Origin of the sequence: Janthinobacterium sp. SUN100 (genome assembly GCF_030397705.1) — a bacterium.
Classification (GTDB): domain Bacteria; phylum Pseudomonadota; class Gammaproteobacteria; order Burkholderiales; family Burkholderiaceae_D; genus Janthinobacterium; species Janthinobacterium kumbetense.
Genome location: NZ_JAPUBU010000001.1, coordinates 2,235,356 through 2,349,489 on the forward strand (window position 1 = coordinate 2,235,356; position 114,134 = coordinate 2,349,489).

The following is a 114,134-nucleotide window of genomic DNA, read 5'->3' on the forward strand; positions in this document are numbered from 1 at the left end:
GCATAGGCCGAGGAATTGACGGTAAACGCCGTGACATTCCCCCTGGCCAAGGATGCATCGCGGGCCGCCTGCCACAGGCGGCGCGCCATGCCGCGCCGGTGCAACGCGCGCGGCACGAACATGTGAAACAGGTGCGTGTTGTCGCGCATGGCCACCACGCCGGCCAGCTCGCCATCGATGTGCGCCAGCTGGTAATGATAGTTGGATAGCGACAGGTAACTTTCGATGGCCGGCTGGCGGCAATGTTCGATGAACTTTTCCGCCCCCGCGCCGTCCGGGTGCAGGGTCAAAAAGGGCATCAGGTCGTCGATCAGGGCGACGATGGCGGGCGCATCGGCGACCAGGGCGGGGCGCAGTGTCGGTTCGGGCAAAGTAGTCATATGACAATCATGCCACCGCCTGGCCGACATTGACAAGCATCAACAGAAATCGCGGCTGCTGGTCCTCAAACGCCCCAGCAGATGCGACATGTCGACCAGGCGCTTGGCCACCAGGTTGCGCACCAGCCCCTCGCGCTGCCACACGCCGTACACGCCCAGCAGCGGCGCGCTCAGCACTTCGCGGCGCTGGCTTTCCACCAGGTCGGGCCAGACGATGACGTTGACCGTGCCCGTCTCGTCTTCCAGGGTCATGAAGATGACGCCCTTGGCCGTGCCCGGACGCTGGCGCACGGTGACGATGCCGCAGGCGCGCGCCAGCTGACCATCCGTGTAGCTGGCCAGCGCGGATGCCGGCAGGAAACGCTGCTCCAGCAATTGCCTGCGCAGCAGCGCCAGCGGGTGGCGGCCCAGGGTCAGGCCTTGCGCGCGGTAGTCGCTGACGATGCTCTCGCCTTCCGTCGGCGCGGCCAGCACGGGCAAGTCTTCCTCTGGCGTGGTGACGCGCAGCAAATCCCTGTCGGGCACGGCGCCGGCCGCCTGCCACAGCGCCGCGCGCCGGTGCCCGGCCAGCGCGTGCAGCGCGTTGCCTGCCGCCAAGACCTGCAAGTCATGACGATCCAGGCCGCCACGCCGCGCCAGGTCGACCACATCGACAAAGGCGGCGATGGCGCGCGCATCCTCGATGCGCCGGGCCGCCTCGGCGCGCATGCCGAACAGGCTGTTCAAGCCCAGGCGCACGGCGGGCGCGGGGTCCTGCCCTGCTTCCAATGCCGCTTCCCAGCCGCTGACGGTCACGTCGACGGGCAGCACTGGCACGCCATGCCGGCGCGCATCCTGCACCAGTTGCGAGGGGCTGTAAAAACCCATGGGCTGGCTGTTGAGCAAGGCGCACAGGAAGGCGGCCGGTTCGTGGCATTTCAGCCAGGAACTGGCATACGTCAGCAGCGCGAAACTGGCCGCGTGCGACTCGGGAAAACCGTATTCGCCAAAGCCTTCGATCTGGCTGAAGATAGCCTCGGCAAACTCCTTGCCGTAACCATTCTCCACCATGGCATTGACGATGCGGTCATGGTAATTGTTCATGCCACCCTTGCGTTTCCAGGCCGCCATGGCGCGCCGCAACTGGTCCGCTTCGCCAGGCGTGAAACCGGCCGCGATGATGGCCACCTGCATCACTTGCTCCTGGAAAATGGGAATGCCCAGGGTGCGCCCCAGCGCTTTTTCCAGGCCCTTCGGATAATCGATTGGCTCCTTTTTCTGGCGCCGCTGCAGATACGGATGCACCATGCCGCCCTGGATGGGGCCGGGGCGCACGAGCGCCACCTCGATGACGAGGTCGTAGAATTCACGGGGACGCAAACGGGGCAGCATGCTCATCTGCGCACGCGACTCGATCTGGAACACGCCGATGGTGTCGGCCTGGCACATCATGTCGTAGGTGGCAGGATCTTCCGCCGGAATATCCTGCAGGCGGAGTGGCTCGCCGCGCCGCGCACTCACCAGTTCCAGGGCGCGGCGCAGGGCCGACAGCATGCCCAGCGCCAGCACGTCGACCTTCATCAAGCCCAGCTCTTCCAGGTCGTTCTTGTCCCACTCGATGACGCTGCGCTCGGCCATGGCCGCGTTTTCAATCGGTACCAGGCGCGACAGCTTTCCTTGCGCAATCACAAAGCCGCCCGGATGCTGCGACAAATGGCGGGGAAAGCCCAGCAATTGCTGCGCCAGGCCGGCCCACTGCTGCGACAATGCCGCTTCCGGGTCCAGCCCGCATTCGGCCAGGCGCTCCAGCAGATCGCGCTTGCCGTCGAACCAGCGGTGCGCCTTGGCCACTTTTTCCACGATGGCCAGGTCGATCCCCAGCGCCCGGCCGCTGTCGCGCAAGGCGCTCTTCGGCCGGTAACTGATCACCACGGCCGCCAGCGCGGCCCGCTCGCGGCCATATTTGCCGTAGATATATTGAATCACTTCTTCGCGCCGCTGGTGCTCGAAGTCGACATCGATATCGGGCGGCTCGTTGCGCTCGCGCGACATGAAACGCCCGACCAGCGAATTGCCGCGCGCCGGGTCCACTTCCGTGATCTGCAGGCAATAGCAGACGGCCGAATTGGCGGCCGACCCCCTGCCCTGGCACAGGATGTCTTGCGAGCGGGCAAAGCGCACGATGTCGTACACGGTCAAAAAGTAGGCTTCATACGACAGCTCCGCGATCAGTTCCAGCTCCTGTTCGAGCTGCTCCTGCACGTTGGCCGGTATGCCCAGCGGAAAACGGATGCGCGCGCCCGCATACGTTTCTGCGCGCAGATACGTCGCCGGCGTGTGGCCGTACGGCACCAGCTCGTCGGGATAGTCATAGCGCAAGCTGTCGAGAGAAAATTTGCACAGGTCCGCGATGCGCAGGGTTTCCGCCAGCGCCTGCGGCGGATACACATTGGCCAGGCGCAAGCGCGCGCGCAGATGCTGCTCCGCGTTTTGCGCCAGCGCATAGCCGCACTCGCCCACGGGCTTGCCCACGCGGATCGCGCACAGGGTGTCGAGCAGCGGCTTGCGCGAACGCACGTGCATGCACACATGGCCGACGGCCACCACGGACAAGCCCAGCGCCTGCGCGGCGTCCTGCACGGCGCTGCGGTGCGCGTCATCCTGCGCCCGCTGCAGCAGGTTCAAGCCTATCCAGCTGCGCTCGCCGCCAAAGGTGGATAGCATCCACGCACCCTGCGCGCGCAGCGTCGCGGCCTGGGCCGGATAGCCAGGCAGCAAGATCATCAAACAGCCGGGCAGCCCTTGCAAATGGGCAAACTGCGCCGGCGGCGTGGCGAAATCGTCGGGCGTCAGCAAATAGCGGCCCTTGGCCGCCCGCGTGCGCGCCATGGTGATCAATTCCGACAGGTTGCCGTAACCGTCGGCATCGCGCACCAGCGCCAGCAGGGACGGCCCCGGACTGCCGTCGGCCTGCGTCAAGTGAAAATGCGCGCCGATAATCAGGGGGAAACCGGCCCGCTTGGCCGTCGCATGGGCGCGCACGACACCCGCCAGCGAGCACTCGTCGGTAATCGCCAACGCCCGGTAAGCAAGCTGGACAGAGCGCGCCACCAGCTCTTCCGCATGCGAAGCCCCATGCAGGAAGCTGAAATTACTCAGGCAGTACAACTCAGCATACTCGGGTAAGACTGCGCTCCCCATGATCTACCTCAATACTGTATATAAACACAGTATATTATACTCATCTGAAAACGGCCATCTCAGTTATGCTGAGGTTTTACCTTGCACAGTGCCCGCCATGATCGTCCACTCATTAAAATGTTTCGGCGCCGCCCCCGGTGGCGGCAATGCGGCGCTGGTCGTGGAAAACGACTACGCCAGCGAAACGCAGCGCCAGGCCTTTGCCCGCGAACGCCAGGTCAGCGCCTGCGTCTTCCTCGACCGGCAAGCGGACGGCGCGGAGGGATGCCTCGTGCTCGACTATTTTTATCCGCACACGCGCAGTCCCCTGTGCCTGCACGCCACTTTGGCGGCCGCGCATGTGCTGCTGGCGGCGCCCGGCGCGCCGGCGGCGCTGACGGTGACGACCGCCATGCGCGGGCAAGCCTTGCAGCTGGTGCGCCGCGCGGAGGGATTGTTCATCGGCCTGGCGCCGCAGCCGGCGCCTGCCGTCCTGGTGGAAAAGTATGTGCCGTCCGAACTGATGGGCCAGCACATGCACTTGCTGTCGCCGCCCGTGGTCGCGTCCGTCGGCAGCCCGAAGCTGCTGCTGGAAGTGGCCGACCGCACCACCCTGCGCGCGCTGCGGCCGAACCTGGAATTGATCGCCGACTGGAGCGCCTTGCACAAGGTCAGCGGCTGCTATGCGTATTGCCGCACGGGCGAGCACGAATATGAGGGGCGCAACTTCAACCACCTCGATCCGGCGCTGGAAGACAGCGCCACGGGCGTGGCGGCGGGCGCGCTGGCAGCACACTTGCAGCAGTCGCTGCGCCTGCATCAGGGCCACGTGACGCAGCAACCGTGCCTGATCGAAGTGCAGTACGACGTGCAGACAATCTGGGTGGGCGGCATGGTGCAACGCAGCACCTGAATGGGGCATGCCGCACCAGCACAAGGCAAGCCAGGCAGTGGCCAAAAGATAATCAACCAGGAAACAACAGTTACAGCAAATTTGTAATAACAAAACAAAGTATCGCTGGTGAATGCTGAAAAGATGGCACTAGAATCAAGTCACGAATCTTGCTCATCAGCCACTTGGAGATACTGCGTGCCGACCCTCACCACCTTGCGTCAAGCCATCCTCATCAGCCTGTACGGCAGCGCCGCCCTGGCCGTTTTCAGTCCTGCCGCCATGGCCCAGAACACGGAAGCGGCCGCCACGGAAGGCCCCGTGCAAACGGTCAGCGTGGTCGGCTCGCGCCGGGTCGCCAGTTCCGCCACGGATACCATGGTGCCGGTCGATATCATTCCCATTTCCAAGGTGGCCGAGCAAGGCGGCCAGTTTGACCTGGCGCAATCGCTGCAATACATCTCGCCCTCGTTCAATTCCACGCGCCAGACGGGCGCCGACGGGGCCGACCTGATCGATTCAGCCGCCCTGCGCGGCCTCGGTTCCGACCAGACCCTCGTGCTGGTGAACGGCAAGCGGCGCCACACGACGGCCCTCGTCAACCTGTTCGGTGCGCGCAACCGCGGCAACACGGGCACGGACATGAATGCGATTCCCTTGTTGGCGATCAAGAACGTGCAAGTGCTGCGCGACGGCGCCGCCGCCCAGTACGGCTCGGACGCCATTGCCGGCGTGATCGACATCGAACTGAAGAAAAGCCTCGGCTGCGAAGCCGTGGCCGGCTACAGCCAGTATTCCGCAGGCGACGGCAAGAATTACATGACCTCCGCCTATTGCGGCATCGCGCTGGGCGACAAGGGTACCCTGGCCATCACGGGCGAATACCTGGACCGGGGCCGCTCGAACCGGGCCGATGCGGACAGCATGCGCATCATCGGCGACACCAAGTCCAAGAACAAGACCCTGTACGTGAATGGCGACTACGCCACCAGCCCCACGGGCAAGCTGTACTTCACGGCTGGCGCGCAGACGCGCGACGCGTCCAGCGCCGCATTCGGCCGGGGCGGCATCGGCAGCGACGACATTCCATCGCGCAATTCGGCCGCCATGTACCCGGATGGTTTCGTGCCTTTCATCAATGGCAAGATCGACGACCAGTACGCCACCATCGGCCACCGCAGCCAGATCGGCGAATGGCATGCTGATTTTTCGCAAACCTATGGCTACAACAAGATGCGCTACGACATCAGCAATACGCTGAATGCCTCCATCGCCAACCTCGACCTGATGAACGGCGGCAAGGGTGTCAGCCCCAGCCGTTTCGACGCGGGCGGCTTCTCGTTCCAGCAGCTGACCAGCAACGCCGACTTCAGCCGCTACTACGACACGGTGATGCGCGGCATGAACGTGGCCTTCGGCGCCGAGTACCGCAGCGAGGAATACAAGATCATGGCCGGCGAACCGGGCTCCTACAACGACGCCGACGGCGTGGGCGTGGGCGGCAATGCGGGCAGCCAGGGCTTTCCCGGCTTCCAGCCCGGCGACGCCACCAAGGCCAAGCGCCACAGCATCGCCGCGTATGGCGACGTGGAACTGGACTGGACGGAGCGCCTGAAAACCCAGGCGGCCCTGCGCTATGAGAAATTCAGCGATTTCGGCTCCACCGTGACGGGCAAGCTGGCCGCCAGCTATAAAGTGGCGCCCAACGTGCTGCTGCGCGGTTCGGCCAGCACGGGTTTCCGCGCGCCATCGTTACAGCAAGTGTATTTCTCGTCCACCTTCACCGACTTCATCGGCGGCGTGCCCACCGACGTGGTGCTGGCGCCGAATGGCGGCGCCGTCGCCAACGCGGCCGGCATTCCGAAGTTGAAAGAGGAAAAGTCGACCAGCTTTACCTTCGGCACCACCTGGACGCCAACGCAAGCCATTTCCGTGACGGCCGACTTGTACAACATCAAGATCAAGGACCGCATCGTGCTGTCGGGCCGCTTCAATGCCGACAACTACCCGGACCTGGCCGCGCGCCTGGCCCTCCTGGGCGTGGGCGAGGCGCAATTCTTCGTCAACTCCATCGACACGCGCACGCGCGGGCTGGACCTGACGGCGTCGCACAAGGGAGAATTGGCCGGCAACCGCCTGAACACCTTCCTGGCCTTGAATTTGAGCAAAACGGAAGTGACGAAGGTCAAGACGCCGGATTCGCTGAAAGGCTATGAAGACGTGCTGCTGTCCGAGCGCGAACGCCTGTTCATCGAACAGGGCGGTCCGCGCGCGAAAGCCACCCTGGGCTTCGACTACATCACGGGCAAGCTGGAATCGGACTTGCGCATCATTTATTTTGGCCCGCAAACCCTGGGCACCTTCAGCGGCACGGCCGAAGGCGTGCCGAATGCCCGTTACGCGGCCAAGACGTCCGCCGACCTGAGCTTCACCTACAGCATCAGCAAGAATACCAAGCTGACCTTTGGCGGCAACAACATCTTCAACGTCAAGCCCACCACGCAAAACGCGGACGAGACGGACAACGGCTTCAAATACGACAGCGTGCAGTTCGGCCTGAACGGCGCCTCCTACTTCGGGCGGCTGTGGGTGAAGTTCTGATCACTCTGCCCGCCTGAAGAAACAGCGGCTGCGCCAGCATGGGCAGCCGCTGTTTTTTTAGTTAGGCCGAACAGTTCAGCATCCACTGCACCCCGAACTGGTCCGTCAATTTACCGTAATAATCGCCCCATACCTGGATGGCGAGCGGTGTCGTCACCACGCCTTGATACGCCAGCTTGTCAAAAAGCTGTTTCGTTAACTGCCTGTCATGCATTTGCAAAATATGTGCGGACCCTCGCATGGGCTCTGCATCGTCATTATCAGAAGCAAAGAACAACACGCCTGGTCCTTCAAATCGGGCATGCATGATTTTCCCGCGCATGGCTTCATGATGGACCGGCATGCCATCCACGCCAAAGCGCAAGACATCGCTTATCTTGCCCAGCCCGCATTGCGTGTAGAACGCCAAGGCTTGTTCGCAAGTGGTAGTAAAGAAAAGATAATTGGATAATTGCATCAGCTCATCCTTGCATCAGGTTAGGCAAAGCGAAAGTGACGGAGCGGTCGCTGGCAGGAGATCCAGATGCGATCAACCGTCCAGCAGTGGCTGCAGGCAGCCCCCATGGAGGATAGCCAATTATCCATCCGAAAAACTCATGCATTGTCACGAAAACACCGGTGACCGCCGATGGACGCTGCCCCCACACACACGAATATCGCTTCAACGCCCCTGCTGCCCCAGTTTTCGCACAAAGTCACTTTTCCGGCCATCCCACAGGCATTTGCGGCATCGGCCTGCCTCGAACACGTGCTCGCACCGTGGCAAGCCATAGATGACCGAGGCGCATTCCGGGCACAGGCTGGCCATGCCTTCGGCGTCGTCACGGTATCGGCTGCCGCATTCGTCACAGGTTTTCACAGTTCACTTTCACAGCTCATACACTCCCATGCTCCAGTACCGGCTGCCTTGCCTGTTGCGGGCAAGCCAACCCAAGGCCTGCAACTCCTTGCCGATCAATCGATTCATGATGCCATGCCCGACCAGCAGCACGGGCCCCCTGGCGGCAAGCGCAACCAGCCGCTCGGCGGCGGCCCTGGCGCGCTGCCGGGTTATCTGCAACGAGTCCGATCCGCGCGCATAACCGAACAACCAGAGCAGGCGAAAAATCGCTGCCCAGGCTTCAGCCGGCAGCCAAGGGGCCTTCCAGAGCGCAAAGGGCAACCCTGCTTCAGAGAACATCGCCTCTTGCATGAATGGCAAGTCACCCAATGCCCTGGCCGATGAGCATGCCCTCGGTGCCGTGCTGGCCACGATGGTCGACGCGGAAAGCGCTGCCGCAGCGCACTGCGCAGGGATGCCCCCTTCTTTGATGATCGATTGATTGTAGAGATTAATCCACTGTCCCATTTGCAGCGGCGCTATCCAGCGCCCTTTGGCGAGTCGGGGCTCGCCGTGTCTCATTAATGTTATTCGCATGTCCAGTCAGATCGCCTCGCACATTTATCCGTCCGCTTCATGGGGGAGCTTGCCCCTTGCCTGCCCTGCCGGCCTGGTCCTGCGGCTCCCCGCCAGCACGGCCGCCGCGAACAATCTTTGCCCTGCGGCGGAAAGCACGGATAATAGCGGCTAACTCATAAGCACAGTATTGGATTACCTCATGGAAATTAAAGTCAACTTTCTCGACAAGCTGCGTCTCGAAGCCAAGTTCGACGATTTTACGGTCATCGCCGACCAGCCCATCCGCTACAAGGGCGATGGTTCGGCGCCCGGCCCGTTCGATTACTTTTTGGCATCATCGGCACTGTGCGCGGCGTACTTCGTGAAGTTGTATTGCGATACGCGCAATATTTCCACTGAAAATATCCGCCTGTCGCAAAACAATATTGTCGATCCTGAAAACCGCTACCAGCAGATTTTCAAGATCCAGGTCGAGTTGCCGGCCGATATCTCGGACAAGGACCGCCAGGGCATCCTGCGTTCGATCGACCGTTGCACGGTGAAAAAAGTGGTGCAGGCGGGGCCGGAGTTCGTCATTGAAGAAGTGGAGAACCTGGACGCCGATGCCCAGGCCTTGCTGGCCCTGAATCCCGCCCCTGGCGCGAGCACCTATATCGTCGGCAAGGACTTGCCGCTGGAACAGACCATCGCCAATATGTCCAGCCTGCTGGCTGGCCTGGGCATCAAGATTGAAATCGCTTCATGGCGCAACATCATTCCCAACGTGTGGTCGCTGCACATCCGCGATGCGCATTCGCCCATGTGTTTCACCAATGGCAAGGGCGCGACCAAGGAAAGCGCGCTGGCGTCGGCCCTGGGCGAATATATCGAGCGCCTCAGCAACAACCATTTCTACGCCGGTTCGTTCTGGGGTAACGACATCGCCAACGCGGATTTTGTCCATTACCCGAACGAGCGCTGGTTCAAGCCGGGCCGCAAGGATGCGCTGCCGAAAGAGATTCTCGACGCCTACTGCCGCGACATCTACGATGCCGATGGCGAACTGCGCGGCTCGCACCTGATCGACACCAACTCCGGCAACGCGGAGCGCGGCATCTGCTCGCTGCCGTATGTGCGCCAGTCCGATGGCGAGACCGTGTATTTCCCATCGAACCTGATTGAAAACTTGTACGTCAGCAATGGCATGAGCGCCGGCAACACCCTCGTCGAAGCACAGGTGCAATGCTTGTCGGAAATTTTCGAACGGGCCGTCAAGCGCGAAATCATCGAAGGCGAAATCGCCCTGCCCGACGTGCCGCAGGAAGTGCTGGCGAAATATCCGGGCATCGTGGCCGGCATCGCCGGCCTGGAAGAACAGGGTTTCCCCGTGCTGGTGAAAGATGCGTCGCTGGGCGGCGTGTATCCGGTGATGTGCGTCACCCTGATGAACCCGCGCACGGGCGGCGTGTTTGCCTCGTTCGGCGCGCACCCGAGCCTGGAAGTGGCGCTCGAGCGCAGCCTGACGGAATTGCTGCAGGGCCGCAGCTTCGAAGGCCTCAACGACTTGCCACAGCCCACGTTTGCCAGCGAAGCCGTCACCGAACCGAATAATTTCGTCGAGCACTTCATCGATTCCAGCGGCATCGTCTCGTGGCGCTTCTTCAGCGCCAAGGCCGATTACGATTTTGTCGAGTGGGATTTTTCCGGCCACGGCGAAAACTCGAATGCCGAGGAAGCGGCAACCCTGTTCGGCATCCTCGCAGGCATGGGCAAGGAAGTCTACACGGCCGTATATGACCAGCTGGGCGCCACCGCCTGCCGCATCCTCGTGCCCGGTTATTCCGAGGTGTACCCGGTCGAGGATTTGATCTGGGACAATACCAACAAGGCGCTGCTGTTCCGCACCGACATCCTGAACCTGCACCGCCTGGACGATGCCAGCCTGGAAGACTTGCTCGACCGCCTGGAAAACAGCGAGCTCGACGAGTACGGCGACATCGCCACCCTGATCGGCATCGAGTTTGACGAAAACACGGTGTGGGGCCAGCTGACGACGCTGGAATTGAAGCTGCTGATACAGCTCGTCCTGCAGCAATTCGAGGAAGCGAAAGAGCTGGTGGAAACCTTCCTGCAGTACAACGACAACACGCTCGAGCGCAAACTGTTCTATCAAGCATTGAACGTGGTGCTGGAAGTGGAACTCGATGACGAGCTGGAGCTGGACGATTACGTCGTCAATTTCCGCCGCATGTTTGGCGACGCCCGCATGGATGCGGTGCTGGGCTCGGTGGACGGCAGCGTGCGTTTCTTCGGCCTGACCCCGACCAGCATGCAACTGGAAGGCCTCGACCGGCACCAGCGCCTGATCGACAGCTTCAAGAAATTGCACGCGGCGCGCGCCAAGGCGGCGCGCTAAGGCGACAAGCGGGGGCCGGCGCGGCAGTCGCGCCTTCGCGCCCCGGGGCAGGAATCAACCCTGCGCGACCGCATGGAAAAGAGACCATGGCCACACTGGAATTCTGGTTCGACTTCGGCAGCAACTACAGCTACCTGAGCGCCATGCGCATCGATGCGCTGGCGCATGAAAAGAAGGTAAAAGTGATCTGGAAACCCTTCCTGCTGGGCGTCGTCTTCAAGGCGCTGGGCTGGGAAACGTCGCCGTTCGTCTTGCAAAAAATCAAGGGCGACTACACGTGGCGCGACATGGCGCGCCAGTGCGAAAAGTATGCATTGCCATGGCAGCAACCAAGTTCCTTTCCCCGCACGGCCCTGCTGCCCATGCGCGTGGCCCTGGTCGGCGTGGACCAGGGCTGGATCGCGCCGTTTGCGCGCCGCATGATGACGATGAATTTCGCCGAAGACCGCGACATCGACAACTTCGAAGCCGTCAGCGAAGCCTTGGAAGGGCTGGGCCTCGATGCGCGCGCCATCGTGGCGCTGGCTTTGACACAGGACAACAAGCTGCGCCTGCGCCGCCAGACTGAGCAGGCGCAAGCGTTGAAGCTGTTCGGCGCGCCCAGCTTCCTCAGCGGCGGCGAACTGTTCTGGGGCAACGACCGGCTGGACGATGCGCTGGCGCATGCCGCCGCCCTCCCTTAACGATAATCAGCCGGCCAGCGCCGCGATCTCCTTCTGCATGTTTTCAATGGCCCGTTCGTTGTACTGGTTGGCAAAATATGCATCGCCGAACAGCTGGCCCGCCTGCGCCTTGGCGCACAAATGCTGCAGCGCCAGGCCCCGCTGCTCGTTGAAGCGTACGGGATCCACGTGCGCGTATTCGCGGCCGATGGCTTGCGTGTAGGCTTGGTACACCTCGTCATCCTGGCCCAGGATGGCCAAGTCGGCGCTGAGCATGGCGTCTTTCAGCGGGTGGCTGATGCCTGGTCCCTGGAAATGGTCGGTGACGCGTATCAATTGCGCCACATCAAGGTTGTCGCCCGCATCGAGGCCGCTGGCCAGCCACAGCTGGGCGCTCGCCTCTTCGCTCGAATACAGGGCGTCGTCGTCGTGGCTGTAGACGGCGTCGTGGAACCAGAACGCTTTCTTGACCAGCGCGCTGTCGCGCTTGGGCGCATAGGTATTGTCGGCCCACACGCGGATTTCGGACAGGCCGTGCACCAGGTGGTCGAGGTTGTGATAGTGGCGGTCCGCGCCGCCATACGCCTGCGGCCCCGTCAGGTGGGCGAACCAGTGATCCGCCAGCGCGATATCCGCTTGCGAGGCTGTCGCGTAATTCCACAGCGCTTCCCACTCCTTGCGCAGGCAGTCGAGTATCCACGCCTGGTAAGCCGGGCCGGGGACGAATTTCTTCATGGTCCAGTTCCAGCCCACGGGGCCTTCCAGCGCCTTGACGAAGCTGGAGCTGACGGAGCCGAGGTCGCGCGGCGGCATGACGAAAATCGTCTTGGCGCCCTGCAACACGTCCACATTCGTTTGCTGGATCAGGTTTTCATAGTCGAAATCGGCCGTCGTGCGGATGCCGCGGATCAGGTAGTCGCAGCCATGCTTCTTCGCCGCGCGCGCCGTGTAGTCGCCCTTGACGATAACCACCTGCACATTGTCCCAGCCGCACTCGCGCGCGCTCTGCTCGATGATGCGCTTGCGGTCTTCGGCGGGAAATTGCGGCTTCTTGGCGGGGTTTTGCGACAGGAACACGATCACCTCGTCGGCGAGCGAACGCGCTTCGCCGATCACCCACATGTGGCCGTTGGTGATGGGGTCGAGGGTTCCTGAAAATCCGATCTTCTGCATGCTGCGCTCCGTGGTCTGGTTCTGCTTGTTTCGCAGACAATATAGGGCCACGGCGCGCGCGTCAATGCAACATGCCAAAGATCATGGTCAAAATGCTCTTTTTGCGGCTTGCGGGAATTCCACGCGCACGCACAGGCCGCCCAGGCGCTCGGATTTGTCCAGCACCAGGCGTGCGCCATGGCGTTCGGCGATGGCCTTGATGATGGCCAGCCCCAGGCCGCTGCCGTTGGCGTCCGTGCCGGGCACGCGGTAGAAGCGGCTGAAGACGCGCTCGCGCTCTTCGGGCGGGATGCCGGGGCCGCTGTCTTCCACCGATAACGTCACGCCGACGGGACTGGCGCGCAGGTCGATGTCGACCGTGCCGCCCTGCGGCGTGTACTTGATGGCGTTGTCGACCAGATTGCGCAGCATGATGTTGAGCGCATCGGCCTGCCCCGCCACCTTGGCCGGGTCCATGTGATGCAGGCCCAGGTCGATCTTGCGCGCCTGCGCGATGCCGGCCATGTCGCCCAGCGCGCGCTTGACGACATCGTTCAAGTCCACCGCCTGCAGCTGGTCGCCGCTGGCAGCGCTCGCTTCCTGGCGCGCCAGCACCAGCAGTTGCTCGACCAGGCGCGTGGCCCGCTCGATGCCGGCGCTCACGCGGGAAATCGCCAGGCTGCGTTTTTCTTCCGATTCGGCCCGCTCCAGGCTCAATACCTGCAGTTTCAGGGCCGCCAGCGGCGTGCGCAATTCATGGGCGGCGTCGGCAACGAAATGCTGCTGCGCGTCGAACGCCGTCTTGACGCGCCCGAACAGCAGGTTCAGCTCATGCACGAGGGGCCGCACTTCGTCGGGCAAGCCCGCTTCCGAGACGGGAGACAGATCGTCCGCCTGGCGCGCCGCCACCTGCTTGCGCACGCGCGAGACGGGCGCCAGCGAACCGCTGACGACCCACCAGACGACCAGCATCAAAATAGGCGCCATCAGCGCGATGGGCCCCACCGTGCGCAGGGCCAGGCTGCCGGCCATGCGCTTCCTGACGGCCATGTCCTGGGCGATCTGCACGGTCTGGGAACTGGTTTGCACGGAAAAGATACGGTACGTCGTGCCGTTGGCTTTCACGTTGGAAAAGCCCAGCACGGCGCGCTGCGGCAATTCCGCGCGCGTGATCGAGCGGAACACCTGCACGCCGTCCGGCGTCCACACCTGCACCACCATGTCGTTGTTGACGGGGTCGGCCGGCAACGCTTGCGCATGGTTGGCCAGCGGCGCGCCGGAGCGCAGCGACAGGGCCATCTGCTGCATGTGGTAATCGAAGATCTGGTCGGCGTCGTACAGGGCGCTGCGGTAAGCGATCGATGCTTGCGCCAGGGCCGCCATGATGATGGCCGCCAGCAAAAACCACAGCAGGCGGCCGCGCAGCGAATGCGTCACCGTGACCTTCATCCTCATGCCTTGGGCACCATGTAGCCGAGGCCGCGCACGTTCTGGATCAGGTCGCTGCCCAGTTTCTTGCGCAAGCCATGGATATACACTTCCACGGCATTGCTGTTGACTTCATCCTTCCAGCTGTACAGCTTTTCTTCCAGCTGCGCGCGCGACAGCACGATGCCGGGACGGGCGATCAAGGCTTCCAGCACGGCCCATTCGCGCGCCGACAGGTTGACCGGGTGGCCCTCGGCGATCACTTCGCGCGTCAGCGGATTGATGGAGACGCCCTGGTGTTCGAAGATCGGTTCCGGCCGCCCCGAGGCGCGCCGCAGCAGGGCGCGTATGCGCGCCAGCAATTCGTCGAGGTCATACGGCTTCAAGACGTAATCGTCGGCGCCCGCGTCGAGGCCCGCGATGCGCTGCTCGATGGCGTCGCGCGCCGTGGCCACCAGCACGGGCGTGTCGAGCTTGCGCAAGCGCATCGAGCGCAGCACGTCGAGGCCATCCTTGCGTGGCAAGCCCAGGTCCAGCAGCACCAGGTCGTAGGTTTGCGTCTGCAGGGCCGTATCGGCCATGTCGCCATCCTTGACCCAATCCACCGCGTAATGCTCGGCGCGCAGCAAATCGAGCACCACCTCGCCGATCATCGTATCGTCTTCTACCAGCAATAAGCGCATGCCCTACTCCTTCATCTTGACTGTTTTATCGACCTTGCATCCTGCGCCAGATCAACCGAGGCGCACGGGAATGAAGATCTTATCGGGGCCGCGCTGTATCAGCAAGGCCACCGACTTCGCGGATTTTTCCACCACGTCGCGCACCTGCTCGACCGTGTTGACGGGACGGCCATTCACCGACAATAGCACGTCGCCCGGCTGCACTCCGGCATTCGCGGCGGCGCCGCCCGCGTCTTCCACCAGCAGGCCGGCGCTGATGCCCGCCTCGCGTTTTTCATCCGATTGTAACGGACGCAGGGCCAGGCCCAGCTTTACCTTGCCGGCGGCGTTGTCGCTCTTCGCCACTTCGGCCACCTTGTCGGCCGCATTGCCCAGGGTTGCCGTCAGGCTGACGATCTTGCCGTCACGCCAGACATCCATGCTGATCTTGTCGCCTGGCAAGGACGTGCCCACCAGCGCCGGCAAGTCGGCCGAGCCGATGATGCGCTGGCCATTCACCTTGCGCACCACGTCGCCCGATTTCAGGCCCGCCTTGTCGGCCGGGCTGCCCCGCTCCACGTTGGCGACCAGGGCGCCTTCCGGCGTGGCCAGCTTAAACGAGTCGGCAAAGCCCTGGTTGACTTCCTGCACCGTCACGCCCAGCTTGGCGTGGCTGGCCTTGCCCGTGGCGACGATCTGGTCCTTGATGCGGCCGGCCAGGTCGATGGGGATGGCGAACGACAAGCCCTGGAAGCCGCCCGTCTGGCTGTAGATCTGCGAATTGATGCCGACCACTTCGCCGCGCGTGTTGAACAGGGGGCCGCCCGAGTTGCCGGGGTTCACCGCCACGTCCGTCTGGATGAACGGCACATTGCTGTCGTCCGGCAAGGAACGGCCCTTGGCGCTGACGACGCCAGCCGTCACCGTGCTGTCGAAGCCATAAGGAGAACCGATGGCCAGCACCCATTCGCCCACTTTCAGGTCGCTCGAGTGGCCGAGCGGCACGATGGGCAGGTTGTTGGCGTCGATCTTCAGCACAGCGATGTCCGTCTTCGGATCCGTGCCCAGCACCTTGGCGCGGAATTCGCGGCGGTCGTTCAGCTTGACGGTCACTTCGCGCGCATCGCGCACCACGTGGGCATTCGTCATGATGATGCCGTCGGGGCTGACGATGAAGCCGGAACCGAGGCCGTGCGTGGGCACGTCGCGGCCGCCGCGCTGCCCGCCTTGCGGGCCCTGGAAGCGGCGGAAGAATTCGAGGAACGGGTCGTTGCCGAAGTCGTCATTGCCGGCCTGGGCCGATGGGTCGTACGCCACCTTGGTGCTGCCCGTGACGCTGATATTGACGACGGCCGGGCTGTTGCGCGCGGCGATCTGGCTAAAGTCGGGCAAGGCCACCAGCGGCGCGCTTGCTGCAGGCGCCACGGCGGCGGCCACGGGTGCGGAGGGAGTGCCTGCGGTGGCATTCGCGCCGGCATTGTTCTGATGCATCACCATGGCGCCACCGGCGCCCAGCACACCGATCGCGGCCAGCGCGGCTACGGTGCGTTTGATTTTCAGCGATGTGGTATTCGTTTGCTGTTCCATGAATTGCTCCTCATTCAATGAGATTTTGATGTATGCAATAGTGGGCCACGAGTCTTAGGCGGTGCTTAACATTTTTCCATTTGGAAACAGGCATTTGCGCCTTTAAGCGGGGTTTAATCTTGCGTAGCATGGGCAACCAATGGAAGCCCTGAATGCGGCCCGAACGGGCTCCGGACGTGACACTGGCCGGATTGACCGGCCAGTATTTTACTGCATGGGGAGGGAATATTCCCTTCCGCCAATGCCGGCGCGTGGCGCCGAAATCAGCTCAGCTCAGCTCAGCTCAGCTCAGGCTGCCTGGCGCTGTTCCAGCGCGCTGACGGTGGCGCCAGTGGTGGTGCCGATCTCGATCTTGCGCGGCTTCAGCGCTTCCGGCACTTCGCGCACCAGGTCGATGGTCAGCATGCCGTTTTCAAACGTGGCGCCCGTGACCTTCACGTGGTTGGCCAGCTGGAAACGCTGTTCGAAATCGCGGGCAGCGATGCCGCGGTGCAAGAACGTGCGCTCGACGCCATCTTTCTGCTTGCGGCCCGTGACGTGCAGGGAATCGCGTTCGGTGATGATGTCGATCTCTTCGCGCGAGAAGCCCGCCAATGCCATCACGATGCGGTATTTATCTTCCGATACGAGTTCGATGTTGTAGGGCGGGTAGCTGGGCTGCGCATCGGCGCGCTGTTCGTTGAGCAATTGTGCCAGGCGGTCGAAGCCGATGGCGGAACGGTACAGGGGAGCAAGGTCAAAAGTACGCATGATAAATATCCTTTTCATTAAAGCGATAAGAGGGGCGGACCTCACCATGAGCATCCGCCTGTTACCGATATACGGCCTGCCAACGCCCTTTCAAGGCCTTGAAATTGGCAAAAAACGCCCCAGACGGCAAAGAATTTGTAAGAAATTTTTACATGCCCCATCCAGGGATGGGTTGCATGACGCCCCTCATGCAGGGTCGGCTTTTGGTGTATGCTGGCGGCATGAACAATGACACCGACATCCAGCTCAGCGGCCCCTTCAAGGCCACCGACGGCTCCGGCCGTGCCCACGACATCAAGGCCATCCGCATCTTCGACGAAGGCTACGGCATCATCGACGTCTACGTCGATTTCGCCGCCCCGCTCGAAGCGGGCGCCTACAAGGACAAGACCCTGGTCGGCCACATCCTGGCCCGCCTGCGCAGCCTTGGCTATGTAGGCCCCGACTTCGGCCATGGCGATCTGGGCTTGCAAGACAAGAAACTGATCGTCCTGGAAGCGCCCGAGGAATTTTCGGCCTTTGCCGTGAGCAAGGGCTGGAAGGATCTATCCGCCGAATTTGACGAAGACTGAGAACACCTGACCAAATCTACTGCGCGTCGCGCTTTGCGGCCGGCGATGCTCACCGTGCTTTAGCACGGCTGCGCTTCTCGGCCACAAATCACTGCCGCTCGCTACGATTTTGTCAGGTGTTGTAAAGTACCAATAGTATCCGCGCCGCGCCAGCTTCTGCTGCCGCGGCGTTTTTCATGGGCGACCGCTTGCTTACTTAGCTGATATAGCGCGCGCTCCAGGCAGCGATGACGTTGGCGACATAGGCCGCGTCGTCGCGCCCCGTCAACAGGTGGTCGGCATCGTCGAGCGAAACGAAGCTTTTCGGGTGCTTGGCCGCCGTAAAGATCTCCATCGCGTTCGACAGGCTGACCGTCGTGTCGTTCGGCGCGTGCATCACCAGCAGGGCGCGGCGCAGGCCGGCGATGTGGGTCTTCAAGCTGTGGCTGCCCGCGTCGTCGACGAATTGCTGGCGGATGCGGAAGGGCCGCCCTTCCAGCTGCACCAGCGCTTCGCCTTCGGCGGCGATTTGCTCCAGGTGCTCGCTGAACATGCGCGTCACGTAGGCGGGCGTGCTGGGCGCGGCCAGGGTGGCGATGGCGGTGGCTTCCGGTACTTGCGACGCGGCGGCCAGCACGGCCGCGCCGCCCAGGCTATGACCGATCAGCAATTGCGGCGCGGCATGTTTTGCCCGTAGGAAATCAGCGGCGGCGACCAGGTCGTCCACGTTCGACGAGAAATTGGTGGCGGCGAACTCGCCTTCGCTGGCGCCCAGCCCCGTGAAGTCGAAGCGCAGCACGGCGATGCCGTGTTCCGTGAGACCTTGCGCGATGCGCCGCGCGGCCAGCACATCCTTGCCGCAGGTAAAACAGTGGGCGAACAGCGCATAGGCGCGGATGGCGCCGTCAGGCGCATCGATCCGCGCCGCCAGCACATGGCCGTGCGCGCCGGGAAAATCTTGCCGGGTGGATTTCATTGTCTCAGATCAAAGCTGCCGCGCAGGGCGGCCGAAGGCGCATTGTAGCGCCGCCCGGCCGCCGCCGCTGGCGGCTGGCAAGCTTCAATCACGCTTGGGAATATCCACGCCCCTGGCAACGGCTGGCCTGGCCAGGAAGGCGTCCAGCGCGCGCTGCACGTTCGGGAAGTTGGCAAAGCCGACGAGGTCGCCCGCGCCATAGAAACCCACCAGGCAGCGCACCCACGGGAAGATGGCGATGTCGGCAATCGTGTACTGGCTCCCCATGATCCAGTCGCGGCCCTGCAGGCGCTGCTCGAGCACGCCCAGCAGGCGCTTCGCCTCGCCGATATAGCGTTCCAGCGGCCGCTTGTCCTCGTAATCCTTGCCGGCGAATTTGTGGAAGAAGCCCACCTGGCCAAACATGGGGCCGATACCGCCCATCTGGAACATCAGCCATTGGATCGTTTCATAGCGCAAGCCCGCTTCCTGCGGGATGAACTTGCCCGTTTTCTCGGCCAGGTACAGCAGGATGGCGCCCGACTCGAACAGGGCCAGCGGCTTGCCATCGGGGCCGTCCGGGTCGAGAATGGCGGGAATCTTGTTGTTCGGATTGAGTGACAGGAAGGCGGGCGACAGCTGGTCGTTTTGCTCGAAGCTGACCAGGTGCGGCTCGTACGCCAGGCCCAGCTCTTCCAGCAGGATGGAGACCTTGATGCCGTTCGGCGTCGGCAGCGAGTACAGCTGCAAGCGCTCGGGGTGCCGGGCAGGCCATTTTTGGGTGATGGGGAAGTCGGAGAGTTGGGACATGGAAATCCTTTTGAGGTGTATGACGTGGCACAAGCAGGCAAGTATAGCCAAGCATGACAGTTTCAGCAGGACAACGCATTCAGCCAAACAAGCCATGCAAAAACCAGCGCGGCGCGGCATCTTCTCCGCTGCCGGCGATGCGTTCGCGGTAAACCCAGTAATGGGCGTGATCGAGTCCTTCGGCAATGAAATAATCGCGCGCCTGCGACTGCCCCCACCAGCCCGCCTCAATGCGTTCGGCGACGGACACCATTTTCAACGGCGAGCCATAAAACGGCCGGTGTTCGCGCATCAGGAGGGCGATGGGCTGGGCCAGCAGCCAGCCGGGACGGGGCATGCCGGACAAGCCGGGCGGCAAGTCCGGCTGCGCGTTTTGTACGCCTGGCCTGGCCGGCAGCGGCAGCCACTGGTTGGCCGCCTCGGGCCGGTAATCGGCGCGCGGCGCCGCCTGCAAGACATTCTCGGCGCCCAGGCGCGCCACCAGCAATTCCAGCAAGCGCTGGCGCTCCTGCGGCGTGCCGCCCGGCTCGGGAAACAGGGTGTCGCTGGGCGGCGCCATCGGCTGCACCTGCAGCGCTTCCAGGGTGAGGCCGATCACGGGCGCGTCCAGCACCAGCTGCGCCAGGCGTTCCTTGAGCAAGCGCAATAAATGCTCGTCGCGCCAGACGGCCTCGCCCAGGGCCAGGTCGATGACGGTGGGCTGGCGCGCCACCCTGCCCCGCTCGTGCGCCAGCAGCAATTGGATGCGTTCGACGGCGAATTGCCGCGCGCACAACCAGCCCGTCATTTGCTGCAGCAGGCGGCGCGCGCCGAACAGCAGCGCTTCCGCGTGCTCCACGCGGTCGAACAGTTCCAGGCTGGCGCAAAACGTGGGCGGCGCTTCGAGCCACAGGTACAGTTCCGTGCCGTGGCCATGCGCATCGTCGAGCATGTCGAGCAAGGCCCCGCCGCAGCGGCGCTGCAAGCCGGGCCGCGGCAAATGGCGCAACTGCCCCAGGGTGCGGCAGCCGATGCCGTCCAGCCATTCCAGCCAGGGGCGCGCGGGCGGCAGCAAGGCGCATGGCAAGCCGTCGAGACGGCGCACCAGGCTGGCCATGCTCAATGTCCGGCCCCGGCGCGTCCCGGCGCGCGCCAGCAGCCAGGCGCCGCGCGCCGTGGGGGCGCACGACAGCTGGGCCGTGTAGCCCAGCGCGCGCAAGCTGGCCGCAATCTGCCGGCACAGGGCCCGCACGCCGCCGAACAGGCGCAGGCTGGCGCCCGCGTCGACGAGCAGGGTCGCTTCCTCGCCCTGCGCCACCAGCGGCGAATATTGCAGCAGCGCCAGCGCCACCGCTTGCAGCGCCTGCGCCTCCAGTGCCAAAGAGCGCTCGTGCAGGCGCGCCTGCGGCGCCAGCATCAGCGCGCCCGCGCGGCGCATGCCCGGCCGGATGCCCGCCGCCCGCGCCAGCGGCGACACGGCCATCACTTGCTCCTGCTCCAGCACCACGCCGAGAAGGTCAGACGACCAGCGCGGGCAAAACACTTCGAACGGGAGCCGGGGCAGGTACAGGCCGATCCAGAGTCGCATGGCGTAGCAGTAATGAAGGAGGTTGCAGGGGCAGGAACAAGGGCGCGTCGCGCTGCGGTCCCCGGCGCTTGATGAAGCCGATCTCGATGCCGCCGGCGGCCGGGCGCACGGACAGGCGCAGCGGCGCCGGCGACGCATCCTGCGCGCCGTGCAAGGGGCGCAGCATGCAGAACAGGGTGTTGCCGGACTGCGCGGCCAGGTGCAGGCGGCGCAGGCTGTCGGCGCGCACGTGCGGCTGCCAGAACAGCAAGGCGCCGCACGTGCCGCTGCGCAAGATGTTTTCTGCCGCCCACAGGGCATCCTTGCTGCCGGCGCTCTTGAGCCACAGCAGTTGCGACGGCGCCAGCCCATGCGCGGCCAGGGCCAGCGCCTGCGGCGGGTGGGGCGGCTGCAGCAGCACGATGGGCAAACCCGGCAGTTGCGCCAGCGCGGGCGCCAGCAGCCGCACTTCGCCGCTGCCCGGCTGCTGCACCAGCAGATCGATGAGGCTGCCGCAGGGCCAGCCGCCGCCGGGCAGTTGCGCGGACAGGGCGGCAAAGCCCGTGTCCAGGCAGCGCGTGGCGCCCTGCCCCAGCTGCGATGCGCGCCACAGGGACGGGTGCAAGGCTTCCGGCGAGGCCATCAATTGGGAATGTTGCATAATTGAATATGAAGATGGATACTGTATGCATATACAGTACTATCCAGTCCCCCTTTTGGCAAGGCATATCTGCGCATCCCCATCCGGGGGCCGTCCCGCGACGTCCGAAAAACACCGTTTTTCACATCGATTGCTGTACCATAAGCACTCTCCTTACCGCTCGGCAATGCACCGGGCGGCTTCCTCCGTCCATAAGGAAACGCATTTGACCACCATCCAACTCATCAGCGCCATCGTCTTCGGCCTCGCGCTCATCCACACCTTCGCCGCCAAGTCGTTTGAAACATTATCGCGGCGCCATCCCCGCCATGCGGGCTTGCTGCATTTGCTGGGCGAAGTGGAAGTCGTGTTCGGCTTCTGGGCTTTCATTTTGATCATCATCATGGCCTTTGTCTCGGGCGGCGATGCGGCCATCGAGTATGCCGAGTCGCGCCATTACACGGAGCCGCTGTTCGTCTTTGTCGTCATGGTCGTGGCCGCCTCACGCCCCGTGCTCGACGCCGTGCAGCGCCTATTGAAAGGCGTGGCGCGCGTGATGCCGCTGCGCACGGAACTGGCCCTCGTCTGGCTGGGCCTGGCGCTCGTGCCCCTGACGGGCTCCCTGATCACGGAACCGGCCGCCATGACCCTGGCCGCGCTGATGCTGGCGCCGCAAATCTTCCGCCCGGGCATCCCTGAATGGCTGAAATACGGCGCGCTGGGTGTGCTCTTCGTCAACGTTTCCATCGGCGGCACCCTCACCTCGTACGCGGCGCCGCCCGTGCTGATGGTGGCCACCACGTGGAACTGGGACAGCGCCTACATGGCCACCCACTTCGGCTGGAAGGCCGCCATCGCCGTGCTGGTCAACGCCACGGGCGTGAGCATATTGCTGCGCAAATATCTGCATAGCAACACCTCCGACATCAAGCCGAAGGCTGGCGAAGTGGAAGCACCGAAAGTGCCGCTGGCCGTCAGCCTGGTGCACATGATCGTGCTGGCCGGCGTCGTCACCCTGGCGCACCATCCCGTGCTGTTCATCGGCCTGTTCCTGTTCTTCCTCGGCTTCGTGCAGGCGTATGAGCGCTATCAAAGCCCGCTGATCCTCAAGGAAGGCTTGCTGGTCGGCTTCTTCCTCGGTGGCCTGGTGGTGCTGGGCGGCATGCAGCAATGGTGGCTGCAGCCCATCGTTTCCAGCCTGAAACCGCTGGCCCTGTTCTTCGGCGCCCTGGGCTTGACGGCGATTACCGACAATGCGGCCCTCACCTACCTCGGTTCGCTGATCGTCGGCATGACGGACGAAGCGAAATACATGCTGATGGCCGGCGCCGTGGCCGGTGGCGGCCTGACCGTCATCGCCAATGCGCCGAACCCGGCCGGCGTGGCCCTGCTGCGCCGCGGCTTCAAGGATGAATCGATCGGCGCCGTCGGCCTGCTGGCGGGCGCCCTGCTGCCGACGGCCGTGGCGGGCCTGGCCTTCCTGGCCCTGTAAAACACTACACGGGGCGGCTGCCGGCCGCCCCTGTTCTCCCTCGTTTTCCCTCCTCAGTTACCTTCCTCAGTTTCCTTCATACACGAGGAAATGCAGCCGGTCATAGAACAGGCTGTAGGCATAGTCGAACGTGCCCACGCTGCGAAAACCCTTGTGCAGATACACTTGCAGCGCTTCGCTCTTTTCCCACACCGTCAAGGTGATGCGCGCGCAGCCCTTGCGGCTGGACAGGTCGCGGATTTCGTGGAACATTTGCCGGAACAGGCCCTGCCCCCGGTATTTTTCGTCGATGGCCAAACTGCTGACGAAACAGTCGTCGGCGCGCGCATGCGCGAGCACGAAGGCGTCATACGCATCGTCGAGCGCCTTCATGTCATCGCGGTAATACGAGACGGCGCCGCAAGCCTGGAACTCGTCCATCGTCGCGGCCGTAAAGAAGCCGATGAAACGCCCGTCCTCGTCATGCAGGCCGTGGATGTGCGCCAGATACGGGTCGATGTTCTGCCGCCGCTGCAATTCGACGAACTGCAGATTGAGTTTATTGCCGAACGAACAGTATTCCAGGTAGCTGGTGGCAAACAGCAATTTGGCCATGCGGTTCTTCGCCTCGTCGCCCAGCAACTCGCCCGGCACCAGCGTGAGCGGCGCATGCGACAGCAGGCCCGCCTGAGCCTGAACTTCGTCGCCGGACGGGGCGGTATCGCCGGCGGCCGGCATGCGGCTGCCGTGGCGGCCCACGGTGGGGCGCCAAAAGTTGCCGGCGGCAATATGCTGCGAACGATGGGCCAGCAGGTAACGGCAAAAAACGTCATTCACGCGATCGAGCTGCGGATCGTCCGACAGCACCGAGTAATAGTGGAAATGCTCGATATCCGCCCGCAATTGGGCAGCATACGCCATGCGCGGCACTTCCTCGATATCGAACACGTCGACGATATTGGGCAAGATCAAAGGATCGTCGAGTTGCCAGCCGATTTCGTCGAGCCGCGCCACGCAGCGCGCATACGCGCGCCGTTCCTCGTCGCTCAAGGGGATGTGCATGTCGGTAATGATATCGTCCAGCAAGCGCATGCCGCGGATGCCGCCCGCCACCGCTTCCCGCGCGCCGTCATACAGCACGCAGTAGCGCTGGTAAAACTCGGCATGGCTGAGCAGGGTCACGCCCAGGTTTTTCTTCCATTCGGCATAAAACTGGCCGAACAGCCGCGCCTCGAATTGCGGGCAGGAACGGGGAATCTGCTGGTCGATGTCCGCATACGCGCGGTTCACATTGCGCTGGATCACACGCAGCGCCGCATCGTTCTTCTTGGCGATCAGCATGCCCGTTTCATCGAGAAACAGATTCATCCAGCTGACGTGCCGGCGCTCTTCGCTGTCATCATCCATGCGCTGGAAATAATCGGGCACTTCCGGCTTCATCAGGAAAATCGTCGCCGGATTGTGCGGGATCGTATCGACATCCATATACAGGCCGCCGTATTCGCACATGATGAGGATGCGGAAATAATCGGACAAGGTGGCGAAATAGCGCTGCGTATGCAGGGTATCGAGGATATCGAAGCGGGCCGGCGCGAAGTCCAGCGCCAGCGCGCGCAGCGAATTGATATGCAGGGTCGTGCCGCCGATGTCGTAGCGGCCTATCGTGTAGCGCCCGGCGCCGCCCGTGGGGCTGAAGCGCTCGTCATCGCGCAGCTGCTGCGCATCCCACACCCACAGGATGGAAACATACGGCGCGCCGCCGTTGCAGCGCACGTCGTCGAGCGCCGCGCCCCACTGCTGGATCGCCTCGCAGGCGATGGCCGGCAGGGGTCCGCCCATCCAGATGCGGTGCAGGTAGCGCTCGTCCTCGCCGAGCGCGCGCGTGGGGATGCAGCTGAGCGAGGAACAGCTTGCCGCATTGAAATGGTTGAAGTTCAGGGCGACGAAGCTGCGCAGGGCGGCGATGCCCGCCTGGTGCTCCGCGGCCAATTGCTCCAGGTCGCTGCCAGCCGGCCTGACATCGGCCAGGGTGATGTAATCGAGTTTCAGCCGGTTGATGCGAAACTCGTATTCCAGGTTGAAAATCTTTGCTTGATCGTGTTTCGAGGCCAGGTCATCTATTTTCATGGGCGCACCATTTTCCGCAGGAGAGTGTCAATAAACGTCGCAGGAGATAAAACAAGGTCGACAACATGCGCATCGTTGCGCCATCAGTGCCGGGCGAGCAGCACCTCGCTTTCCCGGCGCCCCGCCATGCCCCGTGTAAACAGCAGCAGGCAGGCCGTGATGACCACGATGACGGGGATATTCAGCAGCGCATACGTTTCCAGCGCATAGCCGAAGCGCTGGCACAGCACGTTGTACAGCTGCAGCCAGGCGGACAGATAAATGCAGTACAGCAAGCTCATGGCGGCCGTCGTCAAGGTCATCGATTCCTTGCTGGCCGTGATCGCGCTGCGGATCAGGGCGCCGTTGAACAGGCCGAAGCCGATGGAATAGACAAACATGCAGGCCGCAAACACGTCGACGTGATGGCGGCCTGCACCGGCGCCCAGCATGCCGGCGGCCGCGATCAGCCCGCCCAGGCGCAGCAGGGACACGAGGGGGAAATCCTGGCGCAGGCGCTGGATGGCGATGCTGCTGAGAACGAAACCGGACAAGATCACGCATTGCAGCGCGATATACGTGGCGTAGGAGGCGCCCATTTCCTGCAGCACGAAGAGGGGCGAAAAGCCGATCCAGGCCGTCAGGGGCACGGTGGCCAGCCCGGCCGTGAACATGCCGAACATGAAGCGCCGATTGCTGAAAATGGCGCCATAGCTGCGCGCGATGGCGCCCAGGTCCAGCCGAGCGACCGGCGCCGGCGTGCGCGGCATGGTCTTGCACAGGCCCAGCAAGGACAGCAGCGCCAGCAGGCCGGAGAGGAAAAACACGTAGCGCCAGTCCAGCCGGCTGATGATGGCGCTGCCGAGGATGGGGCCGGCCAGGGGCGCGAGGATGGTGGTGCTCGACAGAATGCTGCTCAGCTTGACGGCCGCCATGTCGTCGAACAGTTCATGGATCATGGCATAGCCGACGAAGATGAAGCAGCAGCCCATGCCCTGGATGAAACGCGCGACGAGAAATTGCTCGATCGAAGCGGTCAATGGCACCGCCAGGGTGGCCAGCAGGAACAAGGTATTGCCGGTCAACACGAGCTTGCGCTTGCCGATGGCGTCGGCCAGGGGCCCCAGGAATATCTGCAGGGAACTGCCGCCCAGCAGATACAGGCTCAGGGACAAGGGGACGAATTTCGCCTCCGCCTGGAACTCGCCGACGATGCCCAGCATGGCCGGCATGATCATGTCGTTCGACAGATAGATATTCAGTTCAAAGACGAGGAAAAACGCAAAAAACCACAGCAACTGCTTGGACTTGATGGACATGGCGCGTTCCGTAACGTGGGTGGCTGCCGTCAGTGCGTACCGGCTGTCGGGGCATGGGACGGCGGACACGGCTTCACTGAAAACGTGTACCAATTGTATACCAGTTAGTATTTTTAGCGCCTGTTTTTGTGATTTTTAAATACCGCAGCAATACCACTTGAGAAGAATCCCTGCTACTGCGGCATTGGAAATTGGCGCTGGAAAGGGCGCGTCCGGCGTGCCGGCGCGCGGCAGCGGTCCTGCGGGAGAAAGGAAAGCGATGCGTACCAGTGCCTGCGCACCATTGCGGCGCGCGGCACGGCGGCTTATCGGCGGCGGTGGCTGGCGAAGAAATCGAGCAGCATCTTGCTGGCGTCGGGCTTGGCCTTGTCGTTGAACGGCAGGCTGGCGTCGCCGCCGCTCCAGGCGTGCTCGAGGTGCTCGACCTGCGCCACGCGCAGCAGCACCTGCTTGTCCACCTGATAATCGTGCAGCCCATACGCATGGGCCGGATTGCGCCCGCCCGCCGCGCCGCCAGGCAGGCGCTGCGCCGTCACCACGGTATCGACCGGCAAGCGGTTGACGCGCACGCTCTGGCGCACCAGCTGCGTCTGGTTGATGGGCCGCACCACCTTGTCAGCCAGCCCTTGCAGCAGGATGGTGGGCAGGCGGGGAAACGCGGGCTGGCGCGCCAGCACTTCATCGATGGCCGCGTCGGCGCGGGCGGCCGCGCCATGCTGCATCACGCCCAACGCGCCGATCAGGTTATGCCCGGCGCCAAACACGGGCCCGGAATGCAGGCCCAGCGCGGCAAACAGCTGCGGATGGTTCAGGGCCACGATATGCGCCATGCCGGCGCCGGCGGAAATGCCGCAGATATAGATGCGCGCGCGGTCAATCGCATAGCGGGCTGCCACCTGCTCGATGGCGCCGACGATCAGGCGCACGTCGCCGCCGCCATCCTGCGTCAGCTTGTCGTACCACTTCCAGCAGCGGCGCGCATGCGAGCGCAGCGATTGCTGCGGATACAGCACGGCATAGCCCTTGCGCTCGGCCAGGCGGTTCATGCGCGTGCCCTCGGCAAACTGCGTGGCGCTCTGCTCGCAGCCGTGCAGCATCACCAGCAGCGGCCGGCCCCGGCTGCGCATGGAGGCGCTCGGCGCCTTCTCGGGCAGGTACAGGAAATATGGCAGGCGCCGGCCCGGCAACTGCCCCAGTTCTGGCAACGGCGCATAGTGGGCGGCCAGCCACTTGCCCGGCGGGGGCGCCGTTCGCTTGCGCACGCGCGGTGGCGACAGGGGCGTGGCGAAGGGCGCCAGCGAGGGCATGGCGTCGCTGGCGGGCCTGGCGCGCGGCGTCGGCCGGCTCTTGGCCACGGGCTTGCCGCGGGGTTTAGGTTTAGGCGTGGGCTTGGCCGGCACGGGCCCGAACAGCACCTTGGCCAGCTTGCTGGCCGTGCGCTGCTGCGCCTTACCGGCGCGCAGCAGCCCGCGCAGCCATTTGGTGGCGGGCTTTACCATGGCAAGCGGCGCGCATGGCGTGGTGGAGCGTACCGCAAGTTCATCCCACTGCATCGTTGCATCGTCAGCATGTGCGGCCTCCTCCGTAGAATGCATAGAGTACCGCAATTGTCTGGCAACACCGTACGTTTGCACACGGATAAAAGTGCCGCTGGCACGATTGAGGCAGATCAAGCGCGACCTCGTGCGCATGCTTAATCTGGATGTTCGATCCGCACTTCACCAGAGGAGAGAACACCATGAGCTATCTGGACCGCGACATCCTGGGCATGTACCGCAACCACGACGGCCCGGGGCCGGCACTGATGGGGGCAGATACCCTGCTCGGCGACGATGTCTACAATCACAACGACGAGGAGCTGGGCGACATCAAGGAAATCATGCTCGACATGCGCACGGGCCAGATCGCCTATGCCGTGCTGTCCTTCGGCGGCATCCTGGGCATGGGCGACAAGCTGTTTGCCGTGCCCTGGGAACGCCTGACCCTGGACACCGTCAACAAGCGCTTCCTGCTCAACGTGGACAAAGACTTGCTGAAAGACGCACCCGGCTTCGACAAGAACAACTGGCCCGACATGGGCAGCGAAGCGTGGAACCAGCAGATGGAAGCCTTCTATGGCAGCGGCACGCGCTACGGCAGCGGCGCCATGGCAGGCAGCCGCATGCCATCGGGCAGCGACCTGCGCGGCAGCGCCAGCCTGCAATCGGGCAGCGAAGGCAGCATGTCCGGCACCTCCATGAGCGGCAGCCGCGCCGGCACGGGCAGCAGCCAGGGTGGCTCGCGCTCATCGCTCGGCGATGATGAGCAGGATCAACGCCAGCCGGACTAGCGGTAAAACCGCGTCATGCAGCCTACGCGTGGGCCGGGGGCAAAAAACCTAGCGCTGCATCGACTCCCATACCTTTTGCAGGCGCTTGGCCGAAACAGGCATCGGCGTGCGCAATTCTTGCGCGAACAGCGACACGCGCAGCTCTTCCAGCATCCAGCGGAAGTCGACCAGTTTCGGGTCCGTGTTCTTGCCAGCCTGGCGGTCCTTGGCCTGGCGCAAATACGGCGCGGCCGCCGATTGCCACTCGGCCATCAACTTGGTGTCGCGCGCTGGGTCGGCGCGCAGCTTTTCCAGGCGCACGTTGATCGCTTTTAAGTAACGGGGGAAGTGCGCCAGCTGCGTGTACTCGTTTTCCGTCAGGAAACGCTTATGCACGAGTCCCTGCAACTGCGACTGGATATCGGTGGCCGCCGCCGCAGGAATATTCTGCAGGCGCTTGGGCAAGCCGTGGAATTCCGTCAGTACTTGCGACAGCAAACGGGCGATTTCATTGACCAGCAAGACCAGGCGCGACTTGCCTTCCGCCTGGCGCTTGGCGAACGAGGCGGCGTCCAGCGGCAGCGGATCTTGCAGGCAAGCAATATCGAGCGCCTTGTTGATGATTTGCTCGCGCAACTCTTCCTGCGAACCGAGGGCCATGAATTGCATGCCCATCTGCTGCAAACCGGGGATGCTTTTCTCGACGTACTTGATCTGTTCCTTCATTTGCAGCGCGAACAGGCGGCGCAACCCCACCTTGTGCGTGCGGGCGGCCACCGTCGGGTCGTCGAACACTTCCAGGTCGCAATGCGTGCCCTTGTCGACCAGCGCGGGGAAGCCGATCAGGGTCAGCTTGCCTTGCACGATTTCGAGCAACTCCGGCAATTCGCCAAAGGTCCAGCCCGTCAAGCCCATGTGCTGCGAGACGGTGGCATTGCCTGAGGCCGGCGCCGCAGCAGCGGCTGCGCCCTTGGCCTGCGCGCCGCCCTTGCCTGCCGCCGCGCTGGCACCCTGCGCTTGCGCTTGCGCTTGCAGCCGCGACGCCACTTGCGCGCCCGCCACCTTGGCACCGGGCGTACCCGTGCCGGACACGCCCGACACTTCGGCCAGTTTCTGGAAACTCTGGCGCGCCTGGCCGCCGAATTCCGCCTGCAAAGTGGCCAGGTTGCGGCCCATGTCCAGCTGGCGGCCGTGCTCATCGATCACCTTGAAATTCATAAAGTGATGGGCAGGCAAGGTTTCCGGCTTGAAATCCGTCGTCAGCACATTGATCGTGATCTGCGTGCGGATGTCGAGGATGATGGCGTCGACCAGGTCGCCGCGGCCGAACACGCCCGCTGTATGCACGCGCTCGCAGAACTTCGCCGCGTAATCGGGCAGCGGCACGCAGTGGCGGCGCAGCTTTTGCGGCAGCGATTTGAGCAGCAGATGCACTTTTTCCTTCAGCATGCCCGGCACCAGCCATTCGCAGCGTTCGCGCGGCAACTGGTTCAAGGCATACAGGGGTACCGACAATGTCACGCCATCGCGCACGCTGCCCGGCTCGAAATGGTATGTGAGGCCCATTTCCAGGCCCGTCACGGACATGGTTTTCGGGAACAGGTCGGTGGTCACGCCGGCCGCCTCGTGGCGCATCAGCTCTTCGCGGTTCAGGTACAGCAGCTTCGGATTCTCGCGTATGGCCTCTTTATGCCATTTCTCGAAACCGGCGCCATTGCACACGTCCGCCGGCAGCAATTTGTCGTAGAAGGCGGCGATCAGTTCATCGTCGACCAGCACGTCCAGGCGGCGCGATTTGTGCTCGAGGTTTTCGATGTCCTTGATCAGTTTATGGTTGTGCGCAAAGAACGGCGCGCGCGTGTCGAAGTCGCCGCCCACGAGGGCGTCGCGGATGAAGATTTCGCGCGCTTCCGGCAAGTTGAAATTGCCGTAATTGATGCGGCGCTGGCTGTACACCACCAGGCCATACAGGGTCGCCCGTTCGGACGCCGTCACCTGCGCCGAGCGTTTTTCCCAGCGCGGCTCGCCCCACGATTTCTTCAGCAGGTGCTCGCCCACCTTTTCCAGCCATTCGGGCTGGATCTGCGCCACGCAGCGCGCGTACAAACGCGTCGTGTCGACCAGCTCGGCCGCCATGATCCACTTGCCCGGCTTTTTCAGCAGCGAGGAACCAGGCCAGATATGGAACTTGATGCAGCGCGCGCCCAGGTAGCCCGCGCCCGGCTCGTCCTCGCCCTTGAAGCCGATATTGCCCAGCAAGCCAGTCAGCAAGGCCATGTGCAGATTATCATAGGTGGCCGGTGCTTCGTTCAGGCGCCAGCCCTGTTCCTTGACGATGGTCAACAACTGCGAGTGCACGTCGCGCCATTCGCGCAAGCGCATCTGCGACAGGAAATTCGTGCGGCAATTGTCTTGCAGTTGGCGGTTGGTTTTCTTGTGCTCGATGGCGGCTTCGAACCAGCGCCAGATTTTCAGATAGCTGAGGAACTCCGATTTTTCGTCGGCAAACTTCTTGTGTGCCTCGTCGGCCGCCTGCTGATGCTCCATCGGGCGGTCGCGCGGGTCTTGCACGGACAGGGCCGAGGCGACGATCAGCACTTCCGTCAGGCAGGCGTTGTCGAGCGCGGCGAGGATCATGCGGCCCACGCGCGGGTCCAGCGGCAGCTTGGCCAGCTTGTTGCCCAGCGGCGTGAGTTTATTGACTTCATCGACGGCGCCCAGCTCCTGCAGCAGCTGGTAGCCGTCGGCCACCGCGCGCGCCAGCGGCGGCTCGATGAAAGGGAAGGTTTCCACGTCCGTCAGGTGCAATGACTTCATGCGCAGGATGACGGCCGCCAAGGAGGAGCGCAGGATTTCCGGTTCCGTGAATTTCGGGCGCAGCAAATAATCCTGCTCTTCGTACAGGCGGATGCAGACGCCGTCGGCCACGCGGCCGCAACGCCCGGCGCGCTGGTTGGCGGCGGACTGGGCGATCGGCTCAACCTGCAACTGCTCGACCTTGTTGCGGTAGCTGTAGCGCTTCACCCGCGCCAGGCCCGCGTCGACCACGTAGCGGATGCCGGGCACCGTCAGCGACGTTTCCGCCACGTTGGTGGCCAGCACGATGCGGCGCGCATTGCTGGTTTTAAACACGCGCTCCTGCTCTTCGGCCGACAGGCGGGCAAACAGGGGCAAAATTTCCACATGCGGCGGGTGGTGCTTGCGCAACGCTTCGGCGCAGTCGCGGATTTCGCGCTCGCCCGGCAAGAACACCAGCACGTCGCCCGAACCGATGCGGCACAGCTCTTCCACGCCATCAACGACGGCATCCATCAAATCGCGCTTTTCGCGCGCGGCAGCCGTCCTCTGGCCCGGCTTGTCGGCGCCGCTACTACCCGCGCCGGCACCCGGCATGGCCACCTGCTCCCGCTCCACGGGGCGGTAGCGCACTTCCACCTGGTACAGACGGCCCGACACTTCGATCACGGGCGCCAGCTTTTCCGGCGTGCCGAAATGGCGCGCGAAGCGTTCCGCATCGATGGTCGCCGAGGTGATGATGATTTTCAGGTCGGGCCGGCGCGGCAGCAGCTGTTTCAGGTAACCGAGCAGGAAGTCGATGTTCAGGCTGCGTTCGTGCGCTTCATCGATGATGATGGTGTCGTAATTTTTCAACAACGGGTCGGTCTGCGTCTCGGCCAGCAAGATACCGTCCGTCATCAGCTTGACGGACGCGCCCTTCGTCAAGGTGTCGGCAAAGCGCACCTTGAAACCCACGGTTTCGCCCAGCGGCGTGCCCAGTTCCTGCGCGATGCGCTTGGCCGTCGACGAGGCGGCGATACGGCGCGGCTGCGTGTGGCCGATCAAGCCCTTCTGTCCGCGTCCCAGTTCCAGGCAAATCTTCGGCAATTGGGTCGTCTTGCCGGAACCCGTCTCGCCCGAGACGATGATCACCTGGTTTTCCATCAAGGCCTTGGCGATTTCTGCGCGCCGGCCCGAGACGGGCAAGTCTTCCGGATACGTGATCGGTGGCAGCGGGTTGCGGAAAGCCTTTTCCGCTTCACGCGCGGCGCGGGCCGCATCGCGGGCTTCGCGGCTTTCCTGCCCCTCGCGCGGCGGACGCGCGGCCTGGGGTTTGCCCTCTCCCGATCGCTGCTGCTGTTGCTGTTTCTGCTGTTCCGCGCGCGGAGGCTGCTGCCTTTGCTGGCTCACGGGCGGGCGTGGGCGGCCCTGCGCAGGCGTGGCCGCAGGCGCGGAAACATCCCCGCTGGCGGGCACATTTGCAACGGTGGAAGGAGGGGAAGACTTATTGCTGGCTGAAGACATTGTTTTTTACAGGTATTTTAAGCGCGCACATCGCGCAGCGAATTATAATGCGCTTAATGGAAAACCCTACCCAATTCGTCCAATGGCTGCGCTCAGTCGCGCCCTACATCCACGCCTTTCGCGGCAAGACCTTCGTGGTCGCCTTCCCCGGTGAACTCGTCAGCGCCGGGGCGCTGCAGGTGCTGGCCCATGATTTGTCCCTGCTGCATGCGCTGGACATCAATGTCACCGTCGTCTACGGCTCGCGGCCGCAGGTGGCGGAACAACTGGCCTTGCGTAACGTCGAAGGCCGCTTCCACAACGGCGTGCGCATCACGGATATTGCCGCGCTGGAATGCGCGAAGGAAGCCGCCGGCGAGCTGCGCCTCGATATCGAGGCCGCGTTCAGCCAGGGCTTGCCGAACACGCCCATGTCGCATGCGGCCATCCGTATCATTTCCGGCAACTTCATCACGGCGCGCCCGCTGGGCGTGATCGATGGCGTGGACCTGGAACTGACGGGCATCACGCGCAAGGTCGACGCCGAAACCATCCATTCCATCCTCGGTTCGGACGGCCTGGTGCTGCTGTCGCCGCTGGGCTTTTCGCCGACGGGTGAAGCGTTCAACCTGACCATGGAAGACGTGGCCTGCAGCGCCGCCATCGCCCTGCACGCGGACAAGCTGATTTTCATCACGGAAACACCGATGATGGAAGACGCGACGGGCGTGGAAATCCGCGAACTGTCGTCGCACCAGGCCGAAGCCGTGCTGATGGCCGGCTTCTTGCCCGACGCCACGGCGTTTTACTTAAAACATTGCGTCAAAGCATGCCACAACGGCGTCGAGCGCTCGCACATCGTGCCGTTCTCGATGGATGGTTCCGCCCTGCTGGAATTGTTTACCCATGATGGCGTGGGCACCATGATCAGCCATGAAAACCTGGAAAGCTTGCGCCAGGCCACCATCGAAGACGTGGGCGGCATCATCAAACTGATCGAGCCGCTGGAAGCGGACGGCACTTTGGTCAAGCGGGGCCGCGAGCTGATCGAGCGCGAAATCGATTATTTCTCCGTCATCGAGCATGACGGCGTGATCTTCGGCTGCGCCGCCCTGTACCCGTTCCCCGCGCAAAAGATGGCAGAAATGGCATGTTTGACGGTGAACCCGGAAGTGCAAGCCCAGGGCGACGGCGAACGCATCCTGAAACACATGGAAAACCGCGCGCGCGCCGCTGGCCTGAACAAGCTGTTCGTGCTGACCACGCGCACCTCGCACTGGTTCAAGAAACGGGGCTTCGTGCCGGCCACAGTCGACGATTTGCCGAAGGACCGCCAGCATATGTATAACTGGCAACGTAAATCCCAAGTGCTGATCAAGACACTGTAAAACTGAAAAAGCCCGGCATGCCGGGCTTTTTCTTTACTGAAACATCATTACTTGATGTTCAGCGGGGCAAACGACTTGACCAGGTCGTCGAGCGCCTTCAATTGCGCCAGGAACGGCTCCAGCTGGTCCAGCGGCAAGGCGCTGGGGCCGTCGCAGCGGGCGTTGTCAGGGTCGGGATGGGCTTCCAGGAACAGACCGGCGATGCCGACAGCCAGGCCGGCGCGGGCCAGGTCCGCCACTTGCTGGCGGCGGCCGCCCGAGGCAGCGCCACCGGGGTCGCGCTGCTGCAGCGCATGCGTGACGTCGAAGATGATCGGCAAGTCGTCGCAGGTCTTTTTCATGACGCCAAAGCCCAGCATGTCGACCACCAGGTTGTCGTAGCCGAGGCAGGTGCCGCGGTCGCACAGGATCAATTGATCGTTGCCCGCTTCCTTGAATTTCTCGACGATATTGGCCATCTGGCCAGGGCTGAGGAATTGCGGCTTCTTGATGTTGATGACTTTACCGGTTTTCGCCAGGGCCACGACGAGGTCCGTCTGGCGCGCGAGGAAGGCGGGCAATTGCAGCACGTCCACCACTTCGGCCACCTGCTGCGCCTGCCATGGTTCATGCACGTCGGTAATCACGGGCACGCCGAACGCCGCCTTCACGTCCTGGAAGATGCGCATGCCTTCTTCCAGGCCCGGACCGCGGTAGGAATGGATCGATGAACGGTTGGCCTTGTCGAAACTGGCCTTGAACACATATGGAATGCCCAGTTTTTGCGTGACGCGCACGTATTCTTCGCAAGCGCGCATGGCGAGATCGCGCGATTCGAGCACGTTGATGCCGCCAAACAGCGCAAAGCTGCCTGTATTGCTGACATCGATGCCATGGACTTTCACTGAGGTCATAGGGATTCCATATTGGTTAATTGCTACTACTTGGTTGGAAGAGGCGCCGCCAGCGGCTGGCGCGATAAGGCATCTTACTAGCTAGGGCGGCGCAGATCAAATTTGATCCAGCGCAAGGGCGCGGCAAACGGCTTGTCGCCAGGCCGCGACGGCCCCGCGAGGGCAGGCGCAAAGTGCCTTATAATCACGCTTTATCTCTACACTGATTCAGGAGCACAGATGGCCCGCACGATCCACTGCATCAAACTCAACAAGGAAGCCGAAGGACTGGATTTCCCGCCGTACCCGGGCGAACTGGGCAAGAAGATTTACGAATCCGTGTCGAAGGAAGCGTGGGCTGCCTGGCTCAAGCACCAGACCATGCTGGTCAATGAAAACCGCCTGAACCTGGCCGACGCGCGCGCCCGCAAATACCTGGCCACGCAGATGGAAAAGCATTTCTTCGGCGATGGCGCCGATGCGGCCATGGGTTACGTTCCACCTACGGAATAAGCTGTATCGCTTGCCCGTGACCACGTCACGGGCAGTTTCACCTTCGTTTCACGCCTTTCCCCGCCGTTTCACGGCACCGCCGCCCCGTTTCGTCGCAAGCCGCTCGCCGCCCACGCCGCCGGCTGGCACAGTACGTCCATCGACAACCTCACACCAAGGCGGACACCATGTTGCAGCAAATCTTCAGCCACACTCCCCTCTACGTCTGGGCCATCCTGGGCTTTCTCGTCTACCGCGGCGTGCTGGCCAGCCGAGCCCGCGAAGTGAGCTTGCGCAAGCTGTGCATCATTCCGCTCGTCATGCTGGCCCTGTCGCTGAGCGGCGTGCATGGCAGTTTCGGCTTGGCCGGCGTGGCGCCGTTCGCCTGGGTCGCCGGCGCCCTGGCCGGCGCGGCGCTGGCATGGTCGCTGACCAAGACAGACACCATCGTGGCCATTCCCCAGCGGGGCAGCGTGCAGCGCCCCGGCAGCTGGGTACCCATGATCTTGATGATGAGCATTTTCTGCATGAAATATGCAGTCGCCGTGACCCTGGCCGTCGCCCCCGCCTATGTCCATGCGGCCAGCTTCATCGTACCTGTCTGCCTCGCCTATGGCTGCTTCAGCGGCATCTTCCTCGGCGGCTTGCTGCGCACCGTGGCCGTGTACCGCCAGGCACACATGACAAGCGGCCCGCAAGGGGCCGCCGTTTAAAACATCTATGCCGGCGAACGCCGGCTATCATCTTAGTACGCCAGGGTACGCACGCCTTCCGGCATGCCCAGCAAGCAGACGTTGGCGCCGCGCACGGCGAACAGGCCGACGGCGATGACGCCGACGATCTGGTTGATCTGCTGTTCCAGCGCCACCGGGTCGGCAATTTTCAAGCCCAGCACGTCGATGATCTCGCCGCCGTTATCCGTAATGAACGCTTCGGTAGTCCCTGCCTTCAGGCGCAGGCGGGGCGTGCCGCCCAGCGCGGCCAGCTGGCGCGAGACGGCCGCGCGCGCCATCGGCACCACTTCCACCGGCAGCGGGAAGGCGCCCAGGGTTTCCACAAGCTTGGAGCCGTCGGCGATGCAGACGAACTGTTTGGATACGGAAGCAACGATCTTTTCACGCGTCAATGCCGCGCCGCCGCCCTTGATCATGGCGCCGCTGGCCGTGATTTCATCGGCGCCGTCGATGTAGACGGCGATCGACTCGACATCGTTCAAGTCGAAGACGGGAATGCCATGGCCGGCCAGGCGCGCGGCCGTCGCTTCGGACGACGCAACCGTGCCTTTGATGCTGTCCTTGATCTTGGCCAGTTCATCGATGAAGAAATTGGCGGTGGAACCGGTGCCGACGCCGATGATTTCACCTTTTACTACGTAGTCGATGGCGGCGCGGGCTACGGCTTGCTTCAATTCGTCTTGGGTCATGGCATTCAGGCTAAAGTGAGGAATGGCGCTATTTTAACGGATTGCCAGCCCGGCCAGCCGGCCATCATGACCGACAAGGCGCCGCGATACAACAGGCAGGCGCGAAAACCTTGCCCTAAGGCAATTGCGCGTCCATTTACACTCTATGCCCTTTAAAATATGCGAAAATGGCACGATTGACCGATATGACGTTTCAGGAATAGCACATGAATCACAGTAAACAGGTACTTGTTGTCGATGACAGCCGGGTTTCACGTTTGATGTCGCATCAGTTCATCCTCAGCAAACATGCCGACTGGCAAGTGATTGAGGCGGCGACGGGTGAGGAAGCCCTGGAGAAAGTCAAGACCGCCACCCCTGTGCTGATACTACTGGATGTCAACATGCCCGGCATGGGCGGCATCGCGGCGGCGGAACAATTGCGCGCGCTGTGTCCGCAGACGCACATCATTCTCGTCACGGCCAATGTGCAGAACGCCACCCGCAACCGCGCCAGCGAACTGGGCGTCGGCTTCATGGAAAAACCGATCACGGAAACGCGCATCCACCAGCTGATCGAATCACTGGGACTGTGAGCATGGTCAATCTTTCCGAACTCGAGAATGATGCCCTGGTAGAGATATTCAACATCGGGGTGGGCCATGCGGCGGCGGCCATGAGCGAGATCGTGAATGAAGAAGTCACCATGTCGGTGCCGTCGATCACCTTCCTGAACCGTGCCGACGCGGCCGCCTTACTGGGCAGCAAGAAGGATGGAGAACGCATCTGCGGCGTCAGCCAGCATTACGATGGCGCTTTCGCTACCGAAGCCATCCTGATGTTTCCCGAGGACAAGAGCCTGGAAATCGTGCGCCTGATGGTGGGCGACGCCATGCCGCTGCAGGAACTGACGGAGATGGAACAGGAGGCGATGAGCGAGATCGGCAACATCATCCTCAACTCCTGCGTCGGGACCCTGGCCAACCTGTTCGACAGCGAACTGCATGGCTCGCTGCCCCTGTACCACGTGGGCACCAGCGCGGAAATCCTGTCCTCGTTCGGCGGCCAGGATGACGAAGCCGTCGTGCTGATGCTGCATATCGACTTCGTGCTGTCCAAGCACCAGATCCATGGCTATGTGGCCTTCGTGCTCGACCTGTCCGCCCTGCACGACCTGAAACAGCAGGTCAGCCGCTACCTGGCCAAGGTCCTGGGACAGGCGTGACGATCATGCCGGATGCATTGCATCGACTCGCCCTGCTCGAGAGCATACTCGGCGCCGTAAACCTGGGCGCCATCGTGCTCGATGAAGAGCACCGCATCGTGCTGTGGAACAGCTGGATGGCGCGCCACTCTGCCCGCCAGGCCGACGCCGTGCTGGGCCAGGATTTCTTCGCCGTCTTCCCGGAAATGCGGCACAAGCGCATCGATTCGGCCATCACCCAGGCCCTGCGCGACAATTTCCAGTCGCTGCTTTCGCAAACCCTGCACAAGGCGCCGTTTGCGCTGTACACGCATGGCGCGGCCACGGGCGGCAACGACGCCGAGGAACGCATGCAGCAAGCCATCGCCGTCACACCGATCAATTTACCCGATTCGCCGCGCCACTGCCTGATCCAGATCAATGACGTCACCATCGCCGTGGGACGCGAAAAGCTGCTGCGCGAACAGACCATGGTCTTGCGTTCGCAAACCTTTTCCGACGGCTTGACGGGCATCGCCAACCGCCGCCACTTCGACGTGGCGATCGAGAAGGAAGTGCGGCGCGCCATGCGCACCAGCAGCCCGCTGTCGCTGCTGATGATCGACATCGACCATTTCAAGGATTACAACGACCATTACGGCCATCAGCAGGGCGATGATTGCCTGATCCGCGTGGCGGCCGAGCTGGCCGCCATGCTGCAGCGCCCCACCGACTTGCTGGCCCGCTATGGCGGCGAAGAGTTTGCCGCCATCCTGCCCGATACGGACGCGGCGCAGGCGCTGCGCATGGCCGAGGCGATCCGCCAGCATGCGGCCGACCTGCGCATTCCGCATGCCAAGACGGGCAATGAAGTCAAGCACATCACGGTCAGCATCGGCATCGCCACGCAGTACCCGCAGCAGCCGCTGGCCATCTCCGCCCTGATCGGCGCCGCCGACCGCGCCCTGTACCAGGCCAAGGGCGCCGGGCGCAACCGCGTGATGGCGCAGCCGCTATAAAAAAAGCAACGCAGGGCAAATGATTCCAGTAGACATCTTTACGGCGTGTGCGTAGACTCGTCACTGATTGCAGCAACAATAACAAGAATTTATCTGTGGTATCTATCCCTGCGCATGGCCCACCCATGCGGGACATGGCCAGGAGCGCTTGTGAATCTCGATCCTCCCCTCATATCCGGCTTGCCGGGTGCCGGCATGGATACGACCATGGTGAACGGCATGCGCCTGCTGCTGTCGAGCGCCACCTTGCTGACCCTGTTCATCGACCCCGAAAGCGCCGGCAAGCTGAGCAAGATCACCTGGCTGATCTTTTCCGCCTACACCATGCACAGCCTGCTGCTCTATTTGCTGACCCTGCTGGGCCTCAGCCTGCCGCAGGATATCTTGCTGTACTGGCTGGACGTGGCCTGGTATGCGCTGATCGTGTTTTCCACCAGCAGCCACAACAATTTATTCTTCCTGTTCTTTTTCTTTGCCATCCTGACCTCGTCGTTCCAGCGGGGCTTCGAAGAAGGTGCGCGCGTCACCCTGGCCTCGGCCGGCCTGTTTGCCGCCACCGCCCTGTTCGGCGAAACGGATGCGGAACTGTCGCGCCTGCTGTTGCGCACCACCTTCCTGCTGGCGCTCGGCTACATGATCGCCTACTGGGGCGGCTCGGCCATCACCCAGCGCAGCCACCTGGCGCTGCTGCGCGATGTCAGCCAGCTGTCCAATCCGCGCTTCGGCGTCGACCAGACCATCACCTCGGTGCTGGAAAAAACCCGCAGTTATTTCAACGGCCGCAGTTGCCTGCTGATCATGCAGGACAAGGGCACGCGGGTCTGGTCGCTGCGCAGCGTGATTCATACGGGCACGGGCGTCGTGCATACGAGTTCGATCCTCAGCGACGATGCGGCCAGTCCCCTGCTCGCTTTCCCGTACGACAAGATCGCCCTGTACAACCAGCCCGCCGGCCGCTGGCTGCCATGGTCAGGCGGCGCGCGCATGCTCGAGCCCGACAGCGGGCGCTGGCTGCGGCACGACGACGCGGCGGGCGGCCGCCTGGCCGAACTGCTCGAAGCGCACGCCTTCATCAGCGCGCCGCTGCCCTTGCGCAATGGCAAGGGCCGCATCTTCATCGTGTCCGCCACCAGCATGAGCAAGACGGACGCCCTGTTTCTAAGCCATATCGGCGCGCAGGCGTTCCCCGTCATTGAAAACATCGATCTGCTCGACCGTCTGGCATCGCAGGCGGCCTCGCGCGAGCGCGAAAAGATCGCGCGCGACTTGCATGACACGGCCGTGCAGCCGTATATCGGCTTGCGCCATGGCCTGGCCGCCCTGCGCAACGAAGCCACGCCGGGCAACCCGCTGCTGCCCGAGCTGGAAAAGCTGATCATCATGTCGGGCCAGGTGATCACCGACCTGCGCAGCTATGCGCGCACGTTCAAGAATGGGCAAGTGCAAAGCGAGCCGGAACTGCTGGTCGCGCTGCGCCGCCAGGCCACGCAGATCCGCGAATTCTATGGCATCGACATCGCCCTGCATATCGAAGGCGACCTGCACATCAACGACCGCCTGGCGGCCGAAGTGTTCCAGATCGTCAACGAAGGCATGAGCAATATCCGCAAGCATACGTCGGCGCGCCACGGCGCCGTCAAGCTGACTTGCGTGCAGGGCGCGCTGCACATCAGCATCGACAACGAATGCGCCGCCGCGCACGTCCCCGACTTCCTGCCCGACTCGCTGGCCGAGCGCGCCGCCGCCCTGGGCGGCACCGCCCGCGTCACGCATGGCATGCTGGGCAACACCTCCGTGCAGATCGAGATCCCCATATGAATGACTTACGCCACATCCCTCCGGCCGGCCATGTCATCAGCGTCATGCTGGTGGACGATCACAAGACCATGCTGTGGGGCCTGGAGCGGCTGATCGGCGGCGAGCACTCGGGCATGCGCGTGGTCGCCACGGCGTCCGACAGCGCCGAGGCGCTGGAACAGGCGAAGGCGCTGCAACCGGATGTGATCGTGCTGGACCTGGACCTGGGCGGCATCAGCTCGCTGGCCATCCTGCCCGCGCTGGCGCAATGCGGCAGCACGCGCGTGCTGGTGCTGACGGCCAGCCACGACCAGGCCATCCTGGACCAGACGGTACTGAAAGGCGCGCGCGGCATCGTCAGCAAGGATGCGCCGGCGGAAATGGTCTTGAAAGCCATCGAAAAGGTGTACCAGGGCGAACTGTGGCTGGAACACGCGATGCTGGGACGCATGCTCACGCAGCTGACCCAGCCCGGCGGCGGGTCGGCGCAAGCCATCGCCGTCGCCAGCCTGACCCTCAAGGAAAGAAAGATCATCGCCGCGCTGGTGCACGGCAGCGGCACGCCGGCCAAGCTGCTGGCGGACCAGCTGTTCATCTCCGAACACACCTTGCGCAATCACCTGACGTCAATCTACCGCAAGCTGGGCGTGTACAACCGCCTGGAACTGTACGCCTACGCCACCAAGCACCAGCTGGGCCAATTGCCGCCCGGCGCCTGACGCCGTTCCCCCGCACGGCCACTGCACGGCCGCGCACGCCCTTCCCCGCCACCTCCCTGCGCCAGCCACCGGCATGGCCTCCCTTCGCCCCTGCGCGCCAAACTCGACCATGACAATTGTCACGGAAAAAACAAGCAGTTCCTCCTCGCAATAAAAGGATGTTCTTCTGATGTAGATCAAGGTGCCGACTTCTATAGTGGATTTACCGGAGTGCAAATCACCGCGCGGCCCACCACAACACGGAGCACAGCATGCGCTTTGACAAGTTTCTTCCGACAGCCCTGATCACCTATTTACAGGGCAAGGAAAAGGCTGCGTTCTACCGCTATGCACTTGTGGCGGCCCTCATGGCGGTGGTCTGCATCATCGGACTGCTGGCACTGGGCGAAAGTCCATGAGTGCGCCAGGAAGCAACGCTGCCATGCCGTTTTACCCACCGCTGTACCTTAACCACCACCAGGAGTTGTCATGAACCTCATCAAAAACTTTATCCGCGAAGAAGATGGCGTCACCGCAATCGAGTATGGCCTGATCGCTGCCCTGATTGCCGTAGTGATCATCGCTGCCGTCACCATCGTCGGCACGCAGCTGAAAAAAACGTTCAGCACCATCGGCACCAAGCTCACCTCCGCCAATACCGCTGCCGCCTGAACACGGTACTCCGGGCTGGCACGTCGCCAGTCCGGTTACCGCCAGGTCAACGCCACAGGCAAGTTTCCCCCTGCTCACCTATCAGAGGCCCATCGTGAAAACTCTCTTCAGCCGTTTATCCGACGAGTCCGCCGTCACGGCGATCGAGTACGCGCTGCTGGCGGGCCTGATCGCGGCAGTGCTGGTGATCACGATCACCCTGCTCGGTGACCAGGTCAAGCTGCTGTTTGTCTACGTCAAGGACCAAGTGGTCCTGGCCCTGTCATGAATACCCTGCGCGCCTCGCTGCGCACCCACCGCGCCCTGCTGCTGATCGTGCTGCTGTATGCCGCCGCCGCGGCACTGCTGGCCGGCGGCCTGCCCAGCGCCTCGGACACCCTCAACGTACTGGCCGGCTTCCTCGTGGCCATCCTCACGGGCCCCGTCTTCATCCTGTGCGGCTACACCATCCATGTCATGGTGGTGAAACGCCCGCACCGCCTGTGCCACTATCTGTACCACGATCTGCGCCGCTACCTGAGCAACGAGCGCCTGCTGCACGCGCTGCCGGCCATGCTGCTGATCCCCATATTCGCCTCCAGCTTCACCGTCTTCAAGGCCGCCATCCCCCGCCTGCATCCGTACACCTGGGATGCCAGCCTGTCCGCCTGGGACATGGCGCTGCATGGCGGCAAGGCCCCATGGGAAAGGCTGCAGCCACTGCTGGGCCACCCGCTCATCACGGGCCTGCTCAACTTCAGTTACCACTTCTGGTTCTTCCTGTTCTACGCCATCCTGTACTGGCTCATCCTCGATACCCGCCGGCCCCTGTTGCGCATGCAGTTCCTGCTCAGCTTTGCGCTGACCTGGATCGCCCTGGGCAGCATCCTGGCCGTACTGTTTGCCTCGGTCGGCCCCTGCTACTACGGCCACCTGCACGCCAGCGACCCGTATGCGCCGCTGATGGCCTACCTGCATGAGGCCAACCAGCACGTCCCCGTCTGGGCCCTGCAAGTGCAGGACATGCTGTGGCAAGGCTATCAAAGCAAGGGCACGAATGGCGAACTGGGCATCTCCGCCATGCCCAGCATGCATGTGGCCACGGCCGTGCTGATGGCGATCATGGGCTGGAAAGTGAGCCGCGCCGCCGGGCTCGCCCTGTCCGCCTTCGCCGTGCTGATCCTGCTCGGCTCCATCCACCTGGGCTGGCACTATGCGCTCGACGGTTATGTGGGTGCGGCCGGCGCGGCGCTGGTGTGGCACCTGGTGGGACGCATGCTGGGCAGCCAGGCCGCAGCCCCCGCCATGAACCTGGCCACGGCGCCCTGCCTGAGCAAGGGAGGACTGACATCATGAGCGCCCGCCTGCCCATGCTGCTGTGCCTGGCCGTGCTGGCCACCCTGCTCGCCGCCGCGCTGTGGCACGACCTGCGCACGCGCCGCATCCCCAACCTGCTGGTGCTGTGGGGCACGCTGGCGGGGCTGATCCTGAACAGCTTCGTGCCATCCGGCGCCGGCCTGTTCGACGCCTCCTTCGGCGGCCTGGGCCTGCTGCAGGCGCTGGCCGGCGCTGGCGCCGGACTGGCCCTGCTGCTGCCCATGTACCTGCTGCGCGCCCTCGGCGCCGGCGACGTCAAATTGATGGCCATGTGCGGCGCCTTCCTCGGCCCCGATGCGGTGCTGGAAGCGGCCCTGCTGACCTTCCTGTGCGGCGGCGTGCTGGCCCTGGCCGCCGCGCTGGCGGGCCGCCGCCTGCGCCTGGTGCTGCGCAACACCTATCACATGATGCTGGGCGCGCTGCTGCACAGCCTTGCCGGCGGCGCCGCCACGATCGCCGAACCGCCGCCAGCCACCGGCAAGCTGGCCTACGCCTTCGCCATTGCCAGCGGCACCGCGCTGCAAGTGTTCCTGCAATACCACCATCTGTGGAGCCTGCGCTGAAACGCGCCGCTCCGACGACCAGCCACCACAGGACCCGACCATGCACACCCTCGCCACCCTCTGCCACTCGCGCCACGCCAGCCTGTTCACCAGCATCGCCATGGCTTGCCTGTGGACTTTCTTCGCCAGTGCCCACGTGGTGGGCTACCTGCACGGCGGCGACTGGAGCTATTTGCTGTTCTGCGCCGCCGAAACCCTCGCCGCCCTGTTCTTCATCGTGCGCTCGGCCCCCGTCAGCGTCTCCACCGATGCGGGCGACTGGCTGCTGGCCATCGGCGCCACCTTCGCCCCCTTCCTGCTCTCGCCCGCCGACATGGCCATCTGGCCCGGCGCGCGCTACCTGCTGGCCCTCGGCAGCCTGCTGCAGATCGCCGGCCTGCTGTCGCTGAACCGCAGCTTCGGCCTGGTGGCGGCGCAGCGGGAGATCAAGACGGGCGGCGCCTACCGCGTGGTGCGCCATCCGCTGTATGCCAGCTACCTGATTTCCTTGAGCGGCTACCTGCTGGCCAATACCTCGCCCGTGAACGGCGTCGTGTACGTGCTGGCCATGCTGATGCTGGTGGCGCGTTTGCTGCGCGAAGAGCGCTTCCTGTCCACCGACGTGCGCTACCGCGTCTACATGCGGCAGGTGAAGTACCGCCTGCTGCCCTTCATCTTCTGATAACCGGCCACCCAAGCAAGAGGAGTACCTATCATGCCTGACACCTATCCAGAACGCAGCGACGGCGGCGGCATCGAGCCGGCGGCCAAGCGCGCGCCACGCACGGTCGAGGAAACGGGATTGCCCTTCCTGTTCCTGGTCGAACTGCTGGTCAAGATACTCTTCCTGCGCGGCCAGATCGGCCTGCCCGCCCTGTCGACGCACGTGAAACTGGGCGCTGGCGTGCTCGAACCGCTGCTGACCTTCATGCGCGCCGAAAAGCTGTGCGAGGCACGCCGCAACGGCGGCAGCGGCACCGACGCCGACCTGTATTACCTGCTGGGCGATCAGGGCCGCCTGCGCGCCGCCGAATACATGCGCCGCAATGCCTACAGCGGTCCCGCCCCCGTCACCCTGGCCGACTACAGCAACCAGGTGCTGGCGCAAAGCGTGGCGGACATGCAGGTCACCCGCGACGACGTGCAGCGCGAATTTCGCGACGTGGTGGCCAGTTCGGCCGTGCTCGACCAGCTGGGCGCGGCCATGAATTCCGGGCGCGCCCTGTTCTTCCACGGCCCCGCCGGCAGCGGCAAGAGCTATCTGGCCGAGCGCCTGAACGGCCTGCTCAGCGGCGCCATCGCCCTGCCCCATGCCGTGATGGTCGACGGCGAAGTGCTGCCCTTCCTCGACCCCATGCTGCACACCCTGTCGCACGGCGGCTCCGTGCCGCCCGACCCGCGCTGGGTGCGCGCCGAGCGTCCCGCCGTGCTGACGGGCGGCGAGCTGACGCTCGACATGCTGGACCTGCAATTCGACCAGGGTAACCGCCTGTACCAGGCGCCGCCGCACCTGAAGGCCAACAACGGCATCTTCATCATCGACGACCTGGGCCGCCAGCGCTGCTCGCCCGTGGAACTGATGAACCGCTGGATCGTGCCGATGGCGCGGCATATCGATTACCTGTCGCTGCACACGGGCTACAAATTCCCCGTGCCCTTCGACGTCATCGTCGTGTTCTCGTCGAACCTGGCGCCGCAGCACCTGGCCGACGACTCCTTCCTGCGCCGCATCGGCTACAAGATCCACGTGGGCCCCCTGAGCGCCTACCACTACCTGGCCGTGTTCCGCAGCACCTGCGCCCAGCTGGGCATCAATTTCGACGAAGCCTCCTATACCTACCTGCTGCACCTGCACAGCCAGTACCAGCGGCCCTTGCTGGCCTGCTATCCGCGCGACATCCTGGCGCAGGTGTGCGACCAGGCGCGCTATGAAGACCACGCGGCGCAGCTGAATCCGGAAGTGCTGCTGTGGGCATGGAAAAACTATTTCGGCAGCGATGACGACCTTGCAAGCACACATAACGGACCGGCAGCGGTCCAGCACAAAGGGGAAGCAAAATGAGAAACGCACGCGCTCTGACGATGATGGCCATTGCGGTCATCCTGGCGTTCGCCGCGGTCATCGTGGCCGCGCGCTGGATCAATGCCCAAGCCTCGGGCAACATCAACAAGGTGGCAGTGGCCCAGGTCGACATCAGCCTGGGCGCGCGCCTCACGCCCGACATGGTCCGCATGGTGGACTGGCCATCGAACGCGCTGCCGCCGGGCGCCGTCAACGATCCGAAACTGCTGGAAACGCGCGTCACGCGCACCAGCATCCAGCACGGCGAACCGATCATGGAAGGCAAGCTGGCGCCTCCCGGCACGCAAGGCGGCCTGTCGGCCGTCGTCGCCGAGGGCAAGCGCGCCATGACCGTGCGCGTCAACGATGTGGTGGGCGTGGCCGGCTTCGCCCTGCCCGGCAACTTCGTCGACATCCTCGTCAACACCCAGGGCGAAGGGGCGCGCAAGACGCCGGACCGCGATCCGAACATTTCCAAGATCGTGCTCGAACGCATCCTCGTGCTGGCCATCGCCCAGGAATCGAGCCGCGACGACACCAAGCCCAAGGTGGTCAACGCCGTGACCCTGGAGCTGACGCCGGAGCAGGCGGAAAAACTCGACCTGGCCCGCAGCGTGGGCACCCTGTCGCTGGTGCTGCGCAACCAGGTCGAGGACAAGCCCGTCAACACGGAAGGCGCCACCAAGTCCAGTTTGCTCGATGAAAAAGTCGCCATGGCAGCCCCCGCCGCCATGGTGCAAGCCAAGCCGCTCCCCCGCCGCCGTCCTGCCGCAGCTGCGCCACAGGCCGGTCCACGCGTCGATGTCATCAAGGGGCTGGAACGCAGCTCCCAACAATTCTAACCTGCACCAGAGGAGCCTAGCCATGAGTACATATCGCACAGCAAGCGGCATCCGGGGCCTGCGCCTGGCGCTTGCCATCGCCGCCATCGGCGCCCTGGCGCCCCGGGCGCACGCCGAGCCAGTCGCCGCCACGGCCGCTACCGCCGCCGCTGCCGAAACGGGCGCCGCCAGGAGCAGCCGGGCCGCCGTCCGTCCCAAGTCCACGCCGCCGCAAAGCGAATCGCGCGCCGGCCGCACCGAGATGGCGCCGCAAATGAGTCTGGCCGAAGGCAAGTCGACCCTGGTGCGCCTGCCGTTCGCCGCCAGCCGCATGTCCGTCGGCGATCCGCGCATCGCCGACGTGATCCTGCTCAACCCCACCGAGGTGTACCTGCTGGGGCGCTCCGTCGGCACCACCAACCTGATCTTGTGGAACAAGAGCAATGACGCCACCATCATCGACCTGGCCGTCGGCATCGACAGCAGCAGCCTGCAGGCACGCATGGCCGAGCTGCTGCCGAACGAAAAGATCCACGTCACGGTGGCGGGCGACACCCTGATCCTGTCGGGCATGGTCAGCGATGTCGTCAAGGCCGACCAGGCCCTGTCGCTGGCCAACGCCTATGTGCAGCGCAGCACCCGCAGCGGCGGCGCCACCTCCGGCGCAGCGCCGGCCGCAGGCGCCGCCGCTCCAGCCCCTGCGCCCGATGCCGGCATGCCGCGCGTGATCAACCTGCTGTCGATCGCCGCGCCGCAGCAGGTGATGCTGGAAGTGAAGGTGGCCGAAGTGTCGAAGGTGCTGGTCGACCAGCTGGGCGCCAGCCTGGGCATCAACAAGACCATCGGCAGTTGGTCGTATTCCCTGCTGTCCAGCCTGCTCAGCAACAATCCCAGCGGCTTGAGCGGCGCCAGCAAGAACAACTTCTTCAACCTCGACGCGCAAAAACGCGATGGCCTGATCAAGGTTCTGGCCGAACCGAACATCATGGCCATCAGCGGGCAGGAGGCGAGCTTCCTGGCCGGAGGCAAAATCTTCATCCCCGTCAGCCAGACCAACAATGGCGGCGTGCCCACCATCACGCTGGAAGAGAAGGAATTCGGCGTGGCCGTGAAATTCACGCCCACCGTGCTCGAAGGGGGACGCATCAACCTGAAGGTGGCGCCGGAAGTGTCGGACCTGAACAAGGACGGCATCGGCATCACCGCCACCGGCATCTCGGCCACCGCCGTCCTGCCTTCGTTTACGACGCGGCGCGCCACCACCACGGTGCAGCTGTTCGACGGCCAGAGCTTCGCCATCGGCGGCTTGATCAAGAACAACGTGACCAGCAATATCAAGGCCTTGCCAGGCTTGGGCGAAGTGCCCGTGCTGGGCGCCCTGTTCCGCAGCACGGACTTCCAGACGGACCGTTCGGAACTGGTCTTCATCATCACGCCGCACCTGGTCAAACCGCTGCCGGCCGACTACAAGCTGCCCACCGACGGCTACATCCAGCCGACGCGCGGCGACATGTTCATGCAGGGAAAAATGGAAGGCAGCGCCCCTGCGCCCGCCCCCGCAGCGCCAGCAGCCCCCATGCAGCCGCAAGCGGCCGCGCCCCAGCCTGCAGCCGGCTTCGACCTCAAATAGGAGAACACCATGAAAACCGCTCATTGCCTGCCTTGCGCCGCCCTGCTGTCGTTGCTGTCGCTGCTGGCCGGCTGCACCGCCACCACCACGCCCGTGCTCGATTCGCACTTCGGCGAATCGGTGGCCCTGCTCAAGGCCCAGCAGATCATGTATCCGGACGCCTACCGCAATACCAACCCCGTCAGCGGCATCGACGGCAAGGCCGGCGCCAGCGCCTACCAGCGCTACCAGAAATCGTTTGCGGCGCCGGACCCGCAACCGAATGTGTTCACCATCGGCGTGGGCGGACGCCAGTAGGCGCCAGTCCCGCGATGCACTTCCCCCAGGCCACCAGGAGACAGCCATGAACACCGCATTCCGCAGGCACGACAAGCAGCAGGGCGCGATCGCCATCGTGCTGGGGCTCACCCTGGTGGTACTGTTTGCCATGGGCGGCCTGGTGCTGGACCTGGGCCACCTGTACATCGCCAAGACGGAGCTGCAGAACGGCGCCGACAGCTCGGCGCTGGCAGGCGCCGTGGAACTCAATCAAAGCGCCACCGGCATCGACAACGCGCAGACGAAGGCCATCGCCATCGCGCAAAAGAACCGCTACGATTTTTCCACCACCCTGACCATCACGGCCGCCAACATCAGCTTCGGCCCCAGCCCGGACGGGCCATGGTCGTCGGGCGCCAGCGCCCGCACCAGCCCCCAGGGCCAGACCTTCATCCGCGTCGACACGGGCAGCAAGACCTTCGCCACCTACCTGATGGGCATCGCCGGCATCGCCAGCACCAGCACCTCGGGCGTGGCGGTGGCAGGCCGCTTCGTCAACGACGTCACGCCGATCGGCGTGTGCGCCGTCGATCCGGCCAACAAGACGGCGCAATACACGTATCCGGCCGCGCCGGCCGGCACGGGCCTGACGGAACTGCTGGAATTCGGCTTTCGCCGCGGCGTCACCTACAACCTGTTCGGCCTCAATCCGCTGGGCGGCTCGTCCGATCCCTACCTGATCAACCCCGTCGACGCGCCCCCTGGCTCCTGCGACGCTTCGCATTCCAGCGCCAATTCCACCGCGCCGTTCATGTGCACGGGCAGCAGCGCCGTCGTCAGCAGCGGCTCGGGCAAGGTCTACACGAACACGGGCTTGAGCGCCGGCAAGATCGCAGCCGCCCTCAATTCGCGCTTCGACGATTATTCCTCGCCTTCCGTGTGCGACCCCGCCACGGCGCCGCCCGATACCAACATCAAGGAATATCCATGCAAGGGCGGCGGATCGCCCTGCGTCGCCAGCGCCGCCAACTCGCCGCCCACCGGCTGGATGGAACCGGGCGCCAGCACCTTGCCCAGCCAGCAATCGGTCAGCCTGTCCGGCAACAAGCCGAACTACCGCCTGCCGCCGACCTTCACGACGCCCGTGACGGCGGCCCAGGCGCAGTTCGCCGGCTACGGCGTGCTGTGGTCCTACGGCCCCGCCTACCAAAGCAACGGGGCCACCCCGGCCAAGGCCGGCACGGCCTACAGCTTCGCGGACGCCAATGCCAATCCCATGTACAGCACCGCCAAGGCGAACTACTTCGACACGGCCAGCTACCCCGTCAGCCCCGGCGCAAGCTTTCCTGCCAGTACGCCGCCTTCGCCGTACAACCAGACCAGCGGCCCCACGTTCCAGGCGCCCTCGGCAGCCCATCCGGGCCGCAACAACCGGCGCATCCTCAACGTGGTGCTGGTCGACTGCCGCACGGCGCCCGTGGGACCGGCCTCGTGCGGCTCCATGGATGCCGTGGGCATCGGCAAATTCTTCATGACGATGAAGGCCGATTTCAGCGGCGGCGCGCGCCTCGACGTCGAGTTCGCGGGCCTGATCGAGCCCGTGCCGAATTCCGAAATCAAACTCTACAAGTGAGGCGGCCATGCGCATCCCCCTTTCCCCCCTCAGGCAGCGCGGCGGCGCCGCCGTCGAATTCGGCATCGTGCTGGCCCTGCTGGTCACCCTGCTGGCCGGCATCTTCGGCTTCGGCCGCGCCTTCTGGTACTACGACGCGCTGACCAAGGCCACGCGCGACGCGGCGCGCAACATGTCCGTCAAGGCCAAGGCGAGCATCTCCTCGCAAGGCGTGCCTGCGGCCAGGCAGACGGTGGTCGATGCGGCCGTCAGCGCCGGCATCAGCGGCTTCACCACGGCCAACGTGACGGTCACCTGCCTGGACGCGAGCTTCAACGACAGCAGCTGCACCGATGGCACGGCGCCGGGCGGCATCCGCGTCGAAGTTGTCAACTACACGCTGTCGGTGGGCCAGTACCTGCCCTTCGTCATCGGCGCGGCCAGCAGCTATGCCACGCCGCTGTCGCCGCGCACCACCATGCGCTACATGCTGTAAGGAGAACGCCATGCGCCACCGCCTTCCGCTTGCACCCCGGGCCGGCCGCCAGCACGGCGCCGCCGCCGTCGAATTCGCCCTGGTGGCGCTGCTGTTTTTCACCCTGCTGTTCGGCATCCTCGAATTCGGCCGCATGCTGTACCTGTACAACACGGTGCAGGAAGTGAGCCGCCGCGCCGCGCGCGAAGCCGTGGTGCGCTGGATCGACCAGACCGACGCCGTCAAGACGCTGGCCCTGTTCGGCGGCACGGCCCTGCCGGCCGCCCCGGAACTGACGGCCGCCAACATCACCATCAGCTACCTGAACAAGAGCGGCGCCGAAGTGACCTCGCCGCCCACCGATCCCGGCGACAATCTGTCGGCCTGCGGTGACAACACGCGCACGGCCAGCTGCATCGACAGCGTGCGCGTGTCGATCGACAACGTCAGCTATACGCCGATGGTCAGCCTGTTCGGTTTTCTCAATATCGCCGTGCCTGCCTCGGTGGTGGTCATGCACGCCGAAAGCCTGGGCTTCCAGATCAACTGAACGCCTTTACCAGGAGTACCACGTGAATATCGTCATCGTCTCGAAAAATGAAGCCCAGCTCAAGCGGCTCACCCGCCTGCTGCGCGAACGCAGCGCGGCCGACCGCGTCGCGCTGCTGGCGAGCATACCGGATGTCTTCGACAACGGCGTCACGCCGGACTTGCTGCTGCTGGAGCAGGAGCAGACGGGCGAGGCGGAGCTGGAACAGCTGGAACTGCTGGGCGGGCGCCATCCGAACCTGGCCATCATCGTGCAATGTACGCAGCAAAATCCGCAATTCCTGCTGCGCTCGATGCGCGCCGGCGTGCGCGAAGTGCTGCAACCGGACGACGACGCAGCCCTGTGCGCCGCCTTGCGCCGCATCGAGGAAAAACTGCAAAAACAGGTCACGCGCAAGGGCCAGGTACTGGCCTTCGTCTCGTGCAAGGGCGGCAGCGGCGCCACCTTCATCGCCGCCAACCTCGGCTACGCGCTGGCCGCCGGCGAACAGCGCAAGGTGGCGCTGTTCGACCTGAACCTGCAGTTCGGCGACGCCGCCCTGTTCGTCTCGGACCACAAGCCGGCCACCACCCTGTCGCAGCTGTCGCAGCAGATCGTGCGCCTCGACGCTTCGCTGCTCAGCGCCAGCATGATCCAGATCACGCCCGCCTACAGCGTGCTGGCAGCCGCCGACGATCCCGCCCATGCGGCCGATGTCGAAGCCGACCATATCGACCGTCTGCTGACCCTGGCGCGCAGCCAGTACGACTACATCCTGCTCGACGTGGGACGCGGCCTCGACCCCGTCAGCGTGCGCGCGCTGGACCGGGCCGACCTGATCTTCCCCGTGCTGCAGGCAACGCTGCCGTATGTGCGCGACGGCAAGCGCCTGCTCGACGTGTTCCGCGGCCTGGGCTACCGCGAAGACAAGATCCGCCTGATCCTGAACCGCTATGCCAGCAGCGACAACATCCGCGTGGCCGACCTGGAAGCGGCGTACGGCAAGCATGTCTACAAATCCATCCCCAACCACTACGAGGCGGTAGCGGCCTCCGTCAGCCAGGGCGTGCCCATCCTCAAGCTGGCATCGCACAATCCCGTCTCGCGCGCCCTGCAGGAACTGGCCGCCAGCCTGGCCGGCGAGACCCCGCCCGCCGCGCAAGGCTGGGTTTCGCGGCTGCTGGCGCGCGCTTGATTCCCTACAGCGCGCCTGATACCCCCTATTTACCGGAGACCGACCATGACTGCCGAAAAACTCACCCTGCGGGACCGACTGGGCTATGCCCAGGATGACGCCAGCCTGAATGACGATGCCGCGCACCAAGGCGCATCGAGCCAGAGCTACCAGCAACTCAAGCACCGCACCCACCAGGCGCTGCTCGACCGCGTCGACCTGGAGGGCATGCAGCGCCTGTCGCGCGAACAGATCCGCGAAGAACTGAAAATCCTCGTCAGCGACGTGCTCACGGAAGACAATGTGGTGATCAACGAGCTGGAACGGCGCTCGCTGATCCGCGACATCCAGGACGAGGTGCTCGGCTTCGGCCCGCTCGAACCGCTGCTGGCCGATCCCGGCGTGTCCGATATCCTCGTCAACACCTACCGCCAGGTGTATGTCGAACGCCATGGCCGCCTGGAGCTGAGCGACGTCTGCTTCACCGACGACGCTCACCTGATGAAAATCATCGACAAGATCGTCTCGCGCGTGGGCCGGCGCATCGATGAATCGAGCCCCATGGTCGATGCGCGCCTGCCCGACGGTTCGCGCGTCAACGCCATCATCCCGCCGCTGGCCATCGACGGCCCCGTGATGTCGATCCGCCGCTTCTCGGCCCAGCCCCTGCGCCTGGCCGACCTGATGCTCAAGCACAGCCTGACGGAGGAAATGAGCACCACCCTGCAGGCGCTGGGCAAGGCCAAGGTCAACATCCTGATCTCGGGCGGCACGGGCAGCGGCAAGACCACCATGCTCAATGCGATTTCCGGCTTCATCAGCACGGCCGAACGCATCGTCACCATCGAGGACGCGGCCGAACTGCAGATGCAGCAGCCGCACGTGGTGCGCCTGGAAACGCGGCCCGCGAACATCGAGGGCAAGGGCGAAGTGACGCAGCGGGCGCTGGTGCGCAACGCGCTGCGCATGCGTCCCGACCGCATCATCCTGGGCGAGGTGCGCGGCGCCGAGGCGCTCGACATGCTGGGCGCCATGAACACGGGCCACGAAGGCTCGATGGCCACCATCCACGCGAACACCCCGCGCGATGCGCTGACGCGGCTGGAAAACATGATCAGCATGGCCTCAGCGGGCCTGCCCGTGAAAGCCATGCGCCAGCAGATCAGTTCCGCCATCAGCGTGGTGGTGCAGGTGGCGCGCCTGACGGACGGCAAGCGCAAGATCATTTCGATCCAGGAGATCACGGGCATGGAAGGCGAGATGATCACCATGCAGGAAATCTTCACCTTCCGCCAGACGGGCATCGGCGAGGACGGCACGGTGCAGGGGCACTTCCATGCCAGCGGCGTGCGGCCGCATTTCCTGGAACGCCTGCGCGCCTTCGGCATCAGCCTGCCGGAAACCCTGTTCGATCCCGCCCGCCAGTACCATTAAGGGGAGCATCATGGACTATCTCTATTACGTATTCGCCATCCTCACCTTCATCGCCGTGGTGCTGCTGATCGAGGGACTGTACCTGGCGTGGAACACGTCGCGCGGACCGGAAGCGGAACGGGTCGCGCGCCGCCTGCGCATCATGTCGGCCGGCGCACATGGCGACGCGGGCAGTTCGATGATCAAGAAGCGCCTGCTGAGCGACACCCCGGCCCTGCAGCGCGTGCTGCTCAGCGTGCCCCGCGTGCATGCGCTCGACCGCCTGCTGGAACAGTCGGGCCTGAGCTGGAGCGTGGCCAGCTTCGCCGGCGTGATGCTGGCCTCGGCCGGCGCGGCGTTTTTGCTGCTCAGCTACTTCGCCGTGCCGTGGCTGCTGCGCCTGCCCCTGGTGGCCGGCGCGGCCCTGCTGCCGCTGCTGGTGGTCTTGCGCGCCAAGGCCAAGCGCCTGCAGCGCATCGAGCAGCAATTGCCCGATGCGCTGGACCTGATGGCGCGCGCCCTGCGCGCCGGCCATGCCTTTCCCACCGCCCTGAAAATGGTCGGCGATGAAATGAACGCGCCGCTGGCCGTGGAATTTCGCGCCACCTTCGACGAAGTCAATTTCGGCATCGCCATGCAGGATGCCCTGATGAACCTGGCCACGCGCGTGCCCAGCACGGACTTGCGCTACTTCGTCATCGCCGTACTGATCCAGCGCGAAACGGGCGGCAACCTGGCCGAACTGCTCGACAGCATCAGCCGCATCATCCGCGAGCGCATCAAGCTGCTGGGACAGGTGCGCGTGCTGTCGGCCGAAGGCCGGCTGTCGGCCTGGATCCTGTCGCTGCTGCCGTTCGGCGCGGCGGCCATGATCCACCTGACCAATCCGCAGTTCCTGGAAATGCTGTTCGTCGACCCGGGCGGACGCAAGATGCTCGTCGGCGCCCTGCTGCTGATGGTGTGCGGCGTCCTGGTCATGCGCAGTATCATCCGCATCCGTGTCTGAGCCCGCAAGGAGAATCCTCATGAACCCCGTCCATTTCGCCTTCCTCGCCCTGCTCTTCATTGCCGTCTTCGGCACCGTGCTGGTGGCCATGCGCAGCTTTGCACCCGATCCCTTGCGCCAGCGCATGGACAACGCCACCGGCAAGAGCGCGGCGGCGCCTGGCGCCTCCGCACCCAGCCCCTGGCTGGCGCGTATGGTGCGCCTGAGCGGCCCCCTGGCCAAACTGTCTCTTCCCGACCAGGGCTGGGAAGGCTCCGTGATGCGCCGGCGCTTCATGAATGCCGGCTTGCGCCAGGCGTCGGCGCCCATCCTGTTCTTTTCCGCCAAGACCATGCTGGCCATCGGCCTGCCCCTGCTGCTGTTCCTGGGACTGAGCGCCTCAGGCAGCCAGATGGCGGGCAAGGCACTGCTGTTCTGGCTCCTGATCGTCGCCGCCATCGGCTACTACCTGCCCAATATTGTCCTGGCGCAAATGATCAAGCGGCGCCAGCGCGATATCTTCGAAAGCTTTCCCGATGCGCTGGACTTGATGACGGTGTGCGTGGAAGCGGGCCTGGCCATGGATGCGGCGCTGGCCAGGGTAGCGTCCGAAATCGCGCTGAAAAGCACCGTGCTGGCCGAGGAACTCCACCTGGTGATGCTGGAACTACGCGCCGGCAACACCAAGGAGCGGGCGCTGCGCAACCTGGCCCTGCGCACGGGCGTCGAGGATGTCGACGCGCTGGTGGCCATGCTGATCCAGGCCGAGCGCTTCGGCACCAGCATCGCCGCCTCGCTGCGCGTGCAGTCGGACCAGCTGCGCACCAAGCGCCGCCAGATGGCCGAGGAAGAAGCGGCGAAGATCGCCCTCAAGCTGCTGTTTCCGCTGATCTTTTTCATCTTCCCGTCGCTGCTGGTCGTCCTGATGGGACCAGCCTTCCTGCAAATTTACCGCGTGCTCCTGCCCAGCATGGGCAGCGGCAACTGACCGGAGAACCGCCATGTCACAGCACACCACCCTGATGCTCATGCTCGCCTGCGCCGGCCTGCTGCCCGCCTGCGGCCACCTGCCCGGCCCGGCCAGCCAGAGCAGTCACGCTGCGCCGCCCCAGGCGCGCATCGATGACAGCGCCGCCACCCGCACCACGGCGTTCTGCAAGCTGGGCAAGCGCCTGCAGGAACTGGGCGATCAGCGCGCGGCGCTGGCGGCGTACCGCGAAGCCCTGCTGCTGACACCCGACTCGGCCGATGCACGCAATGGCGCCGCCGTGCTGCACGCGCAGCTGGGCCAGCTGGAAACGGCCCGCACCATGTTGCAGGCGCTGGCACAGGAGGCGCCGACGGCCAGGACCTACAACAACCTCGGCTACGTGCTGTATCTGCAGGGCGATTACGCGCAGGCGGCAAGCGTGCTGCGCCAGTCGCTGCAGCTCGACAACGGCCAGCAGCCGGCGCGCGCCAATCTGGAGCTGGCCATCGCGGCGCTGGCGCGCAGCATCGGCACGGTGGATGTGGCCGATGCGGGCGATGCCGCCACGCAGTCCCTCGCGCCCGACCTGGCGCCAGCGGCGCCTGCCAGCCGTTTGCAACTGACGCAATTGCAGCCGAATATCTTCGCGCTGAGCTGGCGCGATGCTCCCGTGGCGGCGCGCGCCGCCTTGCCCGCTCCGGCAAAAACGGTGGCGCCGGCGGCGCCGCTGCCACGGCTGGAAGTCATCAACGGCAATGGCGAAACGGGGATGGCGGCGCGCATGCGCGGCATGCTGGGCGGCATGGGCATCAGCGTGCTGCGGCTAGGCAACCAGCGGCCATACGGCGTCCAGGCCAGCAGCATCGTCTACCGGCCCGGCCATGCGCAAGCCGCCGCCACCCTCGCCCTCGCCTTGGGCGGCATGCCGCAACTACAAGCGTCTGATGACAGCGGCATCGGCACGGGCGCCGACCTGCGTTTATTGCTGGGCAAGGATGCGGCGGCCAGCCTGCGCGCACCGGATGCGCGCCTGGCATCGAACACGGTACCGTGACGGCGGCATCAGCGCGGCAGCAGGCGGCGGTCGGCGGGATCGAGCAGGAAGCCCTGCAGGATCTCCTGCAGTTGCGGCAACTTCGCCACGTAGGCGGGGATGCCCAGCTGGCACGCGCCGAAGTAGTGGGCGATGAGGTCGCCCTGCTGTTCCATGTTGAAGTCGGACAGGACGCCGCCCGCCTGCGCGTCGTAGCGGTAGGCGCGCTGCCGGATGTAGCCGCCGCACAGCGCCAGCAACACGCCATGCAGCAGCACGCTGTAGCCGAGCTGGTATTGCCACACATGCACCATCTCGTGGATGAAGAACAGCTTGCCGCCGTTGCCTTCGCGGGAAAAATCGTCGCGGTACTGGGCCGGCATGAAGTGCAGGCTGCCGCGCGGCGTCATCGCCGTGTTCTGGTCCTGCAAGCCGAACGGTAAAAAGGAGCCGCGCACGACGCGCACGCGCGCGTAGTCGATGGCGCCCTGGAAGACGCTGCGGGCCATGGCGGTTTCGCCGATGGTGAGGGGGCGGCGCAAGACGCGCATAAGAAGAGGAGAAGAAAGCGCGGCAAGCGGGAAGCCTGCCGCGCCGGAGCCGCTTACGCTGAGCGCAGGCCGCTGGCCGCTTTCGCGATTTCCGTGATGCGGTCCCAGTTACCGGCCGCGATCGCGTCTTTCGGCGTCAGCCACGAACCGCCCACGCAGGCGACGTTCTTGCACGCCAGGAACTGCGACGCCGTCTCTTGCGAGATGCCGCCCGTCGGGCAGAACGTGATGTCCGGCAGCGGGCCGTAAATGGCGTTGAGCATGCCGATGCCGCCCGCCGGCACGGCCGGGAACAGTTTCAGCTGCTGGAAGCCGTTTTCGCGCGCCGCCATCACTTCGCCGGGCGTCATCACGCCTGGCAGCAGGGGCAAGCCGCTGCTTTTCGCCGCCGCCACCAGCGCGGACGTCAGGCCTGGCGAGACGCCGAAGACGGCGCCCGCATCGCGCGCCTGCGCGAATTCCTCGGGACGGGTCAGGGTGCCGACGCCGACGATGGCGCCCGGCACTTCCGACATGGCGCGGATCGCTTCGAGGCCGTGCTTGGTGCGCAGGGTCACTTCCAGCACGCGGATGCCGCCCGCCACCAGCGCGCGCGCCAGCGGTACGGCGTGCTCAGGATCGTCGATCGCAATCACGGGGATCACGCTCGATGTGCGCATAATTTCCAGTAGTGTCATGGTCATCTCTTATTTCCTAGCCAAAAAGTCTTCATCGGAACCCGGTACGGTATCACCGACATTGTCGGCGTCGTGCAAGGCGACGGTGGTGGGAATCGGCGACGGCAGGCCGAAGGTGGTGGCACCCTCTTCCGCCGCGCTGACGGTGGAACGGAACATGGAAAACAGCTCGCGGCCCATGCCGATGTGGTTCGGCGACAGGTCGGCCGTGACCAGCGAGCGGGCATGCCAGACGTCGGCCGGCACCAGCGCTTCGAGCACGCCCGTGAAGGCGTCGAGGCGGATGATGTCGCCGTCGCGCACGAGGCCCAGCGGGCCGCCGGCGAGGATTTCAGGCGAGACGTGGATGGCGGCCGGCACCTTGCCCGACGCGCCCGACATGCGGCCATCGGTGACCAGCGCCACGTGACGGCCCGCATCCTGCAGGTTGGCCAGCGCCGGCGTCAGCGCATGCAATTCCGGCATGCCGTTGGCGCGCGGGCCCTGGAAGCGCAGCACGGCGACGAAGTCGCGGTCCAGCGATCCCGCCTTGTAGGCGGCCATGAAATCTTCCTGCGAATTGAACACCAGCGCCGGCGCTTCCACCGTGCGGTGCTGCGGCTTGACGGCCGACACTTTCATCACGGCGCGGCCCAGGTTACCCGCGACCAATACCATGCCGCCGTCCGGCGCGAACGGGTTCGAAGCCGGGCGCAGCACGCTTTCGTCGGCGCTGGCAGCCGGTGCATCTTTCCAGAAGACCTTGCCGTCTTCGCCCAGGAACGGTTCCATGCAGTGCGCGCGCAAGCCGTGGCCCAGGATGGTGTTGACGTCTTCGTGCAGCAAGCCCGCGTCCAGCAATTCGCGGATCAGGTAACCGGTGCCGCCGGCCGCGTGGAAATGGTTCACGTCGGCGTCGCCGTTCGGGTAGATGCGCGTGAGCATCGGCACGATGGCCGACAGCTCGTTGAAATCGTTCCAGTCGATGACGATGCCGGCCGCCTTGGCGATGGCCACCAGGTGCAAGGTATGGTTGGTCGAACCGCCAGTGGCCAGCAAGCCCACGACGGCGTTGACGATACATTTCTCGTCGACAATATGGCCGACTGGCAAGTAATTGGCGCTTTGCGCCGTGATGATGGCGGCGCGCTGGGCGGCGGCGGCGGTCAGCGCATCGCGCAGCGGCGTGTTCGGCGTGATGAAGGCGGCGCCTGGCAAATGCAGGCCCATCACTTCCATCAGCATCTGGTTGCTGTTCGCCGTACCGTAGAAGGTACAGGTGCCGGCGCCGTGGTAGGCTTTCGACTCGCCTTCGAGCAAGTCTTCACGCGTGGCCTTGCCTTGCGCATACAGCTGGCGCACCTTGGCTTTTTCCTGGTTCGACAGGCCCGACGTCATCGGACCGGCCGGCACGAAGACGGCCGGCAAGTGGCCGAAGTGCAGCGCGCCGATCAACAGGCCCGGCACGATCTTGTCGCACACGCCCAGGTACAGGGCCGAGTCGAACATATTGTGCGACAGCGCCACGGCCGTCGACATGGCGATGGTGTCGCGCGAAAACAGCGACAGTTCCATGCCCGGCTGGCCTTGCGTCACGCCATCGCACATGGCAGGCACGCCGCCGGCAAACTGGGCTACGGCGCCCACTTCGCGCACGGCTTGCTTGATAATCTGCGGGAAGCCTTCAAACGGCTGGTGCGCCGACAGCATGTCGTTGTACGAGGAAACGATCGCCACGGACGGCTTCTTGTATTCCTTCAGCGACAGCTTGTCGTTAGCGGGAAAGGCGGCAAAGCCGTGCGCCAGGTTGGTGCACGACAGGGCGCCGCGCTGCACGCCCTGGATGCGGGCAGCATCCAGGTGCGCCAGGTAGGCGCCGCGCGATGGCCGGCTGCGCGCGATGATGCGCGCTGTTACGGATTCGACTACTGGATGCAGCGCCATATGGATTTCCTTAAAAATGAGTATTTCGTGAAATTTTACTACAAAACGACGAAGAAGAAGCACTCTTGCGTGGGCCAACAACACAAATAAGCCGCGGATTGCGGCGTATCAAAGCAAACCCGGTCAATATCGCGTATCAGCACCGGCCAACCCCTCCCTTGTATACCACTGGCGCAATCGCTAAAAAAAGCACAACAAAATCAGCGTCACATCACAAACTGTAGTGAAATTACGTTTTTCTGATGTATTATTCTCACATCAACGCCGGATCCGCAGTTCGCCACCCCGAACGCGCCGCGCTCCTTTCAACCGAGACAAGCACCCAAGCCGACCGCCATGCGCCAGCCAGCACCTACTCCTGCCATCACCGCCACCGCCAGTTTCCAGTCCCTGCAAGCGCACAGCGCCAGCCTGCGCGACGTGCATCTGCGCCAGCTGTTCGCGGCCGACCCCGCGCGCTTTGCCAGCATGACGGTGGATGCGGCCGGCCTGCTGCTCGATTACTCGAAGAACCGGGTCGACGCCACCGCCATGGGCCTGCTGATGGAACTGGCCCGCGAGCGCGGCGTGGAAGCGCAGCGCGAAGCCATGTTCACTGGCGAGAAAATCAATCTTACCGAACATCGGGCCGTTCTGCATACCGCCTTGCGCGCGCCACGCGGCACGAAGCTGGTGGTCGATGGCCAGGATATCGATGCCGACGTGCAAGATGTGCTGCAACGCGTCAAGGCGTTTACGGACAAGGTGCGCAATGGCAGCTGGCTCGGCTACACGGGCAAGCCGATTTGCGACATCGTCAACATCGGCATCGGCGGCTCGGACCTGGGCCCGAAAATGGCGTGCCTGGCGCTGCGTTCCTACGCCAACCCGGGCCTGGAAATGCATTTTGTTTCCAACGTCGACGGGCACGACATGGAAGCGACCCTGTCCAGGGTCGATCCGGAAACCACCCTGTTCATCGTCGCCTCGAAAACCTTCGTTACGGCTGAAACCATGCTTAACGCCAACACGGCGCGCGCCTGGTTCCTGCTCGAAGGCGAAGAACGCGACTTGGCCAAGCATTTTGTGGCTGTCTCGACCAACACGCAAGCCATCGTCGACTTCGGCATTTCGCCGGACAACATGTTCCCGTTCTGGGACTGGGTCGGCGGCCGCTATTCCGTCTGGTCGTCGATCGGCCTGGCCGTGGCGCTGTCCGTCGGCTTTGAATACTTCAGCGATTTCCTCGCCGGCGCGCATGCGATGGATCAACACTTCCGCCAAGCCCCGCTGGAACAGAACATGCCCGTGGTGCTGGCCATGGTGGGCTTCTGGAACCGCCAGTTCCTCGATTGCGGCTCCGTTTCCATCGCGCCATACCACCAGGACTTGAGCCGCTTTGCTGCCTATCTGCAACAGTTGGACATGGAAAGCAACGGCAAGCGCGTCACCAAGGATGGCGTGCCCGTCGACGTGCCGACCGGCCCCGTCATCTGGGGCGATTGCGGCACGAATGCCCAGCACGCGTATTTCCAGCTGCTGCACCAGGGCACCGACATCACGCCCATCGACTTCATCGCCGCCCTGCGCGCCACGCACGATTTGCCGGGCCATCACGACGCCCTGCTGGCGAACTGCTTTGCCCAGTCGGAAGCCTTCATGACGGGCAAAACGGGCGAGGAAGTGCGTCTTGACTTGCAGGCGCAAGGCTTGCCGGACAGCGAGATCGAAGCGCTGGTGCCGCACAAGACTTTCCCCGGCAACCGCCCCAGCAATACCATTTTGATGGACCAGCTGACCCCGACCACCCTGGGCGCCCTGATCGCGCTGTACGAACACAAGACCTTCGTGCAGGGCGTCTTGTGGAATGTCAACAGTTTTGATCAGTGGGGCGTGGAACTGGGCAAGGTGCTGGCCAAGAAAATCCAGGCCGAACTGACGGGCGAAGCCCGTCCCGACCATCACGACAGCTCGACCAATGGCTTGATTGCCCTGGCGAAAGCCGCCAAGGCGGCGTATTAACTTAATTGAGGTTTATGAATATTTACGAGATCAAAGTAGTCAGCGACAAAGCCATGCAAGTGGGCGAATGCCCGCTATGGCATGGCAAGGAAGCGGCCCTGTACTGGGTCGACATCGATGGCCGCGCCGTGCACCGCTTGCACCCCGCCAGCGGCAAGCATGAACAGTGGAGCATGCCGACGGAACCGTCGGCGCTGGCCATCAACGCGGGCGGCGGCCTGGTCGTGGCCTTGCGCAGCGGCTTTGCCCACCTCGACACGAAGACGGGCAGCCTGGCGGAAATCGCCCCGGCGCCGTTCGACATGGCCACCACGCGCTTCAACGATGGCAAGGTCGATCCTGCCGGACGTTTCTGGGTCGGCACGATTTTTGAGCCGCGCAACGCCGATGCGGCAGAAATGTTCGTGCTGGAAAAGGGCCATGTGCGCAAGGTCTGGTCGGGCGGCATGACAGTATCGAACGGCCTGGGCTTTTCCCCGGACAAGCGCACCATGTACCACTCGGATACCACCACACACCGCATCGACCGCTTCGATTTCGACGCGGCGAGTGGAGCCATTTCCGCGCCGCAACCATTCCAGCGTTTTTCCACGGACAAGAAAGCCTTTGATTACGGCGGGCGCCCCGATGGCGCGGCCGTCGACAGCGAAGGCAATTACTGGTCGGCCATGTTTGAAGGCGGCAAGATCTTGCGCTTCGCCCCCGATGGTCATCTGCTGGGCGAAATCGCCGTGCCCGTGCGCTGCCCCACCATGGTGACGTTCGGCGGCCCGGACCTGCGCACCCTGTACATCACCAGCGCCAGCCATAACCGCTCGGCCGAGGAAATTGCCAACTACCCTTTGAGCGGCCACGTGCTGTCCGTGCGCGTGGACGTGGCGGGACAGCCGGAACACCTGTATCAGGCGTAATCGTTTGCCCGCATAAAAAAGCGCCGGACCCTCGCGGGTACCGGCGCTTTTTCACATGCGAGCGCGCAAATCAGCGCGCCAGCACTTTACGGATCGTCTCCGCCAGTTCAGCCGCCACAAACTTGGCGACATAACCATCGGCGCCCACGCCCTTGACGTGGTCTTCGTTGGTCGAACCCGTCAGCGACGAGTGGATCACCACGGGGATGTTGGCGAAGCGGCCATCGTTCTTGATGTTGCGCGTCAGGGTAAAGCCATCCATTTCCGGCATTTCCAGGTCGGTCAGCACCAGCGCGACCTTGTCTTTCGCCGTCTTGCCTTCCGTGGCGGCCTGGGCCGAGATCGCCTGCAGGCGCTCCCACGCTTCCTTGCCCGTCTTGGTCATGATGAAAGGCACGCCCATCGCTTCGAGGCCCTTTTCGATCAGCGAGCGGGCCAGCGAGGAATCGTCGGCCGCGAGGATCACGGCGCCGGCCGGCAAGCGCACTTGCGGGCCGATGCTGTTCTCGTCCACATCCGGGTCGCCCGACGGCAGCACGTTGCGCAGGATTTGTTCCACGTCAAGCACTTGGGCCAGGCGTGTCTTGTCCGTGTCGCCATCGAGGCGCGCGATGCTGGTGACGAGGCCGCCGCCGACGCTCGATTCGGCCGACAGCACCTGATTCCATTCCAGGCGCACGATTTCATCGACCTCTTCCACGGCAAACGCCTGTGTCGAGCGGGCAAATTCGGTCACCATCAGGATCTTCAAGCCATTGCTCTTGCAGCCGACCGCCATCGGCAAGTCGATCACAGGCACGATTTGGCCACGGATGTTGACCACGCCCAGCATGTGGGGGTGCGAACCGGCTACGGCCGTGATGGCCGGCATTTCCATGATTTCACGGACTTTGAACACATTGATGCCGAATAGTTCGCGGCTGGTCGAGTGATCACTGGTGCCCAGCTTGAACAGGAACAGTTCGAATTTATTATTGCCTGTCAGGCTGGTGCGTTCATCGACATCTTGCTGCATTGAATTCATTGTGTCCCCTTGAGCCGTCTTGTAAAGTTAAGTCGCCTGCCCTGATGCTGCGGACAGTGCGGACTGCACGTCGCATGGACGTCGGATGGCGGGTTCGGGGCATGGCCGGCGCTAGCGGTGCAGTGTATATCGTACAATTTCTTACAACCAATAGTTGCTATCGATTCGAGCTTGAATTATACGGTTTTTTACTTTCTTCAAAGCTACTTTACGCTGCCAACAGCGATCCTGACAGTATTTCTTGATTTGCTTGTTGCTACAGCGCAAATGATGATGGAGAGAATCGAAAATTTCCCTGGCAACCATGGTTGCTTTGAAAAGCCAATGAAAAGCGGGACGCTGCGCCGGCGCCGGCGAACGGCATATAATGGCCATGCCGGCATCGCTGGCATGCATACCGGGCAAAATGGCGACGGCAGCGGAGGGAATGTAGTAAAATTTCTTGCAATTGCCTGTTCTACGTAGTAAATTTACACCATCGATTATAGTAGCGACAGACTGGCACTTCCGGTCGGCTTCCTCCCCGCTCCGGCCCTTTTACTTTTGCGACGACACTCACTTATGGCACTTACCGATTTTGACCTGGTCCTGTTTGGCGGCAGCGGCGATTTAGCAATGCGCAAGTTGTTGCCTGCAATGTATGCGCGCGACGTCGCGAACGATTTGCCGCCGACGGCGCGCATCATCTGTGTGGGCCGCCAGGACAGCGGCCAGGATGCCTTCCTGAAAATGGTAGAGACCAACTCGCGTCCCCACATCAAGGCCAGCACCCTGAATGCCGCCACCTGGAGCAAGTTCTGCGCGCGCATCGTGTATGTGTCGCTCAACGCCAGCGATGCGGCCACGTACGCGCCGCTGGTCGAAGCGCTGCGCGGCGATGCCGACCTGACGCGCGTGTACTACCTGGCAACGCCGCCGCATTTGTTCGCCCTCATCTGCGACAACCTGGAAGACAACGGCCTGGTGACGCCGAATTCGCGCGTGGTCCTGGAAAAACCGCTGGGCCGCGACCTGGCCAGCGCCAAGCAGATCAATGCCGAAGTGGGCAAGGTCTTCCAGGAATCGCAGATCTACCGCATCGACCATTACCTGGGCAAGGAAACCGTGCAGAACTTGCTGGCCCTGCGCTTCGGCAACATCCTGTTCGAACCGCTGTGGCGCCGCGAATGGATTTCCGACGTACAGATCACCATCGCCGAAAAGCTGGGCGTGGGCAACCGCATGGGTTACTACGACACCTCGGGCGCGCTGCGCGACATGCTGCAAAACCACCTGCTGCAACTGCTGTGCATCGTCGCCATGGAACCGCCGACCTCGATCGCGCCGGACGCCGTGCGCGATGAAAAACTGCAAGTGTTGCGCTCGCTGAAAAAATTCACGCCCACCACCCTAGCGCAGAACATCGTGCGCGGCCAGTACCGCGCCGGCCACGTCGATGGCGCCACCGTGCCGAGCTACCGCGACGAGCCGGATGCGCCGGAACACTCGCGCACCGAAACCTTCGTTGCCCTGAAGGCGGAAATCGACACCTGGCGCTGGGCAGGCGTGCCGTTCTACCTGCGCACGGGCAAGCGCATGGCTGACAGCCTGGCCGAGATCGTCGTGCGTTTCAAGCAGATTCCGCACTCGATCTTCAACCAGCCGACGTCCAGCTTCCAGCCGAACTGCCTGGTGATCCGCTTGCAGCCGGACGAAGGCTTGCGCATGAACCTGATGGCGAAAACCCCGGGCGACGGCATGCGTCTGAAACCGGCGGAACTGGAACTCGATTTCCGCGAATCGTTCAAGACCCCGCGCATGGACGCCTACGAGCGCCTGCTGCTCGACGTCCTGCGCGGCCAGCTGACCCTGTTCATGCGCGGCGACGAACTGGAAGCGGCCTGGGAATGGGTCGAGCCGATTCTCGACAACTGGGAACAGAACGACAGCGCGCCGATTCCCTACACGGCCGGCACCTGGGGCCCCGCGGCCGCCAGCGCCCTGATCGGCCGCGATGGCTTGCAGTGGCGTGAAGAGGCGCTTCCTGAAGACTAGTTTGGAAGCGCAAGGAGTCTGGCCTTGCAAGGCCAGACCGTTACGCAGGCGTGGAGCGGTGCTCCACGAAACCCCTGCTTCACCCCTGCCAGAAGACTAGTTTGGCAACGCAAGGAGCCTGCCCATGCATGGACAGGCCGTTACGCAGGTGCGGAGCGGTGCTCCGCGAAACCCCTGCTTCACCCCTGCCAGAAGATAGAAGACTAATTTAATGCTGCTTGATTCCATCCGCACCCAGCTCGATTCGCTCTCCAAATCGGAGAAGAAGGTTGCCCTGGCCGTGCTTGACCAGCCTAACCAGACGGTCAGCCAGAACATCACGGCGCTGGCGAAAAGCGCGCAGGTGTCGGAACCGACCGTGGTGCGCTTTTGCCGCACCCTGGGCTACGACGGCTGGCATGAATTCAAGCTGAAGCTGGCGCAGGGCCTGGCCCTGGCCATGCCGGGCGCGAACGAGCAGCCGGCGCAGGACGACCTGGCTGCCGACTTGGTGAATAAAATCTGCAGCCGCTCGATCAACACCCTGCTCGACCTGCGCAACAACCTGAACCCGGAAGCGATCCAGCGCGCGCTCGACATCCTGTCGCGCGCCAGCAAGATCGAATTCTATGGCCAGGGCACGTCGGGTATCGTGGCGGCCGACGCGCAGCACAAGTTCTTCCGCTCGGGCGTGCCGACGGTGGCTTACAGCGACCCGAACATCCACAGCATCGCCGCAGCGCTGCTGCGCGGCGGCGACTGCCTGGTGGCCATCTCGCAGCGCGGCAACAGCCCCGCCTTGGTCCGCTCGGTGAAACTGGCGCGCCGCGGCGGCGCCGACGTCGTCGTGCTGGCCCCATCGGGCACGCCGCTGGCCGACCTGGCGACTGTCCTGATCCCGATAGACCTGGTCTTCAACACCGACCCCTACACCCCGATTTCCGCGCGTCTGGCCTACCTGGTGGTGATCGACGTGCTGGCCGTGGGCCTGGCCCTGCAACGGGGACCGGAGTTCCGCAAGAAGATGCAGAACGCGCAGAAGGCGCTGCAGGAATTCGACATGCAGTTCGACTCCTTCATCGGCTGATCCCCCCATCGGCTCCAGCCTCGCTGGAGCCTCTGCTTTGCGCGATAGGCATCAAGGCATATTAATTTCACAATTTCTTTCATCTCAACAGTTCCGTCAAAAAAAACGGTCCTTGTCAGATGGATCAATTTTGTCAACAGAATAGCTTTCGGCTAAAAAGCAGTCATGGATTTCCTTCCAGACTTTGGATGAGTTTTCTTTGGAATTCAATAATTTCTTGAGTCTCCTTTATATCTTCAACTGACAAAATATTGATGTCACGTAACAACACCCTTTCCAACGTAAGTAAGGTCGCTTTTTCCCTCTTCAATTTTTGTCTGCGACGCTCATCCCGATACTCCTTCGTCGGCACCGGATACCCCTTGATTTTTCCCGGCCACTCCGGCCGGCTCGGTCCGTAAAGCGACGCCACGGCGCCCACGCTGCCATCTTCATAGACGATCAGCCAGATATCACCTCCCTTCCCATCCGGATACGGTGGAATGCTGACCGTCTCGCGATGAAAGGTCGGGTCCGGGGACAGCTGATAGACCACCACCACCTTCAAATCCGCATGCCACTTTTCCGGCACGCTGAAACAGCATATCGATCCGCCCTGCCCGTATGGACGGATCGAATCGCCACCGCCGCCGCTGTTGGTATTGCCGGGATTTTCAACCGCGATGTAATCGACTTCGCGCGGAGAATAATTCAGCGCCTGAATGCTCGCAGCCATGGCGATGCCGGGTAAACACGCGGCCAGCAAGAGGCCTCGCCAGCAATGGTGCTTGAGTAAGGTATTCATGATTTCATCCCTATGCATCAATGCCAAGACTCAGCGCGCGTACCTTGGCGCCATTGCTAACGGTCAGTTGCGCATCCAGTTTGCATTGCCAAACGTCACTGCCATGCGTATCTTTACCACCGGGAAATGCACGATACAAGCGCGCCACATTACTATGAGAATGAAATGCCATATCCCGTTTCATATTATTATTGGTGCCGTCGAAAAAGAAGTCGAAAAACAGATTGACATCACATGACGAAGGGAAACCTGGAAGTGGGCATTCACGATCAATTGCAAAATCACTAAGAACTTGTTTTTCATTTTTCGCGTCAAAAAAACAATGAAATCAGAAGGGTCATTTTTTATGGCTGGATAAATATCAACCAAAAAAAAGCAGTCATTTATCATTTTCCTCAAGAAAATTAATAAGCTTTTTACTATATTCAATTGCCCCCTTCAATCTCATCAACTCTACAGGAGTTAGGTCGCTCACATCACCATCTAATGCATTCTCCATAGAATGTAGAGCAGCCTTTTCTCTTTTTATCTTTTCCTTGCGGCGCTCGTCCCGATACTCCTTCGTCGGCACCGGATACCCCTTGATTTTTCCCGGCCACTCCGGCCGGCTCGGTCCGTAATGCGACGCCACGGCGCCCACGCTGCCATCTTCATAGACGATCAGCCAGATATCACCTCCCTTCCCATCCGGATACGGTGGAATGCTGACCGTCTCGCGATGAAAGGTCGGGTCCGGGGACAACTGATAGACCACCACCACCTTCAAATCCGCATGCCACTTTTCCGGCACGCTGAAACAGCATATCGATCCGCCCTGCCCGTATGGACGGATCGAATCGCCACCGCCGCCGCTGTTGGTATTGCCAGGATTTTCAACCGCGATGTAATCGACTTCGCGCGCAGAATAATTCAGCGCCTGAATGCTCGCAGCCATGGCGAGGCCGGGTAAACACGCGGCCAGCAAGAGGCCTCGCCAGCAATGGTGCTTGAGTAAGGTACTCATGATTTCATCCCTATGCATCAATGCCAAGACTCAGCGCGCGTGCCTTGACGCCATTGTTAACGGTCAGTTGCGCATCCAGTCTGCATTGCCAAACGTCACTGCCATGCGTATCTTCATCGCCAGGAAATGCACGATACAAGCGCGCCACATTGCTGTACGAGTGAAGCGCCACATCCCGCTCCATATTATTGTTGGTGCCGTCGAAGAAGAAGCCGGAAAATAGATTCGCCTCGCATGAGGGAGGAAATCCTATGGAAGGGCATTCTCTTTTTTCAGTAATTTTTTCAATTTTTGACAGTTCTTTTTGCCTGTCAAAAAACTGAATTAAACCCAATGGGTCGTTTTTATTAGCGGGATAAATATCAGCAAAAAAATGCCGTCATGGTTTTATATCCTCAAGATATCTTATAAGACTTTTCTTTCGCTCAATTGAATCTTTAATACCAATAATCTGATCATTTGACAACGCACTAGTATCCTCTGTCAAACCCTTCTCCATAGCGTTCAACCAAGCCTTTTCTCTTTTTATCTTTTCCTTTCGACGCTCATCCCGATACTCCTTCGTCGGCACCGGATACCCCTTGATTTTTCCCGGCCACTCCGGCCGGCTTGGTCCGTAAAGCGACACCACGGCACCCACGCTGCCATCTTCATAGACGATCAGCCAGATATCACCTCCCTTCCCATCCGGATACGGTGGAACACTGACCGTCTCGCGATGAAAGGTTGGGTCCGGGGACAACTGATAGACCACCACCACCTTCAAATCCGCATGCCACTTTTCCGGCACGCTGAAACAGCATATCGATCCGCCCTGCCCGTATGGACGGATCGAATCGCCACCGCCACCGCTGTTGGTATTGCCAGGATTTTCAACCGCGATGTAATCGACTTCGCGTGAAGAATAATTCAGCGCCTGAATGCTCGCGGCCATGGCGACGTCGGGTAAGCATGCGGCCAGCAAAAGACCTCGCCATAGTTGGCTCTTGAGTAACGTATTCATGGTTATATTCCTATGCATAAATGGCCAAGAATCAGCGCGCGTGCCTTGACGCCCTTACTAACGTTCAGTTGCGTATCCAGTTTTCATAGCCAAACGTCACTGCCATGCGTATCTTCATCGCCAGGAAATGCACGATACAAGCGCGCCACATTGCTGTGCGAGTGAAACGCCACATCCTGCTCCATATTATTGTTGGTGCCGTCGAAGAAGAGGCTGAAAAACAGATTGACATCACATGGGGGAGGGAAACCGGGAAGTGGGCACTCACGCTTCTTCATAAGTTCTATAATTTCATCCATTTCATTAATTCCGTCAAAAAAAATGGTCCTTGTCAGATGGATCAGCTTTATCAACAGAATAGCTTTCGGCTAAAAAATCTGTCATCGCACATCCCCCTCTAAACTCTGGACAATTTTTTTTTGAAAATCAATAATTTCTTTTTTTTCTTTTATCTTTTCGTCTGACAAGGTATAAAAATCACGCAACAATCTTTTTTCCAAAAAATCGAGTGTATTTCTCTCTCTCTTTAGTTTATCCTTGCGGCGTTCATCCCGATACTCCTTCGTCGGCACCGGATACCCCTTGATTTTTCCCGGCCACTCCGGCCGGCTCGGTCCGTAATGTGACGCCACGGCTCCCACGCTGCCATCTTCATAGACAATCAGCCAGATATCACCTCCCTTCCCATCCGGATACGGCGGAACACTGACCGTTTCGCGATGCAGGGTTGGGTCCGGGGACAACTGATAGACCACCACCACCTTCAAATCCGCATGCCACTTTTCCGGTACGCTGAAACAGCATATCGATCCGCCCTGACCGTATGGACGGATCGAATCGCCACCGCCGCCGCTGTTGGGATTGCCGGGATTTTCAACCGCGATGTAATCGACTTCGCGCGAAGAATAATTCAGCGCCTGAATGCTCGCGGCCATGGCGACGCCGGGTAAGCATGCAGCCAGCAAAAGACCTCGCCATAGTTGTCTCTTGAGTAACGCATTCATGGTTTCCCCCTATGCATCAATGCCAAGACTCAGCGCGCGTGCCTTGACGCCATTGTTAACGGTCCGTTGCGCATCCAGTTTGCATTGCCAAACGTCACTGCCATGCGTATCTTCATCGCCAGGAAATGCACGATACAAGCGCGCCACATTGCTGTGCGAGTGAAACGGCACGTCCCGCTCCATATTATTGTTGGTGCCGTCAAAAAAGAAACCGAAAATTGGATTCGCATCGCATCTAGGGGAAAGCCTGGGGTGGGAAATTCCCTTTTTTGACTAAATCACCTAATATTTTCAGTTCTGTCTCGTCATCAAAAAACTTAGATGAATCTGCTGACTCATTTTTTCAGCAGAATAACTAGCAGCAAAAAATTCAGTCATGGATGCATTCCCTCAAGGCTCTGAATGAGTTTCTTCTTATATTCAATTACATCCTTTAATTCATCAATTTCAGTGGCCGTCATCTTATTACTATTACGTTCCAATCCTTTTTCCATAGTATCTAACCATTTTCTTTCCAATTCTATTTTTGCCTTACGACGCTGTGCCTGATACTCCTTCGTCGGCACTGGATACCCCTTGATTTTTCCCGGCCACTCCGGCCGGCTCGGTCCGTAAAGCGACACCACGGCGCCCACGCTGCCATCTTCATAGACAATCAGCCAGATATCACCTCCCTTCCCATCCGGATACGGTGGAACACTGACCGTCTCGCGATGAAAGGTCGGGTCCGGGGACAACTGATAGAGCACCACCACCTTCAAATCCGCATGCCACTTTTCCGGCACGCTGAAACAGCATATCGATCCGCCCTGCCCGTATGGACGGATCGAATCGCCACCGCCGCCACTGTTGGGATTGCCAGGATTTTCAACCGCGATGTAATCGACTTCGCGCGCAGAATAATTCAGCGCCTGAATGCTCGCGGCCATGGCGACGCCGGGTAAACATGCAGCCAGCAAGAGGCCTCGCCAGCAATGGTGCTTGAGCAACGTCGTCATGATGTCATCGCTATCTATAAAATCGCCAAATGAATCTACCCGGCTCCAGCCGCGCTGAAATCACGCTCTATGCGAGCGCCTCGATCCGCGTTGCATAGCGCTGCTGCGCCAGGTAAATCTCTTCATCGGCTTTGGCTTGCGCAATATCCTGTGTTAAGTTTTCACTCCACACGAATTTTTCGGGTGTTTCTTCCGCCTGGATGCCGGCCGTCGGCATGCGTTGCAGTTCCTTCTCGTGCACGCTTTTCCGGAAAAAGCCGCTTTGCGGGTAGTAGCCACGGCGCAAGATATAGCCGCCACCCTCGCGACGCGTATAGGTTTGCGTGGTGATCACCGCACTGCGCATGTCGGCGCTGTCGGCATCCGTACGGATTGGGTAGGGGGTGCCGTACTGCGCTTCCTTGACCAGTGCGTCCTCTTCCGGCGTCAATGCTTCGCCATTCTTCTGTTTCAATTGCGCAACTTCGGTCTTTCGGCTCAGTTCATACGCGCGTTTATAAAAGCCTTCTTCAGGTGGTTTATCGGCGAACGAGGCGATCTTGGCCCGTTTATCGTATTCCGTCACTTCGCCCGCCATATAAAATCCGGCTAGAGAATCATGTACATAGTCGTCAAAAAAACGCATCACTTCGGGCGGCAGTGGTTTGGGGTGATCGAATATGTCGAGCGCCCAAGCTTCCCAGTCATCCAGCGGTGTATGATTTTGCGCGCGATAGTATTGCCAGTGATTGATGCGCGCAATATCCCGGGCGCTGAACGGTTTATCCTCATCGCCATGCCGAAAGGCTTTGCGTGCGCGCAGCGCTTCCAGATCGCCTGCCAGCAAGCGGTTGTAGGAACCCAGATCCTCCCGCTCTTGCGCGTTGGCCGCCTTGAAGCTGGCCGTGGCTTCCAGGGTCTTGACGCGCACGGCGCGCCAGCGGTAATACAGCTCCATATGCTTGCTCAGCAAGGCGCCTTGCTTGTTAAGCGCGGCGGTATATGCTTCCCATGCCTTGGCAAGCTCTTGACTGACCTGGAAATCATCTCGGTCCGTTGCCTCCAGTTCGCTAAACGGTATCAAAGGCACTCCCTTGAGGCGCGCCTCCTTGAACATATGCGCCAGCGGGATTTGCGACAACAAGGCCGCTTGTCCGCCGCGTCCCTTTCCCTGCTCACCCGGACCATAGCCGCCTCCCACGTCGGAGTGCACGCCAGGAAAATACACTTCCTCGATTTTCCCTTCCAAGCGTGTAACGGGGAAATTCATGCGCTGCTCATGCGTGGCAATGCAATGCAAGCCTGCCTGAACGCAGCGAGGCAGCGGCTTGAGCAATTCATTGGCCCAGGCCCAATGGCCATCGAACATCGCGCCAGGCGCGATCGTGGTTTTCGCGACAGACGCCGAACTGCCCACGGTTGCCACCGTGTCAAAGACGCCAAGAAAATCGATGCTGGCCGGAATGCCGGCAAACTCCTGCCCCTCACCTTTGCCCGGCGTGAGCAAATCGGCAAACAGCTGGCAGAATGCCACCGCCTCGGCGGCGCCCCGCGAAAAACCGAATACGGACAGGGTCAGCGATGGAATATGCGGTTTCGGCTGTGCCGCGATCGCGGCTTTTAACTTTTCGATATGCTCAGCGAACCAGTCCGAGTGTGTCATGAAGCGTTCCCTGCCAGTTAAGGGATGCGGTACCTTTTTGTGGCCTACGGCATTATCATAAGTACGTGCGAACTCGCCGGCTTGATCATCTTTATATAATGGATTTCCTTTTCCATCAATAATTGCATGCAATGAATTTATAACCTGCAACAGCCCCCATATAATGCGCGGCTGCCCCCCTTTGGCAAATGCCTTCCCTTCGTCCGATTCAGTCAACTCACCGATTTCCTTAAATGGCGTTCCCACGCCAGGAATATAATATCGAAAATAACCGGCACCCCGCTTATCAGATGGAAAACTCGAAAATAGCCGCGCCACATTGCTATGGCTGGCACTATTGGGGTCGACCACAACATTAGCTATAGGAATGGGCTTTTTTGTTCTTGGATCGAGCACACCTGTCCTAACCCCATTCCTATCGCGCTCCAGATTATTATTGGTTCCATCAAAGAAAAGTCCAACCCTCACTGGAATACTGCACGGCGCGCCATCTTTATTAGCACATGCCTCCTTCGCAATTTTTGATTGTTCTTTCGTCGACGGGTTCAAAAAAAAATCGACGGGAAACGGTGCGGAATTGGGAGTTTCGCTGATCATGATATCAAGGAATATTGGCAGGTTTTCCGGAATGAAAAATAGGATGATTTTTACTATGGCCGTCCACATTTGACACAACCACTCTCACCTCGTCATTGGGAAAAAAATGCATATAGATATCTCCTGGCCTATCATATTTTTCCACTTCCACCATTTTTTCTTTGACAATATGAGTATGTTCTTCTGGCATATCCCACCGCACCCGAACCATCATTCCCGGATACCACACTCTCGGGATAGAGGTGCAACAGATTTCTGCCCCTCCCGCTCCCCACCTGGCCATGTTGGCGCCTCCGGCCCCATCCACCGACGCGGAGTAAATGAAATTCCCGGTATGATTCACAATACCCACCTGCGCTGTCGCGGTAGGACTTGGGCCAGCTTGCTCAGCCTGCCTGGCCTTAAACGCGCAGCCGCTCAGCAGCAAGGCCGCACCAAGATAAATAATCCATTTCATCATTTGCACCTTATAAAAAATGCTACGCCATTTTTCATTTTACTGCCACATATAACAATAGAAAACATAGAACTCCCACGCGTCGCAAATGGTTTAAGAAAAACCAGGAAAATGTGCAAGAGTGGAGTTTCATTGATCGCAATAAACCTCTAAGGATTTATATTTCCCGGCTTTCCATAGTGACGTATTGGATGAGCAGTGCTATATCCGGGATAAACTGAAACCACAACCCTAACTTCGTCGTTTGGAAAAAAATGGATATAAATACTTCCTGTTTCATCGTATTTTTCCACTTCCACCATTTTTTCTTTGACAATATGCGTATGTTCTTCTGGCATATCCCACCGCACCAGAACCATCATTCCCGGATACCACACTCTCGGGATAGAGGCGCAACAGATTTCTGCCCCCCCCGCCCCCCATCTGGCCATATTGGCTCCTCCCGCCCCATCCACTGACGCGGAATAAATATACTTCCCCGTATGGTTGACAATACCCACCTGCGCCGTCGCGGTAGGACTTGGGCCAACTTGCTCAGCCTGCCTGGCCTTGAGGGCGCAGCCGCTCAGCAGCAAGGCCGTGCCAAGATACATAATCCATTTCATGATTTTCCTTTTATAAAAATAGGCAGTTGAAGGAACAAGGCTAGGCAGCCGAGCGCGCCTGCCAGAAATCGTCGGGCAGCGTGTCGAGTTCGGACAGGTAATTCGCCCCCTGGCGCGTCCGCCGCAACAGGCTGGCCATCGCAGGATGCAAGGTGAAATCATCGGCCAGCATCAAGGCCAGGGCGCTGAAATGCTGACGCTGGCCTGCCGCCTCGATGCCGCTGGCGCTTGCCACTAGTAAATGACGCGCCACGCGCGCGTGGCACTGGGCCGGGGTGCCGGAATGAAACAGGTCCGGCTGTACATCATGCAGATTGGCCAGGATGGCGTCGGCTTCGGCGATATTCACCAAGGCGGCAAAGGCGGCGTCACTGAGCGGAAATTTGTCAAACTCCGCCGGGACGGGACTGGGCTGCGCCTCGCCCTGCCAACTGATCAGGGAACCATCGCGCTGCAGCGACCACCAGCGGTAGATGGGGCTCAGCAAATGCGCATATTGGGTTTGCGTCAAGGCCGCGAGCAAGGCCGGCAATGTGCGGCTATCGGCCCAGCGCACAGGCCATTCGACGGTGTCTGGCGTGATGGCAATCAAATAGGGGCGCAGATGCTGCTCCAGCCGGTCGATATCGAGCGTGCTGGCGATGATGCTGAGCATGGGCTTGCCCGCGCACAGCGAGAACAGGCGCTGCAGCCACTCGGCCTGCCCGCTGCTTGCCTGTGGCGCCGCCATTAAATGCGGTGCAGCACTCTTGAAGTTTTGCAGCGAGGTGTGCGCATACAGCGACTGGCGCCGCAAGCGGCTCGGGTAGCGCTTGGTGAAAAACTCCTCTTCGCAGGCGCCGTCCAGCAGCGCCAGCAAGTGCAAGGGCTGGCCGCCGTTCGCCACCGCCGCTTCCTCACGCAAGGCTTGCAGTTGCTGCGCGATCTGCGCTGGAACCGCAGGGTCAGGAAGATCGATGGCAAAGTACATCAGGATTCCTTTTCTAGGCTGCCGTGGGCGCGACAAACGGGCTGCCGCTACGCAACGCCGCCAGCAGGCACGCCTTGCAGACGCTGGCAGGCAGCGCCGGCAATGGATAAGCGAGCCGTTCCGGCCCGATAAAACTCTTCTTGCCGGCATGCACCGTGATCTTGCCCGGACACTGCACGGTGATGTTGCCGCCCTCGATCGTAATGTTCGCCCCGCCCGCCGTCGACAGGCGGATGCTTTTCGCCGCCGCCCAGTCGATGTGCGCGGCGGCGCTGACGATGTTGACTTCCTCGCGCGCCTGCACGTTGAGCACGTCGGCCTGCGCCTGCAGGTCGATGGCTTGCTTGGCGGCAATCAATTGCAAGCCGATATTGTTCTCGCCCGCCTTGACGACGCCGGCCAGGGCGCCGATGGCCTGCCCGCTGTGCACGCGCAACTGGCCGCCGCCGACGAACTGGGTGTCCAGGCCGCTCATCAAGGAGGTGGTTTCGCCGTTCGCCAGCTGGATATCCTGGCCCGCCAGCACGCCCAGACCGGCGCGGGCGGCGATGGCGATGATAGCGTCGCTGCTGTGCGGCAACTTGTCATCGCCGGGGCTGGTCGGCTTGCCCGCCGCGTCGCGCTTGGCGGCGGCCGTATCGTCCTGGCTCAGCATGCCGGAAACGCTCGTCAAAAACGCCGGCAAGGGCGCCGCCTTTTCGTCGAGCACGCTGGCATTCGCCTTGGCCGGCCCCAAGTGGCTGGCATACGCGACCGTCTTGTGCGTAACGGCGGCGGCGCTGAAGGTTGCGCCCAGCTTGGCCGCCTGCTTGAGCAAGACCATGCCCGGCGCATTGTCGCCGGCCGGATCGCGCGCCTGCGCGTCGTGATTGACGAGGTAGCTGGAAATCAGGAGCCCGGCGCCGGCCCGCACGGCGCCGTAAGCGTCGGTGCGCAGCTCGGCGCCCGTGCCGCGCAGGCTGCCCCGGTAATTGTCGGCCGCATGGATCAGGTGACCAAGATTGAGTTCGCTTGCCGCATGGCTGCTCTTAAGCTGGATGCGCCCCTGCTGGTCGGTATCGTCGAACAGCAGCTGGTTATAGCCAGAGCCGGAGCCGGCGGCGCCGAATTCCTTGCTGCGGATACCCCACTGCGCCGCGCCGTTGCGGTGGCCGGCGCTGCCGCCGGCCGCGCCATGCCAGACCGGACTGTTGCCGCCGGCCACGTTGCCCTGCGCCGACGGCGCATGGTCGCGCGCCGGCTCGAATACGCTGGCATCCGCGGGCTTGTCCGTGATGCCGCCCGGCGTGGGCGCGACGCCGCCCTCGCCCTGCCCGTTGTACAGGGCGCCGACGATGATGGGGCGGTCGATATCGTTTTCCAGAAATTGCACCAGCACTTCCTGGCCGATGCGCGGCAGAAACTGGCTGCCCATGCCGCCGCCGGCCGAGCGCTGCGCCACGCGCACCCAGCACGTGGCGCCACCCTCCTGCTGCCAGTGGAAACGGATGCGCACCCGGCCCAGCTTGTCGCAATGGATCTCGCTGCCGCCGCTGGCGCTGCCGTCGGCGCCGACGACGATGGCGCTCTGGCTGCCGCGGGCCGTCGGCTTCGGATGGTGGCGCGCGTCGTTGTCGCCATGCACAGGACGCCATGGCGTCGCTGCGGCGATCATCTCGATGCAATTGGCGTAACCGCTGGCTTGCGCCTGCGCAATCGCGGCGGCAAAGTCGGCAAAGCCGTCGCCCAGCCCGGGCATGGCTTCGTCCAGCAGTTCGGGCACCGGGCCGAACAGTTCAGCCAGCGCCTGGGAGGCGGGCGCCGGCAGGTTGTTGATGCCGATGCTGGCCACCCGGAGCACGACATAGTCGGACGCGGCGCCATCGGCCTGCGGCAACGGTCCCTGCGTCAGGGTAAACCGCGTGCCGGCGCGCAAGGTGCGTACCGTCGAGCGCGCCTGCCACAGCTGGGCGCGCGCTTCGCGGGCCTGCATCTGCAACGCGGCATAGTGCTGTGCCTGCGCGCCATTCGCATACCAGTACTGGCCCGGCGTATCGTAGCTTTCCAGCACCGGCGCATGCTGGCCGCCGATGGCCATATTCGTCGGCACGCTGGCGGCGACCGCCTTCTTGGCCTTGTAGTCGTAGCTCAGCACGCTGCTCAGCCCGACGTGCAGGCTGCGCCGCGCGCACAGCGCCTGCACGCTGTCGCTCGCTTCGCCGGCCCTGGCGCCATGAAAGCGCAAGCCGCCGCCCTGCGCGCTGCTGGCATCCTCGGGCGTGGCGCAGGGCTGGCTGCTGTCGGCGAACAAAATCAGTGTGTGCGCGTCGAAGCGCCAGGCGATGCCCTCCTCCGTCAGCAGCCGGCGCACGAAATCGAAGTCCGATTCCCGGTACTGGCAGCAATAGCTGCGCTCTCCCGCCTGCTGCATGCACTGCGCCACCTCATCGCTCCATTGCCACAGGGCATGCGGCGCATAGGCTTGCAATACCTCGTCGACGATGGCCGTCACGCTCCGATCTTGCCATACGCGGCTGTTACGCACTTGCGTCAGCAGCCACAGCCAGGGCGTGATGCGCAGCCGGTAGCGCGCCAGGCCGCCATTGCTGCCCAGCATGGCCGCTGCGCTGAGATAGCCGGAAAACTGCGTGCGCGTGCCGTCGGCCAGGCTGATTTGCAGGCTGGCCGGCTGGCCCAGCAGGGAGGCCAGCGCAACGTCGGCATTCGTGGACAAGGCGATAATCTCGCGCGCGCCAAGCTCCTGCAGCCGGTCATCGGCGGCAAAGGCTTCGACCAGCAAACCGCTGTCCTGGCCATCGTCGCCGATGGCCAATGCATACAGGCGCGTCGCGCCATTGAAGGCGGCTACCGCGCTAACGATATCTTGTGTCAAAGGATGCTCTTCATCTGGAAAGTGGCATCGCACATTACTTGTCAAAACAATGTGCAAAATAAACAAGTCCAGGCAATTATGCGCGAGTTCTTAAAAAAGCAAGATTCAATTGAACAAGGAGTGCGCGGGCAAGACAATAGTCGCTGCTTCGGGCAAGGGATTCGGTACAATACCCCGGCAAGCCCATTCACTCTTTCCCGTGCAGCCATGAACCAACTCGAACAACTGAAGCAATTTACTACCGTGGTGGCCGACACCGGCGACTTCCAATCGATCCAGGCTTACACGCCGCGCGATGCGACGACGAATCCGTCGCTGATCCTGAAGGCCGTGCAAAAGGATGAATACAAGCCGCTGCTGGAAAAGGCCGTGCGCGACCATCCGAATGCCTCCACCGCGGAAATCATCGACCGCCTGCTGATCGCCTTTGGCGTGGAAATCCTGCAAACCATCCCCGGCCGCGTCTCCACCGAAGTCGATGCCCGCCTGTCGTTCGACACAGAAGGCACGGTGGCCAAGGGCCGCGACCTGATCGCCCTGTATTCGAACGCGGGGATTGCCCGCGAACGCGTGCTGATCAAGATTGCCTCCACCTGGGAAGGCATCCGCGCCGCCGCCATCCTGGAAAAAGAAGGCATCCGCTGCAACATGACCCTGCTGTTCTCGCTGGCCCAGGCCATCGCCTGCGCCGAAGCGGGCGCGCAGCTCATTTCGCCGTTCGTCGGCCGCATCTACGACTGGTACAAGAAATCGACGGGCATCGACTATATGGGCGCGGAAGACCCGGGCGTGCAGTCGGTCCGCCGCATCTACAATTACTACCGCAAGTTCGGCTACAAGACCGAGGTGATGGGCGCGAGCTTCCGCAACACCTCGCAAATCCTCGAACTGGCCGGCTGCGACCTGCTCACCATCAGCCCCGACCTGCTGCAAAAGCTGGCCGACAGCGATGCGCCGGTGGAGCGCAAGCTGAGCGCCGAAGCGGCGCCATCGACCAACATCGTGCAAATGTCGCTGAACGAAGAAGCCTTCCGCTTCATGATGAATGAAGACGCGATGGCGACAGAAAAACTGGCAGAAGGCATCCGCGCCTTCTGTGTCGACTCCGGCAAGCTGAAACAGATGATTTCGGCACTGCGCTAATCGCGATAATTACGACGGACGAAAAAAAAGCGGCGCCGTGCAGTGCACGAACGCCGCTTTTTCATGCCCGCGCGATCAGGAGCAGCGGAATGTCGCCATGCCCTGGTAATTGGCGCCATTCGCCAACTGCGCCTTGTAAGCGGCAATCAGCAGATAACGGCCAGCGCCGCCGTCACCCAGCATCAGCTGCGCTCCCGTACCACTCGACAGATAGTTGCCGGTGATGCTGCTGGACGCCGCCGAGCCCATGCTGGTGGAAGCCGTTACTTTGCCCCTGCTGCCGCCGGCGCTGGCGTCGATGGACAGCACCACCTTGGCACCGGAGGCATCGAACGAGACGCTGGCCGTGCCGCTGGCCGTGCCGAAGTAAGCGCTCGACGAGACGCTGTTGCCGCCCGTATAGCTCGGCGCCGTGAACGCGCCCGCATCGCAGGTCAACGTGCCGGTCGCTGGCAGTGCGGCGAGCACGTTATAGGCGACGTAATGTGCGCTGGCATTGTTGCCGGTCAAGGTCGTGGCACCGGAACTATAGCTGAACGCGCCCTTGAACCAGCGGCCCTGCGCGAAGGCGGCGTCACCGCTGATTTCACGCGTCACGGACGGGTTGCCCGTCAGGAAAATGCCGCCGATAGTGCTCAAGGCACCGGAGGCATCCTGTACCACCAGGCTGGCCTTGCCACTACTCTGCAAGCCGATCGACGTAAAGATGAAACGGCTGTTGTCGCCATTGACGAAACGGGCGCTGACGGTGCCCGTGTTTTCGCCAGTGGCCGTCGGCGTGACAGGTACCACTGGCGGCGCAACAGGCACCACTGGCGGGGCAACAGGCGTCGCGGGTGGATTCACGGCGACTACCGGGTCAGTTGGGGAGGACGAGCCGCCACCGCCACAGGCAACGAGAGAGCCGGCGATCAGGGTCAAAACAAAAGCGTGATTCAGTTGCATACGATTCCGATAAAAAAGCAAGACATAAGGAATCCTTGGCACATGCCAAAAATTCAACGTCCAATATTATGCAACATTTCTCAAGAGAATGGTTGCCTTAAAGAAATTTATTAATACTAACAATGTGACTATAACGAGCGCGACTGTGTCGTGACGCCACGCTGGCGGTAAAATAGCTGGCCATACGCCGTCAACAACTACGCATGCAATCACCGATCACCATCCGCCTGGGCCGCCGCGCCCGTGCCCGCATCGCCGACAACGGCTTGCGCGCGCTTGACGTCGCCATCGTCCCTGCCGCCGCGGGCGGACCGAAAGGCTTGATCCTGCACCAGTTCGATTGCTGGCTGTTCGGCGACTTCCTGGCGCAAGCGCCGCGCCCGCGCCACTTCGTCGGCGCCTCGATCGGCGCCTGGCGCATGGCCGCCGCCGTATTTCCCGACCCGGTGGCAGCGCAGCGCCGCCTGGTGCGCGAATACGTGGGCCAGCGCTACCCCGACAAACCCGATGCGGCGCACGTCAGCCGCACCTGCCGCGCCCTGCTCGACGCCGTCCTCGATGGCCAGGATGCGCAGCTGCTGCAGCACGCGCGGCACAGCCTGTCCGTGCTGGCCGTGCGCGGCATCGGCGCGCTGGCGCAGCCGGGCAAATGGCGCGACCGGCGCGGCTTCCTGCTGGCAGCCGCCGGCAACGCCGTGGCACGCACGCGCCTGGCCGCCTCGCTCGAGCGCGCGGTGTTCCATGCGGGGCCGGACGGCGCCAGCTGGCTGCGCTCGCGCTTCGACGCCTTTCAATCCCATTTCGTGCCGCTGGCGCAAGACAACCTGCGCGACGCGCTGCTGGCCTCCGGCTCCATCCCGCTGGTGCTCGACGCGGTCACGGACATCGCCGGCGCGCCGCCGGGGCGCTACTGGGATGGCGGCCTGGTCGACTACCATCTGCACCTGCCCTACCAGCGCGAACCGGACCTGGTGCTGTACCCGCATTTTGCCGACCATATCGTGCCGGGCTGGCTGGACAAGGCCATGCCCTGGCGCCGCGCGCGCAGCGGCGATAGCGCGCTCGACAACATGATCCTCGTCTCGCCCTCGCCCGCCTTCGTGGCCAGCCTGCCCAATGGCAAGCTGCCGGACCGGCGCGACTTCGCCCATTACGGGCAAGATCATGCGGCGCGCATGCGCGACTGGCGCCGCGCCATCGCGGAAAGCGAGCGCATGGCGGCCGCCTTCGCCCGCTGGGCCGAGCAGCCGGACCTGCGCCAGGCGCTCGATCTGTAGCACGGGCGAGACTGCAACAGGCGCCAAAACAAGCGCGCTTTTCCCTCGCCTATTGGTCACTTATCAGTGCATACTATGTCGCACAGGCAACCTTCAATCCCTCTGCGACAGGAGTTCCGACCATGCACGCCCTCTCCCACCTTCGTATCGGCACGCGCCTGGCTGCAGGCTTCGCGCTGGTGCTGCTGCTGTCCGTGATCTCCACCTCGTACGCGCTGTACAGCGCCCACGTGAATGCCGAAGCGACGCGGCAAATGATGGAAAAGCCGCTGGCCAAGGAACGCCTCGTATCGGACTGGTACGTGCTGATTTACTCGGCCATCGCGCGCACCTCGATGATCGCCAGGAGCACCGATGAAACGCTGTCGAACGTGTTTGCCGACACCATCGCCGACAGCACGAAACAGGGCAGCGAACTGCTGAAGAAAATCGAGGCGCTGCTCGACAGCGATGCAGAAAAAGCCATCTTCAAGTCGTCCATCGCCGAGCGCGTCAAATACCAGGATGCCAAGACCCTGGTCATGAATGCGCGCAAGGCGGGCAATGCGGCGCAGGCGGAAAGCACCTACCGCGACAGCTTTGCGCCGGCCGCCACCAATTACCAGAACAACGTCAAGGCCCTGCTGGCGCAGCAGCGCCAGGCCATCGACGCCACGGCGCAAGCCATCGAGGCGGCCAACGAACGCAGCTTCACCCTGCTGCTGACCTTGTGCGCGCTGGTGGTGGCCCTGGGCAGCGTCTGCGCCTGGCTGATCACGCGCTCGATCACGCAACCGTTGAAGGCCGCCGTGAAGGTGGCCGAAACGGTGGCCGACGGCGACTTGCGCACGCATTTCGGCACGCCTGCCAGCGATGAAATCGGCGACCTGATGCGCGCGCTGCACGGCATGAACGAGGCGCTGCGCAAGGTGGTGTCGGAAGTGCAGACGGGCACCAATGCGATTGCCACGGCGTCGGGCGAAATCGCCGCCGGCAACCAGGATTTGTCGGCGCGCACGGAACAGCAGGCCAGTTCGCTGGAAGAGACGGCGTCGTCGATGGAAGAACTGACCAGCACCGTGAAGCAGAATGCTGACAATGCGCGCCAGGCCAACCAGATGGCGGTGGCCGCTTCCGGCGTGGCAGAACGGGGCGGCAGCATCGTCAGCCAGGTGGTCGACACCATGGGCGCCATCGACACGGCATCGACGAAAATCGTCGATATCATCGGCGTCATCGACGGCATCGCCTTCCAGACGAATATCCTGGCCTTGAACGCGGCCGTCGAAGCGGCCCGGGCCGGTGAACAGGGACGCGGCTTTGCCGTCGTCGCCACGGAAGTACGCAGCCTGGCGCAGCGCTCGGCGGCGGCGGCGCGCGAAATCAAGACCCTGATCGGCGACTCCGTGGAGCAGGTCAACAACGGCACGCGGCTGGTGCAGCAGGCCGGCAACACCATGGGCGAAGTGGTCGACAGCGTGCGCAGGGTCACCGACATCATGGCCGAGATCACTGCCGCCAGCGCCGAGCAAAGCATGGGCATCGACCAGGTCAACCAGGCCATCGCGCAGATGGACCAGGTGACGCAGCAAAATGCGGCCCTGGTGGAGGAAGCGGCGGCCGCCGCCGAAAGCATGCAGGACCAGGCGGCGCGCCTGGCGCAAGTGGCGGCCGGCTTCCAGCTCGAACACATGGCCGCGGCGACGCCGGTACGCGCCGCGCGGCCAGCTGCCGCCCAGCTGGCCAAGCCGGCGGCCAGAAGCACACCCGCCAGGCAGCCAGGCAGCGCGGCCAGGAGCGCGCCTCCTACACGCAAGCCCCAGGCGCAGGTGGCGGGCGAGCAGGATTGGGAAGAGTTTTAAGGCTGACGGCGGCGCCAGTTGAAAGGGTTTGACAGCGCCCTGGCGCGCGAGGATACTTGTTTCAGGTGGCATGGCGCACCACCGGCAGCAATACGTGTTGCGCCTGACATCGTTCTGCGGGAGCACGAACATGAAATGTATCCGCCGCGTCAGCGCACAGCTGCGCCTGGGCTTCCTGTCCCCCTTGCTGCTATGTGCAGCCATTGCCGGCTGCGCCACGACACCCGCCACCCCGCCTCCGCCCGACCTGTTCAACGATGCCAGCTTTGCCGCACCCGCCGTGCCGGTCGACCCGCAACAGGCGTTCGCCATGAGCGAGGCCATGCGGTACTACCTGCGTGTCGATGTCGCGCGCGAGGCACGCAACAAGAATCCCCGCCGCGCGCTGGCCGAGGCCCTGCGCAACAGGTCCGGGCTGCAGCTGGAATACGATGCCGCCATGACGCGCACGGCGGCCCAGGCGTTCGACGCGCGCAGCGGCAATTGCCTGTCGCTGGTGCTGATGACGGCCGCGCTGGCCAAGGAAATGGGGCTCGATGTGCACTACCAGCTGGTCCTGGGAGAGGAAAGCTGGAGCCGCAGCGGCGGCATGTATTTCGTTGCCGGCCACGTCAATCTCGCGCTGGAACGCCGTGCCGTCAGCAATACCGTCGGCTACGACGCCGATGCCATCCTGCTCATCGACTTTCTGCCTGGCGAAGACCTCGCCGGCCAGCGCACGCAGCAAATCAGCGAGGCGACCATCCTGGCCATGTATCTCAACAATCGCGCCGCCGAAACCATGGCCAGCGGCGAGCTCGATCAAGCCTACTGGTATGCGCGCGCTGCCATCCTGCAAGACCCCACGTTTGCGGGCGCCTTCAATACGCTGGGCATCATCCAGCTGCGCCACGGCGACACCGAACCGGCGCGGCGCACGCTCGCTTACGCACTGGAACGCTCGCCATCGAACACCGTGCTGCTGTCCAACCTGGCGCAGGCACTCGACGGCCTGGGACGCGCGGGCGAAGCGCAGCTGCTGCGGCGCAAATTGCTGGCCCTGCAGCCAGAGCCGCCCTTCCACTTTTTCAACCTGGGCCAGCGCGCCATGGAGGCCGCCGACTACCAGGAAGCGGCACGCCTGTTCAAGCGCGAAATCGCGCGCGACCCCTACTACCATGAATTCCATTTCTGGCTGGCGCAGGCGTATGCGCGCATGGGCCAGCTGGCGCAGGCCGGACGCCAGCTGGAACTGGCGATGGACAACAGCACCACGCGCGGCGAGCACGGGCTGTACGCGGCCAAGCTGCAGCGCCTGCGCGCCGCCGGCGCGCATTAGCAGGCGCCATTAAGGCAGTCAGTCTTCCAGGAACATCTGCTGCAGGTCGTTCAGGAAGGACAATCCCAGCGCCGTCGGGCGGATGATCTGGTGGTCGCGGTACAGCAAGCCTTTGGCTTCGGCCGCGTTCAGCGGCTGCTCGATGGCGTTGAGGGCCAGGCCCGTGCGCTCGGCGAACAGGTTCGGCGAAAATCCCTGCGTCAGGCGCAGGGTATTGAGCATGAATTCAAAACCCATTTCCTCGCGCGCCAGTTCGCGCTCTTCCTGCACCGGGTTACCGGCGATGACCGCGTCCATGTAGGCGCGCGGCTGCTTGTAGCGGGCCTGGCGCAGCACGCGGTGCGGAAACGAAATCTTCGAGTGGGCGCCTGCGCCGATGCCCAGGTAGTCGCCGAATTCCCAGTAATTGCGGTTGTGCTTTGCCTGGCGGCCCGGCTGTGCATAGGCCGACACTTCGTAGCGGCCATAGCCCGCCTGGGCCGCGCGCGCGGCCACCATGTCGGCGATGTCGGCACTCTCGTCGTCGTCCGGCAGCACGGGCGGATACTTGGCGAACAGCGTGTTCGGCTCCAAAGTCAGGTGGTACAGCGACAGGTGCGGCGGCGCGAACGACAGCGCCGTTTCCAGGTCCTGCTGCGCCTCGGCCAGGGTTTGCGTGGGCAGCGCATACATCAGGTCGAGATTGAAATTGTCGAAGTTCGCGTGCGCGATCTCCACCGCGCGGCGTGCTTCGTTGTCGTCATGGATGCGGCCCAGCGCCTGCAGGTGGCGGCCGTTGAAACTCTGGATGCCGATCGACAGGCGGTTGATGCCGCTGGCCCGGTAGGACTTGAATTTTTCCGCTTCGAAGGTGCCAGGATTGGCTTCCATGGTGATTTCGCAATCGGGTTCCAGGGGCAGCAAGGTGCGCACGTCCGACATCAGCCGGTCCAGGCCCGCCGCCGACATCAGGCTGGGCGTGCCGCCGCCGATGAAGATGGTGTGGATCTTGCGGCCCCAGATCAGCGGCAGCGCCATTTCCAGGTCCAGGCGCAGGGCCGCCAGGTATTCGGCTTCCGGCAAGTCGCCGCGCACCTCGTGCGAATTGAAATCGCAATACGGGCATTTCTTCACGCACCACGGGAAATGGATGTACAGCGACAGCGGCGGCAGGGCCGTCAGGTTCAGCGCGCCCGGCTGCAGGTATTTCAGGGCCGCCCCGGCCGCGCCGGAAATGCCGTCCTGCGGCGCAGGAGCGGTATTAGGCTTGGCTGCCGACTTGGCAACGGCGCCCACCAGTTTGATCGGGATCATCGCAGCTTTTCCACCAGCGCGCGCAGGGCCTGGCCACGGTGCGACAGCGCGTTCTTTTCATCGGACGTCAGTTCGGCCGCGCACTTGCCCAGCGCGGGAATGAAGAAGTGCGGATCGTAGCCGAAGCCGCCGTTGCCGCGCGGCGCGGCAATCATCTCGCCATTCCAGCGGCCGTCGGCGATCACCGGCTGCGGGTCGTCCGCATGGCGCACGTACACCAGCACGCAATAGTAGTACGCGGACTTGTCGGCATGCGCCTCGATGTCGGCGATCAGCTTGGCGCTGTTGGCGGCATCCGATTTCGGCTCGCCGGCATAGCGGGCCGAATACACGCCGGGCGCGCCACCGAGCGCATTGACGCACACGCCGGAATCGTCGGCCAGCGCCGGCAAGCCCGTCAGGCGCGACGCGTGGCGCGCCTTTTGCAGGGCGTTTTCAACGAAGGTGTGGAATGGTTCGTCGCTTTCCGGCACGGCGTACTCGCCCTGGGCGTGGACGGAAAAACCGATGGTCGAGAGCAGCTCGTTGAATTCCTTGAGCTTGCCGGCGTTGTTGGAGGCGAGGATGAGGCGTTGGGTCATGTCAGTAGTCCGGTTGAAGTGCCGACATTGTAAACCTTTTGCGTCCCCCTCACCTCGCCCCGAAGCTGTCGCAAGAAGCGGCAGCTGTGGGCTTTTTGCCCGGTGCGGCGGGCCAGCGGATGTAAATCTGTGTAAAGATCAGATCCCCAATGCCTGCTTCTGCAGGGCGATCAGGTCGGCGATGCCGCCCTGCGCCAGGTCCAGCAGGCGGTTCATGCCGGCGCGGTCAAAAGCGGCGCCTTCGGCCGTGCCCTGCACTTCGATGAAGTGGCCCGCTTCCGTCATCACCACGTTCATGTCCGTGTCGCAGCCCGAGTCTTCCACGTAGTCCAGGTCCAGCACCGGCATGCCCTGGTAGACGCCCACCGAGATGGCGGCGACAAAGCTTTTCACGGGAATGGCGGCGATCGCGCCGCGCGCCTGCAGCTGGGAAAACGCGTCATACGCGGCCACCATGGCGCCCGTGATCGACGCCGTGCGCGTGCCGCCATCGGCCTGGATGACGTCGCAATCGAGGTGCAGCGTGCGTTCGCCGAACGCCTGCAAATCAAAGGCGGCGCGCAGCGAGCGGCCGATCAGGCGCTGGATTTCCTGCGTGCGGCCGGACTGCTTGCCGCGCGCCGCCTCGCGGTCCATGCGCGTGTGCGTCGAGCGGGGCAGCATGCCGTATTCGGCCGTCAACCAGCCCTGACCCTTGCCTTTCAGGAAACCCGGCACCTTGTCTTCGATGCTGGCGGTGCAGATGACCTTGGTGTCGCCGCACTCGATCAGCACCGAGCCTTCGGCATGCTTGGTGTACTGGCGGGTGATGCGGATGGCGCGCAGCGCGTCGACGGCGCGGCCGCTCGGGCGGGATTCAAATGTCATGGGGTGTCCTGTGTGATTGGGGTTGCGGCAGCGATTTTACCACCGCGCGCCCGTCTATTTGCAGTCATGCAACAGCGCAAGACGCAATGGCAGGCGGCGCACACATGATCCCTACAATCCTGCCCCACCAAACACAATTTTCTTTACAATGCCGTAAAACGCACACTATTCAGCAATTTTCAGGCCATCAGACCATGCGGTTCTGTTTTTGCGGCGCGGGCGGTATTGCCTGCGCTGGCTGATTAAGTGTATAAGTGACTGTATACAAGACCAAATCGGGGAATCCTTTGAGCATTTCAAGCATGACAGGCTACGCGGTTGCCACCAGCGAAGGTGCTGCAGGCACACTGACAATTGAAATCAAGAGCGTCAACTCACGCTTTCTCGACCTGCAATTCCGGATCAACGACGATCTGCGGGCCCTGGAGCCTGACTTGCGCGCCGCCGTCATGTCCGCCATCACGCGCGGCAAAGTCGAGGTACGCCTGAGCTTTGGCCGCAAGGCCGCCACAAACGGCACGCAGGCGCTGAACCTGCCCCTGCTGACCGAACTGGCGCGCCTGCAAAACGAAGTGGGCCAGCATTTTGTCTCCGCCCCCGTCATGACGGTGGCCGAACTGCTGCGCTGGCCTGGCGTCATCGAAGAAGCGCAAGTGGGACAGGAATCCCTACAGGCGGACGTGGGCGCGCTGACCAAACGCACCGTGGCCGCCTTCGTCGACAGCCGCAAGCGCGAAGGCGCCGCGCTCGAAGCGGTGCTGGTGTCGCGCATCGAAGCGATGGAAGCCATCGTCAAGCGCATCACGCCCCTGATTCCGCAAGTGGTGGCGGCCTTCCAGCAAAAAGCCATCGAGCGCATGCAGGACGCGCTGGGCCTGGCCAGCCAGGGCTCGAATTCGGCCCTGTCGCGCCAGGACGCCATGGAACGCATCCGCCAGGAAGTCATCCTGTACGGCATCCGCATCGACGTGTCGGAAGAACTGGCGCGCCTGTCGGCCCACCTGGGCGAAACGCGCCACATCCTCACCAAGGGCGGGCAAGTGGGCAAGCGCCTCGACTTCATGATGCAGGAACTGAACCGCGAAGCCAACACGCTGGGCGCCAAGGCGTCCGTCAAGGAACTGGCCGACGCCTCGATGGACTTGAAGCTGCTGATCGAGCAGATGCGCGAACAGGTGCAGAACCTGGAATAAACCCCGTCAGGCCAGGCGCGCTCCAGCGCGCCCCTGGTCGCTGGCGGCGATGACGACGCAGGCGACAAACAGCACGATGCTGTATTCCACGCCGCCGGCGCCATGCTCGCCCACGAACCAGCCCTTGGCCGCATGCACGATGGCAATGCCGCCGATGCAGATCACCATCAGCCCGGCCGCCGCCCAGCGCGTGTATTTGCCGACGATGAGCAAACTGCCGCAAACGATCTCGACGACGGTAATCGCCCACACCACGGCCAGGCCGTAAATAAACCCCTTGTCTTCCAGGAAACCGGCAAAGCGGGGAATGGTGCCATTGGCGATGCGCGTGATGGCGTGCGCCATGAACATCACGGCGATGGCCACGCGCAGCAACAACATGGCCTGGGCGGAACTGAGAAACGGGAAATTCTTCATGCGCGCATCCTGTCGGTAGAATAGTTATTGAGAAAAAACCATCCAAATTAGATAACTATTTCCTCAGGATAACAAGCAAAATATGCACAAGCGGGGCGGCGAGGCGCATCGCGGGGCTGGCTCGCCGCCTTGCCTCTTGGTAAAATACCGAATTGGGCGGCACCCACGCAAGCGCAAACGCCGCCATCACACGCAAATGGAAAGATCCGCATGAGCCACCCTACCGCCTTCTCCGGCAGCCTGTTCGTGGTCGCCGCGCCCTCGGGCGCCGGCAAATCGACACTGGTCAATGCATTGCTGGCGCAAGAGCCCGGCATCAAATTGTCGATCTCGACCACCACGCGCGCGCCCCGCCCGGGCGAGCAGCATGGCCGCGAGTACTATTTCACGACGGCGGAAGACTTCGTCGCGCGCGCCGAACAGGGCGAATTCCTGGAATGGGCGGAAGTGCATGGCAATTACTACGGCACTTCGCGCATCATGGTGGAGCAGCAAATGCTGGCCGGCACCGATATCCTGCTGGAAATCGACTGGCAGGGCGCGCGCCAGGTGCGCAAGCAATTCCCCCGCGCGGCCGGCATTTTCATCCTGCCGCCATCGATCGATGCGCTGGAAGAACGCTTGAACAAGCGCGGCCAGGACGAGCCGCACGTGATCACGCGCCGCCTGCTGGCGGCCGGCGGCGAAATCGCACACGCTCCCGAGTTCGAGTATGTTATTATCAATGAAGAGTTTACGGTCGCTTTGTCCGAACTGAGCGCGATCGTGAGAGCGGCCCGTTGCCGGTTTGCGCAACAAGCGGCCCGCAACGCATCGCTATTCGCCCAGCTGGGCCTGCACGCAGAGTAATTCGCCTGCACGCCAGTTCACACAGCACCACGCAAAAATTTTAGGAGTTACTATGGCCCGTATCACAATCGAAGATTGCCTGAAGCAAATCCCTAACCGTTTCCAGCTGACCCTGGCTGCGACTTATCGCGCACGTCAGTTGCTGCAAGGCCACACCCCTAAGGTGGAAGCCAAGGACAAGCCTACCGTTGTTGCACTGCGTGAAATCGCTGCCGGTAAAGTCGGCATCGAAATGCTGAAAAAGGTCCCGATGTAAGTGGGAACCCGCGTGCCGGAACAGTGCTGACCCCTGGTTCTACCGTATCCTTTATTCACACTGTGAAGCAACGCGACGTTTTATGAGTCTGACCCCAGCCGACACGACTTCCGCAGCATTGCCGCCCCTGGCCTCGCGCCAGGCGGCAAAATCGCAGGGCGCAACCACGCCCGGCGTCGGCACGTCCGGCAGTAACATCCCCGCAGTACCGCCAGCGCCCGCCTTGGGCGTGGCCTCCGTCAGCCACCTGGCCGACAAGCTGGCCGAATACCTGTCTCCCGCCGACCTGAAGAAAGTCAAGGAAGCCTACCGCTTCTCCGACGAGATGCACCTGGGCCAGATGCGCCGCTCGGGCGAGCCGTATATCTCGCATCCGATCGCCGTCGCGGAAATCTGCGCCGACTGGAAGCTCGACGCGCAAGCCATCATGGCCGCCCTGCTGCACGACGTCATGGAAGACCAGGACGTCAAGAAGGAAGAATTGATCGAGCGCTTCGGCGCCCCGGTGGCGCATCTGGTCGACGGCCTGTCGAAGCTGGAAAAGATCGAATTCCAGAGCCAGATCGAAGCGCAGGCGGAAAACTTCCGCAAGATGCTGCTGGCCATGGCGTCCGACGTGCGCGTGATCCTGATCAAGCTGGCCGACCGCCTGCACAATATGCGCACCCTGGACTTCATGACGGCGGCCAAAAAGCGCCGCATCGCCAGCGAGACCATGGAAGTGTACGTGCCGATCGCGCACCGCCTCGGCCTGAACAATATCTACCACGAGCTGCAGGACCTGTCGTTCTCGCACCTGTATCCGATGCGCTACCGCACCCTGGCGAAAGCAGTCAAGGCGGCGCGCGGCAACCGGCGCGAAGTAGTCAACAAGATCATGGAAGCCGTAAAAAGCACCTTGTCCATGGCCGAGCTCGATGCCGACGTCACGGGCCGCGAAAAGACCCTGTACGACATCTATAAGAAGATGCGCAGCAAGCACTTGTCGTTCTCGCAAGTGCTGGACGTGTACGGCTTCCGCGTGGTGGTGGGCAGTTTTGCCGACTGTTACGTGACCCTGGGCACCCTGCACAGCCTGTACAAGCCCATGCCGGGCAAGTTCAAGGATTACATCGCAATCCGCAAGCTGAACGGCTACCAGTCGCTGCACACGACCGTCATCGGCCCCTACGGCACGCCCGTCGAATTCCAGATCCGCACGCAGGAAATGCACCGCACGGCCGAATCGGGCGTGGCGGCGCACTGGCTGTACAAGAGCGGCGAATCGAACCCGTCCGACCTGCAGCAGCGCACGCATGCCTGGCTGCAATCCTTGCTCGACATCCAGCAACAGACGGGCGACTCGGCCGAATTCCTCGAACACGTCAAGGTCGACCTGTTCCCCGACTCCGTCTACGTGTTTACGCCAAAGTCGAAGATCATCGCCCTGCCGCGCGGCGCCACGGCCATCGACTTCGCCTATTCGATCCATACGGGCATCGGCGACCAGACCGTGGCCGTCAAGATCAACAACGAAACCTCGCCCCTGCGCACCGAGCTGCACAACGGCGACATCGTGGAAATCATCACCGATTCCTCGTCTCGCCCCAGCCCGACCTGGCTGTCGTTCGTGCGCACCGGCAAGGCCCGCTCGGCCATCCGCCACCATTTGCGCACGATCAACCTGCCAGAGTCGATCGCCCTGGGCCAGCAACTGCTGTCGCAGGCACTGCACGCCTTGAACATCGACGCCGACCTGCAGGCGCCGCTGGTGGAACGCCTGCTCAACGAATCGAGCGCCAATTCCATGGACGAGCTGTACGCGGACATCGGCATCGGCAAGCGCATGGCCACCCTGGTGGCGCGCCACATCTTCGGTTTGATCGGCGGCGAAGCGGCCAGCATGCCGGTGGAACACAATAGCGGCAGCGAACTCGACCCGGTCACCATCTGCGGCAGCGAAGGCGTCTCCGTGCAGCTGGCGCCGTGCTGCCTGCCGATTCCCGGCGACCAGATCATCGGCCAGCTGCGCCGCGACCAGGGCTTGCTCGTGCACACGAGCGACTGCTCGCAAGCGAAGCGCCAGCGCGCCAAGGAACCGGACCGCTGGATCGCCGTGCGCTGGGGAACGGAACTGAACCGCCGCTTCGACTGCCGCATCAAGGTGCTGATCAACAGCGAACGGGGCATTTTGGCGAGAGTCGCCGCCGAAATCGGCGAATCCGACGCCAACATCATCTACGTGGGCATGGACGAAGACAAGGACAACGTCCTCGACCAGCTGCGCTTCACCGTGCAAGTCAAGGACCGCGTCCACCTGGCCGCCCTGCTGCGCAATGTGCGCCGGGTCGCCGGGGTCAATAGGATATTGCGCGAACGCAACTAGAAAACGGCTGGCCAGATTCTCTGCCCAGCCGTTTTTTCATGCGGAACACATCAGTTCAAGTCTCCCCCGGCGCCGGATACGTCACTTCCAGCAATTCCAGTTCCTGCTCGCCCAGCGGCGTGTTGAGGGTGATCACGTCGCCTTCGCGCGCCTTGGTGATGGTGCGGGCCATGGGCGAGACCCAACTGATCTTGCCGTTCAAGGGGTCGAATTCATCGATGCCGACGATGGTGATGGTGTGCGTTTCGCCGTCGCTGGTGCGGTAGGTGACGGTGGCGCCGAAAAACACCTGGTCGTTGCCATGGTGCACGCTGGGGTCGACGATGGCGGCCAGGTCCATGCGTTTCGTCAGGAAGCGGATGCGGCGGTCGATTTCGCGCAGGCGCCGCTTGCCGTAGATATAGTCGCCATTTTCCGAGCGGTCGCCATTCGACGCCGCCCAATGGACGATGCGCACCACTTCCGGACGGTCGACGTCGATCAGCTGCAGCAGCTCATCCTTGATGCGCTGGTAACCGGCCGGCGTGATGTAGTTCTTGGCACCGGCGGGAATGGCCAGCGCCAGCGCGGCCGCTTCTTCATCGTCGTCGTTGTCGGATTCTTTTACAAAGGCTTTATTCATCTGTCTATTGTAGCCCCGCCAGGGAGCCTCGGGCACACGGGATGCGGGGGCAAACGGGCTTTTTTGACGTATCATCGTGGCAATCGCGGCAAACCTGCGCCGCACACGGAGACGGATGAAAAAATTCTATAGAGTCAGGCGCTGGCTGTTTGCGCCGCTGGTCTACCTGGCCGCCATCTTCCTGCTGATCGAGGAATGGCTGTGGGCGACCGGGGCACGCCTCATGCAGGTGATCGCGCAATTTCCGCCCCTGCATGCGCTGGAAGCGTGGATCAAGCGCCTGCCGCCGTACTGGGCGCTGGCCATCTTCGTGCTGCCGGCCGTGCTGCTGTTCCCCGTCAAGCTGCTGGCCCTGCTGGCCATCGCGCGCGGCCATGCCTTTTCCGGCATCGGCGTGATCGTCATCGCCAAGCTGGGCGGCGCGGCCGCCGTGGCGCGCCTGTACAGCCTGACGCGCCCTACCCTGCTCAGTTTGCCATGGTTTGCCCACTGGCATGGTCTGTTCATGGAAACCAAGGACCGCTGGATCGCCCGCCTGCGCGCCACGCGCCCCTGGCGCCGTGTCAGCCGCCTGTCGGCCGCGCTGGGCCGCGCCCGCCGTGCCTGGTGGCAACGCTTGCGCAAGGGCACGCCAGGGCGCCATAATTCGCGCCCGGCCAGGGTGCTGCGCCGCTTTGCCGCCTTCTGGCGCGCCCGCCGCTGATGAAGAAAGGCCATTCCATGCACGACACTCCCCGCCTGGCCCCCGCCATGCGCGCGGCGGCGCCGGAAATCTACCTGTACGACGCGGCCAGCTTGCAATTGCTGGACGCTAACGATGCCGCCTGCGACAACTTGCAGTATGCGCGCAAGGAATTGCTGGCGATGACACCCTTCACCCTGGCGCCGCAGCTTGACGCGCAGCAACTGGCCGCCGTGCTGGCGACCCTGGACGACAGCATCGGTGCACAAGCCCTGCTGCACGTGCAGCAGCGCCGCCGCGACGGCAGCCTGTATTCGCTCAGCCTGCACCTGTCGCGCGCCAGCCGCCACGGACGCGCCCTGCTGCTGGCCGAGGGCGAAGACTTGCGCACGCCCCAGGCGACAGCCGCCGCCCTGGCGCAGGTGCAGTCGCGCTTCAACGCCATCGTCTCGAATACGCCGGGTCTCGTGTACCAGTTCTGCCTGCATGCGGATGGGCGCGCCGCCTTCCCCTACCTGAGCGATGGCTGCCAGGCCCTGCTGGGCTTGGGGCCGGCGCAGCTGCACGCGCGCCCGGAACTGTTTTACCAGTTGATCCTCGCCGACGACCGCGCCTCGTATCTGGAATCGATGCAAGCGTCGAAAAACGCCTTGTGGAGCTGGAACTGGGAAGGCCGCATCTGGATCGATGCCTGGAAGGATGTCAAATGGATCAACCTGCGCTCCACGCCGCGCGCGCTGGCCGATGGCACGGTGCAGTGGGAAGGCATCATGACGAATATCACGGAAAGCCGGCTGGAACAGAGCGAAGTGCGCCAGTCGCGCGCCCGCCTGGCCGAGCTGACGGCGCATATCGACAAGGTCAAGGAACACGAACGCACGCGCCTGGCGCGCGAATTGCACGATGACCTGGGCGGCAATTTGACGGCGATCAAGATGGCGCTGGCCATGCTGGCGCGCCGCCTGCCGCCGGACGACCAGCAACTGCAGGAAAAGGCCGACTATGTCGATGCCCTGGTCGACCGCAGCATCGACGCCGTGCACCGCATTTCGCTGGACTTGCGCCCCTCCATGCTGGACCTGGGCCTGGTCGCCGCGCTGGACTGGCAAGTGAAGGAATTCGCGCGCCAGGCCGGCATCGAATGCCAGTTCATTTCGAACCGCCAACACATCGAACTGGAGCTGGACCAGGCGACCAGCCTGTTCCGCATCGCCCAGGAAGCGCTGACGAATATCGCCAAGCATGCGCAGGCGAGCAAGGTCAGCGTGCGCCTGGCCCGGCAGCGCCAGCATATCAGCCTGTCGATCGCCGACAATGGCGTCGGCATGCGCCTGTCCGACCGCGCCAAGCCGCAATCGTTCGGCATCCGCGGCATGGCCGAGCGGGCCAGCGCGCTGGGCGGCACCCTGAGCCTGATGGACGGGCCGGACGGCGGCACCATCCTGAGCATAAAAATCCGGCTGACCACGCCGCGAGAGGCGATAATAGCGGCTGCAGCCAGTGCGCCCGCGCACAGCGGGCCGCCACCAGACGCGGCCAGTGGGTGAATTAGATAGGAAACAACGCAGTCATGAAAGAAAAAGCCACCATCCGGGTATTCATCGCCGACGATCACGCGATTGTGCGCGAGGGCTTGAAGCAAATCCTCGCCGATACGAAGGACATCATCGTGGCCGGCGAGGCCGAAAATGGCCACGACGCCATCAAGCTGTTCCGCGGCTCGAAATGCCAGGTGTTGCTGCTCGACATCTCCCTGCCCGACCGCAGCGGCATCGAGGTGCTCAAGCAGATCAAGAAGGAAAAGCCGGAACTGGCCGTGCTGATGCTCTCCATGCACCGCGAGGACCAGTACGCCATCCGTTCGCTCAAGGCGGGCGCGGCCGGCTACCTGACGAAACAGAGCGCGCCGCGCGAACTGGTCACGGCCATCCGCCAGGTGGCGCAGGGCTTGAAATACATCAGCGCCTCGCTGGCGCAGGAACTGGCCAACACGGTGGGCGACGACCACGAAACGGCCTTGCACGACACCTTGTCGGACCGCGAATACCAGACCCTGGTCATGATCGCCTCGGGCAAGGCCGTGGGCGCCATCGCCGAAGAGCTGAAATTGTCCGTGAAAACCGTCAGCGAATACCGCGCCCGCCTGCTCGTCAAGATGAAACTCAAGAACAGCGCCGAACTGACGCATTACGCCATCCGCAACCAACTGGTGGATTGACGGCAAAGCGGCATGCCCGCTGGCATCGGGCGAATTGACAGGACTTCTCCTTGCTTCTCGCACAATAAGTTCTTTGCCAACTCGCATATCATGAGGATAATTAGAAATATCTAAAAAGGCTGTGCCTACATGTCCAGTAAATTGCCAACTTCACCAGCAAGCGCTCCCGCCAGCGCCACGCATACCGCCGCCGCTGCGGCGATGAACCCTGCCGATATCGCCCGCGAAGCGTTTCGCCGCCTGGCCACGCGCCGCATCGCCCCGACGCCGAGCGCCTACCGCGATATCTACAATGAAATCGCCGGCATCAGCGAACCGGCGGAGACGCCCGGCGCACCTGCCGCCGTGCTGGCCGCCAGCGCACCCACGGAGAGCGGCGCGGAAAACGTCCTGACGCAGTTTGCCGCCAAGATGAGCGAATCGGCGGGCGAACTGGGCGACTTTGGCCGGCGTTTCCAGCGCGCCCTGAAAGCGCGCGACTGGGACAGCTATGCGCGTACCCTGGCGCAACTGGCGGAAAAACAGGTGAAGAAAGGCGGCGGCATCGAATTGCCGCCCCTGCCGGACGGCGAACAGACGCGCACCCTGCGCGAGTTGCTCAGCCGCACCCTGGGCTTTGCCGTCGCCACCTTGCTGACGGGCACGCCCGCGCTGGTGGAAGAGGCCGAATCGCTGGGCGCGGCCATCAAGCTGGCCCACACGGAAGAAGCGCTGAACGAAGCGGCGCTGCGCCTGAAACAGCTGTGCTACCAGATCGAGCTGAAGAGCGGCGATACGGCCGAGCAGCAGGAATTGCTGCTGCGCCTGTTCAAGTTGCTGCTGGACAACGTCAGCCAGTTGCTCGACGACGACAGCTGGCTGCGCGGCCAGGTCGATGCCGTGCAAAACCTGATCGCCGGCCCGCTCGACCAGCGCGCGCTGGAAGACGCCACGCGCAGCCTGAAGGAAGTCATCTACAAGCAAGGCCAGCTCAAGCACAGCCTGTCCGACGTCAAGCTGACGGTCAAGAACATGATGATGACCTTCATCGACCGCCTGGGGCAAGTGGCGGCCAGCACGGGCGACTTCCATGAAAAGATCGGCGGCTATTCGGAAAAGATCAGCCAGGCAGAAAATATCAGCGAACTGAACAGCGTTCTCGACGAAGTCTTGCGCGAAACGCGCATGGTGCAGAACGAAGCCTTGCGCGCACGCGACAAGATGGTGCTGGCGCGCCAGGAAGTGCAGGACGCGGAACAGCGCATCCACACCCTGGAAGCCAAGCTCCAGCATATGAGCGAACTGGTGCGGGAAGACCAGCTGACGGGCAGCCTGAACCGCCGTGGCCTGGACGACGTGTTCGAGCGCGAGACGGCCCGCTCCGACCGCCGCGGCACGCCGCTGTGCATCGCCATGCTGGACCTGGACGATTTCAAGCGCCTGAACGACACCTACGGCCACCTGGCCGGCGATGCCGCCTTGAAACACCTGGTGAAGATCGTCAAGGAAACCCTGCGCTCGATGGACGTCATCGCCCGCTTCGGCGGCGAGGAATTCCTCATCCTGCTGCCGGAAACCACGGTCGAGGCGGCCTCGTCGACGATGACGCGCTTGCAGCGCGAGCTGACCCGGCATTTCTTCCTGCACGACAACGAAAAAGTCTTGATCACCTTTTCCGCCGGCGTGGCCTTGCGCCTGCCCAACGAAGACCAGGCCGAGCTGGTCAAGCGCGCCGACCGCGCCATGTACCAGGCCAAGCAGACGGGCAAGAACCGCGTGGTGGTGGCCGACTAAGCCCGGTCCGCTTCACGCCATGCCGTCCCGCCAACCGGCCGGACGGCATTTTTCATGGCAAAAACAATAACATTCATCGCCTTCCCGCCTTCCGCCGGCGTCCGCGCGATATAAAAATAAAACTATTTTTACCCTCAAGTTTCTTTAAATCATGTCGTCTAGCGCGCGGCCGGCGGCAAACTGAAGGGCTAAAAATTAAAATTTAAAGCACTTTTCGCCATAAATTTTCCCGCAGAGCAACCGTTACCCTAAACAACAGCGGCTTGATTGTCCCGGAACAGTGGGGCAGGCCAAAGTGACTAGCACATAGCGCAATGTAGTACCTGTTTGGAGAATTATCATGGCTGCAGTAATTAATACCAACATCTCGTCCCTGAATTCGCAACGCAACCTGTCGACCTCGCAGTCGGCCCTGAGCACCTCGCTGCAACGCCTGTCCTCCGGCATGCGCATCAACAGCGCCAAGGATGACGCCGCTGGTCTGGCAATTTCCGACCGCATGACGTCGCAAATCCGCGGCATGACCCAAGCCACCCGCAATGCAAACGACGGCGTCTCGCTGGCCCAAACGGCTGAAGGCGCGTTGGCAAGCTCGGGCGACATCCTGCAACGTATCCGCGAACTGGCCGTGCAATCGTCGAACGCCACCAACTCGGCCAGCGACCGCCAGGCGCTGCAAACAGAGGTAGGCCAACTGGGTTCGGAACTGAACCGCATCGCCACCACGACTTCGTTCAACGGCCAGGCGCTGCTGGACGGCACCATGGGTACGGCCAACTTCCAGGTCGGCGCAGATGCCAATCAGCTGATTTCCGCCAGCGGCGCGAACTTCCTGACCAGCACCTACGGCAATAACCGCGTGGAAAATGATGCGACCGCCGTCCTCGCCACCTCGGCAACGGCAACGGCAGGTTCGGTGGTCGTCGCCGGCGCACGCGGCACCTCCACCGTCACCACCAAAGCCAACGACAGCGCGCAAGCCATCGCCGCCAGCGTCAACAAGGTTAGCGCCGACACCGGCGTCACGGCAACGGCAAAAACCGCCACCAGCCTGAAACTCGGCTCCACCGAAGCGTACTCGTTCACCCTGGTGGGCGACAATACGGCCACCGGCAAGGAAGCGCAGATTTCCTTCTCGGTGGGCGCAGGCCAGTCGGCTTCGGACTATGCGGCAGGCATCAATGCAATCAATGCGCAAACGTCGAAAACCGGCATCACCGCCGAATACGATGCATCGACCAGCAGCATGAAACTGACGCATGCTGACGGCGCCGACATTGCCATCAAAAACACGGCAGCTGCCGGTAACACGGTGTTCAATATCGACTCCTACAAGGCCGACAAAACCTTGACGGGTTCGGCGTTCGACGCAAAAGCCAATAACGCGGTCGCCGTCGCCAACGGCACCGTTACCTACGATGCGCCGGGCAGCTTTGCCATCACCGACACGTCGGGCTTGAAAGCCACGAACAAGACATCGGACTTGAAATCGGTGGCTTCGCTGGACGTGACGTCGTTTGACGGCGCCCAGTTGGCACTGAAAATTGCCGATGCAGCACTGGCAACGGTGAACGGCCAACGCGCCCAGTACGGTGCTTTGCAATCGCGCTTCTCGTCGGCGATTTCCAACCTGCAATCGACCACGGAAAACCTGTCCGCATCGCGCAGCCGCATCGTCGATACCGACTTTGCATCGGAAACGGCCAACATGACCCGCGGCCAGATCCTGCAACAAGCTGGTACGGCCATGCTGGCACAAGCAAACTCGCTGCCAAACGGCGTCCTGAGCCTGCTGCGTGGCTAATCCCTGATTAGTAGCGCAACAGCGTAGGACTCTGATTCCCCTGCCGGATTTTTTCGGCCGGGGAATTTTCACTAGGAGAGCACCATGACTATCGACACGATAGCGGCCGCCTCCGCGGCCAGGATAGACAAGAGTTACGTGTCTGCGGACACGCCGCCGGCGCGTCCGGCAACGCCACGTTCAGCAACGGAAAACGGCACGGCTGCACCACAGCAAGCCAGCAAGGAACCCAGCCGCGAGCAGTTGAACAAGGCGGTATCGGAGCTGAACCAGTCGTCGCAGATGAAGACGCAAGGCATTGAATTTTCCATCGACGAAGACAGCCAGCGCACGGTGGTCAAGGTCATCGACCAGGAAACCAAGGAAGTGCTGCGCCAGATTCCCACCAAGGAAGCGCTGGAATTGGCCAAGACCTTTGACTCGGCCAAGGGTTCGCTGATCCGCCAAAGCGCCTGATGATGGCATGGCACACGGACATGCGACATCGCGGCAGCAGGCATCAGCATGACCACGGGGTTCGGTAGCCTGGCTATCCGGCCCCGTTTTTTATTGCAACTCGTACAATATTTTCCTATCTCTTCCCCGCTTTTTTGCTCCCGCTGAAAACAACGCGGTAAATCCCCCTCTCAAGTCCTGATTGATTCTGCCGATAACAGCTTATATTAGCGTTTTCCTAGGAGTATTCAGTGGCCATCACACCTACCCTTTCATCCATAGGCATCGGCGCCGGCGCCAGCGGCCTGGATGTGAATGCCATCATCGACAAGCTGATGACGGCCGAAGCCGCGCCGCTGGGTACCTTTGACAAGAAAACGGCCTCGTACCAGGCCAAGCTCAGCGCGCTGGGCACGCTGAGCGGCGCCGTCAGCACTTTCCAGGGCTCGTTGTCAGCGCTCACCAACTCAAGCAACTTCCGCGCCGTCAGCGCCACGCCGTCCGATCCACTGGTGCTATCGGCCAGTGCCGGCGCCAAGGCCGTCGCCGGCAGCTATAACATCAATGTTTCCCAGCTGGCCCAGGCGCAGACGCTGACGTCGGGCGGCATGGCCAGCAAACTGTCGACCATCGGCAGCGGCGCCAAGACCACGATTTCCTTCCAGCTGGGCTCACTCGCCGGCGGCACCTTTGGCGTAACGGGCACGACACTGAGCGGCAGCACCCTGCTCACGGGCGTAAGCAACGGCTCGCTGATCATCAATGGCACGGCCATTCCGACGGACGCCAGCACCAAGAGCGCACGCGCGCTGGCGGACGCCATCAACGCCAAGAGCAGCACCACGGGTGTGACAGCCACGGCCCAGCCGACGGCCAGCAACGCCACCATGTTCAACGGTTTCGGCAATATCGAAACGGGCGCGGACGGCACCTACTCGCTGTCGATAGGCGGCATCGAGATCGTGACCCAGGGTAACGGCGTCGCCGCAGGCGCCGGCATTACGGCCGCGTCGCTCGACACGACGCTCGAAGGCCCGAATGCCGTCTCGAATGCACTGGCCGCCGCGAATATTACCGTCACCGGCAAGGCCGCCGACGGCACCCTGAAATTTACGCGCGCCGACGGCTCCAACCTCAACATCGAGGAAGTGGTGACGGGTTCGGTCAAGGGCGGCATCGGCCATGCATCGAACTCGGTCAATGACGGCTCGAACGTAACGATTGCCAGTTCGATTACCCTGGCCTCGGGCAACGCCAGTCCCATCGTCGTCGGGGGGAGCAATCCTGCCGCAGCAGGGCTGACCGCGGGCACGGGCGGCAGCTACATGAACACGAACTTTACCCAGGATGGCACGCAGGCGACGGGTTCGGTGGTGATCGATTCCACCAACAACAGCTTGCAAGGCATACGCGACGCCATCAATAACGCCGGCCTGGGCGTCACCGCCAGCATCGTTTCCGATGGCACGGACAAACCGTATCACCTGGTGCTCAGTTCGACCAAGACAGGCGCCAATTCGGCCATGAAGATTTCGCTCAGCGGCAGCGATGGCCAGCCCGCCGACAGCGCCCTGAACGACTTGCTGTCGTACGATGCGGGTGGCACGCAAAACCTCAAGCAGAACAGCGCGGCGCAAAACACCATGTTCAGCGTCAACGGCATCGCCATCACCAGCAGTTCGAACAACGTCGATACGGCCATCGAAGGCGTCACCTTGGGCATTACCAAGATAGGCACGTCCAGCCTGTCGGTGGCCAAGGATACAACGACGGTCAAGACCAGCATCACTGCCTTCGTCAAGGCCTACAACGAGCTGAACACTTCGATCGGCAAGATGACAGCCTACAATCCCGAAACCAAGACGGGAGGCATCTTGCTGGGGGATTCGACCGTTCAATCGATACAAAGCCAGTTGCGCCGGCAGCTGGGCGCACCGATTACCGGCTTGAGCAGCGGCATGAGCAATATGAGCCAGGTGGGTATTTCATTCCAAAAAGATGGCAGCCTGGCCTTGGATTCCAGCAAGCTTGACAAAGCCATCAGTACAAATTTCAATGATATCGCCGGTCTGTTTTCAGCCATCGGCAAGGCCAGCGACAGCAACGTCGCCTTCACCAGTTCGACGGCCGCCACGAAGCCCGGCACCTATGACCTGAGCATCACGACCATGGCCAGCCAGGGTTCGCTCACGTCCGACGGCGTGCTGGCAGCCAGCACCACGATTGCCAGCGACACTACCTGGAATATCACCCTCAACGATACGGATCCCAGCTCCGCCAAGAATACGGCCCAGGTGTCGATACCGGCGGGCACCTATACTCCGGCGCAGATGGCATCGCTGATACAATCGTCGATCAACGGGGTGAAGGCTTTTTCGGACATTGGCTCAACGGTCTCCGCGTCGATCGACGGCACCGGCAAACTGGTCCTGGTGTCGAGCCGCTATGGCTCGGTATCGAATCTGGCCTTGAGTAACGGCAAGGGGACCGGTATCGAGACCCTGTTTGGCGCCGCCAAGCCCGTCAAGGGCGCGGACGTAGCCGGCACCCTTGGAGGGCAACCGGTCGTCGGCTCCGGCCAGAGCCTGACGGGCGCACCCGGTTCGCCAGCGGAAGGCTTGAAAATTGAAGTGACCGGCGGCACCACCGGTTCGCGCGGCACGGTCAGTTTCTCGCAAGGCTATGCCTATCAGTTGAACAACCTGGCCACGTCCTTCCTCGGCACAAAAGGCATGATCACCGGACGCACGAGCGGCATCAACGAAACCCTGAAGTCGATAGCGGCGCAGCGCGACAAGTTCAGCGAGAAGCTGACCGACATCGAAGCGCGTTACCGCGCCCAATACTCGCGCCTGGACGTGTCCCTGAATAAATTACAGGGCATGCAAACTTATTTGACCCAGCAGCTGGCCGCCATCGCCGCCAACCGTTAAGCCCATTCATCAGGAGAATTACATGTTTGGAACCCAACAACGCGGCGTCAACGCCTATGCCAAGGTCGGTCTGGAAACGGGCATCGTTTCGGCCTCGCCGCACAAGCTGATCGTGATGCTGTACGACGGCGCCCTGGTGGCCGTGCTCAGCGCGCAGATGCACATGAAATCGGGCAATGTGCCGGAAAAAGGCAAGTCCATCTCGAAAGCCATCCAGATCATCGACAATGGCTTGCGCGCCAGCCTGGACAAGGAAGCGGGCGGCCAGATCGCCGAAGGCCTCGACGCCCTGTATGAATACATGAGTGCGCGCCTGCTGACGGCCAACCTGCACAACGATATTACCCTGCTGGAAGAAGTGCAGCGCCTGCTCACCGACTTGCGCGAAACCTGGAACGCCATCGGCGCCACTCCCGCCGCCATGCCTGGCGCCGATCTGAAACGTATGCCCAGCCTTGCGAGCGCCTGACCCATGATGACGAATCAAGAAGTCCTGACCACCTACGAAGCCATGCAGACCCTGACGGGCCAGATGGTCACCGCTGCCACCAACGCCGACTGGGACGCGCTGGAAGCGCTGGAACAGCGCATCAGCACGCATGTGGCCGCGCTGAAGGCGAATGAAGAAAAAGTCGTGCTGGAAAGCGCTGGCCGCCAGCGCAAGGTCGCCCTGATCAAGCAGATCCTGGAAGACGACCGCAAGATCCGCGACCTCACCATGCCGTGGATGGCGCAATTGTCCAAGCTGATCAGCAGCACCGGCACCGAGCGGCGCCTGGCAAACGCCTACGGCGCGTAAGCGCCCACGGGGCAAGGTCCGCTATCATGTTGCCGAAGATGGATGCAATCGGCATGACGCCCTTGACCCCGATCAAGGGCACTCGCCCGGCCGACACCGTCGCCGACCCGCGCCAGGCCGAGTTCCAGCGCTCGCTGCAGGGACTCATCGGCAAATCCATGCAGGGACAGGTGCTGGCCCGCATGGGCGACGGCAGCTTTCTCGTGCGCGTGGCCGGCACGCCGGCCCGCATGCAGCTGCCTGCCGGCGCCCAGCCCGGCACGGAAATCCCGCTGACCTTGATCGGCATCAATCCCCGCCCCTCTTTTCAAATCGGCAATAACCGCGACCAGCCCGCCAGCGCCCTGCTGACGTATGCGGATGCGGAAGCCGAACCGGACGCCGCTGAAACGCGCGGTCCCCAGCCCGGCGCCGCCCAGGCGGGCACGCGCGCCAGCAGCACGGCCGCCACCCTGCTCAGCCGCGCGCCCCTGACGCCGGCCAATCTGCTGCCCGCCCTGGCGGGCGACACGCCCGCGCCCGAGTTGAGCACCACCGCGCGCGCCATCAGCACCGTGCTCAGCCAGGCGGAAAGCGTGCCCGGCGCGCCCCTGTCCCTGGTCGGCAAGACGCCGCTGATGGCCACGCCGGGCGCCGCCCCGGCCCAGGTGGCCCAGAAGCTGCACGACGCCGTCGGCAGCAGCGGCCTGTTCTATGAATCGCATGTGGCCGAATGGGCCGAAGGCAAGCGGCCGCTGGCGTCGCTGCTGCTGGAGCCGCAGATGCAGAAGGCGGCACAGGGCGACGCGGCCAGGACGGGAACCGACCTAGCCTCGGCGCAACTGATCAATTTGCAGCTGCATACGCACGAACAGGCGCGCGTGCAGTGGCAGGGCGAAGCGTGGCCCGGCCAGAAGATGCAGTGGGATATCAGCAAGGATGCGCCGGAAGGACAGCAGCACGATGGGCGCGACGGCGACGGGGAAGCGACGGCCTGGCGCAGCAACGTGCGCTTCCAGTTTCCCCTGCTGGGCGACCTGGCCGCGCACGTGGTCTTGCAGGGCGGCCGCGTGGCCATCCAGCTGCAAGCGGGCAGCGAAGGCAGCGCCGACACCTTGCGCCAGCATGCGGCGGCGCTGGAAGCGTCGCTAGCCGCGGCCGGCTGGCCATTGACGTCGCTGACGATCGCCGGCAAGCCGGACGCCGCCGGGCCAGCGGAAGCGGACGATGCTTGACGACACCAAGCGCAAGGTGCCGCAGACGGCCGTCGCGCTGGCCTACCAGAGCGGCGCGCCCGCCCCCAAGGTGGTGGCCAAGGGCAGCGGCCTGATCGCGGACCAGATCATCAGCACGGCGCGCGAACATGGCGTCTTCGTGCATGAATCGAAGGAATTGGTGGCGTTGCTGATGGATGTCGACCTGGACCGCCAGATTCCGCCCGGCCTGTATCGGGCGATTGCGGAACTGCTGGCCTGGTTATATCATATTGAATCTGCGAATGGCGGGCCCATCCCGCCACCGCCCGACACCAGCATCAACCTCACCGATACATAGACAGGCATCAATGCAAGCACATATTATGGATTCCGGCCTCGAAAACTGGCATGATTTTGAAGTGGAATCGCGGCGGGAAATCATCGCCTTGCTGCGCAGCATAGGCGAAAAGAACCAGCTGATCCGCATGCTGATCCACGGTGAATCCGATGTGTGCGTCACGTCCATCCTGGAAGTCGATGCCGACCACGATAGCGTCATCCTCGACCGTTCCGTGAATGCCGACCAGAACCGGCGCATGGTGGCCGCCAAGGGCATTTCGTTTGAAACCTCGCTCGACAAGATCCGCATCCTGTTTGCCAGCGCCCTGGTGGAAGAGTGCAATTACGGCGGCACGCCCGCCTTGAAAATTGCCATTCCAGAAACACTGATCCGCTTGCAGCGGCGCGAGTATTACCGCATGACTACGCCCGTGAGCAATCCCGTGCGCGTGGCGATTCCCCTGCCGCCCTCGCTGGGCGGCGCCGACACCCTGTTCCCGCTGGCCGACATCAGCTGCGGCGGCATCGCCATCCTCGACAATAAACTGATGCTGGGCGAGACCATCGGCCGGGACTATCCCGGCTGCCGCATCGACTTGCCCGACGTCGGCATCGTCACCGCGACTTTGCAAATTCGCAACTCGCTGGACATGACCTTGCTGAACAATAAGCTGAACCGCCGACTCGGCTGCCAGTTCGTCGACCTGCCGCGCAGCATGCTGGCGCACGTGCAGCGCTATATCACGCGCCTCGAACGAGAACGGAATGCGCGCATGGCTGGGCTGGGCTGATAACCCAAAACGAAAGCTGGAGTCAGACCCGGCGGGTCTGACCCCGGGATCTGCCGTTGGGATAGCTAAAACTCAAACTTGCATGTTCATGATCTCATGATATGCAGAAACTAATTTATTCCGCACCTGCACCGTCGCCTGGAATTCGATGCTCGACTTTTGCATCGACACCATCACGTCCGACAGGCTGACCTTTTCGTCGCCCATGGTAAAGCGCTGGCCCAGTGCGGACGAGGCTTTTTGCGCGCCGCTCACGGAGTCGAGCGCGCTCTTGAAGGCATCGGCAAAATTCACCTTCGCCGCCGGCATCTCGGTCTGGATCGCCGGTATTTTCGCCTCCGGCCGCGTGGCCGCGGACTTCAGTTGCGCGATCATCGCCTCGATCCTGCTGCTATCGATACCGCCTGTTTTCACTTTGCCTCCCGATTCTGGTGTGCTTCGTAACTGTTCCATGCCTGTTGCACCCAGAGAACAAAACCCTGGCTTGCAAGGCAACGACGGGTACAATAACTTCCGTCACATGTTGCCAGGGTTCCACAATACCAGCGCCAACGCCAGCCGCTCGACCGAGCAGGCGGCAAAAGCGCCTTCTATTTGGACGATTGAAGCGCGTGACAGTGGCGGATAATTCTGCATATCGCCCAATCCTCCCGAGGAAGCGGCCCCCACGCACCACCCAATACACGTAAATACACCGCCCTGGAAGGCAATCATGGCTGTAGCCGAAGAAATCGATGTGAACCGCATACCGCCGGAACCGGCGCCTGCCCGCTCGCCCGTGGAGTCCGTACAAGCGTTCGCCAAGACGCCGATGGGCAAGAATTTCCTGCGCGGCCTGGGCGTGGCGGCACTGGTCGCCATCGGCGTGGCCCTGTACATGTGGAACCAGCCGCCCGAATACAAGGTCCTGTTTTCCAACTACACGGACCGCGACGGCGGCGCCATCACCGCATCGCTGGACCAGCTGGGCATCAAGCACAAGTTTTCCGAAGGCGGCGGCGCCATTCTCGTGCCATCCGAGCAAGTCCACGACGCGCGCCTGAAACTGGCCGCGCAAGGCTTGCCGAAAGGCGGCAACGTGGGTTTCGAGCTGATGGAAAACCAGAAGCTGGGCGTGTCGCAATTCCTGGAACAGGTCAATTTCCAGCGCGCACTGGAAGGCGAACTGGCGAAATCGATCGAATCGGTGTCCGCCGTCGACACGGCGCGCGTCCACTTGGCCCTGCCCAAACCGTCCGTCTTCGTGCGCGAACAGCAAAAACCGACGGCTTCCGTGCTGCTGAACCTGCACCCCGGCCGCGGCCTGGACCAGCTGCAGGTGAGCGCCATCGTGCACCTGGTGGCGTCCAGCGTACCGGAATTGCTGCCAATCAATGTCACCGTGGTCGACCAGGCCGGCACCCTGCTGTCGAACCAGGAAAAGGACAAGGACCGCGCCAACGGCATCAAGAGCCTGGACCCGAACCAGCTGAAGTACGTGCAGCAATTGCAGCAAAGCGTGATCAAGCAAGTCGAATCGATCCTGTTGCCCATCGTCGGCGAAGGCAATGTGCGCGCCGAAGCGACGGCCGATGTTGATTTTTCGCAAAGCGAGCAGGCGGCCGAAACCTACAAGCCGAACTCGCCGCCAGAAGCGTCCACCATCCGCAGCCAGCAGACGAGCGAATCGACGGGCGCCGGCAATGCCAACCCGTCCGGCGTGCCGGGCGCGCTGTCGAACCAGCCGCCAGGCGTGGCCACGGCGCCATTGACGGCCGAGGCGCCGGGCGCCCCGGGCGGCGCGCCCACGGCGCCGACGCAGAAGGAATCGACGACGAATTATGAAGTCGACAAGACCGTACGCTACGAACAGAAATCCATGGGCGGCCTGCGCCGCCTGTCGGTGGCCGTCGTCGTCAACTACCGCCGCAGCTTCGACAAGGATGGCAAGGTCACGGTCAAGCCGATTTCCCCAGCAGAAATGATCCAGATCAATAACCTGGTCAAGGAAGCGATGGGCTACAACAAGGAACGCGGCGACAGTTTCAGCGTGGCCAACTCGCCCTTCGACGGCATCGACCGCGCGCCGGAAGGCAAGCTGGAGTGGTGGCGCGACCCGGCCAACTTGCCGCTGGCCAAGGAACTGGCGAAATTCCTCATCACGGCCCTGATCCTGCTGTATATCTTCATCAAGATCGTGCGCCCGATGCTGCGCCCGGTCATGCGCAAGATCGACGATTTCGGCGCCCCGCCGCCCGTCATCGAGCCGGAACTGAGCAAGGACGGCGAAGAAAACGAAGTCCTGCTCAGCGAAGCGGAGCTGGAAGAACTGGAAGAAGATACGGCCCGCGGTTATCGCGAAAACCTGGCGATGGCCCGGAAACTGGCGCAGGAAGACCCGCGCGTCGTGGCCAACGTAATCAAAGCATGGATAGGCAATAATGACTGAGACAACGGGACTGCAAAAAGCATCGATCCTGATGCTGGCACTGGGCGAGAGCGAAGCGGCCGAGGTCATGAAATTCCTCGGGCCGCGCGAAGTGCTGAAACTGGGCGCCGCCATGGCCACCATGAAGGGCATCGCGCACGACCAGGTGGTCGAGGTGCTCGACGACTTCCGCGCGCAGACGGAACTCAATTCCACCGTCGGCCTCGACTCGGACGAATACATCCGCCAGGTGCTGACCAAGGCGCTGGGCGACGACAAGGCATCCGTGCTGCTGTCGCGCATCCTGGGCGGCAAGGACGCGTCCGGCATCGAATCGCTGAAGTGGATGGATTCGCAATCCGTGTCCGAGCTGATCCGCAACGAGCACCCGCAGATCATCGCCACCATCCTCGTCCACCTGGAACGCGACCAGGCCTGCGAAATCCTCGGCCACTTTACCGACCGCTTGCGCAACGACGTGGTCTTGCGCATCGCCACCCTGGACGGCGTGCAGCCGGCCGCCTTGCGCGAGCTCAACGACGTGCTGACGAAACTGCTGTCCGGTAACGAAAACATCAAGAAATCGTCGCTGGGCGGCGTGCGCGCCGCGGCCGAGATCCTGAACTTCATGAGCGGCGAGCAAGAAGGCTCCGTCATGGACAATATCAAGAATTACGACAATGACATGGCGCAAAAGATCATGGACGAAATGTTCGTGTTCGACAACGTGATCGATATCGACGACCGCGGCATCCAGCTGCTGCTGCGCGAAGTGCAGTCGGAAATGCTGATCATCGCCCTGAAAGGCGCCTCGCAAGAGCTGCGCGACAAGATCTTCAAGAACATGTCGCAGCGCGCCGGCGAGATGATGCGCGAAGACCTGGAGTCGAAAGGCCCCGTGCGCCTGTCGGAAGTGGAATCGCAGCAGAAACAGATCCTGCAGATCGTGCGCCGCCTGGCGGACGAGGGGCAGATTGTCTTAGGCGGAAAAGGCGAGGATTCGTTTGTCTAGTTTAATTCCCAAAGAGCAGCAAACCGCCTACCAGCGCTGGGAAATGACCTCGTTTGGCGACGAGCGTCCCAGCGTAGTGGCGGCGCGCAAGCTGCTGGAACCGGACCCCGAGCCCGAAATCGATCCGGAAACCGATCCCTACGGCGAGCTGCACCAGGAAGAACTGGCCCCGCCGCTCGAATACCCGACGCAGGAAGAACTCGACGCCATCCGCGAGGAAGCGCGCGCCACGGCCTTCGACGAAGGCCGCGCGGCCGGCTATGCGGAAGGCCATGCGGCCGGGCATGCCGACGGCCATGCGCAATCGTATGCGGAAGGCAAGGCGGCGTCCGCCGTGGAACTGGCGCACCTGCAAACCATCGCCGTCGACTTCGGCACGGCCGTGCACCAGGCCGACGAGCTGATCGCCAATGACGTGATGGAACTGGCCTTGCAGCTGGCCAAGGGCATGCTGAAGACGGCCTTGCCCGTGCGCCCCGAACTGATGCTGCCGATGGTGCGCGAAGCCATCGAATACTTGCCTGTACTACAACAACCAGCCTTGCTGATGCTCAACCCCGACGATGCGCAAGTCGTGCGCGACGGCATCGGCGATGAGCTCGACAAGGGCGGCTGGCGCGTCATCGAAGACCCGTCCGTGGAACGTGGTGGTTGCAAGATCGACACGGCCAGCAACCAGATCGATGCGCAGACGTCCACCCGCTGGCACCGCCTGACGCATGCGTTGGGCAAAGACCTGGACTGGCTGGCGCCGTGAACGAGCCCGTCAAAGGCCCTGCTGCCCATGCGGCGCGCTGGCGCGCCTACCTGAGCGACTGTACGGCCGTGGTCGGCTTTGTCGAACCGATGCAGATTTCAGGCCGCGTCACGCGCGTGGCCGGTCTGGTGATGGAAGCCGTGGGCCTGCGCCTGGCCGTCGGCGCCGCCTGCACCGTGCCGCTGCCGAATGGCGGCCGGGTCGAGGCGGAAGTGGTCGGTTTTGAAGGCGAACGCCTGTTCTTGATGCCGCAAAGCGACGTCGAGGGCATCGTGCCCGGCACGCGCGTGTTTTCCGTCGAACCGGCCATCCCCCGTCCCGGCAGCGTGGCGCACCCGCGCCGCCGCCCCAGCGACCGCGCGCGCCACCTGCCCGTGGGTCCGCAACTGCTGGGCCGCGTGCTCGACGGCGCGGGCCGTCCGCTCGACCAGCTGGGCCCGCTGCACACGACGGACAGCGCCCCCATCAATGTACGCCCCGCCAATCCCCTGGGCCGCGCGCCCATCGTCGATACCCTCGACGTGGGCGTGCGCTCGATCAACGCCATGCTGACCGTGGGCCGTGGCCAGCGCATGGGCCTGTTCGCCGGTTCCGGCGTGGGCAAGAGCGTGCTGCTGGGCATGATGGCCCGCTACACGGAGGCGGACGTGATCGTCGTCGGCCTGATCGGCGAACGGGGACGCGAAGTAAAAGAATTCATCGAACAGATCCTGGGTCCCGAAGGCCTGGCCCGCTCCGTCGTCGTGGCCGCGCCGGCCGACACGCCGCCACTGATGCGCCTGCAAGGGGCAGCGTATGCGACGGCGATTGCCGAACACTTCCGCGACCAGGGGCAAAACGTGCTGCTGATCATGGATTCGCTGACCCGCTACGCCATGGCGCAGCGCGAAATCGCCCTGGCCATCGGCGAACCGCCCGCCACCAAGGGCTATCCGCCGTCCGTCTTCGCCAAGCTGCCCGTGCTGGTGGAGCGGGCCGGCAATGGCGAGGAAGGCGGCGGCTCGATCACGGCCTTCTACACCGTGCTGACCGAGGGCGACGACCAGCAAGACCCGATCGCCGACTCGGCGCGCGCGATTCTCGACGGCCATATCGTGCTGAACCGGCGCCTGGCCGAAGCGGGCCATTATCCCGCCATCGACATCGAGCAATCGATTTCGCGCGCCGCCCACTCGATTACCACGCATGAACACCAGCAGCAGGCGCGCAAGCTGAAACAGCTGTATTCGCGCTATGAACGCAGCCGCGACCTGATCAGCGTGGGCGCCTACAGCGCCGGCACCGACCCCGTGCTGGACCAGGCCATCGCCCTGCATGAAAAGATCGAGGCGTTTTTGCAACAGCAAATCACGGAGCGGGTCAGCATGGACGAGAGCTTGGGGCAACTTACCGCTCTATTCGACTGATTAGGGCTTGCATAGCGGGAATATAATCAGCCATGGCTTCTCCTTCCCAACTTGCAACCCTGATCGACCTTGCGCAGCGCGAAACGGATGACTGCGCCAAGCGCCTGGGCGCGGCCCTGAAAGCGCTCGACGATTGCCGCCAGAAGCTCGACATGCTGTCAGGCTACCGCGACGACTACGCCAAGCGCTTCGAGACAAGCATGAGCAGCGGCATTACGCCCATGGCTTACCGCAACTTCCAGGCCTTCATGGTCAAGCTCGACAGCGCCATCCTGGGCCAGCAGCAGGTAGTCGAGCATGCGCAGGCGCGCAGCGACAATGAAAAGATGCGCTGGCAGCTGGCCGAACGCAAGCGCATGTCGTACACCACCCTGAACAACCGGGCGCAGGAACAGGCGCTGAAGCTGGAAAACAAGCGCGACCAGAAAGCAATGGATGAGCACGCGGCGCGACAAGCCTATTACAAACGCTAAGCAACACTGAGGCAGCATCATGCAAACCCAGCCAACACCGATTTCCCAGATAGTCTCGCCGAACGCCACGCCGGGCGCCGCCAACCGCAGCCAGCCGACCACCAGCGGCACGGCGGGCGACTTCCAGCGCACCCTGAACCGCCAGATCGAGCAACGCCAGGCCAGCCGCAATATGGCGCAGGCTCAAGTACAAGCGCCTGCGCCGGCGGCCCGTCCTGCCAGCCCCGCGGCCACACAGGCTCCAGCCCAGGCGCCAGCGAGCGAAGCGAAGCCGGCGCCAACGGGTACCGAACAGGCGGCCAGCAGCGAACAGCCGCCAGCGCAGTCCAGCGAGGCGACCGCGCCCGCCACCGAAGACAACACCAGCGCCAGCACCCCGGCCGAGGCCAGCGTACCCGCCGCCCCCGCTACCGCGACAGTCGCGCCGCCAGCCGATCCGGCCGCCGAGATGCTGGCCCTGGTGGGCAGCATCCAGCTGGCCATCCAGCCGCCGGCGGCGGCCGCCAAGGCCGTGCCGGAACTGCCCCCACGCTCCAGCGTCAAGGCCGACGGCAAGAACCCGGCCGCAGGGCCCTTGCTGGCAGCGGGCCAGGGCAGCGGCAAG

Annotated in this window: 107 protein-coding genes (2 of these 107 running past the window's edge); 65 read left to right on the forward strand and 42 right to left on the reverse strand. The window is 62.9% G+C overall.

The window, feature by feature from the left end:
* Both O0881_RS09830 and O0881_RS09835 read right to left on the reverse strand, forming a co-directional pair.
* Positions 1-380, reverse strand: partial view of a GNAT family N-acetyltransferase gene (locus tag O0881_RS09830; protein WP_289911101.1) — the 5' portion only. 100 nt of this gene lie to the left of the window's left edge; 380 of the gene's 480 nt are visible here — the first part of the coding sequence; the start codon lies at positions 378-380; its stop codon lies beyond the left edge, outside the window.
* Between the two features lie 39 nt (positions 381-419).
* Complete coding sequence (locus O0881_RS09835) at positions 420-3,560, reverse strand: error-prone DNA polymerase (protein WP_289911102.1); 3,141 nt, start codon at positions 3,558-3,560, stop codon at positions 420-422.
* 97 nt (positions 3,561-3,657) lie between these two features.
* Between O0881_RS09835 and O0881_RS09840 the strand changes: the two genes are divergently transcribed.
* Together O0881_RS09840 and O0881_RS09845 are read left to right on the forward strand one after the other, a co-directional pair.
* Positions 3,658-4,452: a PhzF family phenazine biosynthesis protein gene (locus O0881_RS09840; RefSeq protein ID WP_289911104.1), complete on the forward strand. Its 795-nt coding sequence runs from the start codon at positions 3,658-3,660 to the stop codon at positions 4,450-4,452.
* Positions 4,453-4,629: 177 nt separating this feature from the next.
* Positions 4,630-7,032, forward strand: a complete 2,403-nt coding sequence (locus tag O0881_RS09845) for a TonB-dependent receptor (RefSeq protein WP_289911105.1) — start codon at positions 4,630-4,632, stop codon at positions 7,030-7,032.
* A gap of 61 nt (positions 7,033-7,093) precedes the next feature.
* Here O0881_RS09845 and O0881_RS09850 read toward each other — a convergent pair whose 3' ends face one another.
* Positions 7,094-7,489, reverse strand: coding sequence for a glyoxalase/bleomycin resistance/extradiol dioxygenase family protein (locus O0881_RS09850; protein WP_086136174.1), 396 nt, complete (start codon positions 7,487-7,489; stop codon positions 7,094-7,096).
* Between the two features lie 411 nt (positions 7,490-7,900).
* Positions 7,901-8,434 carry a histidine phosphatase family protein gene (locus O0881_RS09855; protein WP_289911106.1) on the reverse strand — a complete coding sequence of 178 codons (534 nt, stop codon included), beginning with the start codon at positions 8,432-8,434 and terminating at the stop codon, positions 7,901-7,903.
* Between the two features lie 196 nt (positions 8,435-8,630).
* Here O0881_RS09855 and O0881_RS09860 point away from each other — a divergent pair, with 196 nt between their 5' ends.
* Both O0881_RS09860 and O0881_RS09865 read left to right on the forward strand, forming a co-directional pair.
* Complete coding sequence (locus O0881_RS09860) at positions 8,631-10,826, forward strand: OsmC domain/YcaO domain-containing protein (protein ID WP_289911109.1); 2,196 nt, start codon at positions 8,631-8,633, stop codon at positions 10,824-10,826.
* An 86-nt stretch (positions 10,827-10,912) separates the two neighbouring features.
* Positions 10,913-11,509 carry a 2-hydroxychromene-2-carboxylate isomerase gene (locus O0881_RS09865; RefSeq protein ID WP_289911110.1) on the forward strand — a complete coding sequence of 199 codons (597 nt, stop codon included), beginning with the start codon at positions 10,913-10,915 and terminating at the stop codon, positions 11,507-11,509.
* 6 nt (positions 11,510-11,515) lie between these two features.
* Here O0881_RS09865 and coaD read toward each other — a convergent pair whose 3' ends face one another.
* The 5 genes from coaD to O0881_RS09890 form a co-directional block, all read right to left on the reverse strand.
* Positions 11,516-12,661: a pantetheine-phosphate adenylyltransferase gene (coaD, locus tag O0881_RS09870; RefSeq protein WP_289911112.1), complete on the reverse strand. Its 1,146-nt coding sequence runs from the start codon at positions 12,659-12,661 to the stop codon at positions 11,516-11,518.
* Positions 12,662-12,748: 87 nt separating this feature from the next.
* Positions 12,749-14,089 carry an ATP-binding protein gene (locus tag O0881_RS09875; protein WP_289911481.1) on the reverse strand — a complete coding sequence of 447 codons (1,341 nt, stop codon included), beginning with the start codon at positions 14,087-14,089 and terminating at the stop codon, positions 12,749-12,751.
* Between the two features lie 2 nt (positions 14,090-14,091).
* Entirely contained in the window at positions 14,092-14,751 is a 660-nt protein-coding gene (locus tag O0881_RS09880; protein WP_034783312.1) for a response regulator transcription factor, read from the reverse strand.
* Positions 14,752-14,802: 51 nt separating this feature from the next.
* Positions 14,803-16,317, reverse strand: a complete 1,515-nt coding sequence (locus tag O0881_RS09885) for a Do family serine endopeptidase (RefSeq protein WP_289911114.1) — start codon at positions 16,315-16,317, stop codon at positions 14,803-14,805.
* Between the two features lie 288 nt (positions 16,318-16,605).
* Positions 16,606-17,067, reverse strand: a complete 462-nt coding sequence (locus tag O0881_RS09890) for an Hsp20 family protein (RefSeq protein WP_099666924.1) — start codon at positions 17,065-17,067, stop codon at positions 16,606-16,608.
* Positions 17,068-17,288: 221 nt separating this feature from the next.
* Here O0881_RS09890 and O0881_RS09895 point away from each other — a divergent pair, with 221 nt between their 5' ends.
* Positions 17,289-17,639, forward strand: a complete 351-nt coding sequence (locus tag O0881_RS09895; RefSeq protein WP_034783462.1) for a hypothetical protein — start codon at positions 17,289-17,291, stop codon at positions 17,637-17,639.
* Between the two features lie 196 nt (positions 17,640-17,835).
* On the opposite strand, the gene O0881_RS09900 is transcribed toward O0881_RS09895, so the two are convergent.
* From O0881_RS09900 to imuA, 4 genes are all read right to left on the reverse strand, one after another.
* The gene (locus O0881_RS09900; protein WP_289911118.1) at positions 17,836-18,594 is read right to left on the reverse strand and encodes an alpha/beta hydrolase; all 759 of its coding nucleotides are present in this window, start codon (positions 18,592-18,594) and stop codon (positions 17,836-17,838) included.
* A gap of 84 nt (positions 18,595-18,678) precedes the next feature.
* Entirely contained in the window at positions 18,679-19,383 is a 705-nt protein-coding gene (locus O0881_RS09905) for a glutathione S-transferase N-terminal domain-containing protein (RefSeq protein ID WP_289911119.1), read from the reverse strand.
* Positions 19,384-19,462: 79 nt separating this feature from the next.
* Entirely contained in the window at positions 19,463-20,950 is a 1,488-nt protein-coding gene (locus O0881_RS09910; protein WP_289911121.1) for a DNA polymerase Y family protein, read from the reverse strand.
* Positions 20,880-21,590: a translesion DNA synthesis-associated protein ImuA gene (imuA, locus tag O0881_RS09915; RefSeq protein ID WP_289911123.1), complete on the reverse strand. Its 711-nt coding sequence runs from the start codon at positions 21,588-21,590 to the stop codon at positions 20,880-20,882. The genes O0881_RS09910 and imuA overlap by 71 nt, the downstream gene beginning before the upstream one ends.
* 205 nt (positions 21,591-21,795) lie before the next feature.
* Between imuA and O0881_RS09920 the strand changes: the two genes are divergently transcribed.
* Positions 21,796-23,061 (forward strand): putative Na+/H+ antiporter, encoded by a 1,266-nt coding sequence (locus O0881_RS09920; RefSeq protein WP_099666919.1) that lies wholly within the window; start codon positions 21,796-21,798, stop codon positions 23,059-23,061.
* A 66-nt stretch (positions 23,062-23,127) separates the two neighbouring features.
* Here O0881_RS09920 and O0881_RS09925 read toward each other — a convergent pair whose 3' ends face one another.
* From O0881_RS09925 to O0881_RS09935, 3 genes are all read right to left on the reverse strand, one after another.
* Positions 23,128-25,167: a GNAT family N-acetyltransferase gene (locus O0881_RS09925; RefSeq protein WP_289911125.1), complete on the reverse strand. Its 2,040-nt coding sequence runs from the start codon at positions 25,165-25,167 to the stop codon at positions 23,128-23,130.
* Positions 25,168-25,250: 83 nt separating this feature from the next.
* Positions 25,251-26,465, reverse strand: coding sequence for an MFS transporter (locus O0881_RS09930; protein WP_289911127.1), 1,215 nt, complete (start codon positions 26,463-26,465; stop codon positions 25,251-25,253).
* Positions 26,466-26,770: 305 nt separating this feature from the next.
* Positions 26,771-27,964, reverse strand: a complete 1,194-nt coding sequence (locus O0881_RS09935; RefSeq protein ID WP_289911128.1) for a PHB depolymerase family esterase — start codon at positions 27,962-27,964, stop codon at positions 26,771-26,773.
* Positions 27,965-28,203: 239 nt separating this feature from the next.
* On the opposite strand from O0881_RS09935, the gene O0881_RS09940 reads away from it, so the two are divergent.
* Entirely contained in the window at positions 28,204-28,794 is a 591-nt protein-coding gene (locus tag O0881_RS09940) for a PRC-barrel domain-containing protein (RefSeq protein WP_289911129.1), read from the forward strand.
* Positions 28,795-28,842: 48 nt separating this feature from the next.
* On the opposite strand, the gene hrpA is transcribed toward O0881_RS09940, so the two are convergent.
* Positions 28,843-33,075, reverse strand: a complete 4,233-nt coding sequence (hrpA, locus tag O0881_RS09945) for an ATP-dependent RNA helicase HrpA (protein ID WP_289911130.1) — start codon at positions 33,073-33,075, stop codon at positions 28,843-28,845.
* Between the two features lie 56 nt (positions 33,076-33,131).
* On the opposite strand from hrpA, the gene argA reads away from it, so the two are divergent.
* Complete coding sequence (argA, locus tag O0881_RS09950) at positions 33,132-34,442, forward strand: amino-acid N-acetyltransferase (protein WP_046685875.1); 1,311 nt, start codon at positions 33,132-33,134, stop codon at positions 34,440-34,442.
* 47 nt (positions 34,443-34,489) lie between these two features.
* On the opposite strand, the gene kdsA is transcribed toward argA, so the two are convergent.
* Complete coding sequence (gene kdsA / locus O0881_RS09955) at positions 34,490-35,335, reverse strand: 3-deoxy-8-phosphooctulonate synthase (RefSeq protein ID WP_034750794.1); 846 nt, start codon at positions 35,333-35,335, stop codon at positions 34,490-34,492.
* A 219-nt stretch (positions 35,336-35,554) separates the two neighbouring features.
* Between kdsA and O0881_RS09960 the strand changes: the two genes are divergently transcribed.
* Positions 35,555-35,827: an oxidative damage protection protein gene (locus tag O0881_RS09960; protein ID WP_034750797.1), complete on the forward strand. Its 273-nt coding sequence runs from the start codon at positions 35,555-35,557 to the stop codon at positions 35,825-35,827.
* A gap of 122 nt (positions 35,828-35,949) precedes the next feature.
* Positions 35,950-36,519 carry a DUF6622 family protein gene (locus O0881_RS09965; protein ID WP_354670212.1) on the forward strand — a complete coding sequence of 190 codons (570 nt, stop codon included), beginning with the start codon at positions 35,950-35,952 and terminating at the stop codon, positions 36,517-36,519.
* A gap of 32 nt (positions 36,520-36,551) precedes the next feature.
* Here the strand turns inward: O0881_RS09965 and rpiA are convergent, their stop codons facing one another.
* Positions 36,552-37,229: a ribose-5-phosphate isomerase RpiA gene (gene rpiA, locus O0881_RS09970; protein ID WP_077407708.1), complete on the reverse strand. Its 678-nt coding sequence runs from the start codon at positions 37,227-37,229 to the stop codon at positions 36,552-36,554.
* Positions 37,230-37,435: 206 nt separating this feature from the next.
* On the opposite strand from rpiA, the gene O0881_RS09975 reads away from it, so the two are divergent.
* The 23 genes from O0881_RS09975 (at position 37,436) to O0881_RS10085 (ending at position 57,458) form a co-directional block, all read left to right on the forward strand.
* Positions 37,436-37,804 carry a response regulator gene (locus tag O0881_RS09975; protein WP_077407710.1) on the forward strand — a complete coding sequence of 123 codons (369 nt, stop codon included), beginning with the start codon at positions 37,436-37,438 and terminating at the stop codon, positions 37,802-37,804.
* A 2-nt stretch (positions 37,805-37,806) separates the two neighbouring features.
* Positions 37,807-38,433 carry a chemotaxis protein CheC gene (locus tag O0881_RS09980; RefSeq protein ID WP_034786994.1) on the forward strand — a complete coding sequence of 209 codons (627 nt, stop codon included), beginning with the start codon at positions 37,807-37,809 and terminating at the stop codon, positions 38,431-38,433.
* A 5-nt stretch (positions 38,434-38,438) separates the two neighbouring features.
* Positions 38,439-39,410, forward strand: coding sequence for a diguanylate cyclase (locus O0881_RS09985; protein WP_289911132.1), 972 nt, complete (start codon positions 38,439-38,441; stop codon positions 39,408-39,410).
* A gap of 150 nt (positions 39,411-39,560) precedes the next feature.
* Positions 39,561-41,228, forward strand: coding sequence for a histidine kinase (locus O0881_RS09990; protein WP_180278712.1), 1,668 nt, complete (start codon positions 39,561-39,563; stop codon positions 41,226-41,228).
* Positions 41,225-41,926, forward strand: coding sequence for a response regulator transcription factor (locus O0881_RS09995; protein ID WP_251350351.1), 702 nt, complete (start codon positions 41,225-41,227; stop codon positions 41,924-41,926). Before O0881_RS09990 ends, O0881_RS09995 begins: the two co-directional genes overlap by 4 nt.
* Positions 41,927-42,177: 251 nt before the next feature.
* Entirely contained in the window at positions 42,178-42,324 is a 147-nt protein-coding gene (locus tag O0881_RS10000) for a hypothetical protein (protein ID WP_158300249.1), read from the forward strand.
* Positions 42,325-42,394: 70 nt separating this feature from the next.
* A complete protein-coding gene (locus O0881_RS10005) occupies positions 42,395-42,577 on the forward strand; it encodes a Flp family type IVb pilin (RefSeq protein WP_035821247.1) in 183 nt (60 codons plus the stop codon).
* Between the two features lie 94 nt (positions 42,578-42,671).
* Entirely contained in the window at positions 42,672-42,845 is a 174-nt protein-coding gene (locus O0881_RS10010) for a Flp family type IVb pilin (RefSeq protein WP_077407717.1), read from the forward strand.
* Positions 42,842-43,912, forward strand: coding sequence for a phosphatase PAP2 family protein (locus O0881_RS10015; RefSeq protein WP_289911133.1), 1,071 nt, complete (start codon positions 42,842-42,844; stop codon positions 43,910-43,912). The genes O0881_RS10010 and O0881_RS10015 overlap by 4 nt, the downstream gene beginning before the upstream one ends.
* Positions 43,909-44,496 carry an A24 family peptidase gene (locus tag O0881_RS10020; protein ID WP_251350349.1) on the forward strand — a complete coding sequence of 196 codons (588 nt, stop codon included), beginning with the start codon at positions 43,909-43,911 and terminating at the stop codon, positions 44,494-44,496. Before O0881_RS10015 ends, O0881_RS10020 begins: the two co-directional genes overlap by 4 nt.
* Positions 44,497-44,536: 40 nt before the next feature.
* Positions 44,537-45,157 carry a methyltransferase gene (locus tag O0881_RS10025; protein WP_289911135.1) on the forward strand — a complete coding sequence of 207 codons (621 nt, stop codon included), beginning with the start codon at positions 44,537-44,539 and terminating at the stop codon, positions 45,155-45,157.
* A 33-nt stretch (positions 45,158-45,190) separates the two neighbouring features.
* Positions 45,191-46,537: an ATP-binding protein gene (locus tag O0881_RS10030; RefSeq protein ID WP_180278711.1), complete on the forward strand. Its 1,347-nt coding sequence runs from the start codon at positions 45,191-45,193 to the stop codon at positions 46,535-46,537.
* A complete protein-coding gene (cpaB, locus tag O0881_RS10035) occupies positions 46,534-47,379 on the forward strand; it encodes a Flp pilus assembly protein CpaB (RefSeq protein ID WP_289903963.1) in 846 nt (281 codons plus the stop codon). Before O0881_RS10030 ends, cpaB begins: the two co-directional genes overlap by 4 nt.
* Positions 47,380-47,401: 22 nt before the next feature.
* On the forward strand, positions 47,402-48,988 hold the full coding sequence (locus tag O0881_RS10040) for a type II and III secretion system protein family protein (RefSeq protein ID WP_251350347.1): 1,587 nt from the start codon (positions 47,402-47,404) through the stop codon (positions 48,986-48,988).
* Positions 48,989-48,997: 9 nt separating this feature from the next.
* Positions 48,998-49,285, forward strand: a complete 288-nt coding sequence (locus tag O0881_RS10045) for a pilus assembly protein (RefSeq protein ID WP_289903962.1) — start codon at positions 48,998-49,000, stop codon at positions 49,283-49,285.
* A 46-nt stretch (positions 49,286-49,331) separates the two neighbouring features.
* Positions 49,332-50,879 (forward strand): Tad domain-containing protein, encoded by a 1,548-nt coding sequence (locus O0881_RS10050; RefSeq protein WP_289911137.1) that lies wholly within the window; start codon positions 49,332-49,334, stop codon positions 50,877-50,879.
* A gap of 7 nt (positions 50,880-50,886) precedes the next feature.
* Positions 50,887-51,354, forward strand: coding sequence for a TadE family protein (locus O0881_RS10055; protein WP_099666905.1), 468 nt, complete (start codon positions 50,887-50,889; stop codon positions 51,352-51,354).
* Positions 51,355-51,364: 10 nt separating this feature from the next.
* On the forward strand, positions 51,365-51,883 hold the full coding sequence (locus O0881_RS10060; RefSeq protein WP_099666904.1) for a TadE family protein: 519 nt from the start codon (positions 51,365-51,367) through the stop codon (positions 51,881-51,883).
* 22 nt (positions 51,884-51,905) lie between these two features.
* Positions 51,906-53,057: an AAA family ATPase gene (locus O0881_RS10065; protein ID WP_289911138.1), complete on the forward strand. Its 1,152-nt coding sequence runs from the start codon at positions 51,906-51,908 to the stop codon at positions 53,055-53,057.
* 45 nt (positions 53,058-53,102) lie between these two features.
* Complete coding sequence (locus O0881_RS10070; protein WP_099379045.1) at positions 53,103-54,470, forward strand: CpaF family protein; 1,368 nt, start codon at positions 53,103-53,105, stop codon at positions 54,468-54,470.
* Between the two features lie 10 nt (positions 54,471-54,480).
* Positions 54,481-55,455 carry a type II secretion system F family protein gene (locus tag O0881_RS10075; protein ID WP_099666902.1) on the forward strand — a complete coding sequence of 325 codons (975 nt, stop codon included), beginning with the start codon at positions 54,481-54,483 and terminating at the stop codon, positions 55,453-55,455.
* Positions 55,456-55,474: 19 nt separating this feature from the next.
* Positions 55,475-56,422 (forward strand): type II secretion system F family protein, encoded by a 948-nt coding sequence (locus O0881_RS10080; protein WP_289911140.1) that lies wholly within the window; start codon positions 55,475-55,477, stop codon positions 56,420-56,422.
* A 13-nt stretch (positions 56,423-56,435) separates the two neighbouring features.
* Positions 56,436-57,458: a LytR C-terminal domain-containing protein gene (locus O0881_RS10085; protein ID WP_289911141.1), complete on the forward strand. Its 1,023-nt coding sequence runs from the start codon at positions 56,436-56,438 to the stop codon at positions 57,456-57,458.
* A gap of 8 nt (positions 57,459-57,466) precedes the next feature.
* Here the strand turns inward: O0881_RS10085 and O0881_RS10090 are convergent, their stop codons facing one another.
* The 3 genes from O0881_RS10090 to edd form a co-directional block, all read right to left on the reverse strand.
* The gene (locus tag O0881_RS10090) at positions 57,467-57,979 is read right to left on the reverse strand and encodes a Rhs element Vgr protein (RefSeq protein ID WP_289911143.1); all 513 of its coding nucleotides are present in this window, start codon (positions 57,977-57,979) and stop codon (positions 57,467-57,469) included.
* Positions 57,980-58,041: 62 nt separating this feature from the next.
* Positions 58,042-58,671: a bifunctional 4-hydroxy-2-oxoglutarate aldolase/2-dehydro-3-deoxy-phosphogluconate aldolase gene (gene eda, locus O0881_RS10095; RefSeq protein ID WP_099666898.1), complete on the reverse strand. Its 630-nt coding sequence runs from the start codon at positions 58,669-58,671 to the stop codon at positions 58,042-58,044.
* A gap of 3 nt (positions 58,672-58,674) precedes the next feature.
* The gene (gene edd / locus O0881_RS10100; protein ID WP_289911145.1) at positions 58,675-60,588 is read right to left on the reverse strand and encodes a phosphogluconate dehydratase; all 1,914 of its coding nucleotides are present in this window, start codon (positions 60,586-60,588) and stop codon (positions 58,675-58,677) included.
* A gap of 336 nt (positions 60,589-60,924) precedes the next feature.
* On the opposite strand from edd, the gene pgi reads away from it, so the two are divergent.
* Together pgi and O0881_RS10110 are read left to right on the forward strand one after the other, a co-directional pair.
* Positions 60,925-62,589, forward strand: a complete 1,665-nt coding sequence (gene pgi / locus O0881_RS10105; RefSeq protein ID WP_289911147.1) for a glucose-6-phosphate isomerase — start codon at positions 60,925-60,927, stop codon at positions 62,587-62,589.
* Positions 62,590-62,603: 14 nt separating this feature from the next.
* Positions 62,604-63,500 (forward strand): SMP-30/gluconolactonase/LRE family protein, encoded by an 897-nt coding sequence (locus O0881_RS10110; protein WP_289911148.1) that lies wholly within the window; start codon positions 62,604-62,606, stop codon positions 63,498-63,500.
* Between the two features lie 70 nt (positions 63,501-63,570).
* On the opposite strand, the gene O0881_RS10115 is transcribed toward O0881_RS10110, so the two are convergent.
* Positions 63,571-64,524 carry a chemotaxis protein gene (locus tag O0881_RS10115; RefSeq protein WP_070281275.1) on the reverse strand — a complete coding sequence of 318 codons (954 nt, stop codon included), beginning with the start codon at positions 64,522-64,524 and terminating at the stop codon, positions 63,571-63,573.
* Positions 64,525-64,695: 171 nt separating this feature from the next.
* Here O0881_RS10115 and O0881_RS10120 point away from each other — a divergent pair, with 171 nt between their 5' ends.
* The 3 genes from O0881_RS10120 to O0881_RS10130 all read left to right on the forward strand — a co-directional run bounded on the left by O0881_RS10120 (position 64,696) and on the right by O0881_RS10130 (position 67,624).
* Positions 64,696-64,989: a hypothetical protein gene (locus O0881_RS10120; protein ID WP_289911149.1), complete on the forward strand. Its 294-nt coding sequence runs from the start codon at positions 64,696-64,698 to the stop codon at positions 64,987-64,989.
* A gap of 96 nt (positions 64,990-65,085) precedes the next feature.
* Complete coding sequence (gene zwf, locus O0881_RS10125) at positions 65,086-66,558, forward strand: glucose-6-phosphate dehydrogenase (RefSeq protein ID WP_034750861.1); 1,473 nt, start codon at positions 65,086-65,088, stop codon at positions 66,556-66,558.
* Between the two features lie 211 nt (positions 66,559-66,769).
* Positions 66,770-67,624, forward strand: coding sequence for an SIS domain-containing protein (locus O0881_RS10130; protein ID WP_034750862.1), 855 nt, complete (start codon positions 66,770-66,772; stop codon positions 67,622-67,624).
* Between the two features lie 163 nt (positions 67,625-67,787).
* On the opposite strand, the gene O0881_RS10135 is transcribed toward O0881_RS10130, so the two are convergent.
* Complete coding sequence (locus O0881_RS10135; RefSeq protein ID WP_289911151.1) at positions 67,788-68,408, reverse strand: DUF3304 domain-containing protein; 621 nt, start codon at positions 68,406-68,408, stop codon at positions 67,788-67,790.
* On the opposite strand from O0881_RS10135, the gene O0881_RS10140 reads away from it, so the two are divergent.
* Complete coding sequence (locus O0881_RS10140) at positions 68,407-68,646, forward strand: hypothetical protein (protein ID WP_289911153.1); 240 nt, start codon at positions 68,407-68,409, stop codon at positions 68,644-68,646. The genes O0881_RS10135 and O0881_RS10140 overlap by 2 nt on opposite strands.
* A 141-nt stretch (positions 68,647-68,787) precedes the next feature.
* Here O0881_RS10140 and O0881_RS10145 read toward each other — a convergent pair whose 3' ends face one another.
* The 11 genes from O0881_RS10145 to O0881_RS10195 all read right to left on the reverse strand — a co-directional run bounded on the left by O0881_RS10145 (position 68,788) and on the right by O0881_RS10195 (position 79,559).
* Complete coding sequence (locus O0881_RS10145) at positions 68,788-69,411, reverse strand: DUF3304 domain-containing protein (protein ID WP_289911154.1); 624 nt, start codon at positions 69,409-69,411, stop codon at positions 68,788-68,790.
* 10 nt (positions 69,412-69,421) lie between these two features.
* Positions 69,422-69,745, reverse strand: a complete 324-nt coding sequence (locus tag O0881_RS10150; RefSeq protein WP_289911155.1) for a hypothetical protein — start codon at positions 69,743-69,745, stop codon at positions 69,422-69,424.
* 45 nt (positions 69,746-69,790) lie between these two features.
* On the reverse strand, positions 69,791-70,414 hold the full coding sequence (locus tag O0881_RS10155; RefSeq protein ID WP_289911156.1) for a DUF3304 domain-containing protein: 624 nt from the start codon (positions 70,412-70,414) through the stop codon (positions 69,791-69,793).
* An 83-nt stretch (positions 70,415-70,497) separates the two neighbouring features.
* Positions 70,498-70,767, reverse strand: a complete 270-nt coding sequence (locus O0881_RS10160; RefSeq protein WP_289911157.1) for a DUF2235 domain-containing protein — start codon at positions 70,765-70,767, stop codon at positions 70,498-70,500.
* Between the two features lie 27 nt (positions 70,768-70,794).
* Positions 70,795-71,418, reverse strand: a complete 624-nt coding sequence (locus O0881_RS10165) for a DUF3304 domain-containing protein (RefSeq protein ID WP_289911158.1) — start codon at positions 71,416-71,418, stop codon at positions 70,795-70,797.
* 374 nt (positions 71,419-71,792) lie between these two features.
* Entirely contained in the window at positions 71,793-72,416 is a 624-nt protein-coding gene (locus O0881_RS10170) for a DUF3304 domain-containing protein (RefSeq protein ID WP_289903941.1), read from the reverse strand.
* Positions 72,417-72,483: 67 nt separating this feature from the next.
* Positions 72,484-74,655, reverse strand: a complete 2,172-nt coding sequence (locus tag O0881_RS10175) for a DUF2235 domain-containing protein (RefSeq protein ID WP_289911159.1) — start codon at positions 74,653-74,655, stop codon at positions 72,484-72,486.
* Positions 74,656-74,659: 4 nt separating this feature from the next.
* A complete protein-coding gene (locus O0881_RS10180) occupies positions 74,660-75,115 on the reverse strand; it encodes a DUF3304 domain-containing protein (protein ID WP_289911160.1) in 456 nt (151 codons plus the stop codon).
* 146 nt (positions 75,116-75,261) lie between these two features.
* The gene (locus O0881_RS10185; RefSeq protein WP_289911161.1) at positions 75,262-75,717 is read right to left on the reverse strand and encodes a DUF3304 domain-containing protein; all 456 of its coding nucleotides are present in this window, start codon (positions 75,715-75,717) and stop codon (positions 75,262-75,264) included.
* A gap of 40 nt (positions 75,718-75,757) precedes the next feature.
* Entirely contained in the window at positions 75,758-76,687 is a 930-nt protein-coding gene (locus O0881_RS10190) for a DUF4123 domain-containing protein (RefSeq protein WP_289911163.1), read from the reverse strand.
* A gap of 13 nt (positions 76,688-76,700) precedes the next feature.
* Complete coding sequence (locus tag O0881_RS10195; protein ID WP_289911166.1) at positions 76,701-79,559, reverse strand: type VI secretion system Vgr family protein; 2,859 nt, start codon at positions 79,557-79,559, stop codon at positions 76,701-76,703.
* Positions 79,560-79,766: 207 nt separating this feature from the next.
* On the opposite strand from O0881_RS10195, the gene tal reads away from it, so the two are divergent.
* Entirely contained in the window at positions 79,767-80,702 is a 936-nt protein-coding gene (gene tal, locus O0881_RS10200; protein ID WP_289911167.1) for a transaldolase, read from the forward strand.
* Positions 80,703-80,777: 75 nt separating this feature from the next.
* Here the strand turns inward: tal and O0881_RS10205 are convergent, their stop codons facing one another.
* Positions 80,778-81,647 carry a hypothetical protein gene (locus tag O0881_RS10205; RefSeq protein WP_289911169.1) on the reverse strand — a complete coding sequence of 290 codons (870 nt, stop codon included), beginning with the start codon at positions 81,645-81,647 and terminating at the stop codon, positions 80,778-80,780.
* A gap of 203 nt (positions 81,648-81,850) precedes the next feature.
* Between O0881_RS10205 and O0881_RS10210 the strand changes: the two genes are divergently transcribed.
* From O0881_RS10210 to O0881_RS10220, 3 genes are all read left to right on the forward strand, one after another.
* Positions 81,851-82,924, forward strand: coding sequence for a patatin-like phospholipase family protein (locus tag O0881_RS10210; protein ID WP_289911171.1), 1,074 nt, complete (start codon positions 81,851-81,853; stop codon positions 82,922-82,924).
* Between the two features lie 122 nt (positions 82,925-83,046).
* Positions 83,047-84,765, forward strand: a complete 1,719-nt coding sequence (locus O0881_RS10215) for a methyl-accepting chemotaxis protein (RefSeq protein WP_289911173.1) — start codon at positions 83,047-83,049, stop codon at positions 84,763-84,765.
* A 130-nt stretch (positions 84,766-84,895) separates the two neighbouring features.
* Positions 84,896-86,083, forward strand: a complete 1,188-nt coding sequence (locus O0881_RS10220; protein ID WP_289911174.1) for a tetratricopeptide repeat protein — start codon at positions 84,896-84,898, stop codon at positions 86,081-86,083.
* A gap of 18 nt (positions 86,084-86,101) precedes the next feature.
* On the opposite strand, the gene hemW is transcribed toward O0881_RS10220, so the two are convergent.
* From hemW to rph, 3 genes are all read right to left on the reverse strand, one after another.
* Positions 86,102-87,376 (reverse strand): radical SAM family heme chaperone HemW, encoded by a 1,275-nt coding sequence (gene hemW / locus O0881_RS10225; RefSeq protein ID WP_289911175.1) that lies wholly within the window; start codon positions 87,374-87,376, stop codon positions 86,102-86,104.
* Positions 87,373-87,957 (reverse strand): RdgB/HAM1 family non-canonical purine NTP pyrophosphatase, encoded by a 585-nt coding sequence (rdgB, locus tag O0881_RS10230; RefSeq protein ID WP_289911177.1) that lies wholly within the window; start codon positions 87,955-87,957, stop codon positions 87,373-87,375. The genes hemW and rdgB overlap by 4 nt, the downstream gene beginning before the upstream one ends.
* A 138-nt stretch (positions 87,958-88,095) precedes the next feature.
* A complete protein-coding gene (gene rph / locus O0881_RS10235) occupies positions 88,096-88,824 on the reverse strand; it encodes a ribonuclease PH (protein WP_034787067.1) in 729 nt (242 codons plus the stop codon).
* Positions 88,825-89,126: 302 nt separating this feature from the next.
* Between rph and O0881_RS10240 the strand changes: the two genes are divergently transcribed.
* Positions 89,127-90,017, forward strand: a complete 891-nt coding sequence (locus tag O0881_RS10240) for a YicC/YloC family endoribonuclease (RefSeq protein ID WP_289903925.1) — start codon at positions 89,127-89,129, stop codon at positions 90,015-90,017.
* A 6-nt stretch (positions 90,018-90,023) separates the two neighbouring features.
* On the opposite strand, the gene O0881_RS10245 is transcribed toward O0881_RS10240, so the two are convergent.
* Positions 90,024-90,434: a DoxX family protein gene (locus tag O0881_RS10245; protein ID WP_251350732.1), complete on the reverse strand. Its 411-nt coding sequence runs from the start codon at positions 90,432-90,434 to the stop codon at positions 90,024-90,026.
* 210 nt (positions 90,435-90,644) lie between these two features.
* Between O0881_RS10245 and gmk the strand changes: the two genes are divergently transcribed.
* The 3 genes from gmk to O0881_RS10260 all read left to right on the forward strand — a co-directional run bounded on the left by gmk (position 90,645) and on the right by O0881_RS10260 (position 93,904).
* Positions 90,645-91,283 carry a guanylate kinase gene (gene gmk, locus O0881_RS10250; protein ID WP_099666877.1) on the forward strand — a complete coding sequence of 213 codons (639 nt, stop codon included), beginning with the start codon at positions 90,645-90,647 and terminating at the stop codon, positions 91,281-91,283.
* Positions 91,284-91,335: 52 nt separating this feature from the next.
* Positions 91,336-91,539, forward strand: a complete 204-nt coding sequence (gene rpoZ, locus O0881_RS10255) for a DNA-directed RNA polymerase subunit omega (protein WP_010400723.1) — start codon at positions 91,336-91,338, stop codon at positions 91,537-91,539.
* Between the two features lie 82 nt (positions 91,540-91,621).
* A complete protein-coding gene (locus tag O0881_RS10260) occupies positions 91,622-93,904 on the forward strand; it encodes a bifunctional (p)ppGpp synthetase/guanosine-3',5'-bis(diphosphate) 3'-pyrophosphohydrolase (protein ID WP_099666876.1) in 2,283 nt (760 codons plus the stop codon).
* A gap of 55 nt (positions 93,905-93,959) precedes the next feature.
* On the opposite strand, the gene greB is transcribed toward O0881_RS10260, so the two are convergent.
* Positions 93,960-94,526, reverse strand: coding sequence for a transcription elongation factor GreB (gene greB, locus O0881_RS10265; RefSeq protein ID WP_289898644.1), 567 nt, complete (start codon positions 94,524-94,526; stop codon positions 93,960-93,962).
* 115 nt (positions 94,527-94,641) lie between these two features.
* On the opposite strand from greB, the gene O0881_RS10270 reads away from it, so the two are divergent.
* The 12 genes from O0881_RS10270 to O0881_RS10325 all read left to right on the forward strand — a co-directional run bounded on the left by O0881_RS10270 (position 94,642) and on the right by O0881_RS10325 (position 107,475).
* A complete protein-coding gene (locus O0881_RS10270; RefSeq protein WP_289911180.1) occupies positions 94,642-95,229 on the forward strand; it encodes a hypothetical protein in 588 nt (195 codons plus the stop codon).
* 17 nt (positions 95,230-95,246) lie between these two features.
* Positions 95,247-96,755 carry a PAS domain-containing sensor histidine kinase gene (locus O0881_RS10275; RefSeq protein ID WP_289911181.1) on the forward strand — a complete coding sequence of 503 codons (1,509 nt, stop codon included), beginning with the start codon at positions 95,247-95,249 and terminating at the stop codon, positions 96,753-96,755.
* A gap of 23 nt (positions 96,756-96,778) precedes the next feature.
* Positions 96,779-97,426 (forward strand): response regulator transcription factor, encoded by a 648-nt coding sequence (locus O0881_RS10280; protein WP_077407788.1) that lies wholly within the window; start codon positions 96,779-96,781, stop codon positions 97,424-97,426.
* Positions 97,427-97,627: 201 nt separating this feature from the next.
* A complete protein-coding gene (locus O0881_RS10285) occupies positions 97,628-99,199 on the forward strand; it encodes a GGDEF domain-containing protein (protein ID WP_077407790.1) in 1,572 nt (523 codons plus the stop codon).
* Positions 99,200-99,539: 340 nt separating this feature from the next.
* Complete coding sequence (locus tag O0881_RS10290; RefSeq protein ID WP_289898647.1) at positions 99,540-101,003, forward strand: flagellin; 1,464 nt, start codon at positions 99,540-99,542, stop codon at positions 101,001-101,003.
* 84 nt (positions 101,004-101,087) lie between these two features.
* On the forward strand, positions 101,088-101,459 hold the full coding sequence (locus tag O0881_RS10295; RefSeq protein ID WP_289911183.1) for a flagellar protein FlaG: 372 nt from the start codon (positions 101,088-101,090) through the stop codon (positions 101,457-101,459).
* A gap of 230 nt (positions 101,460-101,689) precedes the next feature.
* Complete coding sequence (gene fliD, locus O0881_RS10300) at positions 101,690-104,371, forward strand: flagellar filament capping protein FliD (RefSeq protein WP_289911184.1); 2,682 nt, start codon at positions 101,690-101,692, stop codon at positions 104,369-104,371.
* A gap of 22 nt (positions 104,372-104,393) precedes the next feature.
* Positions 104,394-104,840, forward strand: a complete 447-nt coding sequence (gene fliS / locus O0881_RS10305) for a flagellar export chaperone FliS (protein WP_077407797.1) — start codon at positions 104,394-104,396, stop codon at positions 104,838-104,840.
* 3 nt (positions 104,841-104,843) lie between these two features.
* On the forward strand, positions 104,844-105,170 hold the full coding sequence (locus O0881_RS10310) for a flagellar protein FliT (RefSeq protein WP_099377935.1): 327 nt from the start codon (positions 104,844-104,846) through the stop codon (positions 105,168-105,170).
* A gap of 53 nt (positions 105,171-105,223) precedes the next feature.
* Entirely contained in the window at positions 105,224-106,384 is a 1,161-nt protein-coding gene (locus O0881_RS10315; protein ID WP_289911185.1) for a flagellar hook-length control protein FliK, read from the forward strand.
* Positions 106,377-106,703 (forward strand): EscU/YscU/HrcU family type III secretion system export apparatus switch protein, encoded by a 327-nt coding sequence (locus O0881_RS10320; RefSeq protein WP_099666872.1) that lies wholly within the window; start codon positions 106,377-106,379, stop codon positions 106,701-106,703. The genes O0881_RS10315 and O0881_RS10320 overlap by 8 nt, the downstream gene beginning before the upstream one ends.
* Before the next feature lie 25 nt (positions 106,704-106,728).
* Positions 106,729-107,475 (forward strand): flagellar brake protein, encoded by a 747-nt coding sequence (locus O0881_RS10325; protein WP_099666871.1) that lies wholly within the window; start codon positions 106,729-106,731, stop codon positions 107,473-107,475.
* Positions 107,476-107,547: 72 nt separating this feature from the next.
* On the opposite strand, the gene fliE is transcribed toward O0881_RS10325, so the two are convergent.
* The gene (fliE, locus tag O0881_RS10330; RefSeq protein WP_230539976.1) at positions 107,548-107,850 is read right to left on the reverse strand and encodes a flagellar hook-basal body complex protein FliE; all 303 of its coding nucleotides are present in this window, start codon (positions 107,848-107,850) and stop codon (positions 107,548-107,550) included.
* A 337-nt stretch (positions 107,851-108,187) separates the two neighbouring features.
* Here fliE and fliF point away from each other — a divergent pair, with 337 nt between their 5' ends.
* The 6 genes from fliF to O0881_RS10360 all read left to right on the forward strand — a co-directional run.
* On the forward strand, positions 108,188-109,903 hold the full coding sequence (gene fliF, locus O0881_RS10335; protein WP_251350721.1) for a flagellar basal-body MS-ring/collar protein FliF: 1,716 nt from the start codon (positions 108,188-108,190) through the stop codon (positions 109,901-109,903).
* On the forward strand, positions 109,896-110,894 hold the full coding sequence (gene fliG, locus O0881_RS10340; protein WP_077407811.1) for a flagellar motor switch protein FliG: 999 nt from the start codon (positions 109,896-109,898) through the stop codon (positions 110,892-110,894). Before fliF ends, fliG begins: the two co-directional genes overlap by 8 nt.
* Before the next feature lie 43 nt (positions 110,895-110,937).
* Complete coding sequence (locus O0881_RS10345; protein ID WP_289911482.1) at positions 110,938-111,651, forward strand: flagellar assembly protein FliH; 714 nt, start codon at positions 110,938-110,940, stop codon at positions 111,649-111,651.
* Between the two features lie 89 nt (positions 111,652-111,740).
* Complete coding sequence (fliI, locus tag O0881_RS10350) at positions 111,741-113,057, forward strand: flagellar protein export ATPase FliI (RefSeq protein ID WP_233516143.1); 1,317 nt, start codon at positions 111,741-111,743, stop codon at positions 113,055-113,057.
* Between the two features lie 32 nt (positions 113,058-113,089).
* The gene (fliJ, locus tag O0881_RS10355) at positions 113,090-113,530 is read left to right on the forward strand and encodes a flagellar export protein FliJ (RefSeq protein ID WP_077407817.1); all 441 of its coding nucleotides are present in this window, start codon (positions 113,090-113,092) and stop codon (positions 113,528-113,530) included.
* A gap of 19 nt (positions 113,531-113,549) precedes the next feature.
* On the forward strand, positions 113,550-114,134 hold the 5' end (the start) of the coding sequence (locus tag O0881_RS10360) for a flagellar hook-length control protein FliK (RefSeq protein WP_289911187.1). 723 nt of this gene lie beyond the right edge of the window; the window shows 585 of its 1,308 coding nt (coding positions 1-585); it begins with the start codon at positions 113,550-113,552; its stop codon lies beyond the right edge, outside the window.

What these genes read in the sequence shown, in the direction of transcription:
- O0881_RS10220 (WP_289911174.1), top strand. Translation starts at nt 84,896, where the DNA reads ATGAAATGTATCCGCCGCGTCAGCGCACAGCTGCGCCTGGGCTTCCTG.
- fliF (WP_251350721.1), top strand. Translation starts at nt 108,188, where the DNA reads ATGGCTGTAGCCGAAGAAATCGATGTGAACCGCATACCGCCGGAACCG.
- hemW (WP_289911175.1), bottom strand. Translation starts at nt 87,376, where the DNA reads ATGATCCCGATCAAACTGGTGGGCGCCGTTGCCAAGTCGGCAGCCAAG.
- O0881_RS10030 (WP_180278711.1), top strand. Translation starts at nt 45,191, where the DNA reads ATGCCTGACACCTATCCAGAACGCAGCGACGGCGGCGGCATCGAGCCG.
- O0881_RS09885 (WP_289911114.1), bottom strand. Translation starts at nt 16,317, where the DNA reads ATGGAACAGCAAACGAATACCACATCGCTGAAAATCAAACGCACCGTA.
- O0881_RS10115 (WP_070281275.1), bottom strand. Translation starts at nt 64,524, where the DNA reads ATGAATTCAATGCAGCAAGATGTCGATGAACGCACCAGCCTGACAGGC.
- O0881_RS10315 (WP_289911185.1), top strand. Translation starts at nt 105,224, where the DNA reads ATGACGCCCTTGACCCCGATCAAGGGCACTCGCCCGGCCGACACCGTC.
- O0881_RS09935 (WP_289911128.1), bottom strand. Translation starts at nt 27,964, where the DNA reads ATGGTAAAGCCCGCCACCAAATGGCTGCGCGGGCTGCTGCGCGCCGGT.
- O0881_RS09975 (WP_077407710.1), top strand. Translation starts at nt 37,436, where the DNA reads ATGAATCACAGTAAACAGGTACTTGTTGTCGATGACAGCCGGGTTTCA.
- O0881_RS10180 (WP_289911160.1), bottom strand. Translation starts at nt 75,115, where the DNA reads ATGATGAAATGGATTATTTATCTTGGTGCGGCCTTGCTGCTGAGCGGC.
- O0881_RS10210 (WP_289911171.1), top strand. Translation starts at nt 81,851, where the DNA reads ATGCAATCACCGATCACCATCCGCCTGGGCCGCCGCGCCCGTGCCCGC.
- fliJ (WP_077407817.1), top strand. Translation starts at nt 113,090, where the DNA reads ATGGCTTCTCCTTCCCAACTTGCAACCCTGATCGACCTTGCGCAGCGC.
- argA (WP_046685875.1), top strand. Translation starts at nt 33,132, where the DNA reads ATGGAAAACCCTACCCAATTCGTCCAATGGCTGCGCTCAGTCGCGCCC.
- O0881_RS09855 (WP_289911106.1), bottom strand. Translation starts at nt 8,434, where the DNA reads ATGAGACACGGCGAGCCCCGACTCGCCAAAGGGCGCTGGATAGCGCCG.
- cpaB (WP_289903963.1), top strand. Translation starts at nt 46,534, where the DNA reads ATGAGAAACGCACGCGCTCTGACGATGATGGCCATTGCGGTCATCCTG.
- O0881_RS10275 (WP_289911181.1), top strand. Translation starts at nt 95,247, where the DNA reads ATGCACGACACTCCCCGCCTGGCCCCCGCCATGCGCGCGGCGGCGCCG.
- O0881_RS10070 (WP_099379045.1), top strand. Translation starts at nt 53,103, where the DNA reads ATGACTGCCGAAAAACTCACCCTGCGGGACCGACTGGGCTATGCCCAG.
- rpoZ (WP_010400723.1), top strand. Translation starts at nt 91,336, where the DNA reads ATGGCCCGTATCACAATCGAAGATTGCCTGAAGCAAATCCCTAACCGT.
- O0881_RS10295 (WP_289911183.1), top strand. Translation starts at nt 101,088, where the DNA reads ATGACTATCGACACGATAGCGGCCGCCTCCGCGGCCAGGATAGACAAG.
- O0881_RS09940 (WP_289911129.1), top strand. Translation starts at nt 28,204, where the DNA reads ATGAGCTATCTGGACCGCGACATCCTGGGCATGTACCGCAACCACGAC.
- O0881_RS10085 (WP_289911141.1), top strand. Translation starts at nt 56,436, where the DNA reads ATGTCACAGCACACCACCCTGATGCTCATGCTCGCCTGCGCCGGCCTG.
- hrpA (WP_289911130.1), bottom strand. Translation starts at nt 33,075, where the DNA reads ATGTCTTCAGCCAGCAATAAGTCTTCCCCTCCTTCCACCGTTGCAAAT.
- O0881_RS09900 (WP_289911118.1), bottom strand. Translation starts at nt 18,594, where the DNA reads ATGAAATCCACCCGGCAAGATTTTCCCGGCGCGCACGGCCATGTGCTG.
- O0881_RS10320 (WP_099666872.1), top strand. Translation starts at nt 106,377, where the DNA reads ATGCTTGACGACACCAAGCGCAAGGTGCCGCAGACGGCCGTCGCGCTG.
- O0881_RS10345 (WP_289911482.1), top strand. Translation starts at nt 110,938, where the DNA reads ATGACCTCGTTTGGCGACGAGCGTCCCAGCGTAGTGGCGGCGCGCAAG.
- O0881_RS10080 (WP_289911140.1), top strand. Translation starts at nt 55,475, where the DNA reads ATGAACCCCGTCCATTTCGCCTTCCTCGCCCTGCTCTTCATTGCCGTC.
- O0881_RS10190 (WP_289911163.1), bottom strand. Translation starts at nt 76,687, where the DNA reads ATGTACTTTGCCATCGATCTTCCTGACCCTGCGGTTCCAGCGCAGATC.
- O0881_RS10270 (WP_289911180.1), top strand. Translation starts at nt 94,642, where the DNA reads ATGAAAAAATTCTATAGAGTCAGGCGCTGGCTGTTTGCGCCGCTGGTC.
- O0881_RS09905 (WP_289911119.1), bottom strand. Translation starts at nt 19,383, where the DNA reads ATGTCCCAACTCTCCGACTTCCCCATCACCCAAAAATGGCCTGCCCGG.
- rdgB (WP_289911177.1), bottom strand. Translation starts at nt 87,957, where the DNA reads ATGACCCAACGCCTCATCCTCGCCTCCAACAACGCCGGCAAGCTCAAG.
- rpiA (WP_077407708.1), bottom strand. Translation starts at nt 37,229, where the DNA reads ATGACCCAAGACGAATTGAAGCAAGCCGTAGCCCGCGCCGCCATCGAC.
- O0881_RS10285 (WP_077407790.1), top strand. Translation starts at nt 97,628, where the DNA reads ATGAACCCTGCCGATATCGCCCGCGAAGCGTTTCGCCGCCTGGCCACG.
- O0881_RS09850 (WP_086136174.1), bottom strand. Translation starts at nt 7,489, where the DNA reads ATGCAATTATCCAATTATCTTTTCTTTACTACCACTTGCGAACAAGCC.
- imuA (WP_289911123.1), bottom strand. Translation starts at nt 21,590, where the DNA reads ATGCAACATTCCCAATTGATGGCCTCGCCGGAAGCCTTGCACCCGTCC.
- O0881_RS10005 (WP_035821247.1), top strand. Translation starts at nt 42,395, where the DNA reads ATGAACCTCATCAAAAACTTTATCCGCGAAGAAGATGGCGTCACCGCA.
- O0881_RS10280 (WP_077407788.1), top strand. Translation starts at nt 96,779, where the DNA reads ATGAAAGAAAAAGCCACCATCCGGGTATTCATCGCCGACGATCACGCG.
- O0881_RS10075 (WP_099666902.1), top strand. Translation starts at nt 54,481, where the DNA reads ATGGACTATCTCTATTACGTATTCGCCATCCTCACCTTCATCGCCGTG.
- O0881_RS09930 (WP_289911127.1), bottom strand. Translation starts at nt 26,465, where the DNA reads ATGTCCATCAAGTCCAAGCAGTTGCTGTGGTTTTTTGCGTTTTTCCTC.
- pgi (WP_289911147.1), top strand. Translation starts at nt 60,925, where the DNA reads ATGCGCCAGCCAGCACCTACTCCTGCCATCACCGCCACCGCCAGTTTC.
- coaD (WP_289911112.1), bottom strand. Translation starts at nt 12,661, where the DNA reads ATGCAGAAGATCGGATTTTCAGGAACCCTCGACCCCATCACCAACGGC.
- O0881_RS10025 (WP_289911135.1), top strand. Translation starts at nt 44,537, where the DNA reads ATGCACACCCTCGCCACCCTCTGCCACTCGCGCCACGCCAGCCTGTTC.
- fliI (WP_233516143.1), top strand. Translation starts at nt 111,741, where the DNA reads ATGCAGATTTCAGGCCGCGTCACGCGCGTGGCCGGTCTGGTGATGGAA.
- O0881_RS10055 (WP_099666905.1), top strand. Translation starts at nt 50,887, where the DNA reads ATGCGCATCCCCCTTTCCCCCCTCAGGCAGCGCGGCGGCGCCGCCGTC.
- O0881_RS10205 (WP_289911169.1), bottom strand. Translation starts at nt 81,647, where the DNA reads ATGCAACTGAATCACGCTTTTGTTTTGACCCTGATCGCCGGCTCTCTC.
- O0881_RS10290 (WP_289898647.1), top strand. Translation starts at nt 99,540, where the DNA reads ATGGCTGCAGTAATTAATACCAACATCTCGTCCCTGAATTCGCAACGC.
- O0881_RS10045 (WP_289903962.1), top strand. Translation starts at nt 48,998, where the DNA reads ATGAAAACCGCTCATTGCCTGCCTTGCGCCGCCCTGCTGTCGTTGCTG.
- greB (WP_289898644.1), bottom strand. Translation starts at nt 94,526, where the DNA reads ATGAATAAAGCCTTTGTAAAAGAATCCGACAACGACGACGATGAAGAA.
- O0881_RS09860 (WP_289911109.1), top strand. Translation starts at nt 8,631, where the DNA reads ATGGAAATTAAAGTCAACTTTCTCGACAAGCTGCGTCTCGAAGCCAAG.
- O0881_RS10000 (WP_158300249.1), top strand. Translation starts at nt 42,178, where the DNA reads ATGCGCTTTGACAAGTTTCTTCCGACAGCCCTGATCACCTATTTACAG.
- O0881_RS10015 (WP_289911133.1), top strand. Translation starts at nt 42,842, where the DNA reads ATGAATACCCTGCGCGCCTCGCTGCGCACCCACCGCGCCCTGCTGCTG.
- O0881_RS09980 (WP_034786994.1), top strand. Translation starts at nt 37,807, where the DNA reads ATGGTCAATCTTTCCGAACTCGAGAATGATGCCCTGGTAGAGATATTC.
- O0881_RS10165 (WP_289911158.1), bottom strand. Translation starts at nt 71,418, where the DNA reads ATGAATGCGTTACTCAAGAGACAACTATGGCGAGGTCTTTTGCTGGCT.
- O0881_RS09865 (WP_289911110.1), top strand. Translation starts at nt 10,913, where the DNA reads ATGGCCACACTGGAATTCTGGTTCGACTTCGGCAGCAACTACAGCTAC.
- fliE (WP_230539976.1), bottom strand. Translation starts at nt 107,850, where the DNA reads ATGATCGCGCAACTGAAGTCCGCGGCCACGCGGCCGGAGGCGAAAATA.
- O0881_RS10140 (WP_289911153.1), top strand. Translation starts at nt 68,407, where the DNA reads ATGATTTCATCCCTATGCATCAATGCCAAGACTCAGCGCGCGTACCTT.
- O0881_RS10175 (WP_289911159.1), bottom strand. Translation starts at nt 74,655, where the DNA reads ATGATCAGCGAAACTCCCAATTCCGCACCGTTTCCCGTCGATTTTTTT.
- O0881_RS09890 (WP_099666924.1), bottom strand. Translation starts at nt 17,067, where the DNA reads ATGCGTACTTTTGACCTTGCTCCCCTGTACCGTTCCGCCATCGGCTTC.
- O0881_RS09985 (WP_289911132.1), top strand. Translation starts at nt 38,439, where the DNA reads ATGCCGGATGCATTGCATCGACTCGCCCTGCTCGAGAGCATACTCGGC.
- O0881_RS10130 (WP_034750862.1), top strand. Translation starts at nt 66,770, where the DNA reads ATGCTGCTTGATTCCATCCGCACCCAGCTCGATTCGCTCTCCAAATCG.
- zwf (WP_034750861.1), top strand. Translation starts at nt 65,086, where the DNA reads ATGGCACTTACCGATTTTGACCTGGTCCTGTTTGGCGGCAGCGGCGAT.
- O0881_RS09960 (WP_034750797.1), top strand. Translation starts at nt 35,555, where the DNA reads ATGGCCCGCACGATCCACTGCATCAAACTCAACAAGGAAGCCGAAGGA.
- O0881_RS09835 (WP_289911102.1), bottom strand. Translation starts at nt 3,560, where the DNA reads ATGGGGAGCGCAGTCTTACCCGAGTATGCTGAGTTGTACTGCCTGAGT.
- O0881_RS10245 (WP_251350732.1), bottom strand. Translation starts at nt 90,434, where the DNA reads ATGAAGAATTTCCCGTTTCTCAGTTCCGCCCAGGCCATGTTGTTGCTG.
- tal (WP_289911167.1), top strand. Translation starts at nt 79,767, where the DNA reads ATGAACCAACTCGAACAACTGAAGCAATTTACTACCGTGGTGGCCGAC.
- O0881_RS10310 (WP_099377935.1), top strand. Translation starts at nt 104,844, where the DNA reads ATGATGACGAATCAAGAAGTCCTGACCACCTACGAAGCCATGCAGACC.
- O0881_RS09880 (WP_034783312.1), bottom strand. Translation starts at nt 14,751, where the DNA reads ATGCGCTTATTGCTGGTAGAAGACGATACGATGATCGGCGAGGTGGTG.
- O0881_RS10155 (WP_289911156.1), bottom strand. Translation starts at nt 70,414, where the DNA reads ATGAATACGTTACTCAAGAGCCAACTATGGCGAGGTCTTTTGCTGGCC.
- fliS (WP_077407797.1), top strand. Translation starts at nt 104,394, where the DNA reads ATGTTTGGAACCCAACAACGCGGCGTCAACGCCTATGCCAAGGTCGGT.
- O0881_RS10170 (WP_289903941.1), bottom strand. Translation starts at nt 72,416, where the DNA reads ATGACGACGTTGCTCAAGCACCATTGCTGGCGAGGCCTCTTGCTGGCT.
- O0881_RS09875 (WP_289911481.1), bottom strand. Translation starts at nt 14,089, where the DNA reads ATGAAGGTCACGGTGACGCATTCGCTGCGCGGCCGCCTGCTGTGGTTT.
- O0881_RS10260 (WP_099666876.1), top strand. Translation starts at nt 91,622, where the DNA reads ATGAGTCTGACCCCAGCCGACACGACTTCCGCAGCATTGCCGCCCCTG.
- O0881_RS10240 (WP_289903925.1), top strand. Translation starts at nt 89,127, where the DNA reads ATGACAGGCTACGCGGTTGCCACCAGCGAAGGTGCTGCAGGCACACTG.
- O0881_RS09910 (WP_289911121.1), bottom strand. Translation starts at nt 20,950, where the DNA reads ATGCGACTCTGGATCGGCCTGTACCTGCCCCGGCTCCCGTTCGAAGTG.
- O0881_RS10050 (WP_289911137.1), top strand. Translation starts at nt 49,332, where the DNA reads ATGAACACCGCATTCCGCAGGCACGACAAGCAGCAGGGCGCGATCGCC.
- O0881_RS10040 (WP_251350347.1), top strand. Translation starts at nt 47,402, where the DNA reads ATGAGTACATATCGCACAGCAAGCGGCATCCGGGGCCTGCGCCTGGCG.
- fliG (WP_077407811.1), top strand. Translation starts at nt 109,896, where the DNA reads ATGACTGAGACAACGGGACTGCAAAAAGCATCGATCCTGATGCTGGCA.
- kdsA (WP_034750794.1), bottom strand. Translation starts at nt 35,335, where the DNA reads ATGACCTCAGTGAAAGTCCATGGCATCGATGTCAGCAATACAGGCAGC.
- O0881_RS10020 (WP_251350349.1), top strand. Translation starts at nt 43,909, where the DNA reads ATGAGCGCCCGCCTGCCCATGCTGCTGTGCCTGGCCGTGCTGGCCACC.
- O0881_RS10110 (WP_289911148.1), top strand. Translation starts at nt 62,604, where the DNA reads ATGAATATTTACGAGATCAAAGTAGTCAGCGACAAAGCCATGCAAGTG.
- O0881_RS10060 (WP_099666904.1), top strand. Translation starts at nt 51,365, where the DNA reads ATGCGCCACCGCCTTCCGCTTGCACCCCGGGCCGGCCGCCAGCACGGC.
- O0881_RS09895 (WP_034783462.1), top strand. Translation starts at nt 17,289, where the DNA reads ATGAACAATGACACCGACATCCAGCTCAGCGGCCCCTTCAAGGCCACC.
- O0881_RS10185 (WP_289911161.1), bottom strand. Translation starts at nt 75,717, where the DNA reads ATGAAATGGATTATGTATCTTGGCACGGCCTTGCTGCTGAGCGGCTGC.
- gmk (WP_099666877.1), top strand. Translation starts at nt 90,645, where the DNA reads ATGAGCCACCCTACCGCCTTCTCCGGCAGCCTGTTCGTGGTCGCCGCG.
- O0881_RS09995 (WP_251350351.1), top strand. Translation starts at nt 41,225, where the DNA reads ATGAATGACTTACGCCACATCCCTCCGGCCGGCCATGTCATCAGCGTC.
- eda (WP_099666898.1), bottom strand. Translation starts at nt 58,671, where the DNA reads ATGACCATGACACTACTGGAAATTATGCGCACATCGAGCGTGATCCCC.
- O0881_RS10145 (WP_289911154.1), bottom strand. Translation starts at nt 69,411, where the DNA reads ATGAGTACCTTACTCAAGCACCATTGCTGGCGAGGCCTCTTGCTGGCC.
- rph (WP_034787067.1), bottom strand. Translation starts at nt 88,824, where the DNA reads ATGACATTTGAATCCCGCCCGAGCGGCCGCGCCGTCGACGCGCTGCGC.
- O0881_RS09925 (WP_289911125.1), bottom strand. Translation starts at nt 25,167, where the DNA reads ATGAAAATAGATGACCTGGCCTCGAAACACGATCAAGCAAAGATTTTC.
- O0881_RS10325 (WP_099666871.1), top strand. Translation starts at nt 106,729, where the DNA reads ATGGATTCCGGCCTCGAAAACTGGCATGATTTTGAAGTGGAATCGCGG.
- O0881_RS09840 (WP_289911104.1), top strand. Translation starts at nt 3,658, where the DNA reads ATGATCGTCCACTCATTAAAATGTTTCGGCGCCGCCCCCGGTGGCGGC.
- edd (WP_289911145.1), bottom strand. Translation starts at nt 60,588, where the DNA reads ATGGCGCTGCATCCAGTAGTCGAATCCGTAACAGCGCGCATCATCGCG.
- O0881_RS10135 (WP_289911151.1), bottom strand. Translation starts at nt 68,408, where the DNA reads ATGAATACCTTACTCAAGCACCATTGCTGGCGAGGCCTCTTGCTGGCC.
- O0881_RS10215 (WP_289911173.1), top strand. Translation starts at nt 83,047, where the DNA reads ATGCACGCCCTCTCCCACCTTCGTATCGGCACGCGCCTGGCTGCAGGC.